The organism is Serpens gallinarum (genome assembly GCF_014836765.1).
Taxonomy (GTDB): Bacteria; Pseudomonadota; Gammaproteobacteria; order Pseudomonadales; family Pseudomonadaceae; genus Serpens; species Serpens gallinarum.
The window spans coordinates 115,344-225,613 of the sequence record NZ_JACSQG010000004.1 but is presented as its reverse complement, the minus strand read 5'-3'; the positions used below and the strand labels follow the sequence as shown (position 1 = coordinate 225,613).

The window sequence follows — 110,270 nt, the reverse complement described above, 5'->3', positions numbered from 1 at the left end:
GCCACCAGCGGCTCGGCGACCGCCTGGTACGCCGCGACCAGCGCGCCGAGGGCGCAGCCGGTGGCGGTGACCCGTGGCTGCAGGCAACTGCCGCCGTAGACGCGGATCAACGTCGGCCGCTCTTCGTAGTGACCGACCAGATGATCCACCGCCCCCGAAGCGCCGACGGTGCGGCAATGGCGGAGCAGTTCCAGTGCCGCCGGCACCGCGGATTCCGGTTCATCGGAGCTGTCCATGCCGCGGGCGCCGCTGCCAAGTCCAGAGAGGCCTTTGATTTCCGAAGGATTGCCGCGAATGGTGGTGGGGCGATGTTGCAGCAGTTCCAGCGCAATCGCGCCACGCCAGGGCAGGCCGCCGGCACCGATCGGGTCAAGCACCCAGGGTTTGCCTGCCTGCTGCGCCGCGGCCGCGGCTAGGCGCATCGATTCGACCTGGCTGTCGGTGGGCGTGCCCAAGTTGATCAGCAAGGCATCGGCAACGCCGGCAAACAGCCCGGCTTCCTGGGTGTTGTCGACCATGGCCGGCGAGGCGCCTGCGGCTAGGAGAATATTGGCCATGTAGTTGCTCGACACCACATTGGTAATGCATTGCACCAGTGGCGTGCGCGCCTGCAAGGCGCCATGCGCCTGGATTACCGCATTGTGCAGCACTTCTGCCGCCTGCCTGTTGCTACCAGCCATCTCACGCTCCCATCAGCGATTTTTTGCGAAGAGGGCACAGCATACGCGCAGATGGGGCGCAAGCGAGTGGCGAAATGAAGGGCGAAATGCCCGTTTGGACGACGCTCCGCACGATGTTGTCGGGGCTAATTCATTCGTCGGCACTGAGGCTGCCGGCACCTGCGTTGATGCGATTCGCTATGAAGCCAAGGCCCTTGCGTATGTCGCCGCTGCGGCATGGTTTGAACGTGATACGTCAGGCGAATGAATTCGCCCCTACAGCCCCGGGCCCGCACGCATCAGCCGGCCTTGAGCACCCGCGTGGATGCTCCTACCCGCCTTCGTGTTGCCGGGCAGCCCGCCGTTTGCCTGACACGCCGCTGGCGGGCTGCTTGGGAGGGTGTGCTTTCAGCAAAGGTCCTGCGGCGGGCGAGGCCGCCCAACACTAGTGTTACGCCCACGGCCCTTCGTTAATGGACCTTGAGCACCAGTTTGCCGAAGTTCTCACCTCTGAACAGCTTCAGCAGGGTGTCGGGGAAGTTCTCCAAGCCCTCGACGATATCCTCGCGGCTTTTCAGCTCGCCGCTGGCCAGCCAGCCACCCATTTCCTGCAGGGCCTTGGGGAACTGCGCCGCGTGGTCCATGACCACGAAGCCTTCCATGCGCGCGCGGTTGACCAGCAGCGACAGGTAGTTGCTCGGGCCTTTGACGGCCTCCTTGTTGTTGTACTGGCTGATCGCGCCGCAGATCACCACTCGCGCCTTGAAGTTGAGGCGGGTCAGCACGGCGTCGAGGATGTCGCCGCCGACGTTGTCAAAATACACATCCACGCCCTTGGGACAGGTGCGCTTGAGGCCTGCCGCCATGTCTTCGTGCTTGTAGTCGATGGTCGCGTCGAAACCCAGTTCATCGACCAGGTAGCGGCATTTTTCCTCACCGCCGGCGATGCCCACCACGCGGCAGCCTTTCAGCTTAGCGATTTGCCCGGCAATGCTGCCCACCGCGCCGGCGGCGCCTGAAATTACTACGGTTTCGCCAGCCTCGGGGGTGCCGACCTCCAGCAGGGCGAAGTAGGCGGTCATGCCGGTCATGCCCAGGGCCGACAGGTACAGCGGCAGCGGCGCGCGTTGGGGGTCGACCTTGTAAAAACCCTTGGGCTCGCCGAGGAAATAATCCTGGACGCCCAGCGCGCCGTTGACGAAATCGCCCACCGCGAACTGCGGATGCCGCGAGGCGATCACTTCGCCCACGCCCAGGGCGCGCATCACCTCGTCTATGGCCACCGGCGGAATATAGGATTTGCTGTCGTTCATCCAGCCGCGCATGGCCGGGTCGATGGACAGGTAACGCACGCGCACCAGTACCTGGCCTTCATCGGGCTCGCCCAGCGGGGCTTCAAGGTAACGGAAGGTGTCATCGGTCGGCAGGCCGACAGGACGCTGGGCCAGGCGGAACTGGCGATTGATCGTTGCGGACATGGGAGCTCCTCGGCCATGGGGGAAACAAGGTGATAGCCGGGATTGGTGTAGCGGGCAAGCCTGAGCCATGGGCGGAATGCCGGAGCATGGCCTGCGGTGATGGTAGTGATGTAGCGCAACGCAGCTCCCACACGGAGTTTGCGTGCGGGGGCTGGGCGGGGGTTAACGCCTAGGCCAGGGTGCCGTCGCGGAAGTCGCGCAGTGCCTGTTCGATTTCTTCGCGGCTGTTCATCACGAACGGGCCATATTGCACGATGGGTTCATTGAGCGGCTTGCCGGCAATCAACAGCACCCGCGCGCCGTCGCGACTCGACAGGTGCACATCGCCCTGTTCGCTCAGACGCGCCAATTGACCTGTAGCGATGTCGCGCTCGGCCAACTGCACATTGCCCTCGTAGACATACAGCATCACGCGGTGGCCATCGGGCACTTGCGGTGCGACCTGCCCACCGGCGGACAGATGCAGATCGAAGATCTGTGGTTCGGTGTGCGGACGCTGTACGGCGCCATCCTGATGAACCGCGTCAGTCGCGAACCGACCGGCAATGACCTTGACTTGGGTGCCATCGGCCAGCATCAGGTGAGGAATCTCGGCCGGCGTGAAATCGCGATAACCGGGCTCGCCCAGTTTGTCTTGGGCCGCCAGGTTGAGCCACAGCTGGAAGCCGCGCATCACGCCCTGTTCCTGTTGCGGCATTTCGCTGTGGATCACCCCGCGCGCGGCGGTCATCCATTGCACGCCGCCGCTTTCCAGCAAGCCGACGTTACCCATGTGGTCTTCGTGCTTCATGCGGCCTTCGAGCATGTAGGTGATGGTCTCGAAGCCGCGATGGGGATGGGCGGGGAAACCCGCTACGTAATCGTCAGGGTTGGCCGAGCCGAATTCGTCGAGCATGAGGAAAGGGTCGAAACGCTCCAGGCCCGGGCCGCCAATAATGCGGATCAGTTGAACGCCGGCGCCGTCGGAGGTGGGTCGACCGGTGTCGAGGGAAACAATCGTACGCATGGAAAACTACCTCGCTGCAATTGAGTTCAGGGTAAGCGAGAACCATCGCCTCATGGTTGCGATGTTTGCGCCATTACCATCGACTCATTCGATTGATCCGCCGGGACCCGGCATCGCAGGCTGCGCCACAAGGCGCCACACAGCAGCAGGCTGACCAGCGCCCAGCCCAGCGCCTGGGTGTTAGTCAGGCCTTCCTGGTACAGCTGCGGCACAATGCCGGCGCCAACCAGAAAACACAGTAGGGCGGTTTCACGGCGTCTGGCCGGCACCGGGCGGCACAGGTACACCACGGCCGGCAGCAGCAGGGACGCGTTGGGAAAGCTGCGGTAGCGGGCATCAAAGACCAGGCCGAGCATCAGCACCGCAGCGGCAAATCCGCTGGCGAGCAGCCACATGCCGGCGTGTTGTTCCAGCCAGGTAAACAGCCGGCCACGCCAGTCCTGCGGCTGGGTGATAGCCAGGGCGCCATGGGCCAGCACGATCAGGTTCAGCCCGAGCAACACAGCCGCCCAAAGCCACTCGCCGGCGAAGCGGCTGATGGCCACAGCCTGTTCCACATGCAGCAGGCAGCAGGCACTGCCCAGGGCGGCAAGCGCCGGCAGCGACCAGGCATCACGCGGCGTGGCGGGGCGCCCGGCCAGCCCCAGGACGGCACCGAACAGCACCAGCGACAGGCCGAACCAAGCAGGCCAGGTCGGCAGGTTGGACGCTGCTCCGGTGAACACCCCCTTGTCGCGGCGGTCGGCATCGAACAAGCCCCAATAGCCACCGACTGCGCCTTCGCTGGCGCGTTTCCAGGGCTGGTCGAAGGCTTCAATCAGGTTGTACTGCCAGCCATGGCTTTCCGACAGCTGCACGAAACCGCGCATGAAGCGCGCCTGATTGATCAGGCTGGGCACGGCGGTTTCACGCTGGCGACCGGCGCTGGGCCAGCCGGTCTCACCGATCAGGATGTCTTTGGGGGCGAAACGTGTACCGAATTGCTGGCGAATCGCACCGACATGTTCGAGGGCCTGGTCAATGCCGGCGGGATCGTCCTCCCAGTAGGGGAGCAGGTGAATGGTGAGGAAATCCACCGCCGGGGCGATTTCCGGATGGGCGAGCCAGAACTCCCAGACGTCGGCATAGGTGACGGGTTGTGGAACGGCTTCTTTGACTTGGCCAATCAGCCCGGCCAGCCGCTGGGCGGTAACTTCCCGGCGCAACAGGGTTTCGTTGCCGACGATAACCGCCTGTACGATGTCCGCATGGGCCGTGGCGGCCCTGATCAACAGGTCGATTTCCGCCGCGGTATCCACCGGGTCGGCATTTACCCAGGCGCCGAGCAGTAGCTTCAGGCCATGCTTGCGGGCCAGGTCGGGAATGGCCTCCAGACCGGTCATTGAATAGGTGCGCACGCACTCGAAGCGGCTGGCGAGCAGGGCCAGGTCGGCATCCATTTGCGCCGGGCGCAGGATGAAAGGTTCGTCGAAGGGCGATTGATCCTTGCCGAAGGGGCTATAGGACACACATTGCAGCTTATGGCTGGCGCTGGCTACGTCGGGCAGCTTCACGGAGCGGCCCAGCCCGGCCCAGAGGCCGAGCAGCGCAAGCGCAAAGAGCAGGCAGACGAGGATGTGGCGGGTAGCGGTCATGAGAGAAACTGCTAGAAAATGAGTTGCTTCAGCGTAGCTGAGCCAGGCACCCAAGTTTGGCGCGCGAAGGTTCCGGTTGTCCTGTGTGATTCAGGAAAAAAGGAAAAGCATTCCTAAATCAATCGCTTACGATTCGACTGACTAAGACTAAGGTCGTCTTCTCTCAGTTGAGCATGGCTTTACAGTTCGCGCACCAGATCACACTGGCCAGGAATAAAAAAATAAGATGTATCTGCACGACCCAAGCTCCATGCGAACCGAATACAGCGCAGGCCGCGCGAGCCGGATGGCCAAACGCAGCCGCTTCGCCTGGGGGCTTACTCTGCTTCTGAGTAGTCTTTATCTGATCTTTCTGCTTTTGATTGCTTCCGAATCGGAGCTGCTCAGCGCTTCGAACCCCCTCAGTCCCCTCATTTGGGGGCTGGGTCTGATGCTGCTTATCACCTCTTTTGTCCTGGCTGGTCTCTATTTCAAGCGTGCCAGTCAGGATTTTGAAAGCATGAACGCCGAACTGCGTTCGCATCCGGAAGCCACTGCAGAGACGCAGCCCAAACAAGACCTTTTAATGCCTGATCCGCGGAAATAACGCGATACCAGAGGCTTCATATCAGGGAGCTGGTATGTCGGGGTTGGTTCTTCAGGAGCCGACTACTGGGCAGGGAAAGAGTCAATCAACGTTGAATCGCGCCTTACAAGTAAAAAAAAGCTGCCAGCCACACTTTTTGCTGAGTCAAGGTGTGGTTGAGCGCAACGTGTAGTAAAGGAGAGTAATAAGTGAAAGACGTAGTAGCGGAGGTGCTCAAGCACCCTAAATATCAGGAACTGGTGCGGCGGCGCACCAAGGTGAGCATGGCGTTTTTCGCTGTGACCCTGATTATTTATTCAGGCTTTATCCTGACCATGGCTTATCTGCCCGAGGTATTCGCTGAGCCTCTGGGCGCGAATTGGACGATGAGTGTGGGCTTGTTCGTTGGCTTGATGGTGGTATGCAGTGCGGTGTTCCTGATCGCCTTGTATACGTATTTCTCGAATAAGGTGTTTGATCCTTTGCTCGAAGCGATTGTTAGGGACGTAGAATGAAGAAGTTTCTACTGAGTGCTGTGCTCCTGGCGTTGGCCTCACCGGCAGCATTTGCTGCAGAAGGCCAGGGCGCCAATACCAGTGCCATCGTCATGTTCCTCGTGTTCATTGCAGGAACCATGGTAATTACCTGGTGGGCTGCGCGTAAAACGCAAACCACTTCCGACTTCTACACCGCAGGCGGTGGCATTACCGGTTTCCAGAACGGTCTGGCCATTGCGGGTGACTATATTTCCGCAGCCTCGTTCCTGGGCATTGCGGGCATGGTGTATGTCTCCGGTTACTACGGTGTGATTTACGCCATCGGCTTCCTGTTTGGTTGGCCGGTCGTAATGTTCCTGGTGGCTGAGCGCCTGCGTAACCTGGGTCGCTTCAACTTCGCCGACGTGACAGCGTTTCGCCTCGAGCAAACGCCCATGCGTGTACTGGCGGCCAGTGCCTCGCTGACCATCATCGCGCTGTACCTGATTGCCCAGATGGTGGGTGCCGGTAAGCTGATCGTGCTGCTGTTCGGTCTCGAATACAAAGTTTCCGTGGTGATCATCGGCGCGCTGATGATGATTTACGTGTTTTTTGGCGGCATGACGGCCACCACTTGGGTACAGATCATCAAGGCGATCCTGATGCTGGCCGGCGGTACCTTGCTGTCCATATTGGTACTGTATCAGTTCGGCTTCAGCCCGGATGCCCTACTGGCCGAAGCGGTCAATGTGCACCCCTACGCTGAAAAACTGATGGCGCCGGGCGACGCCGTGAGCAGCAACCCGCTCAACGCGCTGTCCCTGGGTCTGGCCCTGGCCTTCGGTACTGCCGGTCTGCCGCACATCCTGATGCGCTTCTTCACCGTGTCCAGCGCCAAGGAAGCCCGTAAATCCGTGATCTGGGCGAGCAGCTTCATCGGCTACTTCTACGTCCTGACCTTCATCATCGGCTTCGGCGCGATTGCCCTGCTGGTTCGTCATCCGGAGTTCTTCAACGTCGGTGCCGACGGCAGCTTCGATATGCTGAAAGACTTGATCGGTGGCACCAACATGGCGGCGGTACACCTGTCCAACGCCGTGGGTGGCAGCCTGCTGCTGGGCTTCCTGGCTGCTGTGACCTTCGCCACCATCGTGGCCGTGGTCGCCGGTCTGGCCCTGGCTGGCGCCGCCGCCATCGCCCACGACCTGTATGCCAACGTGATTGCTCGCGGTCGTGCGACCGAGCAGCAGGAAATGCGTATCTCCAAGATCTCCACCTTGGTGCTGGGCGTCCTGGCCATCCTGCTGGGTATCGTCTTCGAGAACCAGAACGTGGCGTTCATGGTGGGTCTGGCGTTCGCCATCGCGGCGAGCGCCAACTTCCCGGTGCTGGTGTTGTCCATCTCCTGGCGCGGCTGCACCACCCGTGGTGCGACCATCGGCGGCTTCTTCGGCCTGTTCATCGCCACCCTGTGGGTGTTGCTGAGCAAGACCGTATGGGTCGACGTGTTTGGTAACGCCGAAGCCATCGTGCCGTTCCCGAACCCGGGTATCTTCTCCATCCCGCTGGCCTTCTTCGCGATCTGGTTCTTCTCGGTTACCGATAAGTCCGCCCGTGCTGACAAAGAGCGTGATGCGTTCGATGCCCTCACGGTTCGCAGCCAGACCGGTATCGGTCGCAGCGGTGCAGTTGATCACTAATTGATCGTGTAACACGAAAAGGCAGCCTTCAGGCTGCCTTTTTCGTTTGGCAAGGTTGGTTCGGGTTATGTATCCAGCCGGCTGAAAACTAAACGCTTTGCCACAACGGATTATTCGCAAACGCCTCGGCCAGGTAGTCGATCATCACCCGCACCTTGGCCGGCGGGCGACGCTCCTGCGGGTAGACCGCATAAATCCCACCCAGTGAATAGGTGGGATGATCGAGTTCAAGGGCAACCAGCTCACCGCGTTTGAGCGCCTCCGAGACGATGAAGTCCGGTTGGTAGATCAGGCCTTGACCACCCACGGCAGCGGCCAGCAGGGCATCGCCATTGTTGGCAGCAAGATCGCCATGGATCGCCACGCGCACACTGCCGTCGCGGCCGAATGCCCATTCCTTGCCCCCGCCCCAGGACGACAGGGTGTAGCCCAGGCAATTGTGCTGGGCCAGCTCCGCCACCCGCCGGGGGATGCCGCGCTGATCGAGATAGCTTGGGGCCGCACAGACCATCTCCGCACAATCGCCGAGCTTGCGCGCCTGCAGCGGACTGTCGGCCAGCCGGCCGATGCGGATCGCCAGGTCCCAGCCGCCATCAAGCAGGTCGACGACGCTGTCGGTCAGCCCCAGCTCGATCTTCAGTGCCGGATGTTTGTGGCTGAACGCCGGTAGCAGTGGGGCGATGAAGCGGCTGCCGAATGACAGCGGGATGTTCATGCGCAGCAACCCGCGGGCATCGACCCGTTGCGACGCGGCGCTGGCTTCGGCTTCATCGATTTCCGGCAGGATGCGCAGGCAAGCTTCCAGATAATCACTGCCCGCTTCGGTCAGGCTCAGGCGGCGCGTGGTGCGGTGCAGTAGCTTGACACCCAGATGCGTCTCCAGAGCGTCCATATGCTTGGTAGCCATGGCCGGCGACATGCCCATTTGCCGGCCCGCCGCGGAGAGGCTGCCAGCGCTGACGGCGCGCACGAAAACGCGCATGCCCGTGACGCGATCAAGCATTTGATTTCTCACTAGTAGTAGGAAGTGAAAGCTGTATTGGGCGGATTATCAATGTAAATGATTCAAGCGATACTTACTGCATTCAATTAAACCGTGCGGAGAGTTCAGCATGAGTGCTATCAGCAATACCCGTATGCCCACCCTGTTCGTGCCCCATGGCGCGGGCCCCTGCTTCTTCATGGACTGGAACCCGCCCACCGCCTGGAACAAGATGGGCGACTTTTTGAAAAACGTGGCGTCGAGTCTGCCGGCTCGCCCCACGGCCATCGTGTTGGTTTCGGGCCATTGGCTGGAGCCGGCATTCAGCGTGACCAGCGGCCCGCAACCGGAGCTGATCTACGACTACTACGGCTTTCCAGAGCACACCTACGAGCTGCGCTATCCGTCTCCCGGCGAACCGCAACTGGCGGCGCGCATTACTGAACTGCTCGGTGAGGCGCACCTGCCGGCCGAACAGAATCCCACGCGTGGGTATGACCACGGCATGTTTATTCCGCTGAAACTGATGTTCCCCGACGCCGAAATTCCGGTGGTGCAACTGTCTTTGCGCCATGACCTGGACCCACAGGCGCACCTGGATGCCGGTCGCGCACTGGCCTCGCTGCGCGACGAAGGCGTGTTGATCGTTGGCAGCGGCATGAGCTTCCACAACATGCGTGGTTACGGCGACCCGCGTTTCGGGCCGATTTCCGATGAGTTCGACGCCTGGCTGGTAGAGGCTGTCCAATCTGCACCGCAACAACGCGAACACGCCCTGGCCAACTGGGCCCAGGCACCTTCGGCCCGTCTGTGCCATCCGCCGCGCGCCGAGGAGCACCTGTTGCCGCTGATGCTGGCGGCCGGCGCGGCGGGTGAGGACGCTGGCCAGCGCATCTTTACCGACCGAGTGATGGAAACCACGCTGTCGGCTTTCCGTTTCGGCTAGCAGGCCGCCTAAAAAACGGCCTGCTCACTCTCTAGAGGACTTTCCCATGATCATTAACCTTTCCGGCAAAACCGCCATCGTCACCGGCTCTACCGGCGGCATTGGCCTGGCCGTCGCCAAGGGGCTGGCGGATGCCGGCGCTACCGTGGTCATCAGCGGTCGCCACCAAGAACGCGTCGATGCCACATTAGCCGCGCTGCGGGGCACGCAAGCCGGTGCGCTGGCCCGTGGCGTGGTGGCCGATCTGGGCACGGCTGCCGGTTGCCAGGCACTGATCGAGGCTGAACCTCAGGCCGATATCCTGATCAACAACCTGGGCATTTATGCGGTGAAGCCGTTCTTGGACATCAGCGATGCGGATTGGGAAGAAATCTTCCAGGTCAACGTAATGAGCGGCGTGCGTCTGGCCCGTCACTATGCGCCGGGCATGCAAGCGCGCGGCTGGGGACGGATTCAGTTCATCTCCAGCGAGTCCGCCCTGAATATTCCCGGTGAAATGGTCCACTACGGCGTTAGCAAGGCGGCCCTGCAAGGCCTCTCCCGTGGCCTGGCCAAGGTGCTGGCCGGCAGCGGCGTGACCGTCAATACCGTCCTGCCGGGGCCGACCCGGACGGAGGGGGCTGTCGCCTTTATCGGCAAAATGGCCCAGGAACGCGGAGTGAGCGCAACGGAGATGGAGGCGTTGTTCCTCGCCGAAAATCGCCCGTCGAGCCTGATTCGCCGCTTCGCCACGCCCGAGGAAGTGGCCAACCTGTGCGTCTACGCAGCGTCCCCTCAGGCCAGTGCCACCACCGGTGCTGCCTTGCGGGTCGAAGGCGGTATCGTCGAAAGCATTGCCTGACCCATCATTATCCTTGCCGCGCACTAGCCGGTGGGGCTGATTCACAGGAGGTTCATCATGTTGGTTTCTACTGCTCAGATCGTCACGGACAATCCGCAACGATTGATCAGGCGGCTGTGCAAGCACTGGAGTCACAAGTTTCCGGTCAGCTTCGACGAGCAACAGGGGGAGATTGAACTCAGCCTGGGGCATTGCCTGCTCAAGGCGCAGGAGGGTGGACTGCAGGTGCGTTTGCAAGCTGCTGAGGATGAGCAGATCCTGCGCCTGCAAACAGTGGTCGGCGATCACTTGCAACGCATGGCTGCCGTACCGCTGCCCGAATTTACCTGGAATCGGCAGGCGTCTTGATTCCGCATCACTATCAGGAAAATCACTCATGAATGACTCAGCACATCGTTATGGCGGTATGACCCGCCTTCTGCATTGGGCGATGGCCCTGCTGATCGTGTGGCAGTTTCTCAAACTGGGCGACCGCATCAGCGACGGCGAACACTGGATCGGCCAGACCCTCGTACCCTGGCATATTTCCATCGGGGCCGTGCTGCTGGTGTTGATTGTGCTGCGCCTGCTCTGGGCGCTGGGTCAACGGCAACAACGCCCGCAGCATGTCGGGCCGACCGCGCTGCTTGTCAAGGCCGGTCATGGTCTGCTGTACGCGAGCATGCTGCTGATGCCGATCACCGGCATTCTGCTAATGCTCGGCAACGGCTATGGGCTTAAGGTGTTTGGCATGCAACTGGCCGCCAAGACCGGCGTGGAAACCGGCTGGATGATCAGCCTGGGTAGCCTCCATTCGCCGCTGGCCTGGTTGTTCGTCGCCCTAGTACTGGGTCACATTACGGCTGCGCTGTTCCACCACTTCGTCAAGAAGGACGACACGCTCAAGCGCATGGCAGGCTGAAGCTTCTGCTCTACGCAAAACAGCACCTGTGGGTGCTGTTTTGCGTTTAGGCCAGGCGTGAGTCTCGATTGATGACTTCCTGCACAGTCGAGCTCAACCGAATGGCGTCCTGTGCTTGAAGGTGACAGCAACCCTCAGGAAGAGCGCAAGGTGCGCTTGGCCACCAGCGCAAGCAGGGCGGCCAGGACAAAACAAATCAGGGACAGGTAGACGATGCCGTTGATGCCGGCCTCCGGAAAGCGAGTCAAGAGAATGCCGCCAACCCAGGTGGCGATCATGATCGAGAAGTTGAACACGCTCGACTGCACCGAGGTGGCCACGTCCTTGGCTTTCTCGATCTGCTTGCTGACAGCGGTCTGATACATCGTCACCAGTGGGCCAAACGCCAGACCCCAGAGGAAAAACGCCACATGCGAGATGCCGGCTGACCCTTGGAAGATGAGGAACAGGGCCATGGAGATGCCGCCGCCGGCGAGCATGGACACGATCAGCGGGCGCAGATACGCATCGATGATTTTCGCGGACACGATGACGGAAATGACCGAGCCGATGCCAAAGATCAACAGGGCCAGCTCGATGCCGCCTGCGAAGTCGAACATTTCCACCAGTAACGTGATATAGGTGTAGATGCCGTAGTGGGCGGTGACCCCGAGGAAGGTCAGCAGCAGCACGATCAGAATCGAGGGCTGTTTCAGCACTGCCAGGGGCGAGTTGGCCTTGCTGAGCTTTTCGCCTTCCACTGCGGGCAGGTGAAAATACGCCAGCACGGCGATGGCGGCGACGCTCAGCCCCAGGACCATGAATGCGCTCCGCCAGCCGAACGCGATGCCGATCATCGTCATGACAGGCAGGCCGATGCTGATGCCCAGGGTATTGCCCGACATGATCACCGTGATGGCCTTGCCGTGCATGTTCTCGGGTACCAGGCGCGTGCCGTAGGCGGCGATCATTGGCCACATCACACCCGCACAAATACCGCCGACGATGCGGCTGGCAATGATGACCGAGTAGGAAGACGCCAGCGCGACGATGATATTAGAGGCGGCGAAGCCGATCAGCAGCACCAGTAGCAGTTGCTTGCGGTTGACCGCCAGGGTTGCGCTGACCAGCGGAATGGCGCACAGGGCAGAAGCCAGCGCGTAGACACCGACCAGGAAGCCGACCTGGGGTTCGGAGACGCCCAGGCCTTCGCTCATTTGCGGCAAAAGTCCAGACGGCACCAGCTCAGATAAAAGGCCGACGAAGGTGACACTGGCCATCAGGCCAAAGACAAACCATGAGATTTCCCGCCCTGGGACGGAGTGGTTGGTTGCGGACACGCTTGCTCCCTTTTTGGACATCGACAGGGTTCTTTTTGAATCGAACCGCGAACCTTATCACTGGCTTGAAGCGCGGGGGGTGCTGAAACTGCGCATGCCTGTCTCATCGCAACGGGCGAGGCCGCCTACGAATTCAGCGCGACCTCCAGTATCTGTCCAGGCGCAGAAAATGATTTCTTGTAGGTAAATGCTTCTAGCGCAGGTCCGTTGGCCCGTAAAAGACTCAACTTTTGCGCGGCTTCCTCAATGGATGGAATGTGGCCGGCCGGCACCCACCACAGCACCATGTGCGCTTCATGCATTTTTTGAAACCACTCCTTCTTGCGGCGCAAGATCTCCACGTGTGCAGAGTGGTAAACGTAAGTGTTCAGGGCTTCTATGGAGCGCCACACTGACAGGTTGACGATGTAATCAGCACCGAAGAAGTCGATGCCGGTGGCGTCTCCTTCCTCGGTTTGCAAGCGCCAGACAAACCCCGGTGCTTCATCCGCCAGTGCGTTGATCCTGTCCAGGTTGTCTACGAATTCTGACAGTGGCGGTGAATCAATTGGTGCCAGCAGTTTGGCAATGTTGAGTTGGGCAATGTGGTGAGAGCTCACACGATCTTCCTTGAAAAAAATCGTTTGGTTATGCAGCTGGCTAAAAGCAAACGATTTCTTAATGGGTTATTTTCTAGGTACGGTAACTCTAAACGCGCAGGGCAGTAGCGCTTCGCAATCTACGAAGTCTTGCGATAGATAAGCTAGCGGCTCAAACGCTGGGTAGGTACCCCACACTGTGGCTAGCTCTTCACGACCGACGCATACCAGTCCGCATACGGGGTGTTCTTGGCCAGATGGCGATTGAAGTCCTTAGCGCCGTCGGTCCACCAGACCGGGCCACGCTCACCCAGGGCAATCTTGAGGTGGTCGACGGCTGCTCTTGCCCTGGCGAGAGCGTGGGGATCCCCGCTTCGTTTGGCAGCCTTTACCGCACGACGCGCATCCATGAGTGCGCGAACAAGCTGCAGGTGTCGCTCCGGCGAGAGATTCGGATTAGCGGTGCGCCAGAGCCGTCCGCGGACGACGATGTAACGCTGATCGGGAGTGAGAAGCGGTTTCACAACCTGACGACTCCCTATCGACAGTTAATCGACGCCGCGTGTGCACGGCAATCACTGCGACCTCAGTCGTTCTGCACGACACTGATTTGCCCATCAACTTCCAGGATGGCCTGTTTCACATGGGCGATGTCGGCAATGCCTTGCTTGCGAAGGTTGGCGGTCAGCTCCTGCTCGGTCAGTTTTTCCTTGCGCAGGTTTTCCCGCAGGAGCACGCCGTGGTGAATCAGCAGAGTTGGGGAGTCCTGCGCGATGCCGCGAAACCGGGGGAAGTAGTACTCCGCCAGGTTGAACAGGTAGTCCCACAGGACGATGACCGCAATCATCAGGAGAAGGTCCAGCAGCGTGTGGGCTTCCCCTGTTATGGCGTCGGCGGCCAGGCTGCCGATGATGACCAGGGCAATCATGTCGTTGGGTGCAATGGTTCCTGCCTGCCGCTTGGGTATCAGCCGGAACACCAGTGCAATGGTGAAATAGACCGTGGTCCCGCGGGCGACGATCTCCCAAAGCGGTGTTACGAACAGGTAGGTTTCACCCATCGCTAAAACACTCCTCAGTGCGCTAACCGCGAGCGCTCCAAGCAATGCTTGAGCGCACGCGGGGGCTCGACTTAACTTGCCGTCGCTAGATCATGCCCAGTAGCACGAGCACCAGCAGGACAACCAGTACCGCGCCGATGATGCCCGAGGGGCCGTAACCCCAGCTGCGCGAGTGGGGGAAGACGGGCAAGCCGCCGATCAACAGCAGGATCAGGATGATGATCAGAATGGTGCTGACGCTCATGGTCGAGCTCCCTCAGTAAGGTCTTGGTGCGAGGCCCGCTCAGACGGCTGCGGGAAACGATGAGGGCGGGCAGGAAATCCTCACTCGCCTCGTTTATTCCGACCATGGCAATGGATAAAAGTCCTGGCCGATCAATATGGCCGCTCTCTGCCGCGGGTTTGTCGGGGCCATTCAGCGCTCTGATGGTGCAGGCGCCACGCAGGCGTCTGGTTACACTTGGGCATCGACCCACAACAACTAAAGGCGAGCGCAATGAACAACCGCATGATGATCACCGGCGCGGGCTCCGGTCTGGGCCGTGAAATTGCACTGCGCTGGGCCCGTGAGGGCTGGCAATTGGCGCTGGGTGATGTCAATCAGGCCGGTCTTGAAGAGACCTTGGCCTTGGTACGCGAAGCGGGCGGCGACGGCTTTGTGCAGCGCTGCGATGTGCGCGACTACAGTCAGCTGACGGCCTTCGCCGAGGTGTGCGAGGCGCGGCTCGGCGGCATTGATGTGTTGGTCAACAATGCCGGCGTGGCCTCCGGCGGCTTCTTCGCCGAGCTGAGCCTGGAGGATTGGGACTGGCAGCTGTCGATCAACCTGATGGGTGTGGTCAAGGGCTGCAAGGCGTTCCTGCCGTTGCTGGAGCGCAGCCAGGGACGAATTATCAATATCGCGTCCATGGCCGCCTTGATGCAGGCGCCGGCAATGAGCAATTACAACGTCGCCAAAGCTGGCGTGGTGGCGTTGTCGGAGAGTCTATTGGTGGAACTCAAGCCGCTGAGCATCGACGTGCACGTGGTCTGCCCGTCGTTTTTCCAGACCAACCTGCTGGATTCCTTTCGCGGTCCTGATCCGAAGATGAAGGCCCAGGTCGGCAGGCTGCTGGAAAGCTCGCCCATCAGCGCGGCGGAGATTGCCGAATACATCTACCGGCACGTTGCCCAAGGCACGTTCATGATCCTGCCCCATGAACTGGGCCGCTTCGCCTGGAAGGTCAAGCAACAGAATCCGCAGGCAATCTATGACGAAATGATCACCATGACCGAGAAAATGCGCGCCAAGGCGCGCGGCTGATTTCCAGCGTTGACTGATGCTTCATAACGTAGCGAACGACTGGCCGGGCAAACCCTCAAAGCAGGTGAGATCCAACCCTTGGGAATCTGGGAGGTGCTTATGAGCGTTTTGCCGCAATTCGATATTCGGGGTCAGGGAGGCGATCGCGACAACGAGGACGTTGAGCGCGGCCCGGAAACCGGACAGCCACTGGAGGATGCCGACGAGCCGGAAGTCCTGCCTGACGACCCGGACATCGCCATCACTGAAACGGACATTCCCAGCGGGGTCGATCGGGCCAACGTGAACGTCGAGGATCTGCCCGGCGCTGACGAGGGCGAGATTCCGCGTACGCGCAACGAGGATGGCGAACGCGAGGAAGTCAGTCCGGGCTAGCCAGCCCGCTTGTTCGCTCAGGGGAGGCTGGGGTAGGGTGGCGAGCTGTACATCTCGTGGACTTTTCCGGTGAATCCAGCCTCCCGCCTTACCTTGCTGGTGGCGCTGGTACTTGCGGCCATCAACCTGCGCCCAGGCATCACGTCACTCGCTCCTCTGATCGAACGCATCGCCGATGAACTGGCGCTGAGTCGCGGGTTGATCAGTCTCACCACCGCCTTGCCGGTGTTGTGTATGGGCTTGCTGGCGCCTGTGGCGCCGCGCTTGGCACAGCGCTTCGGGCTGGAACGCACCATCGCCGTATGTCTGGCATTGATTGGCGTTGCGCTGCTGCTGCGCCTGGCGGGGCAGGTTGCGGCACTGTTGATCGGCAGCGCCGTGCTGCTCGGTGCCGGCATTGCTGTGGCGGGTCCGCTGATGTCGGGTTTCATCAAGCGGCATTTCACCACGGGCATGGGTGGTGCAATCGGCTGGTACTCCTTGAGCATGGCGCTGGGAGGTGCCGGTGGTGCGGTGCTGACCTTGCCGGTGGTGCAGACTTTTAATGGCAACTGGACATTGGGGCTGGCTGCCTGGGCCTTGCCGGCTTTGCTCGCCTTGGTGTTCTGGCTGCGCCTGCCCAACCGTTCGGAACCGGTGGGTGTCGCTGGGGGCCTGCCGTGGCGCGAGCCGCGTGCGTGGCTGATTACTGTGTTTTTTGCCCTGCAGGCGGGGCTGTTCTATTCCCTGGCTACCTGGCTGGTGGCCCGCTATCAGGAGGCCGGACTGGGTGAGCTGCGCAGCAACGCACTGTTCAGCCTGTTCATGCTGATCGGGTTACCCTGCTCTTTCCTGGTGCCCTGGCTGGCCCAGCGTATCAGCCGGCAACTGCTGCTGTGCGTGTCGGCAATGCTGGCCAGCACCAGTCTGATCATGATTACTGTGGCGCCCCAACTGTGGCCGGAAGTGTGGGCCATCACCCTGGGCATGGGGCTGACCGGCTCCTTCGCCCTGGCCTTAATCCTGCCCATGTATGAGGTGCAGTCACCGCTTGAGGTCAGCCGCTGGACAGCCATGATGCTGTGCGCGGGTTACTGCATGGCGTGCGTGACGCCAAGCCTGACCGGCCTGGTGCGCGATTACGGCGGCACCTGGCAATGGCCGTTCGCGTTGCTGAGTCTGTTTGCGCTGTCGATGATCTTCTTGGCATTGCTGATGCGACCACGGCGCTAAGCAGCGGCCAGCGTTTTTTTCCCTCTCAGGCTGTGATAGAAGATGGCCAGTCTTTCAGGGAGCGCGCGCGTGGAATCCGAATCTATCGTCTATGGCTGCATACGCAGCTGGGCGGCCAGTGATCCGCGTGAGGGCGGGGAGCAGCACGCGCATAACCTGCAGGTGCTGGACGACTTGCCGGAAGGACTGTGGAGCTTTCTAGGTCGTGAGATGTTTTCCTGCTGTGAGCTGCCCGGTGCTGGGCGTTATCTCACGCCGGTGATCCATTTCGGCGCCAGTTATCCCGGCGTTCAGTACGAATGGAACCTGTGGGTCAAACAGTTCGAGGCGTTGCTCAAGCGCCTGTACTGGTCCAGCGCGGTCGTGCACCTGGAAACCGAGCTCAACGGCAGTCACACCTTCCGCTGGGAAACCGACAATGGCCTGCACAGCCCCCATGAAGGCGAATTGCGCATGCGCTGCGCCTGGGAGCATGAGAGTAGCGTGCGGCTCTAGGGGCGTTAGGCGCGGGCCGCGGCCTGCCGACTAAACATGACAGACCTCTAATAGGCCTCATCAGACCTTTTCAATTGGGCTGCCAGCTGTTCCAGGGACAGCCTGTCCTCATCGAGGGTCAGCGCGGTATCGGCCCGCGCCAGCGCCAGTCGTGCATGTCTGCTGGCTGCAGCCTTGAGGCGCGCATCGCCAAGCCGGCTCAGGCTGGCGAGCGCCTTCTGCAGACGCATGCCAATTTCGATCATTCCCGCCCCGTCGCGGGCAATTGGCGTGAAGAAGTCGTCTAACAGGTCGTTTATCTCCAGGCCCGGCACGTAGATGCGTCCATGAAGCGCATCGGTCGGTGAGGGATCGCAGGGATGATCGGCCAGCAGGGAAAGAACCCTGACTCCGCGCCCGATCACGTCGATGGCGGTCCCCTGATCGTTGAGCGCGGGCGACAGGGCGCGCGAGGCGATCTCTGCCAGCACGGATATCCCGAAACGTGGATCGTGCTCGAACGTGCGCTGCCCGCCGATGCTGAAGGCCTGCCGGATCTGCGGGTCGCAGTCCTCCTCGAGACCGACGACGGAAAGCAGCGGTCGGGTCGGCTCGACGAAGCTTCCCGGCACGGCGTGAAGGTAAAGGGCGCTGCCCCGCGACTCGCTCAGCTCGGTCAGAGCCTGCATATCGATATGCTGGACATAGCCGATGGCATCCGAATGCACCGGGCGGGCGCCGCCGGGGATTTCCTGGTTGGCATTCAGCGGGCTGCAACCGAGATAAGGCTGCTTCAGATGATGCCGCAGAGCCTTGGCCGCTGCCTTCTCCACTCGCTCGGAGGTTTGGCCGACCCGCCCAAGTTCGGTCAAGTGGTCGATCCAGCGCAGCAGCGCATAGAGAATCAGCAGGATCACCAGAATGGTCATCACGAACAGCACGACCCGCCCTTTGCCACCATAGGCGCCCGTGCTCAGGGCGATGATGCTGACCAGGCTGAAGATGAAGGAGCCGATGAAGATGGACAGCGCATTCTGCGCAGTGTTGTCCTCCACGAGTAGAGGAATGGCGCGCGGCGTGACGTTGCTGGTCGCCGAGGCGTAGGCCGAGACCATGGTGGTCAGGGAGAAGGTGGTGACCGCCAACATGCTGGACGCGATGATGCCGAGGATGTTGTCGACCGCATCGGAGCCGATCCTGGCGGGCAGGTCGTCGGGGATGTACTGATCGACGGCCAGGGCCAGCAGGGCGGTTCCCACGCCCAGTGCGGAAAAAAGGCTCGCTCGGAACCAGGGGCGTTTGATTACTCGGCTCAGGATCCATTTCCAGCGTGTCACCATGCGTCGCTCCCGCCGACAGGCTCCGGCCAGGGCCGGTTTGCAGAATGCCTCAGTGAGGTTAGGGGCAGTTGAAGCGTTGCGCGAGAGTGATGAACTGATGAAGTGCGAGCAAACCCGAAATCGAGGTCCCTGCAGCGAAGATCCCGCGCGTTTGCCTGGGTCCGGCGCTGGGTGACTTCTGGTCAGTCCTGAGAAACGCTGCTCACCCCCGTAACTCCTTGGGCACCTGCTCCTTGAGCATCAGTATGCACTGTTGGCTTTCGGGGTCGAAGACGATCAGGGCGCGGCCTTTTTCCAGGGCATGGCGCGCGCGGGCCACGCGGGTCTCCAGCGGGGTTTCATCGCCATTGTCGGTGCCTTCGCGGGTCACGAAATCTTCCAGCAGGCGGGTCAGGGTTTCGGCTTCGAGCAGGTCGTGGGGTATCAGCATGGGGCTCTCCAGAATGCCGCGCCATGCTAGCAGAGCGCATGGCCGACAGAACCCAGAATGCCGCCCCATGGGAGAGGCGGTACGGGCACGGAGGTGACGGTTGGGTTACTGAGTCTTCTCCGGCTTGCAAGTGGTGATCACGCTGTCCACCGCCGGTACACGGGTTTCAGGTTCCATTTGCGCGTCGTGTTCCAGCTGATGACTGAAGGGCTCCAGCGAGTCTTGCGACGGCTTGGCATCGCTGGCAAACACGGGCGGGCTGAGAAGGTAGGCGGTAATCAGGCGGGTCAAGGCGATCAGGCTGTCCCGGTGGGTGCGCTCATAGCCGTGGGTGGCATCGCAGCCGAAGGCGAGCAGAGCGGTGCGCGTGTCGTGGCCGGCGGTGATCGCCGATTGCGCATCGCTGTGGTAGTAGCGGAACAGGTCACGGCGCACCGGAATATCCTGCTGCTCGGCCAGCCGCAGCAGGTGACGGGTCAGGTGATAGTCATAGGGCCCGCCGGAATCCTGCATGGCCACCGTGACGGCCTGTTCGCTCGACGCCTGGCCGTCTGCAACGGGCGCAATATCGATGCCGACGAACTCACTGACATCCCAAGGCAGCGCAGCGGCAGCACCGGAGCCGGTTTCCTCGGTGATGGTGAACAGGGGATGGCAGTCAATGGGCAGCGCCAGGCCGCTGTCGACAATGGCCTTGAGTGCGGTGAGCAGGGCGGCGACGCCGGCCTTGTCGTCCAGATGACGGGCGCTGAGATGACCGCTTTCGCTGAATTCCGGCAAGGGGTCGAAGGCCACCACATCGCCGACATTCACCCCTAGCGCCTGTGCATCGGCGCGACTGTGAATCAGCGCATCGAGGCGCAGCTCAATGTGATCCCAACTGATCGGCAATTGATCCACCTCGGTATTGAAGGCGTGCCCGGATGCCAGCAGGGGCAGCACGCTGCCACGCAGCACGCCGTTGTCAGTAAACACGCTGACCCGGCTGCCCTCGGCGAAGCGGCTTGACCAACAGCCCACCGGGGACAGGCCCAGGCGGCCGTTGTCGTGGATCTCGCGCACGGTGGCGCCAATGGTATCCAGATGAGCGGAAACGGCGCGGTCCGGGCTGTTGCGCTGGCCCTTGAGGGTGGCGCGAATGGTGCCGCGCCGGGTCAGCTCGAAGGGGATGTCCAGCTCTTCCAGGCGTTCGGCCACGTAGCGCACGATGGTGTCGGTAAAGCCCGTCGGGCTGGGAATGGCGAGCATTTCCAGCAGGATCTGGCGCATGTAATTGAGGTCGGGTTCGGGTACTCGATGGGGCATGGAAACTCCGAATTCAGAAGTCACTACGAGTGCTGCGGCTGGCTGAGCGGAAACAGCAGGTCGATAAAGCGTTCGGCGGTGGGCTGCGGTTCATGGTTGGCCAGGCCGGCGCGCTCGTTGGCTTCGATGAACACGTAGTCCGGACGGTCGGCGGCTTGCACCAGCAAGTCCAGGCCCACCACTGGAATATCCAGCGCGCGTGCCGCGCGCACGGCGGCGGCTGCCAGTTCGGGATGCAGCCGAGTCGTGACGTCTTCGAGGCTGCCACCGGTATGCAGGTTGGCGGTACGGCGCACGGTCAGCCGCTCGCCGGCGGGCAGGACGCTCTCGTAGTCGTACCCGGCATCGGCCAGGGTGCGTCGGGTTTCCTCGTCCACGGGAATGCGGCTTTCGCCATGGGTTGCGGCCTGGCGGCGGCGACTCTGGGTTTCGATCAGTTCACCGATGCGGTGCCGACCGTCGCCGATCACCTCGGCGGGGTGGCGGATGGCTGCGGCGACCACCTCAAAACCAATCACCAGGATGCGCAGGTCCTGACCTTCGTGAAAGCTTTCCAACAGGACCCGGCTGTCGAACTGGCGGGCAGCGGCGATCGCCTGTTCGACCTGTTCGGGGCTGCGCAAATCCACCGCCACGCCCTGGCCCTGCTCGCCATCCACCGGTTTGACCACTATGCGACCGTGCTCGGCGAGGAATGCGGCATTGTCTTCGGCGCTGCCGGCCAGTTGCTGAGCGGGCAGGCTCAGGCCGATGCGTTGCAGGCATTGATGGGTCAGCTGTTTGTCCTGGCAGAGTGTCATGCTCACCGCGCTGGTCAGGTCGGACAGCGACTCGCGGCAGCGGATGCGCCGCCCGCCGTGGCTGAGGGTGCACAGGCCGGTCACCGGGTCGTCTACCTGCACGTCAATGCCGCGGCGCAGGGCTTCGTCGACGATGATCTTGGCGTAGGGATTGAGCCCCGCTTGCGGCCCCGGGCCGAGGAAAAGCGGCTGGTTGATGCTGTTGCGGCATTTCACCGCGAAGGTGGGCAGATTGCGAAAACCGAGCTTGGCGTACAACGCCTTGGCCTGTTTGTTGTCGTGCAACACGGACAGGTCCAGGTAGGTCAGGCCGCGCGATTGGTAATGCTCGATCAGATGGCGCACCAACGCTTCGCCAACACCAGGGCGTTGGCACTGGGGGTCTACCGCCAGACACCACAGGCTGCTGCCATGTTCGGGATCGTGGAACGCTTCCTGGTGATTGAGGCCCATCACAGTGCCCAGTGCCTGGCCGCTGTCGCTGTCCTCGGCCAGCCAGTAGACCGGCCCACCTTCAGCGCGCGGGGTGAGCTTTTCCGGGTCGACCTGCAACATGCTGCGCGACAGGTACAGCCGGTTCACCGACTGCCAGTCGGCCGGGCTTTGCACACGACGAATATTGAAACCGCGGAAGGTGCGTCGCGCCGGTCGGTAATCGGAGAACCACAGGCGCAGGGTGTCGGAAGGGTCGAGAAACAACTGTTGCGGGGCATAGGCCAGCACCTGCTGGGGTGCGGCGACGTACAGGGCAATATCGCGTTCGCCCGGCTGCTCGGCGAGCAGTTCCTCGGCGAGGCTGCTGGCATCCGGAAAGGTATGGCCGATCAGCAGGCGCCCCCAGCCACATTGCAGCACCAGCGGCTCGGTGGTTTCATGCTGGCCGTCCACGGCCAGGCGCGCCTGCAGGCGCTCGTAGGACGGTGCCTGGCCGCGGAGGAGTCGCTGACCATAGGCTTGAGATTTTTGCATGACAGATTCCTCATCAGGCCGGCTTTTTTTTATTGGACCGACCAGCACGGTGCGCAGTGGCGCACCGTGATTAATGTAAGACGCTGCAGGCAACCGTCGTGCGGGGTCACGTACAGTGACCCTGCAGGTAACGTAATAAACCGAACGGTTGCCGCCACAGAGATCCCACCTACAGGTTGTGCTCACTCAACCATAGGTTGAGTGCCGCCAGCTGCCAGAGTTTCGAGCCGCGCAGGGGTGTCAGTTGTCCATGCGGGTCGCTGAGCAGGCGATCGAGCATCTGCGGTTCGAACAGGCCGCGATCCTGGCTGGGGTCGAGCAGCAGTTCGCGCACCCAGTCCAGAGTCGCGCCTTGCAAATGCTTGAGGCCGGGCACCGGGAAGTAGCCTTTGGGGCGATCGATGACCTGCGCGGGCAAGACTTGGCGGGCGGCTTCCTTGAGCACGTACTTGCCGCCATCGGGCAGTTTGAAACGTGCCGGAATGCGGGCCGAGAGTTCCGCCACGCGGTAGTCGAGGAAGGGCGTACGCGCCTCCAGGCCCCAGGCCATGGTCATGTTGTCGACGCGCTTGACCGGATCGTCCACCAGCATCACCGTGCTGTCTAGGCGCAATGCCTTGTCCACCGCCGCCTCGGCGCCGGGTTGGGCAAAGTGAGCCTTGACCAGCTCGGTGGAAAAATCCCGACTGACCCAGGCCGGACGCACGGTTTCGGCGTATTCGGCAAAGTCGCGGTCACGAAAGGCGCGCAGGTAAGCGTCCAGCGGGTCGGCCGCCCCATCCACCTGCGGGTACCAGTGATAACCGGCGAACAGTTCGTCGGCACCCTGGCCGCTCTGCACCACCTTGCAGTGCTTGGCGACTTCGCGCGACAGCAGGTAGAAAGCAATGCAGTCGTGACTGACCATCGGCTCGCTCATGGCGCGGAAAGCCGCCGGCAGTTGCTCGAGGATTTCCGCTTCGTGGATGCGCAACTGGTGATGGCGGGTGTGGTACTGCTTGGCGATCAGATCCGAGTACATAAACTCGTCGCCGCGCTCGCCGCCGGCATCGGCAAAGCCGATGGAAAAGGTCGACAGCTGTTCCACACCGGCCTCGCGCAGCAAGGCAACCAACAAACTGGAATCCACCCCGCCGGAGAGCAGCACGCCGACATCCACCGCCGCACGTTGACGAATCGACACGGCATCGCGCAGGCTGTCGAGCACGCGGTCGCGCCAATCGCCGAGGACAAAATCACGCTCCTCCGCACGCGGGCCGTAATCGAGTTGCCACCAGGTCTGCTGCTCGGTGCGCCCATCGGCATCGATACGCATCCAGGTGGCCGGCGGCAGTTTCTCGATGCCGTGCAGCAACGTATGCGGCGCCGGCACCACCGCATGGAAGCTCAGATAATGGTTGAGGGCGATGGGGTTGAGGGTCGTGTCGATATCGCCGCCCTGTAGCAGCGCCGGCAGGCTGGAGGCGAATCGCAGTCGTTCGCCGGTGCGCGACAGATACAGCGGCTTGACGCCTAGGCGGTCGCGGGCCAGAAACAGGCGCTGACGGTCGCGCTCCCAGATGGCGAAGGCGAACATGCCGTTGAGCTTGGGTAGCAGCGCTTCGCCCCAGGCGTGATAGCCCTTGAGCAGAACTTCAGTGTCGCCGCCCGAAAAGAACGCATACCCCAGCTGTTCCAGCTCGGCACGCAGTTCGGGGTAGTTGTAGATGGCGCCGTTGAAAACCATCGCCAGGCCCAGGGCCGGGTCGATCATCGGCTGGCCGGAGGCCTCGTCGAGGTCCATGATCTTCAGCCGGCGATGGCCGAGGGCCAGGGGGCCCTGACTGTGGAAGCCGCACGCATCGGGTCCGCGTGGGGCAAGGTGGTGGGTGATCCGGGCGACTGCTGATAGGTCACTCGGGTGTTGATCGAGACGTAGCTCTCCTGCAATTCCGCACATAGCCTTACCGGTTCTCCGTTGGGGGTTTGTGGCGAGCAAGTTGTTGAAAAAGACGGCGCGGTATTGCAAACGGCCTTTTCAAGAACCTGCGTGAGCGCCTGGTTACCTAAACAAATAGATGCTTTCATGTCAAAGTTGTTTTTGGTTTTCAAGTGCCATTTATCTGGTTTAACGATGATTAAATACTTATGACTGAAACAAATAAGGTCCTTGAAAACAGTTATGCCGTGTCGGTCTTTCGCGCGTTGCGGCGCTTGCAGCAGGCCGGTGAAGTGCATGCCAAACGACTTTCTCGTTATGGCGGACTGACGCCCTTGCAACTGCTAATCCTCCAGGTATTGGCAGTGGAGAAGGAATTGACTGCCAGCCAGCTGGCGCGTTTCGTCAGCTTGTCGCCGGCCAGCTTGTCGGGGGTGCTGGATCGCCTGGAAAGCCGGGGGTTGATCACCCGCCGCCGCGACGAGCAGGATCGCCGCCGCCAATGGCTCTTGCTCGAAGATTCGGGCTACGCCGCGTTGGAAGAAGCCCCCTCGCTGTTACCGGGACACGTCCGACAACGCTTCGCGGCCCTGCCCGAATGGGAGCGCCACGCCTTGCTCGCTGCTTTACTGCGTGCGGCGGAGCTGTTCGAAGCGCCGGAGGATGAGGAGGAGTAGAGGTTAGCGCAGAGCGCCCGTGGTTTTGATCGCTCCTGCGCAACGCATGAGTCTGAAACCAAGCGTAGGGCGGCCTCGCCCGTGGCAGGGCGTTGGGCTGAATGTAGGGATTAGCACGGGCAGCCCGCCGGTGATGTATCAAGCAAGCGGCGGGCTGCCCGAAAATCATCGAGCCAACGAATCGGCACGTGCAGCGGGCGAGGCCGCCCTACGTCGATGCCGAACTACATCGCTACCGCCCGGTGTCAGGGCTGGTGTGCTTCATACGAACCTTTGAGTGGCGCCTTAGCGACGCGCCGTATTCCGCTGGCTTTTCGGCTGTTGATAGAGATCGAGCAGCACTTGATCAAGTACCGCCGAGGCTCCGTAGGGACGCGGATGGTTGAGGATGGCGACCACTGCCCACGTGTTGCCGTTGACGTCACGGCTATAGCCGGCGATGGCGCGCACGTTGTTCAGGGTGCCGGTCTTGATGTGGGCCTTGCCGGCCACGCTGGTGCTGCGCAGGCGTTTGCGCATGGTGCCGTCCATGGCGGCCAGTGGCATCGAGGAAATGAATTCCGCCGCATAGGGACTGCGCCAGGCGTCTTGCAGCAGCTGGGCCATGCCCCGAGCACTGACGCGTTCGGCGCGCGACAGGCCGGAGCCGTTCTCCATCACCAGGTGCGACGACTTGATGCCCTTGCGCGCCAGCCATTGGCGGATCACCCGCTGCGCGGCCATGGCATCGTCGGGGTCGGCCGAGGTGCGGAATTCCGCGCCGAGGCTGAGGAACAGCTGTTTGGCCATGGTGTTGTTGCTGTATTTGTTGATGTCGCGAATGATCTCGGTCAAGGCCGGGGACTGAGCGCGCACCAGCATGCGCGCGTCTTCCGGTACGGCGTCGATCCGGTCATTGCCGAGAATCTGCCCACCCAGTTCCTGCCAGATCGAGCGCACCGCGCCGCCGGCATAGCTGGCATGGTCGAGTACGGACAGGTAGTGCTGGTGATCGCAGCCCTGGGCCAGCTCGCCGCTGACCACCACCGTGACACCGTCTGATTGGCGGATCGGTTTGTAGTGCACCTCCGGCCAGGCCGAACAGGTTTTGCTGGCGGGCAGGGAACGTACCCGGTTGTCGATGCGCACGCTTTCAATTGGCGGCTCAGTGCTGATGTACACCCGGCCAAGCTCGTTGCGTGTGGTGAAGCGCTGGGCGTTGAGGTTGATCAGCAGGGAATCCGGGGCCACGAGAAACGGCCGGGTTTCATCGCCGCCATCATCGTCGAATTCCGGCAGTTGCGGCTGGACGAAATGGCTGCGATCTAGCACCAGGTCGCCAGACACCGTCTGCACGCCATGGGCGCGCAAGTCGCGCAGCAGCAGCCAGAGCTTTTCCATGTTCAGCTTGGGGTCGCCGCCGCCCTTGAGGTACAGGTTTCCGTTGAGCACGCCCTCACGGATCGGCCCGTCTGCATAAAACTCCGTTTGCCATTGGTGGGCCGGGCCAAGCAGCTCCAGCGCCGCATAGGTGGTCACCAGTTTCATGGTGGAGGCCGGATTGACCGAGACATCGGCATTATAAGTTGTCGCCTGACCGGGGCCGTTCAGAGGAATGGCCGCCAGCGACAGTGCATGGGATTCCAACTTATGGTGCTTGAGCGCCTTTTGTACGGTACGCGGCAGGGCATCGCCTGCGGCTGTCGAGGGAGCGCACAGCGGCAGTCCTAGAAACAACAGCACACCGCTGAGCGTCAGTGGACGCAGCAGGTTATTCATCGTTGTGTGTCCCTTGGGCAGGGAAAAGAAGAGGGCGGCCTCTCCTTGGCCCGTTATGGGTTGGTCAGCAGTATGGCTACAAAGTTTGAGGTGCGAGGTGCCGCTCGACGGTTGGTTGGCGGACAAGAGAGGCGGGCGGTGCGAGAGCGAAGCTGGTAAAGTGCCGCGCAACATTTATCTGAGGAATACCCATGGCTACTAATCGTTCCCGCCGCCTGCGCAAAAAGCTCTGTGTCGACGAATTCCAGGAACTGGGTTTTGAAATCACCCTGACCTACAAGGAAAACCTCGCTGACGACCAACTGAACGACTTCCTCGACGCCTTCTTGGTCGAAGCCGTCGATTCCAATGGTCTGGGTTATGTCGGTGGTGAAGACTACGGTTTCGTCTGCCTCGGCAAGCGTGGCTCGGTCAGCGCCGAACAGCGCGCACAGGTCGAAGCCTGGCTCAAGGGCCGCGACGAACTGGCTGAGTTCACCGTCAGCCCGCTGATGGACGTCTGGTATCCGGAAAACCCGGTGAACAACCCGGCGTAATCGCGCTCGGGGCGGGTGCAATGCCCGCCCTGTATCACTCCAGGTTTCTTTCCTCCACTGATTCCCCTTTCTGACACGGCATCAAGCAGCGCTTGTTGGAAATTAGTTCGCATGTTAAATAAAAGGTTCACATGTGAATCAACTTGCGAGCGCGCCCATGACAACAACAATTCATCCGATCCGCTGTGCCGACGGCTTTACCTTGCAAGCCACCCTGCACGCCAGTCAGTCAGCCGCCAAGGGACTGGTCTTGCTCAACCCCGCCACTGCCGTCACCGAACGCCTGTACGCCCCGTTTGCTCGCCATCTCGCCGCCCAGGGTTTCCATGCTGTCACCTACAACTACCGAGGCATGCAGCAAGACGCTGCGGCCAAAAACGTGCAGGCCGGTTTCAGCACCTGGGCGGATCAGGATGTCGAGGCGGTGACCCGCTGGGCCGCTGAGCAACATCCAACCCTGCCGCTGTTGGCGGTGGGTCATAGCTTTGGCGGGCACGCCATCGGCCTTTGCGAGAGCAGCAAACTGTTGAAAGGGGCGGTGATGATCACCGCCCACGCGGGCTGCCTGCGCTTTGTATCACCGCTCGGCGAACGACTCCGGGTCACCGCGATGCTCAAGGCCATCGGCCCGCTGTGCGCGCGCACCCTGGGTTATGTGCCCGGCAAAAAACTTGGTATCGGCGAGGACCTGCCGGGTCAGGTGATGCTGGAATGGAGTCGCTGGACGTCGTTGCCGCGCTATTTCTTCGATGACCCGCGCATGAACGCCGTCGAACGTTTCAGCCGTCCGCGCATGCCGGTGTTGTCGATTGGCTTTAATGACGATCCCTGGGCCCCCAGCGAAGCGGTCGATCTGGTCAGCGGTCATTTGACCGGCTGTGCAGTGGAGCGCCGGCAATACGGCCCCGAACATAGCCGTAATCAGGCCATCGGTCATATGGGCTTTTTTCGCGACCGGCATGCCGACACCCTGTGGCCGGAAGTCACCGCCTGGCTGCACCACCATGCACAGAGCGCTGCCGTATGAGCCACGATCGTCGTTACATATTTCTGCTCAACCTGGCCCAGAAACGCTTGCAGCGGCATATCGAACAGCAGACCGAAAACCGTGCCGGCATCAGCGCCGTGCAAGCCGGCGCGCTGTTCATCCTGCAGAAACAGGACGGTGCACTGAGTGGCGAACTGGCCGCCGCGCTGGACATCGCCCCCTCGGCGATGACTGGCCTGGCCGACCGCATGGTGCGCGCGGGATTGATTGAACGGCGTACCGACACCCTCGACCGCCGTATTAACCGCCTGTGGCTGACCGACAACGGCCGCGCAGCCGCCACCCGCGCTCTGGCGGAACTGGCACCGCTGAACAAGGCCCTGAGCGAGGGGTTCAGCGAGGAAGAAATGGCCGTGATCTCGCGCTGGCTGGGGGCGGTGCAGCAGCGTTTTCAGCCTTAGAAGGCAGGGCTTGCCTGGCATGCATTCGGATACAAAGTCGGCCCATGTAACTATTTGATTCTAAAAAGATTGCTATATGCTTGACGGCAATAAGGCGGCCAGCGAGGCCGGCCTGTTTCCGTGCATCAGCATGGAAGGTTATCCATCCGAGGAGAGTACGTTGAAAAACCTGAAATTCCCGAGCCTGGTTCTGGCTGGTTTGCTGGTGGGCGGCCTGGTGCCGGTTGAAGACGCTGAAGCGCGTGCCAAGCGTTCCAGCTCCAGCAAAATGATGAAAGCACCCGCCAAAGCCCCGGCCAAGGCACCCGCCGGCCGCTACGGTTCTTCCCCCAACGCACAAAACGCCGCGCCGGCTGCTGCACGTCCTGCCGCACCTGCCCAGGCCGCTGCGCCTGCTGCACCCGCTGCTGCTCCGGCAGCCGGTGGCAGCATGATGGGCGGTGTAATGGGTGGCGTGGTCGGCGGCATGGTCGGCGGCGCGGTGATCAACAGCCTCTTTGCTGATGATGCGGTTGCCGATGAGGCTGTGGTGGAAGAGGGTGCTGCTCAGTAAGCCTTTCCAACGTGTGAAAAAGCCCGTGAGCGCTTTGGCGTTCACGGGCTTTTTACCTTTTGGACTGAGGTGGCTGCCTGTCGAGTTTAATCCAGCGTTTGCACGCCTCCGCCGTTGACGAACAACACCTGTCCGCTGACCCATTGCGATACAGGGGCAGCAAAGTAGAGAACAGCCCCCGCAATGTCTTCGGGTTCACCCAGGCGCTTGATCGGAGTATGTGCGAGCATGCGGGTTTCGATTTCCGGGGTGAGCACGGTAGCTAGTGCCCCCGTTCTGACTGCGCCGGGGCCAACCGCGTTGATGCGAATTTCCGGGCCGTAGTCATGAGCCAGATTCGCTGTCATGTGATTGATGGCGGCTTTGGAGGCGGCGTAGGCACTGATGGCGGGACTTTTGTTGATCGAGCTCATCGACGACATAGTGATGATTGAGCCATAGCCGGCCTTTTTCATGTGCGGTGCGCACAGTTGCGCCAGGCGCCAGGCACTGAACACGTTGAGTTGAAATGGCCGTTCGAATTGTTCCAGAGAGATGTCGAACGGACTTTCTTTGCCTGCGCCGCCGCCGCCGGCGTTGTTGACGAGAATGTGAAGCCCGCCGTATTCGACGACCGTGCGTTGCACCAGCGCGACTAAATCTTCGTCATGCAGCACGTTGCCATCGCCAAGGCTTCACCGCCGCGGGCTGTAATCTCTTCGGCAACGTTTTGCGCGTCCGCGGCCCTCAAGTCGGCGATGACCACGGTGGCCCCGTAATCAGCCAGCATCCGGCAGCAAGCGGCGCCGATGCCATTGCCACCACCGGTGACGATGGCGACTTTGCCGTTCAAGTCGAAAAGGGCTGTGGGATTCATGGGGTTTCATTCCTTTTGATTAAATACTGTGCAACCGCTTCATAGGCGGGCAACGATGTTGGATCGTTGGCACTGTTGGTGGCGACGGGGTGCGAGGCGAAACGCACAATGACCATTTCGGCCTTGGGATCAATGTAGATGGCTTGTCCATGCACACCTCGCGCGGTAAAAGCGCCATGCGCGTTGCCGGTATGCCACCACATATCCCGATAAGACCAATTGGACAGTGCTGAATGTCCCGACTTTGCAAACGCAGCTTTGCTGCCGCCGGCGGCAATACCTTCGAGAGCGCGGACAGGCAAAACATGTTCGCCTTGCCAGCCCCCTTTGTTGCGAATCAACTCGCCAAAGCGGGCCATGTCGCGCAATCCGGCGTTGAAGCCGCCGCCGGCGAAGGGCGTACCGAGTTCGTCCACTGAATAGTAACTGTCTTGTTCCATGCCGATTTTGCTCCACACGCGCTCGGCCAGCAGTTCGTCCACCGATTGGCCGCTGGCGCGGGCGATGAGCCAGCCCAAGGCGTCAGCATTTGGGGTTTTGTAGCCGAAGGCTTCGCCGTGGGTATCTGCCTTTTTTATCGTTTGCAGCGCGGCGTAATAGCCGATCGGCCCGCTATAAGCCTTGGGCTTGGGCAGTGGGTTGCCCGCCGCTGAGAACGCCCAGATTTCTGCGTTGGGGTTCGCATAGTCTTCGCTGAATTGCAGCGCGGTGGTCATGTCCAGCACCTGCCGCACGGTGGCGTCGGCAAACGCGGAGCCTTTGAGTTCGGGAATGTACTCGGTGACCAGGCGGTTTTCATCCAGCGTGCCTTCGGCGACCAGGACGGCACCCAGTGTGCCGGTGAGTGACTTTGTCACTGACATCGCGGCGTGTGCTTTGTCGGGCGTTAGCGCGCCAAAGTAACGTTCGTAAACGATGTGGCCGCGGTGCAGGATCAGAATGCCATCGGTGTAGTTCTGCCACAGCGATTCTTCCCACGTCATGTCTTTAGCGGCATTCAGTGGGCGGAAGGTGATCGCGTCGATGCGAGGGTCGAGACGCTGAGGCAACTGGACCGGCGCGCCCAGCCCGCGTGACACATTGACGGTGGGCATGAATTCACGCATGTGAACCACACTCCAGCGTAGGGCCGGAAACTCGAAAAACGTACCCTCGGCAAAGCTTAAGCGCTTGTCCTGGGGGGGGCGGGAAACCCTGCATCCAACCCATTTTGATCGGATCGCTTTCTTGCGCTGACGGAAACATGCTTTGGGTTTGAGCAGACCCCTGTGGCGAAAAGAAACTCATGCCTGAAAAAACAAATAAGCAAACAATAAAACCGCGATGGCGCTGCTTGATATTGCTTCGCATAAGGAGGTCCTCGGCAAGTCGTGAGTCAAAACGTAGCGCTGAATCGCCTCTATCTCGTAGACGCCTCAAAGCCTTTGGGTCCACGTCTGCGCGAGGACGACGGGAGTTACTCGTCATTCCCGCGCAGGGGGAATTGCCTGATTAATCAATACAGGCTGTCAGCCATCCGCCCCACACGCTGCCCTCCGCAACACCCCCTCCACATCCACCTCATCAATCTGCTCTTCCTGCAAATACCGCTTGGCATAGCGCCAGGGCACGTCGCTGCGTACGAACAGTTCGAACAACTCCGGATCGATGTGCTGGTTGTGGCACATGGTGGCCATCAGGCCGAGGGCTTCGCTGAGGGTCTTGCCGCGCTTATAAGGGCGGTCGACGGCGGTGAGGGCTTCGAAGATGTCGGCGATGGCCATCATGCGCGCCGGTAGGCTCATCTGTGCGGCAGTCAGGCGACGGGGGTAGCCGCTGCCATCCATGCGTTCGTGGTGGCTGCCGGCCATGTTCGGTACGTCGCGCAGGTGGGCGGGGAAGGGCAGCTGTTCGAGCATGATGATGGTTTGCACGATGTGGTGATTGATGATGTAGCGGTCCTCATCGGTCAGGGTGCCGTGGCGCACGGAGAGGTTGTGCAGTTCGCCGCGGTTGAATTTGTACTGTGGCACCTGCATGTGAAAGCCCCAGGGGTTGTCGGGCTCCAGACGTTCCTGGGCGGGCCAGTCGATACAGTGCTCGGGGCGATCGGCGAGGAGTTTTTCTTCCACCGGAAGGGGAAGGGCGGGATGTTGCGCTTTGCGCTGGGCTTCTTCCCAGGACAGCCCCAGGCGGTCGTCGAGGGTGCGCAACCAGCGGCGTTCAGCAATGCGCTGCAGGCGTTGCAGGTCGACATCGGCCATATTTTCACCGCCCAAGTTGCACTGGGCGACGAAGGCGAAATCATCGTCCAGTTCGTTGAGCAGGCGGTCGCGTTTGGTGGCCAGTGCGGCGTCGTCCGCGCCGGCGGCGCGGGCCTGCCAGTAGTAGATCCAGACGTCGCGTTTGAGCACTTCAAAGCGCGTGCGGATTTCATGGATGCGGTCGTAGATCGTTTCCAGCTTGGTGGCTTTGTCGACCACATATTCGGGCGTGGTGACCTTGCCGCAGTCGTGCATCCAGGCGGCAATGTGCAGGGTTTCCCAGTCGTCGGCATTGGGACGGTAGTTGGCGAATGCCGGTGCGTTGCTGGCGGCGGCGGTTTTGGCGAGCATCATGGCCAGTTCCGGCACGCGCTGGCAGTGCCCGCCGGTGTAGGGACTTTTCGCATCGATGGCGCCGGCAATGACCTGAATGAAGGCGTCCAGCAGTTGCTTTTGTTTATTCAGCAGACGCTGGCTTTCGATGCTCAGGGCGGCGGCGCCGGAGACGGCTTCGACGAAGGCGATGCGTTCCGGTTGCAACAGGCTCGGATCCTCGTCTTGGGCGCTACTGTGCCGGTTGGCCAACAGCAGCACGCCGATGGTATCGCCCTGGCGGTTATGCAGCCCGCAGGTAAGCAGGTGGGCTTGCCGGCACTGGAGCGTATCCAGCAGTACGCGCAAGTCTTCGGCCTGTTCGTAGCCCAGGGCCAGTACCATGCTTTCGCCGCCCTCAGCTGGCTGGCGCAGCCACACCGGCGCGCTGGCGCTGTCGGCATAGCGGGTCAGGCGGTGGGTTTCCAGGCAGGAGTCGGCATCGATGCCTTCGCAGATCCAGCCGTGGGGTTCCAGCCGTCCGCTGTCGGCATCGCGCAGGTACAGCAGGCCGGCGTCGGCCTGGGCGATGCCTACGGTCTCGCGCAGCACGCGTTCAAGCAGTTCGTCGTAGCGGGTTTCGGCGGCCAGCGAGGCATTGATTTCCAGGAAGCTGGCCAGGCTGGTTTTCATGCGCTGCATGACCAGCGCCAGCTGATCGACCTCGAGTACCAGTGAGCGCCCCGTACCGGGATGGCTGAAATCGAAGCGGCCGATGGCTTCGGCATTGCGTGCCAGATCGCGCAGCGGCTTGACCACCAGCCGCGAAGCCAGCCAACCCAGCGGCAGGCAAAGCAGCAGCACGCCGAGGGTGATCAGCGCGCCCTGCCAGCGGATGCGCAAAGCATCGGCGAGCAGTTCATCTTCAGGTACCAGAATCGCCAGATTCAGCCCCTTGGGACCACCTTCGTACAAATGACTGCGGGAGACGAGCCAGTTGCGCCCCGCTAGATGCAGGCGGCCCTGGAGCAGGTCGGGCATGTCCAGCAAGGCCGCCAGGCCAGGGCTGAGTTCGCGTGCCTGGATCAGTTCGTTGGCGTCGTTACCCACCACGAGACGCTCGCTCAGCGGATAGGCCACGGCGCGGCCCTGGCTGTCGAACAGCACCAGTTGGGTATCCGGGGTGACGTTGTGACGGGCCAGCGTGGCGGACAGATTGGCCAATGTAAGGTCGGCGGCCAGCACCGGGCCCATGCCGATGCGCCGGGCGAGGGTGGTGCCGACTTGGCGGCTGGAATAAAACACATAGGGTTCGGTGGTGATCTGGTCATCGCTTTCTCCCGCGCTGGCGTACCATTCGCGTAGCCGGGGATCGTAGGGCTCCACGGCTTGTGGCACCTGACTGATCAGCTGCATGTGGCTATCGAAAAACTGATGAAGGGAATGTTGCTCGCCATTGCGACGCTCGATGGACCACACCTGATAGGTGGCTTGCGCTGGCGCATTGAGGAGAGCCTTCAAGTGCGCGTGTCGCAGGGGGCGGACCATGAAAAAATCGCCGTCCGGGTAGCCCAGGTAAAGCGAGTCCAGCTGCGGGTTGTCGCGCAAGGCCTGGATGAAGGGTTCGAACAGCGCCATACGCTGTGGCAGGCTGTCACTTTGTGCGGCGGGTGCGAGGGCGAGCAGGTTGAGCAAGTGGCGAATCGGCGTGAACGTCTGTTGAAGGTCCTGCTCTACGGCAAGCTGGATCTGCTGGGACAGCTTGGCGCTGCTGTCATAAATAATCTGGCTGGTTTGCCGGTAATGAAAAAAACCGAGAATCAGTGCGCTGATCAGTAGCAGGGCGCCAATCAGCAGGGCGATGTGAACATGCAGGGGCAGGCGTCGGGCGTAGCTACGAGCCGAGTGGAACATGCAGAACTCCTGTGGCAGCCATCTTCCAATGAGGCCCAGAGGGCTTGCTTCTCAGCTTAGCGATAGGGCCTCAGGTCTGCCTGCGCAGGCGGGTGGTCAGGCTGGCTGAAAGACCGCCTAGGCCATTGGCAATGCTCAGGGAGCAGCCGCAGCGTTGCGCGATGGCCTGTACGATGGCCAGCCCCAGTCCGCTACTGCCGCCCTGGCCGTGTCGCCAGAAACGCTGGGTGAGATGTTGCATGTGCTCATCGGCGATGCCGGGGCCATGGTCACGCACGGTAAAATCGACAGTGTCGTCGATGTGTTCTACCTGCAGTTCGACGGATGTGCCTGGCGCGGTATGGCGCACCGCGTTCTCCAGCAGGTTGCGCAGTGCGGTGATGGCCAGAGAAGGCGGCATGTCCAGCGGGGCGGGCGACAGGTCTTCGCCCAGGTGCAGGATGATGGGCGTGTCATGGGACGTGCTGACATCCTCGATGGCCAACCGGGCAATGTCCGCAGCGTTGCACCGCAGACCATCGTCGAACGGTACGTCGCCGTCCAGGCGCGCGAGCAGCAGCAGTTGTTCCAGGGTGCATTGCAGGCGGTTGGCACCTTCTTCGGCGTGGGCCAGCGCCTGGGCGGCGGTGGCGCCTTCGGTCATGCGCGCCACCTGCAGGTGAGTCTTGATCGCGGTCAACGGGCTGCGCAGTTCGTGGGCGGCGTTGTCGGTCAGGCTGCGTTCGCGTTCAACGGCCTCGGCAATGCGTCGTAAGAGCTGATTTTGCGAGGCCACCAGCGGTCGCAGTTCGCTCGGTAGCGCCGGCACCTGCAGGGGTTGCAGGTCGTCGGCACCGCGCTGAGTCAGCGCATCGCGGATGCGTTGCAGCGGCGCCAGGCCATGGGCAATGCCGAGCCAGAGAATCATCAGGCTGCCCAGCAAGGCCAACCCGACCGGCACGGCGGCGCTCAGCCAGATCGAGTGTTCGATGACAGTGCGCTCATCGATGCGGTCGGCGGTGGTGATGCGCAGGTCGTCCTGGATCAGCGTGAAGCTGCGCCAGGGAATACCTTCGATGACCTGGGTGCGGAAGCCTTTGCCGCCGGCATCCAGTTGGCGATCCGGGGTGGAATGGCTGCGCGAGAGAATTTCGCCGCGCAGTGAGCTGACCTGGCAGGTCAGCCCGTTGGGAATACCCAGCTGTTCGGCGCTCAGGCGGCGTTCGTGCATCTCGTTGCGCACCGGTTGCGGCACCTGGGCGATCAGCCCGGCGACCATGCGTGCGGAAGAGGCCAGGCGCTGGTCGAGCGACCGCATCATCTCATCGCGCAGGTCATAGAGCATCCAGGCTGCCGCCAGTGACCAGAGCAGTAGAAAGGCCGTGCCAAGGATCAGCGACAGACGCAGGCGCAGGCTCATGGCTCGGCAGTCGCGCGCACGGGCATGGAGTCGCCGACGGGGCCGAGGCGGTAACCCAGGCCACGCACGGTTTCGACGATGCTGGGGCCCAGCTTGCGACGAAGGTGGTGGATGTGCACGTTGAGGGCGTTACTTTCCACATCGTCGCTGAAGCCGTAGACCGCATCCTTCAATTGCGCGCTGCTCAGCACGCGATCACGGTTGTTCAGCAGGGTTTGCAACAAGGCTTGTTCGCGGCGTGACAGGTCCACCGGCACGCCATCGAGGAAGGCTTGGCAACCGCTCGGGTCGTAGCGCAGGCGACCATGCTCGATCAGGTTCACGCAGCGTCCGGCGGCACGCCGCAGCAGGCTGTGCAGGCGCGCGGCCAGTTCGCGTAGGTCGAAGGGTTTGAGCAGGTAATCGTCGGCGCCGGCTTGCAAGCCGGCAACCCGCTCGGCCACTGCGTCACGGGCGCTAAGAATCAGTACCGGCAGGTTCAAGCCCTGGCGGCGCAAACGCTGCAGCAGGGCAAGGCCGTCTTCATCAGGCAGGCCGAGGTCAAGGATCAGCACATCGAAACAGGCGGCGTGCAGCATAGCCTCGGCCTGCGCAGCGGTGGTGGCATGGTCGACGGTCAGCCCTTGGGCGTTCAGCCCGGCGACGATGCCGTGGGCGATCAGGGTGTCGTCTTCGGTGAGTAAGACATGCATGCGCATTCTCACGGCAAGAAAAGAGAGGTTGGCATTATGCCCAGCTGGTCATCACTTGGCTGCCGTAGGCGGTGTCGAGGCATTCAGAAAGGGAGTGGCGGCGCCCGTAGCGCCTAACGCTCTCGCTTTACGGGAGAGTGCTTTCAGAGTTTCCCTTAATGCTCCGTTAATTCTGCCCCAGCAACATACCCCTATGTGGCGTGTGAGTTTTTTTGTCGCACCCAATTGATGCGTGGTTTTCTCGATGTTCGCAGGGGGAAGAACAATGAAAATGAAACGTACATTCACGGTGGCCATTGCGGCCCTTGGGTTAGGGATTGCCAGCGCCCATGCCGTGGACGGCGACGCCAAGTCCGGCCAGCAGGCGGCTGCCATCTGTGCCGCCTGCCACCAGGTTGACGGCAACGGCATGAACATCCCAGGCGGGGAATCCTGGCCGCGTTTGGCCGGGCTGGATGCCGATTATCTGCTCAAGCAACTGCAGGATATGAAGAGCGGCAAGCGCACCAGTGCGACCATGACGCCGTTCGCGAACATGCTCAGCGAGCAGCAGATGCGCGATGTCGCGGTGTATTTCAGTCAGTTGCCCACTCGCTCCGCCAAGGGCGGAGAAAAGGCCAGCGCCGACGAGCTGGCCCACGGCGAAAAACTCGCGACCGTAGGCGACTGGGATCGCTACATCGTGCCGTGCCAAAGCTGCCACGGGCCGGACAACCAGGGTGTGGGCGCGCACTTCCCGGGAATTGCCGGACAGCACGCCGATTACCTTGCCGGCCAATTGCGCGCCTGGAAGAACGGCACGCGTGACAATGATCCGCAACATTTGATGCTGGCCATTGCCGAGCGTCTGGACGAGCGTGACATCCGTGCGGTGTCGCAGTGGCTCTCGCGTCAATCGGCCCGGTGATCAGGAGCGAATCGATGAACATCTCCACACGTTATTTTCCACAGGCCTGGGCGTTCGCCGCTCTGGTCAGCCTGGTCAGTCTGAATGTGCAGGCCGAGGCGCGTTATCCGGCCAATGTCCCGCAGCCCAAGGAAGGGCAGTTCGTGCATGTACCGCCCACCATGGAAGACCTGGAAAAAAACAACATGCACCCGGAACTCAAACGGGTGATTCGTCGGGGGCATGACCTGTTCGTGAACACCCAGCAACTGCGCGGCAAGAACGTGTTCAACAACATGAACTGCAGCAGTTGCCACATGGGCGAAGGGCGTCAGCCGTTTGCCGGTCCGGTGTGGCCGGCGGCGGTCACTCTGCCGGACTTTCGCGGCAAGAACGGTCATGTGAATAACCTGGAGGAGCGCATTGCCGGCTGCTTCAGCTACTCCATGAACGGCAAGCCGCCCGCCTATGGCAGCGATGACATGATTGCCCTGGCGGCCTATCACCAGTGGCTGGCCAAGGGCGTGCCCATGTATCCCGAGGGCCAGATCTATGGGCGTGGCTACCCACGCCTGCCAGAGCCGGCCAAGGGCATGGACTATGCCCGCGGCAAAAAGGTCTTCGAAACCAATTGCGTCATGTGCCATGGCGCCGACGGCAGCGGCCTGGTGCAAAATGGCAAGGTGGTGTTCCCGGCTACCTGGGGCGACGGCTCGAATAACTGGGGGGCTGGCCTGGTCCGGCATTTCACCCTGGCCTCGTTCGTCAAACACAACATGCCGCTGGGCCGGCCGAACAGCTTGAGCGATCAGGACGCCTGGGATGTGGCCTATTACATCAACAGCCAGGAACGTCCGCAGGAGCCCCGTTACACCGGCGATGTACGAGAAACCCGCGAGAAGTATCTGAAGACCTTTCACGCGAACACCAGCTACGGCCTGAAGGTGAACGGTCGACTGTTGGGTGATCATGACAACGTCGGCGAAAAGGACTTCCTCAAGCCCGACGTGCTGCGGCCACGCACCTTTACCGCAGAGTAACGAGGGCAGTCCATCGCGCTCGGTCGACGGGCTGTGAGCCTGCCTGCTGTGCTAAACGCCACGTCTTCCTGCTTGGGAGACGTGGCGTTTTTATTGGCGCGAATTTATTGGTTGTGTTTGCTGGGGCACTCGTTACGCAGGGGTGGGATGGAAGTGCGCAGTGACCGGGCAGCCTGCCGCAAGAGGTGACTTCGTCGGCGGGTGTTTACGATCGGCGCTGATTACGGACATGCTGCCCGTCAGGCAATGGCCTTGTTGCGTCGGGTCAGCAGCCGCTTGATGAGATGCGTCAACAGCGCCACCAGCAGCACCAGCAGGCTGCCGAGCAGAACGTTGAGCAGACGGCTTTGTGGATCGTTCCAATCCAGCGCCAGGCTTTCGCGCAACAGCAGGCAGCACAGCGTGGTCTGCAGGGAAAACAGCAGGTAATGGTTGGCCTGCAGCGCACGGTTGAAGAACAGTACGGGCAGCAGGCAGGCGCTCAGCATCAGCGGGGTGAGTAGGCTATGCCCAACGGCGGTGAGCAGCGCGCTGGCGATCAGCACCACCACAACTGTTTGCAGCACGCGCTTGAAGCTGGGCACCACATTCAGCTGCAGGGTAATCACCACGGTCAGGCTCAGCCAGTAGCCATGACCCAGTTGCAGCACGTCATTCAGCCAGCCGGCTACGCCAAGGGCCACCATGCACGCCAGTGCGTGCAGGGCCCATTGCTGTTGGGGGGCTTGCCGAGCATGGTTGCGCAGCACCTTGAGCACGGCGAGCAGGCGCGGCATGGGAGGCCAGGTGGGCAAGGCATGCAAGCCGCGCAGGATGAAGGCGAGCAGGGTGGTCCACAGGCCGCCGAGAATGAACAGGGCGGACACCGCCGCCGGCGAATGCAGGTCCCCTTCGCCGTAGCTGCCCTGGCCCAGGCACAGGCAAACCGCCAAGGCCAGGCCGAGCTTGCCGGCCTCGTTGCCATAGCGCTGCAAGAGGGCCAATAGCAGCCCCATGGCGGCGAACAACATCAGGCTGGCCAGGGGTTGCGTGCCCGACCAGTACCCCACACCGGCGCTGCAGGCGCCCACGAGCGTAATCAGCAGCATGCGCAGCATGCCAAAGCGATGCAGGGGGTTGGCCAGCGATGCCTGGAAAGCGCCCAGCGCAGCCCACAGAAACCCGTTGTGGCCACTGACCAGACCCAGTGCCAACGGCAATGCACAGCCGACAGTCGCCATGCTGGCGATGCTCCAGGCCGAGGCACGGATTCGCCAGCGACGGGCGTGAGGTCTAACCTGGGCCATATCAGCAGCGAAGGCAGGCAAGGAAGTAACGAGGCGAGACGTTATCAGCTTGCGTAGGGTACGGAACAACACGCGGCGCTACCCACACCACGGGTTTTAACGGCCTACAGAGAATTCCCCGGGACATTACATTGAGCTTCCTGTCAGGCCATTCGGGCATCTGCGCAAGACGCACCTGGCTGTTGCAGAAGAATATTGCGACGGCTAAACCCTTATACGGACGACCCATGGGCAGCCTCGTATCACCGCCATACGGCTGCTGCGCTTGGCTTGCGCCTGGAGGATAGACTGGCCGTTATGACGAATGTTCAATCACAGCGGCCTGGCGCGCCCCGTCAGTTCCAGGGCCATTTCACTGGCGTAGCTGTCGGTCATTCCCGCGATGAAGTCGATCATACGCAAAAAGGCATGGTGCAACGGCCGGCGGGGATCAGGGGCATTGTTGCCGAGCAAATCCAGAACCCGCCGATGCTTGAACGAGGGCGTGCGCCCGCCGTGCTGTTCCAGCGCGGCGCCGCAAAAAGCGTTGAGAAGGATTTCCAAAGTGGTGTAGGCGCCGATCTCATGCAAGGTCTTGCGTTTGTCCTGAAAGATCTTCTCCCTCGCGGTGGCCTTGGCTTGCTGTACGCAATAGCGCGCCGGGCCATGCATGTGTTCGACCAAATCGCCGCGTAGTGTACCGGCCAGCAGGCTGTCGCGCTGTTCGACGAAGGCACGAGCTGCAGCGTTGGTCAAATGCTCGATGGCCTTGCCGCGCAGGATCGCTAGCTTGCGCCGCCGCGAGTCGTTGGGGCCGAGCATGCGGTAGGTTTCCGGCAGGTCGTCACCCACCAGACCGAGCAGCAGTGACTCGACTTCCGGATAATCGAGCAGGTTCATCTCCAGGCCGTCTTCCAGATCGATCAGCGCGTAGCAGATATCGTCCGCCGCCTCCATCAGGTACACCAGAGGATGTCGGGCCCAGCGGTGCTCGGCAATTTGTGGCAGGCCTAGCTTCTGAGCGACATTCTGCAGAATCGGCAATTCGCTCTGGTAACAGCTGAACTTGTGTTTCTTGTAGCCCTGGGCTTCGGCGTGCTGCGCGCTCCAGGGGTATTTGAGGTAGGTGCCCAGGGTGGCGTAGGTAAGGCGCATGCCGCCGTCGAACTGGTGATATTCCAGTTGGGTGAGCACACGGAACCCTTGGGCGTTGCCCTCGAAATTGAGGAAGTCGCTGCGCTCGATTTCGCTCATCTCGTCCAGCCAGCCGCGTCCGGCAGCCTGCTGAAACCAATGGCGGATGGCATCTTCGCCGGAATGGCCGAAGGGCGGATTACCGATGTCATGGGCCAGGCATGCGGACTGCACGATCATGCCGAGGTCGGCGGGGTCGCACCAGGCGGGTAATTCATCCCGTAACACTTCGCCGACGCGCATACCCAGGGAGCGGCCGACGCAGCTGACTTCCAGCGAGTGGGTCAAGCGGGTATGGATATGGTCGTTGCTGGTGACCGGGTGCACCTGGGTCTTGCGACCTAAACGGCGGAAGGCGCCGGAAAAAATCACCCGGTCGTGGTCCTTGTGGAACGGACTACGTCCAGGTTCTTCGCTGCTGAGCGGCTTGCCGAGACGTTCTTGGTTAAGCAGGGTCTGCCAGTCCACAGGCCTATCCTCATCCAGGGAAAGGCCGTTAGCTTCGACGTTAATGAACCACCCTGCAAGCGAGCCGGCGAGTGGCGCAGGGGTGACGGTTGGCAGGGTGGACAACAGTTTCGATTGCTCACCGAGCCCTATCGTTGGAGGTGGAAAGTGGCCTACGGGCCTCCTCGGAAGTTGTAAGAGCCAGCTTGCTGGCTACTCGTTGCAATCAAGTCCGTCATCGTCAGCAAACTGGCTCCGACCTGATGGAACCGATGGCGCGGCTGACTCACATTGCTAAAGTCGATGCTGGATTGGCCGGCGTTGCAATGTGGGGTGGGGATTGCCGTTCTCTGCTTTTTTTTGCATGGCGCGCACCACCGGATAGACCAACAGGCCGACCCGGGCAAGCTTGCCGATGACTCCCAGACGTTTGCCGAACAAGGCCAGAAACGCGGTGCCGGCGAGCATCATCGGCGTGGTGTTGCTCGCTCGCGACTGCGAAGAGCTGGCGCTGAACAATTGGCGAAGGCCGTTCAACGGGTGGCGGATGGGCTCAGAGTGGTAGCGCAATTGCTGGCGGTGCATTTCCATGCGCAAGCGCACCAGCTCCTTGCGTTGTTCGTGCAGCGGTGGGGTAGTGAGGGGGCTCATGGCAGCAGGCGCTCCCGGTTGCGGGCCAATTCTTCCACGGTGGCATGAAAGAGTTTTTCTCCCTGGCGAGCCAGATGCACGACCTTGACCAGGCAGATCGCCAGGCCGATGGCATACAGCACGCACAGGGCAATGATGGCGAGCATGCGGTGGGTTTCCCAGGCGGCGATCACGATGGCTGCCGACAGGCCTATCACCACCAGCAAGCCAAAGATCAGGCTCAGCGCGGCGTAGATAAACAGACGGAAGGTACGCGACTTTTCTTCCTTGAACTCCAGGCCGAACAGTTCCAGGTGACCCTGCAGCAGACCGAGCGCCGCGCCACCGAGCCGCTTCAGGGAGGGCTCGGTGCCTGGCTCGCCAGTGGGGGTGGTTGCGTCCATCACAGGACCTCTCAGCGCCGCGGAGCAGTTAACAGGCCTAGCAGGAAGCCCACTCCGGCAGCGATGCCCAACGATTGCCAAGGGTGGGTGTAAAGGTAATCCTCGGTGGCCTGCCGGGCCGCCTGGCCTTGCTCGCGCATGCTCGCTTCGCTGTCCTTGAGCATTGACTTGGCCCGTTCGATGTTCTCGGTGATCTTGCCGCGCAATTCTTCGGTTTGCCCGCCAGCACTGTCCTTGGTCTGGTTCAACAAACGCTCGGCATCGCCAATCAGTGTCTGAAACTCCGCTCGCAAGGCCCGCTGCGCGTCATGCAGGTTGCGCCGGTGGGCTTCCTTGTCGATGGGGGACCGGGATTGGGTATCGAACGAGCTCGAGGTGTCGGGCTGTTGGGACGGGTCAAACGGGTCGTTCAGGGCCATGGTTGTCTCCTGATGCCGATGGGTGTCTTTGTTTCTGAGCATCGAAGCGGAGCAAGGTTCCTTGAGAGAAAGTGAGACTCCGTGTTGCGAACGAATTGTCCGACGTAGCGTATGGAGAGCGGTCAAGCGTTATCCGCGTAGGGTGCCGGTGTAGCGCTCCATATAGCGGGCGACCAATTGCGCCTCGGTGAGCACGGGCGGGGCTCGGCGAATGCCGCTGAGCTCGCTGAGGTGCTCGCCCATGTCGCGCGTTTCGGCGTTCGCCGACTGCGCGCAGCATTCAACCATGCGGGGCACCGCATCACTCTCACTGATATGGATGTCCAGCGCCAATTCTTGGCGTAGCTGGCGCCGTATGTGTTGCATGCACGCGAGAATTTCCCTGGTGAGTTCCACAAAGAATCTCCCCTCTTATGTGTTGTGCTAGTGGCATGACGAGCCGAGCAAGAGCCATACCAGACCGCGCCATGCTCCGCATGCCCGTGGGTTGCGGTTGTCCTGTGGCGGGATGTGCTCCGTACTGGTGCGTCTGGTAACGCCTTGCAGGGTCATTTGGGGCAGAAAGGCCCGATTCAGAGCGCGGCACGCTAAACTGCATGGATCAACGTGAGGAGTATTGCGATGCCCCCTGAATGCCAACTCTTCGGCACCCTGGGCTGTCATTTGTGCGAAGTGGCTGAGGCTCTGCTGATGCCTTTTGTCGAGCACGGCCTGTTGGTCGAGCTGGTGGATATCGCCGAGCATGAGGAGTGGATGGAAAAATACGCACTGACCATTCCCGTCCTGCGCCGCTGCGACACTGGCGCGGAATTGAATTGGCCGTTCGATGGTGAACAGGTAGTGGAGTTTTTGCGCTAGCCATTTGCCGATTGCCAGCCCATAGGGTTAACGACATCCACCCGGCTAGGTGAACAATAGAAACGTCGTTCAGGTACAGGCAACGGCCCCGTAGTGGCGTGCAGATGGCGTGAGCGCAGCGGTTCGTTTTCCGTTAATGCTGATGCAGTTCACTGGCCGGCTGAGCGTGGCCGCCATGACCCATCAGCCACGCCTGGTGTGGCCCGGGCAGCGTCCACAAGCCGAAGAGAATCACCAGCAGGCCACCGGCGATACGCACGCCGCGTTTGCGCAGCAGGGCGGTAAGGCGCTCGGCGGCAAGCCCGGTCGCCAGAAGCACCGGCCAGGTGCCGAGGCCGAAGGCGAACATCAACAGCGCGCTGTCCAGGGCATTGCCCTGGCTGGCAGCCCATAACAGGGTGCTGTACACCAGGCCGCAGGGCAGCCAGCCCCACAGCGCGCCGAGAATCAATGCGCGGGGCACGCTGCTCACCGGCATGAAACGCCTGGTCAGCGGCTGGATAAACCGCCACAAGCCACGGCCCAGGGCCTCGATGCGCGTCAGACCACTCCACCAGCCGGCCAGGTATAGCCCCATGCAAATCAACAGCAGGGCTGCGACCACACGCAGCGTCATGGCGGCCGGACTGCTGGCCACGGCCCAGCCGGCCAGGCCAATCAGCAAGCCAGCGGCGGCATAACTGAAAATTCGCCCAAGGTTGTAGCCCAGCAGCAGCCGCACCCGGCGCCCGCGCTGTTCAGCCGGGATAGCCAAGGTCAGCGCGCCCATCAGGCCGCCACACATGCCCAGGCAATGGCCGCCCCCCAGCAGGCCGAGGATCAGCGCCGAAACCAGCTGCGGGGCGAGTTCAAGCACGCGGGTCGTCCTGCTCCGGTTGTTTGTCGTTGGCCTTGTCGACACCGGCCAGGTGCTTGGGATCGTCGTCGTCGAACAGGATGCTGTGGGCGGGGCTGTCCAGGTCATCGTACTGACCATTGTCCACGGCCCAGAAGAATAGCCAGATGGCCAGGCCGACGACGATGACGGCCACGGGAATCATGAAATACAGAGCGGCCATGGGAACCTCCGGTAGGCTGCGAGCGGCGTCAATCCGCCGTTGCTGGCGAAAGTGCCGTGCCGGCGCTGGCCTGGTGTCCAGGTGTGGGCTGGCCAGACAGGCGCAAGGCATTCAACACCACCAGCAGGGAACTCACCGACATGCCGATTGCCGCCCAGGCCGGGGTTACCCAGCCAATGGCGGCGAAGGGCAGGATCAACCCATTGTACGCCGTTGCCCAGCCCAGGTTTTCAATGATGATGCGCCGTGTACGCCGGGCAATCGGCAGCGCCTGGACCAGGCTGTCGAGTCGGTTGGAGAGCAGCACCGCGTCCGCACTGGTCTTGGCCAGGTCGGTGGCCGAGCCCATGGCCACGCTGATATCGGCGGCGGCCAGTACCGGCACGTCGTTGACGCCATCGCCAAGCATCAGCACTTTGCGGCCTTTGCTGCGCAGTTGCTGCAGGACCTCAAGCTTGGCATCCGGTGTAAGCCCGCCACGAGCCTCTTCAATACCCAGTTGGCGGGCAATTTCACCGACCATCGGCGAGCTGTCGCCCGACAGCAACAGGATGCGCCAACCCTGTTCGCGGCAGGCCTCGATCAGCGCCGGCGCATCGGCGCGCAGACGGTCATCGAGTACCAGCCAGGCCAGCGGGCCTTGTTCATCGCCGAGCAACAGCCACTGGCCTTGGTCACCGGGAATCGCCGGCGCCGGTTGGCCGTGCAGCGCGGCAACAAAGTCCGGCTGGCCGATACGCAGGCGACGTTCCCGGACCCAGCCTTCAAGACCCAAGCCGGGGTGGCTTTCCACTTGGTCGGCGGCCTGTGCGGCGCGGCCGAACGCGCGAGCGATGGGGTGTTCGGAGCGGTTTTCCAGCGCGGCGGCCAAGGCCAGGCAGGCATCCTGGTCAAGGTCACGCAATGGGTGGATGGCGCGCAGGGTCAGACGGCCTTCGGTGAGCGTGCCGGTCTTGTCGAAGATCACCGTATCGATCTGGTTGAGGCCTTCCAGCACATGTCCGCGGGTGAGCAGCAGGCCGAGCTTGTGCAGACTCCCGGTGGCGGCCGTCAGCGCAGTGGGGGTGGCCAGGGACAACGCACAGGGGCAGGTGGCGACCAGTAGGCTGAGCACCACCCAGAAGGCGCGGTCCGAGTCGATCTGCCACCAGACGAGGCCAATCACAGTGGCCACCAGCAGCACGATCAGCAAGAACCAGTGCGCAACTCGGTCGGCCAGTTCGGCCAGGCGCGGCTTTTCGCTCTGGGCGCGTTCCAGCAGGCGCACGATGGCTGACAGCCGCGTGTTATCACCCAGCGCCTGTACTTCCACGGTCAGCGGACCTTCCACGTTCAGGGTGCCGGCGGTGACCTGATCGCCGACACCACGCGGCAGGGGCAGGTATTCGCCGGTGAGCAGCGATTCATCGACGCTCGACTGGCCACTGAGGATGCGTCCATCGGCGGGCAGCAGGGCGCCGGGCTGGACCAATACCTGGTCGCCCAGTTGCAATTCGCTGAGCAGAATGCGCTGGCTCTGGCCGTCAGCGTCCAGGCGCAGGCAAGAGCCCGGCAGCAGGTTCACCAGCTGCGCGGTGGCCGCAGCGGTGCGTTCGCGGGCGCGGCGTTCAAGGTAGCGGCCGGCGAGTAGGAACAGCGCGAACATGCCCACGGCATCGAAATACAGCTCGCCCTGGCCGGTCAGCGTCGACCAGATGCCGGCCAGGTAGGCGCCGCCAATGGCCAAGGACACTGACACGTCCATGGTCAGGTGACGGGTGCGCAGGTCGCGCCAGGCACCGCGGAAGAATTGTCCGCAACAATAGAAGACGATCGGCGTGGTGAGAATCAGCGCCGTCCAGCGCAGGATCACGTGGAAGCTGTGGGACAGGTCGAGGTTGAATTCCGGCCAGGTGGCCATGGTCGCCATCATGACCTGGAACCACAGCAGGCCGGCCATGCCGATTTGCCGCAGGGCGCGGCGGTTCTCGCTGGCCAGTTGTTCGGCAGCCTTGTCGGCCTGGTAGGGGTGGGCCGCGTAGCCGACCCGGCGCAAGCTTTTCAACAGCTCGCTGAGGGGAATCTGACTGTCAGCCCAGCGCACCTGCAGGCGGTGATTGGACAAGTTGAGCCGCGCTTCGGCGACGCCCGGTAGGCTGCGCAAGTGCTTTTCGATCAGCCAGCCACAGGCGGCGCAACTGATGCCTTCCACCAGCAGGCAGGTCTCGGCGAGGTCGCCCTGGTGCTGGACGAAGGGCTGCTGAACGTCGGGACGGTCGTACAGCGCCAGTTCGTCGCTGAGTTCCTGGGGAAATGCCTCGGGATTGGCCGACGGTTCGCTGCGGTGTCGATAATAGCTTTCCAGGCCGCCCTGGACGATGGCTTCAGCCACTGCCTGGCAACCGGGGCAGCAGAACTCACGGCGCTCGCCCAGTACCGGCGCGACAAAGCGGCTGCCGGAGGGAACCGGCAAGCCGCAGTGGTAGCAGGGGGTCGGATGGCTCATCGTGGCGCGGTTCAGTCGCCGAGGCTGACCGGTTCGCCGGACTGCAGATCCTTCTCTTCATACAGGCGCCAGGCCTGGCCGCCTTCCTGGCCGAGCAGCTCGATGAAACGACGGCCCTGGATGGTGTCGTCCTGCATCATGCCCTGGTAGCGACCCTCGCCTTGCGGTTGCAGGATGATGCGCCGGTCCTTTTCTTCCTGGGTCGGCGAAATCACGTTCAGCTCCAATTGCGGCGGGTTGCTGTAGCCGTCGAGCTGCAGCGTCGCCAGACCGGTCTCGTTATCGAGCGTGAGCATGGCTTTGAGGTTCAGCTTGCGCGCCAGTTGTTCTCGCTGCAGCGAGGTATTGATGCCCTTGCCGACGTCATAGTAATTGTCCACCACCATGCTCACCGGGTTCTTGATGGCGATTACCAGCAAGCTGGTGCCTAGGATCACGGCCATGGCAAGGATGCCGATGACGAACCAGGCCCAGAACTGCTTGTACCAGCGACTTTCGGATTGCGACTGCATACTAGCCCTTTTGCTTTAACGGACGACGGGGCCGATGAATCGGCTGTCGGCGTCATTGTTGATGCGTGCGTCATCCGCGGATTGGACGCGGAAGAAGATGGTGTTGGTGCTCGACGGCAGTTTTTCCGGCTCGATGGACAGCTCCACCGGAACCGAGAGCACTTCGCCGGCAGCGACGCGCACTTCACGCTTGCCCTCGAAAACCAGGCCGTCGAGGCCATCGGCATTGAGCGTGAAGATCATGTCCTGTTGTGCCTTGTTCATGATTTTCACGGTGTAGACGTTCTCGATGCGGCCTTCCTCGTTCTCGCGATACAGCACGCGGTCCTTGAGCACGTCGATTTGCACCAGCGGGCGGGCGGCTACGGCATAGATGAACAGACCGATCATGGCCAGCAGTGCAGCGGCGTAGCCGATCAGGCGCGGACGAATGAGATGGGTTTTCTGACCGGCCAGGTTGTGCTCGGTGGTGTAGCTGATCAACCCGCGCGGGTAGTCCATCTTGTCCATGATGCTGTCGCAGGCGTCGATGCACGCGGCGCAGCCGATGCATTCGATCTGCAGGCCGTTGCGGATGTCGATACCGGTCGGGCAGACCTGCACGCACATGGTGCAGTCGATGCAATCGCCCAGGCCTTCGGCTTTGTAATCGGCGCCTTTCTTGCGCGGGCCACGGGCCTCGCCGCGGCGCGGATCGTAGGAGACGATCAGCGTGTCCTTGTCGAACATCACGCTCTGGAAGCGAGCGTAGGGGCACATGTAGATGCACACTTGCTCGCGCAGGAAGCCGGCGTTGCCGTAGGTGGCCAGGGTGAAGAAACCGATCCAGAACAGCGCCCAGCCGCTGACGTCGAGGGTCAGCAGGTTGGGGACCAGTTCGCGGATCGGTGTGAAGTAGCCGACGAAGGTGATCGCCGTGGCCAGCGCGACGCCCAGCCAGATGGCGTGCTTGGCGAGACGGCGGAAGAATTTGTTGGCGCTCATCGGCGCCTTGTCCAGCTTGATGCGCTGGTTGCGGTCACCTTCAGTGACCTTTTCGGCCCACATGTAGACCCAGGTGAACACGCTTTGTGGGCAGGTGTAGCCACACCAGACGCGACCGGCAAACACGGTGATGAAGAACAGGCCAAAGGCACAGATGATCAGCAGCGCGGACAGCAGGATGAAATCCTGGGGCCAGAAGGTGGCGCTGAAAATATGGAATTTACGCTCGGGCAGGTCCCAGAACACCGCCTGGCGGCCGTTCCAGTTCAGCCACACCGTGCCGAAATAAAGCAGGAAGAGCAGGGCGCCGCCGAAACGGCGGAAGTTGCGGAACACGCCGGTAAAGGCGCGGGTAAAGATCTTTTCACGCGTGGCGTAAAGGTCGACGCTTTCGGCCGATTTGACCGTAGGAGTCACATTTCTAACGGGAATCTGTTCGCTCATCAGTACGTACCACAGCTTTAAGTGGATGCCCTGGGTGATGCATGCCACCCAGGGTCAATTAGCCAGCTACCTATGGTACGCCTGAAGGTTCCTTTTACAGTGCGACCTTAGGTCGCATTGGAGCGTTAGTTTTTCTCTCCAGCGCTCTGAGACAGGCTGTACACATAGGCAGCAAGCAGGTGCACCTTGTCGTTGCCGAGGAAGGCTTCCTGGGCCGGCATGTGACCGTTACGGCCGTGGCGCAGGGTCTGCGAGATCTGCGCGAAGCTGGAACCGTACAACCATACGCGGTCGGTCAGGTTCGGTGCGCCTAGCATCTGCAGGCCCTTGGCATCCGGACCATGGCAGACTACGCAATTGGTCTCGAAGATCTTTTGACCTGCGGCAAGATCAACCTTAAGTCCTTCCGGATTTTCCAGGCCAGACAGGCTGCGTACATAACCCGCAGTGTGGCGGATGCCGTCTTCGCCAATCACGTCCTTCCAGCCCGGCATGGCGGCGGTGCGGCCGTGCAGGATGGTGGTCTTGATGGTGTCCGGCTCGCCGCCGTAAAGCCAGTCGTCGTCGGTCAGGTTGGGGAAGCCATAGGCGCCCTTGGCGTCGGAGCCGTGGCATACCGAGCAGTTGGAGGCGAACAGACGACCGCCCATTTTCAGGGCTTGCTCGTCCTGGGCCACTTCGGCCACCGGCATGGCGGCGTATTTGGCGAACAACGGGCCGTACTGCTCGTCGGCCTTGGCCACTTCCTTTTCCCACTGGGCAACGCCCGTCCAGCCATTTTCGTAGCCGGGCAGGATGCCTTTCCAGTTACCCAGGCCAGGGTACAGGGCCAGGTAACCGAGGGAGAAGACGATGGTGCCGATGAACATCATGAACCACCACTTGGGCAGAGGATTGTCATATTCCTCGATGCCGTCGTAGGTGTGTCCGGTGGTTTGCTCCGAACTGTCCGGACGCTGGCCCTTGCGGGTCGCGAACAGCAGCCAGGTCAGCGCCGCAATGGTGCCGAGGCTGAGAATGGTGACGTACCAATTCCAGAAACTGGTCATTCGTTATTACTCCGGGAATCTTTTTCTTCGCGCTGGTCGGACTTGGGCTCATCGGCGAAGGGCAGGTTGGCGGCTTCGTCAAAACCCTTCTTGCGTTTGCTGTTGTAAGCCCAGAGCACCACGCCGATGAAGGCGATGAATACCACCAGGGTTCCGAGACCGCGTATGAGCCCAATTTCCATAGCTGCGTTACCGTTTGTTCGTGAGCGAGGTGCCAAGGACCTGCAGGTAGGCAACCATGGCGTCCATTTCGGTCTTGCCCTTCACGGCATCCTTGGCAGCGGCGATGTCTTCGTCGCTGTAAGGCACGCCCAGGGTGCGCAAGGCCTGCATTTTCTTGGCGGTGTCCTTGCCGTCGAGGCGGTTTTCCACCAGCCAGGGGTAGGACGGCATCTTCGACTCGGGCACTACGTTGCGCGGGTTGTACAGGTGCGCACGGTGCCAGTCATCGGAGTAACGACCGCCGACACGGGCCAGGTCCGGACCGGTACGCTTGGAGCCCCACAGGAACGGGTGATCCCAGACGCTTTCGCCGGCCACGGAGTAATGGCCGTAGCGCTCGGTTTCAGCACGGAACGGACGGATCATCTGCGAGTGGCAGCCGACGCAGCCTTCACGGATGTACAGGTCGCGGCCTTCCAGTTGCAGCGCGGTGTAGGGCTTCATGCCTTCCACCGGCTCGTTGACCACGTCCTGGAAGAACAGCGGGACGATCTGGGTCAGACCGCCGATGCTCACGGCGATGATCATGAAGAAGGTCAGCAGACCGATGTTCTTCTCGAGTATCTCGTGCGATTTCATTAATGGGCTCCTTGAACCGTGAACTTCGCAGCGGCTTCAATTTCTTCAGGCTTGGCCGCGCGCACGGTGCGCCAGGTGTTGTAGGCCATCAGCAGCATGCCGGTCAGGAAGAACGCGCCGCCCAGGGCACGTACGAAGAAACCGGGGTGGCTGGCTTCCAGCGCTTCAACGAACGAATAGGTGAGGGTGCCGTCTTGGTTGACTGCGCGCCACATCAGGCCCTGGGTGATACCGTTGACCCACATGGAGGCGATGTACAGCACGGTGCCGATGGTGGCCAGCCAGAAATGGGCGTTGATCAGCGGGATGCTGTACATCTCTTCGCGGCCGAACACCTTCGGGGTCATGTGGTACAGGGCGCCGATGGAAATCATTGCCACCCAGCCGAGGGCGCCGGCGTGTACGTGGCCGATGGTCCAGTCGGTGTAGTGGGACAGGGCGTTGACGGTCTTGATGGCCATCATCGGACCTTCGAAGGTCGACATGCCGTAGAACGCCAGGGACACGACCAGGAAACGCAGGATCGGGTCGGTGCGCAGCTTATGCCAGGCGCCCGACAGGGTCATCATGCCGTTGATCATGCCGCCCCAGCTGGGCGCCAACAGGATGATCGACATCACCATGCCCAGGGACTGCGCCCAGTCCGGCAGTGCGGTGTAGTGCAGGTGGTGCGGACCGGCCCAGATGTACAGGGTGATCAGCGCCCAGAAGTGCACGATGGACAGGCGATAGGAGTAGACCGGACGGCCGGCTTGCTTGGGTACGAAGTAGTACATCATGCCCAGGAAGCCGGTGGTCAGGAAGAAGCCCACGGCGTTGTGCCCGTACCACCACTGCACCATGGCGTCAGTGGCGCCGGAGTAGAGGGAGTAGGACTTGAACCAGGTAACCGGGATTTCCAGGTTGTTGACGATGTGCAGCATCGCCGTCACCAGGATGAACGCGCCGTAGAACCAGTTGCCCACATAAATGTGCTTGGTGGTGCGCTTCATGATGGTGCCGAAGAACACGACGGCGTAGGTGATCCAGACAATCCCGAGGAGGATGTCGATCGGCCATTCCAGTTCAGCGTATTCCTTGGAGCTGGTGAAACCCTGCGGCAGGGTGATCACCGCCAGGACGATAACAGCCTGCCAGCCCCAGAAGGTGAATGCGGCAAGGCCATCGGAGATCAGACGCGCCTGGCAGGTGCGCTGAACCACGTAAAAGGAAGTGGCCATCAGAGCGCAGCCGCCAAACGCGAAAATCACCGCGTTGGTGTGCAGCGGACGCAGACGACCGAAGCTGAGCCAGGCCGTGTCGAAGTTGAGCTGCGGCCATACAAGCTGGGCGGCGATTAACACACCTATACCCATACCAATGACCCCCCAGACCACCGTCATAATGGCGAACTGGCGGACCACCTTATAGTTATAAGCAGTCTGATTGATTGCTGTACTCATTTTTGGGGTTCCACGGTTAGAGGCACGCACGAGGCGAAAAACGGCGGCAAGTATGGAGAAACCGGGTAGTCAATGCAAACGAGTTGGCATTTCTGAACGGTTTCCGGGCCCATATAAATCAAGGCTTTGCGTCCAATTTGAGGCTCAATGAAAACCTCTGGTCGGAAAACCAGATCATTGGGACATTGTCGCGGTCAAGTTGCGGCGGATATGGTACGGCGACTAGCCCGAATAGGGGCAAATGAGCGACCAAGTGCGACAATCCGTCACATCGAGTCGTAGGGGGTTTGTGCAGGAGGCATCAATCCCGGAGAGCGTTATAGGGCACTTCCCTGTGCCCTTTCAACTGACCGCTTATTGCTGCGACAAGCTCAGTACATAGGCGGCCAATACATGCACCTTGTCTTCGCCAAGGTACTGCTCCTGAGCCGGCATCTGGCCGTTGCGGCCATGGCGGATGGTCTGCTGCAGCTGGGCCAGGCTCGAGCCGTAAATCCAGCCGGCCGGGCTGTTGAGTGCGGGCGCGCCGAGCATGGCCATGCCTTCGCCGTTGGCGCCGTGACAGACCGCGCAGGTGCTGGCGTAGGTCTGCTGGCCGGCTTGCAGATCGACCTCGGTGCCTTCCTGAAGTTTCAGGCCGGCCAGATCCTGACGCACATAAGCTGCGACGTTTTTCACACCGTCTTCACCAATGACTGCGCCCCAGGCCGGCATCACGCCTGTACGGCCGTGCAGAATGCTGCTCTTGATGTCGTTGGGCGAACCGCCCCAGCGCCAATTGTCATCGGCCAGGTTGGGGAAGCCCATCGAGCCTTTGGCATCCGAGCCGTGGCAGATCGAGCAGTAGGTGGCGAACATGCGTCCGCCCATTTTCTGCGCGTGTTCATCCCGGGCTACTTCTTCCAGCGGCATCGCCGCGTATTTGGCGAAGATCGGCCCGTATTGGCCATCGGCGCGCGCGACTTCGCGTTCCCATTGCGCCACTTGGCTCCAGCCGTTTTCATAGCCCGGCAGTACGCCTTTCCAGTTGCCCAGGCCGGGATACAGGATCAGGTAGAGCACGGCAAAGCCAATGGTGCCGATGAATAGCAGGAACCACCATCTAGGTAGTGGGTTGTCATACTCCTCGATGCCATCGAACGAGTGGCCCATGGTCTTTTCGGTGGTGCCTTTGGATTCGCCCTTGCGGGTGGCAAAAACCAACCAGAGCAGCGCCACCAGGGAGCCGAGGGTGAGCAGGGTGATATACCAGCTCCAGAAAGAAGTCATTCTTGGTTACTCCTAGAGACTTGCTGGTTGTGCGAGACGGGTTCGGGGTCGTCGGCAAAAGGCAGGTTGGCGGCTTCGTTGAAGGCGCTCTGCCGCTTGCTGTTGTAAGCCCAGGCCACCACGCCAATGAAGGCGGCAAACACCAGAATGGTTCCCAGGCCACGCAGTATCCCGATATCCATTCGCCGTTACCGTTTGTTCGTGAGCGCAGTGCCGAGCACTTGCAGGTAGGCGACCATGGCGTCCATTTCGGTCTTGTCTTTCACCGCGTTGCGGGCTCCGGCGATGTCGTCATCGCTATAGGGCACGCCGAGGGTGCGCAAGGCTTTCATCTTGGCCGCGGTGTCCTTGCCGTCGAGTTTGTTCTCTACTAGCCAGGGGTAGGCGGGCATGATCGACTCGGGCACCACGTTGCGTGGGTTGTACAGGTGCGCACGGTGCCAATCATCGGAGTAACGACCGCCGACACGGGCCAGGTCCGGACCGGTACGCTTGGAGCCCCACAGGAACGGGTGATCCCAGACGCTTTCGCCGGCCACGGAGTAATGGCCGTAGCGCTCGGTTTCAGCACGGAACGGACGGATCATCTGCGAGTGGCAGCCGACGCAGCCTTCACGGATGTACAGGTCGCGACCTTCCAGTTGCAGCGCGGTGTAAGGCTTCATGCCTTCCACCGGCTCGTTGACCACGTCCTGGAAAAACAGCGGGACGATCTGGGTCAGGCCGCCGATGCTCACGGCGAGGATCATGAACAGGGTCAGCAGACCGATGTTCTTCTCGAGTTTCTCGTGCGATTTCATTAATGGGCTCCTTCGACCGTGTACTTCGCGGCAGCGGCAACGTCTTCAGGCTTGGCTGCACGGACGGTTTTCCAGGTGTTCCAGGCCATCAGCAGCATGCCGGAGAAGAACAGGGCACCACCGATTACCCGCACCACAAAGCCTGGGTGGCTGGCCACCAGGGTTTCGGCGAAGGAGTAGGTGAGGGTGCCGTCTTCGTTCACTGCGCGCCACATCAGGCCCTGGGCGATGCCGTTGACCCACATGGAGGCGATGTACAGCACGGTGCCGATGGTGGAGAGCCAGAAGTGGGCGTTGATCAGTGGGATGCTGTGCATCTCGTCGCGGCCGAACACTTTCGGGATCAGGTGGTACAGGGAGCCGATGGAAATCATCGCCACCCAGCCGAGGGCGCCGGCGTGCACGTGGCCAATGGTCCAGTCGGTGTAGTGGGACAGGGCGTTGACGGTCTTGATCGACATCATCGGACCTTCGAAGGTCGACATGCCGTAGAACGCCAGGGACACCACCAAAAAGCGCAGGATCGGGTCGGTGCGCAGCTTATGCCAGGCGCCCGAAAGGGTCATCATGCCGTTGATCATGCCGCCCCAGCTCGGCGCCAGCAGGATGATCGACATCACCATGCCCAGGGATTGAGCCCAGTCCGGCAGCGCGGTGTAGTGCAAGTGGTGCGGACCGGCCCAGATGTACAGGGTGATCAGCGCCCAGAAGTGCACGATGGACAGGCGGTAGGAGTAGACCGGACGTTGGGCCTGCTTGGGCACGAAGTAGTACATCATGCCCAGGAACGCGGTGGTCAGAAAGAAGCCCACGGCGTTGTGCCCGTACCACCACTGCACCATGGCGTCGGTGGCGCCGGAGTACAGGGAGTAGGATTTGCTCCAGGTAACCGGGATTTCCAGGTTGTTGATGATGTGCAGCATCGCCACCACAAGAATGAAGGCGCCGAAGAACCAGTTGCCGACATACAGGTGTTTGACGTTACGCTTGAGCAGCGTTCCGAAGAACACGATGGCGTAGCTGACCCAGACGACGGCGATCAGGATATCGATCGGCCATTCCAGCTCGGCGTATTCTTTCGAGGTGGTCAGGCCCAGCGGCAGGGTAATCGCCGCCAGCACAATCACCAGTTGCCAGCCCCAGAAGGTGAACGCCGCCAGTTTGGGGGCGAACAGGGTGGTCTGGCAGGTACGCTGCACCGAGTAATAGGAGGTGGCGAACAGGGCGCAACCGCCAAAGGCGAAGATCACCGCATTGGTGTGCAGCGGACGCAGGCGTCCGAAGCTGGTCCAGGGGAGGTCGAAGTTGAGAAGTGGCCAAGCCAATTGGGCGGCGATGAGAACGCCGACGAGCATCCCGACGATGCCCCACACCACCGTCATGATGGCGAATTGGCGGACCACCTTATAGTTATAGGCGGTACTGGTTGCTGTGTTCATGTATGGGCTTCCATCCACGGTTTTGGGCAGATAGCTGCGCGCTGTCTTGACCGGAGAAGCCCGGATTCGTCAGCTTTTGCAGCGCGGTAAGGATGGTGAAAGGCACAATGGCCGATATTGATCCGGGTCAATGTCCACAGAAGGGGCAGGGGCAAGCGGGAGAGGAAAGTCTGTGCTGGTCGCGGCCTGCTGCCGAGACGCTGTGCACGCTTATTCTGGCCCATGGCGCGGGCGCGCCGATGGACAGCCCGTTCATGAACGAAATGGCTGAACGCCTTGTGGCCCGCGGGGTAGCCGTGGTGCGCTTCGAGTTTCCCTATATGGCGGCGCGCAGGGTGGACGGCACGCGCCGACCGCCCAATTCGCAACGGCAGTTGCTCGATCACTGGCGGCAGGTGTATGCCCGGGTGCGGCAACAGGTCACGGGGCCGCTGGCCATTGGCGGCAAATCCATGGGCGGACGCATGGCCAGCATGCTCGCCGATGAGCTGCGGGCCGACGCGCTGATCTGCCTGGGTTATCCCTTCCACGCCGCCGGCAAGCCGGAGAAAACCCGCGTGGAACACCTGGCCGAACTGCGTACGCCGACGCTGATTTTACAGGGCGAGCGCGACGCGCTGGGTTCGCGTGACGAAGTGGAGAATTATCGATTGGCGGCCACCATCCGCATCGAATGGCTCGCCGCTGCCGACCATGATCTCAAGCCGTTGAAACGCTCAGGTTTCACCCATACACAGCATCTGCAGCGCAGTGCCGAGGCGATTGCCGAGTTTCTCGTCCCTGCCACTGCTGGTTTTTTTAACGATTGAAGCGCTCCACCAGCGCATGCTGCCCCTGAGCGGTCTTGGTCAGCGCTTCGCTGAGCAGCGCCGTGTTGTTGGCCTCGGTGGTGGTTTGCTCGGCAAGCTGGGCGATGGTGTCGATGGTGCGGTTGATTTCTTCCGCCACGGAGCTTTGCTGCTCGGCCGCGGTTGCGATCTGGCTGGCCATGGTGGAAATGCTGTGCACGGCATCGCCAATGCCCACCAGCGCCTGATCGGCCTTGAGCACCTCACTGACGCTGGCATCCGCCTGGTGTCGACCGTTTTCCATGGCAGAAACCGCGGCCGCCGCATTGCTCTGCAATTTCACAATCAATTGGTGAATATGCTCGGTGGAGTCACTGGTGCGCTTGGCCAGCGAGCGAACCTCATCGGCCACCACGGCGAAGCCGCGCCCCATCTCGCCAGCACGGGCGGCCTCGATGGCGGCATTTAGCGCCAACAGGTTGGTCTGGTCGGCGATGCCCTTGATGACATCCACCATGCCGCCGATTTCGGTGCTGTCATCGGCCAGTCGGGCGACGGTGGCGCTGGATTCCCCCACAGCTTTGGACAGCTGCTCAATGGTCTGGCTGGCATGCGCAGCAATCGCGCGGCCTTCGTTGGCCAAGGCGTTGGCTTGCTGAGTGGCGGTCGCCGTGTGGCCAATGCTGCGTGCAACTTCCTGAGTGGCGCTGCTCAGCAGGTGGATCGAGGCCGCGACGGCTTCGGTTTCCTGACGTTGGCGCTTCAACCCCGCTGAGCTGCTGTTGGCCAGCCCGTCGGCTTGCAGCGCTTGGCGGGTGAGCCGCTCGGCGTTGTCCTGCAAGCGGGTCAGGCAGGTTTTCAAGTGGGCTTCCTGGCTGAGCATGGCCAGTTCGATGCGCCCTTGCACTCCTCGGCTGTCGGTATACATCTGGGCGATCAAGGGGTCGGCCATGCTTTGCTGCTGGCCTAGATGCAGCAGTCTACGCAGGCCACGGGTCTGCCAGCGCAAACCGATCAAGCCCAGGGGAACGCTGAGCACGGCGGCGACCGCAAACCCCCAGAAGCTGTTTAGCTGCGCGCCCACGGCAAAGCCGATCTGGCTGACCAGAATGAACGGCAGCCAGTTGAGCAAAACCGGCAGCCAGCGATCACGGCGCGGCACCGGCGGCTTGCCGGCGTTGATGCGCTGATAGAGGGCTTCGGCACGCTGGATCTGTTCGCTTGTGGGCTTGACGCGTACCGACTCGTAACCAATCGTCTGGCCATCAACCAGGACGGGAACAACGTAGGCATTGACCCAGTAAAAATCGCCATTCTTGCAACGGTTCTTGACGATGCCCATCCACGGCTCGCCTTTTTTCAGGGTTGCCCACATGTGCTCGAATACCGCGGCCGGAACATCCGGGTGGCGTACCAGGTTGTGCGGTGCCCGCAGCAGCTCTTCGCGGGTGAACCCGCTGATGTGCATGAAGTGATCATTACAGTAGGTGATCTGACCTTTGAGGTCGGTGGTGGAGATCAGTCGCTGATGCGCAGGAAAACTCCGCTCATGCTGAGTGATGGGCTGATTGTTGCGCATGGGTAGGTATCCGTGTGGCGGCTCCTCCCGGATGGGCTGGAGCAAGAAGTTGACGTCATTATTAAATCGGCCAGACGCAAAAAAAAATGAGCCATTTGTCCAAAATCATTTTTCTTGATAATGGCTATGTGCTAGCGGCGGTAATTCGTCAATGTGCCAGTAATTCACGCAAGACAAAATGAAGAATGCCGCCCGCCATGAAGAAGCGGGCTTCGTTGGCGGTGTCGATGCGGCATAGCACCGGGAAGTTGCTCTGCGTGCCGTCCTCGCGCAGGACTTCAACCGTCAGTTGCTGGTGCGGCTCCAAGTGCGCCGAGAGCCCGCGGATATTGAGGGTTTCCCGGCCGCTCAGGCCCAGGCTGTGGCGATTTTGCCCCTCGACAAACTGAAGGGCCAGCACGCCCATGCCGATCAGGTTGGAGCGGTGAATGCGTTCGTAGCTTTCGGCGATCACGGCCTTGATGCCGAGCAGCGTAGTCCCTTTGGCCGCCCAGTCGCGCGATGAGCCGGTGCCGTATTCCTGGCCGGCAATCACCACCAGCGGTGTGCCCTGAGTCTGGTAGCGCATGGCGGCGTCGTAGATCGACAGTTTTTCCCCACCAGGTTGCAGCAGGGTATTGCCGCCTTCCTCCCCGCCGAGCATTTCGTTCTTGATGCGGATGTTGGCGAAGGTGCCGCGCATCATGACCTCATGGTTGCCGCGCCGGGAGCCATAGGAGTTGAAGTCCTGTGGCGGAACGCCCAAGGATTGCAGGTAAAGCCCGGCAGGAGAGCTGGCCTTGATATTGCCAGCTGGCGAAATATGGTCGGTGGTGATCGAATCGCCGAACAGGGCCAGGATGCGCGCGCCGAGGATATCCGTCGGTTCGCGGGCGGGCTGGCCAATTTCGGTGAAATACGGCGGATTCTGCACGTAGGTGGAATCGGCAGCCCATTGGTAGGTGGCGCCGCCGCTCACTGGCATGGACTGCCAGTGGGCATCGCCGCTGAACACGTCGGCGTATTGCTTGCGGAACATGGCGCCGTCCACGGCGCTGACTGCGGAGGCGACTTCGGCATTGCTGGGCCAGAGGTCGCGCAGGAACACCGGCTGGCCCTGTGGATCGAAGCCTAGCGGTTCCTGGGTCATGTCGATGCGCGTGGTCCCGGCCAGCGCAAAGGCCACCACCAGCGGGGGCGAGGCCAGCCAGTTGGCCTTGACCATCGGGTGCACGCGGCCTTCGAAATTGCGGTTGCCGGACAGTACCGAGGAAACGATCAGGTCGTTGTCGATGATCGCTTGGCCAATCGGCTCGTCCAGCGGTCCGGAGTTGCCGATGCAGGTGGTGCAGCCGTAGCCTACCAGGTTGAAACCCAGGCTGTTCAGGTAGGGCGTCAGGCCCGCCTTGTCCAGGTAGTCGGTGACCACCTTGGAGCCGGGTGCCAGCGAGGATTTGACCCAGGGTTTGCGTTGCAGGCCGCGTTCGACGGCTTTTTTCGCCACCAGGCCGGCAGCCATCAACACGCTGGGGTTGGAGGTGTTGGTGCAGGACGTGATCGCCGCGATCACCACTGAGCCGTGTTTGAGGGCGAAGTCTTCACCCGCGACGGGGAAGGCACTTTCGGCTTGCCGGATACGCCCGCTGGTTTCCAATAGCAAATCGAAGTTGCCGCCAATGTCGGGAAGCGACACACGATCTTGCGGTCGTTTGGGTCCGGCCAGCGAGGGTTGCACGCTGTCCAGTTCGAGTCTCAGTGCTTCGCTGAACAGCGGTTCCGGAGCCGTTGCATCGCGCCACAGACCCTGGGCTTTGCAATAGGCCTCGACCAGGGCGATGCGCTGTTCGTCGCGACCAGAGAGGCGCAGGTAGTCGAGGGTGATCTGGTCCACCGGGAAAAAGCCGCAGGTGGCACCGTATTCCGGGGCCATGTTGGCAATGGTGGCGCGATCGGCCAGGGGCAGGCTATCCAGGCCAGGGCCGTAGAATTCGACGAACTTGCCCACTACGCCGTGCTTGCGCAACTGCTGGGTGACGGTCAGTACCAGGTCGGTTGCCGTTACGCCTTCGCGCAGTTGGCCGGTGAGGCGGAAACCGACCACTTCAGGAATCAGCATCGACACCGGTTGGCCGAGCATGGCGGCTTCGGCCTCGATACCGCCCACGCCCCAGCCAAGCACGCCGAGGCCGTTGACCATGGTGGTATGCGAGTCGGTGCCGACCAGGGTGTCGGGGTAGGCGTACGTCAGGCCCTCTTCTTCACGGGTCCACACTACCTGGGCCAGGTATTCAAGATTGACCTGGTGGCAGATGCCAGTGCCGGGCGGTACCACGCGGAAATTGGCGAAGGCCTGCTGGCCCCAACGCAGGAAGGCATAGCGCTCGGCATTGCGTTGCATTTCGATGGCGACGTTGTCGGCGAAGGCGCTGGGATCGGCGAAGCGATCGACCATCACCGAGTGGTCGATGACCAGGTCCACTGGGGTTAGCGGATTGATGCGCTGCGGGTCGGCGCCGGCCTTGGCCATGGCATCGCGCATGGCGGCCAGATCGACGATGGCGGGTACACCGGTGAAATCCTGCATCAGCACGCGGGCTGGGCGGTAGCCAATCTCATGGTCCGAGCAGCGACGTTGCAACCAGTCGGCGATGGCCTGGCAATCCTCGGCCTGTACGGTCGTTCCGTCTTCCCAGCGCAGCAGGTTTTCCAGCAAGACCTTGAGCGAAAGGGGCAGGCGGCTGATATCGCCCAGGCTTTTTGACGCTTCCGGCAGGCTGAAGTAGTGATAGGTCTGGCCGCTGATTTCAAGGCTGCGGCGGCAGTTCAGGCTGTCCTTTGACGGCATGAGGAGGGCTCCTGGCTGGGTGGCGACACTGTCGACAGGCTTGCTCTGCACTTGACCGGAAGTGCGCGTCAAGGGTTCCCCTGCCGTTTTATCATGCGCTCCCCTCCAAGGAGACATTCCATGAATACCCTGCTTTTCCATTGCCGCCCCGGTTTCGAGGGCGAGGTCTGCGCTGAAATCTCCGACCACGCCGCCCGTCTGGAAGTCCCTGGTTATGCCAAGGGCAAGGCGGGCGGCGGCTTTACCGAGTTTATCTGCCAGGACAACGGTGACAGCGAGCGCCTGATGCGCAAACTGCGTTTTTCTGACCTGATCTTTGCCCGCCAGTGGGCGCGCGGTAGCTGGCTGCAATTGCCGGAAAGCGACCGCATCAGTGTGTTATTGGATTATCTGATTGCCTGCCCGGTGTGCGGCAGCCTGTGGCTGGAGGTGCTGGACACCAACGACGGCAAGGAATTGTCGACCTTCTGCAAGCGGTTCGAAGGGCCATTGCGCAAGGCCTTGAACAAGTCTGGTCGGCTGGTCGAGGATGCGCGCAAGCCGCGCCTGCAGCTGACGTTCAAGAGCGGGCGGGAAGTCTTCGTGGGGCTGGCCGAGGCGGGAAATGCAGCCCTCTGGCCCATGGGCATTCCGCGTCTGAAATTTCCTCGCGAAGCACCGAGCCGTTCGACCCTCAAGTTGGAAGAGGCCTGGCACCAGTTCATTCCGCGCGAGCAATGGCCGGAGCGCTTGTCTTCCGAGATGACGGCCGTGGACCTGGGCGCCGCGCCGGGCGGTTGGACCTGGCAACTGGTCAAGCGGCAGATGAGTGTCATCGCCGTGGACAATGGTCCGATGGACGAGAGCCTGATGGACAGCGGCCTGGTCGAACATTTGCAGGCCGATGGCTTTCAGTTCAAGCCGCGCCATCCGGTGGATTGGATGGTCTGCGATATCGTCGAGAAGCCGGCGCGTAATGCCGCCTTGCTGGAAACCTGGATCGGCGAAGGGCGGTGCCGCGAGGCGGTGGTGAATTTAAAGTTGCCCATGAAGCAGCGTTACGTGGAAGTGCAGCGCCTACTGGCGCGCATTGCGGAGGGGCTCAAGGCGCGTGGTGTGAAAGTCTCCATCGCGTGCAAGCAGCTGTATCACGACCGCGAGGAGGTTACCTGCCACCTGCGCCGTTTGTAACCTGTCGGCACGCCCAGTAGCTCTGTTTGTGGCCGCGTGACTGGTAGTCGCGAGCAAGGCGCTCAGCCTGTTCGCGGCTCAGGTTGGCTTGCAGGACGAATTCGTTGCCGTTGTCGTCCAGGCGTTTGACGCACCAGGATTTGTCCATGGCGTTGCTTTCCTGTCTGGGCTCGCAACGGGCTTTGCGCCACAATAGCGGCCTGTTTCTGGAGTAGCCCATGACTTCTTTGCAACCCGACGCCATTCTCGACGCCAGCGGGCTCAATTGCCCGGAGCCGGTGATGATGCTGCACAACAAGGTGCGCGATCTGCACGGCGGTGACCTGCTCAAGGTGATCGCCACCGACCCGTCCACTCGCCGCGACATTCCCAAGTTCTGCGTGTTCCTCGGTCATGAGCTGCTGGAACAGGCAGAACAGGACGGCCAATACCTGTATTGGATTCGCAAGAAGGTGGACTGAAAGGGCGCGGTGCGCCCAGCCACCGACCTGGGCGCTTATTGAGCGCTCAGCATGGCGGCTTTTGCCTCTCCCTTGCTCCGAGCCTCGCGAATCACTCGTCGCGCGCTGCGTGCCAAGCGCCAACCAAGCAGTAGCGCGGCGCAGCTCAGGCCGATGATCAGCCCCTGCCAAAGCCCGCGCGGACCGCTGGGCTCGCCCCAGATATCGGTGAGCCCCAGGCTGTAGCCCATGCTCAAGCCAATGCCCCAGTAGCAGAACAGGGTAATCAGCATGGTCGCGCGGGTATCCTGATAGCCGCGCAGCGCGCCAGCAGAAGTGACCTGGATGCTGTCGGAGAACTGGAACAGCGCAGCATAAATCAGCAACGAGGTGGCCACGGCGAGTACGGCCGGGTCAGGGGTATAGATGCGCGCGATTTCCTCGGTAAACAGCAACACCAGGCTGCAGGAGAAACAGGCATAGCACAGCGCCACGGCAATCCCTACGCCTGCTGAGAAGCGTGCTTCGCGAGGCTCCTGACGCCCCAGGGCCTGGCCGACCCGAACGGTTACCGCCATGCCCAGGGAGTAGGGCACCATGAAAATCATCGACGAAATGTTCAGGGCGATCTGATGCCCGGCCACCACGCTGGCACCCAGGCTGCCAATCAGCAGGGCGATTACCGAGAAGATGCTCGCTTCGGCGAATACCGCGATGCCAATGGGTACACCAATGGTCAGCAAGCGGCGAATGCTCGGCCAATGGGGGCGGTCGAAGCGCAGGAACAGCCCGCAGGATTTGTAATACGGTGCCCACTTCACCCAGACGAGCATGCCCACCAGCATGGCGACCATGACGATGGCCGTGGCCCAGCCGCAGCCCACTCCGCCCATGGCCGGCACGCCGAGCTTGCCGTAGATGAAGATGTAGTTGAGGGGAATGTTCAGCAGCAGGCCCAGCAGGCCTATCACCATGCTCGGGCGGGTATGCCCCAGGGCATCACTGAAACAGCGCAGCACGTGATACAGGGCCACAAAGGGGAAGCCGCAGGCCACCCCGCGCAGGTAGCCCATGGACAATTCGACCAGTTCGGCCTCCACGTTCATCCAGTGCAAAACCGGCTCGGCGTTCCACAACAATACGGCGGCTGCGCAGCCGATCGACAGCCCCAGCCACAGTGCCTGGCGCACCAGCGGGCCGATCTCGGCCTCCTGGCCGGCGCCGAAGCGCCGCGCCACTTTGGGCGTGGTGGCCAGCAGAATACCGGTCATCAGCAGAAAGACCGGCATCCAGATCGAATTGCCCAGCGCCACGGCAGCCAGGTCATGGGGGCTGACGCGACCGGCCATCACCGTGTCGACGAAGCCCATGGCGGTAGTGGACAGCTGAGCAATGATAATCGGCGTGGCGAGGGTGAGCAGGGCACGAACTTCGCGACGCACTCGGGTACTGCGAGACTGGGCGGGCATGTGGGAGCAAACTGCGGAAAAACGCCGATTCTACGCGTTGGAGAGTGCCGCAGGAAGCTGCGCGCGGTTTCGCCGCAGCGTGGGAGGCGATGACCTCTGACAATGCCTGTCGCGTTTTGCGCCTAGAATGTCGGCCTCGTTTTCGGAGACCCATGCCATGCATATTCTTGCCGATGAAAATATTCCTCTGGTTGAGGCGTTCTTCGCGTCGTTTGGCAGCATCCAGCGCCAGCCGGGACGCGCCTTCACGGCCGAGGCGTTGGCTCGTGCCGATGTGCTGCTGGTGCGTTCGGTAACCCAGGTCAATGCTCGGTTGCTGGCGGGCAGTCCAGTGCGTTTTGTCGGCACCTGCACCATTGGCACCGATCACCTGGATCTGGATTACCTGGCGGACGCCGACATTGCCTGGGCCAGCGCGCCAGGCTGCAATGCGCGCGGTGTGGTGGATTATGTTCTCGGCAGCCTGCTGGCGCTGGCCGAGGCGCAGGGCGTGCCGTTAAGCGAGCGCTGCTACGGCGTGGTCGGCGCCGGGCAGGTTGGCGGGCGGCTGGTCGAGGTGCTGCGTGGTCTGGGCTGGCGCGTGCTGGTCTGCGATCCGCCCCGGGCGGCGCGTGAAGAGGGGGGTGACTTTGTCGACTTGCCAACCATTTTGGCGGAGTGCGATGTGATCAGCATGCATACGCCGCTTACCGGCGAGGGGCAGTGGCCAACCCGTCATCTGTTTGGTGTTGAACAGCTCGCGCGTCTCAAGCCCGGCGCCTGGCTGATCAACGCCAGCCGTGGCGAGGTGGTCGATAACGCGGCGCTGCTTGACGTGCTGCAGCAACGCCCCGATCTGGAGGCGGTGCTGGATGTCTGGGAGGGTGAGCCGCAGGTGGATGTCGTTCTGGCTCAGCGTTGCCGTATCGCTACGCCGCATATCGCCGGTTACAGCCTGGAAGGCAAGGCGCGCGGCACCGCGCAGATTTACCGCGCGTTCTGTGAGCATCTGGGCGTGGCGCCCACGGTGAGTCTGGAAACCTTGCTGCCGCCTGCCTGGTTGCCGCAGCTGAGCTTGCAGGCGGGTGCGGATCTGGAGTGGGCACTGGCTGCGCTGTGTCGTGTGGTTTATGACCCACGGCGCGACGATGCGAGTTTCCGTCGCTCGTTGGTGGGGAACGCACAGGCTCGGCGGCTGGGATTCGATGCGTTGCGCAAACATTATCCACCTCGCCGTGAAATCGACGGGCTGCAGGTTCGGCTGCAAGGCGATGCGCCAGAACTGGCTGGACTGGTGAGGGCCTTGGGGGCAGAACTGCTCTGATACCTGAACGGGCGAGGCCCACATTGGCTGCGGTTGGGCGCGGCGGCGCGATTCATAGGAATATACGAAAAGGCCGGCACCTATGAGGCTGCCGGCCTTGATCATTTCGCGGGTGACCTGGAGGGGTCACGCTGGGTAGTTCAGTCTTTTGGGGGCTGTTGTCGTTGCTGGCTTTCGTCGAGTTCGCGACAGGCTTGCTGGATCATCGACTCGGTGATCGGAACTTCACGCCCCAATTCGTCGATGATGGCGCCAAAGGCGACGGATTGCAGATCCAGAGCGAGATCCGGGCGCTGGGAGGTGCTGGTGTGTGGATTCATGGCGGCTCCTTATCAGTGGTCCACATCGATCGACGTCAGATACAGACTAGGAACTTTAGATGAAGCTGTCATGACAGCAAGTCACAGTTACAGCAACGGCCGGGGCGGGCATGGCCGACCCCGGAGGAACTATTTCAGTGGTATTCGCACAGGTAAGCAGTGTCCACGGCGACGCGCAGCTGGAACTTGCTATCGGCTGGTACGTTGAACTGGCTACCAGCCTGGTAGGTTTCCCAGCTGTCGCTGCCCGGCAGCTTGACGGTCAGGGCGCCGGCGACCACGTGCATGATCTCGCTCTTGCCGGTGCCGAATTCGTATTCGCCGGGGGCCATGACGCCGATGGTGGCGGTGCCTTGATTCAGGCCGAAAGCGATGGACTTGACGGTGCCGTCGAAATACTCGTTGACTTTGAACATGGGAAGGCTTCCTTGAGGTAAAAGACGCTCGCCAGTATGCCCAGCCGCCCGTGCGGCGTCATCTGCTTTACAGTGCTGCGATATGCTTGTGTGTCACGGGTTAGAGCGTATGGATATGACTAAAATCAGATCCCGCGCTCGCACCGGCAATGCAATGGCTGTGCTTGAACAAGAGTCGATCACTGGCTGCCCACGGGCTACCTGGTGCGTTAGAAACGTAAAATGTTGTGTGCAAAAGCCAAAAAGCTGGCGCAAAGCGTAAACGTTTCCGGTATAGTGCTCGCCGGTCGATCATTCGGCCCCGTTCAGGTAGGCAATTCCACGAAGCGCCGCTTCCGCTGTATGTCCGCCCTTCGGACGTCCTTGACGTTACATTCATAATCATCACGCGTTCTCGCAAATCCTCGCCGACAAGGCTGCCAGGGTGACCCAAAAGGTCAGTACATGGCATGCGCAGCTTTGGCTCATGGGTGTTTGCGGATGCATTTGAGGCAAACTCCATGACCCAAGAAACCGTCGGCTTCGCCGCGCTCGGTATTAATCCTTCCGTTCTCGCTGCAGTCATCGCCGCAGGCTACGAAGAGCCGTCTCCGATCCAGGCTCAAGCGATCCCGATGATCCTTGAAGGCCACGACATGATCGGCCAGGCGCAGACCGGGACCGGCAAGACCGCCGCGTTTGCCCTGCCGATCCTGTCCAAGATCGACCCGGCCAAGCGTGAACCCCAGGCGCTGATCCTCGCGCCGACCCGCGAGCTGGCCCTGCAGGTGGCCACCGCGTTTGAAACCTATTCCACCCAGATGCCCGGCCTCGGCGTGGTTGCCGTCTACGGCGGCGCGCCCATGGGCCCGCAGCTCAAGGCCATTCGTCAAGGCGCTCAGGTGCTGGTGGCGACGCCGGGCCGTCTGGTCGATCACCTGAGCCGTAACGACAAACTGCTCTCGACCATCCAGTATCTGGTGCTCGACGAAGCCGACGAAATGCTCAAGCTGGGCTTTATGGATGACCTGGAGGTGATCTTCGAGGCCATGCCGGAAAGCCGTCAGAGCGTGCTGTTCTCCGCCACTCTGCCGCACTCGATCCGTGCCATCGCCGAAAAGCACTTGCGCGAGCCGAAGCACATCAAGATCGCCGCCAAGACCCAGACCGTGGCGCGCATTGATCAGGCGCACCTGATGATTCACGCCGACCAGAAGATCTCGGCTGTGTGCCGTCTGCTGGAAGTCGAGGACTTCGATGCGCTGATCGCCTTCGTGCGTACCAAGCAAGCCACTCTGGATCTAGCCGCCGCGCTGGAAGCCAAGGGTTACAAGGCTGCCGCGCTGAATGGCGATATCGCCCAGAACCAGCGTGAGCGCGTCATCGACTCGCTCAAGGATGGCCGTCTGGACATCGTCGTTGCCACCGACGTGGCGGCCCGTGGCCTTGACGTGCCGCGCATCACTCACGTGCTCAACGTTGACATGCCCTACGACCCGGAGTCCTACGTACACCGTATCGGTCGTACCGGTCGTGCCGGTCGCGAAGGTCGCGCGCTGCTGCTGGTTACCCCGCGTGAGCGTCGCATGTTGCAGGTCATTGAGCGTGTCACCGGCCAGAAGGTTGTCGAAGCCCAGCTGCCCAACGCGCAGCAGGTGCTGGATGCACGTATCAAGAAACTGACCAACAGCCTGCGTCCGCTGATTGCTGATGCTGAAGTCAGCCACGGCGAGCTGTTTGACCGCCTGGTTGCTGACCTCGACTGCAGTCCGCGTGCGCTTGCCGCGGCCATGCTGCGCAAGGCCACTAATGGTCAGGCGCTGAGCCTGGCTGAAGTGCAGAGCGAGCAGCCCCTGGTGCCGTCCGCAACGCGTGAACGTCGCGAACGTGATGGCGATCGCAGCAGTGAGCGCAGCGAATACCGTGAGCGTCGCGCTCCTGTACAGCTGACCGAGGGTCGCGCACGTTGCCGCACCTCGCTGGGGACCCGCGACGGCATCGCCGCGAAGAACCTGCTTGGCGCGATTCTCAACGAAGGTGGCCTGGCTCGCGAAGCCATCGGCCGCATCCAGATTCGCGAAACCTTCAGCCTGATCGAACTGCCGGAAGACGGTTTGGACCGTCTGCTCGGTAAGCTCAAGGACACCCGCGTTGCTGGCAAGGCTCTCAAGCTGCGTCGCTATCGCGAGGATTGATCCTCGGCTGAACGAAAAACCCCGCATTTGCGGGGTTTTTTTATGGGAATTTGCTGCTAACGGTGTTACGGACCCTTCAATAACCCAGCCAGTACAGGCACAGCGACAAGGTGACCAGCGAGCCCAGCGTCGAATACAGCACGGCGCGGGACACCCGCGTCGCGGTGCGCTGGTAGTACTCGGCCAGCATATAGGGGCCGGTGCCGGTGGGCAGGGCGCTGAGCAGCAGGGCGGCGTGCGCCCACAGGGACGGCAGTTCAAGCAGCTGAAAGGCAACGTACCAGGTAATCAGCGGCTGAATAATGAGTTTCATGCCCGTCAGAGCCAGGCTGCCTTCACTGTCCCCGCGTTGCTCGTGAGCTAGAAACAGGCCCAGTGAGACCAGTGCGCAGGGCGTGGTGGCCGCGCCGAGCAGGCGCAGCAGTTCGGCCAAAGCCTGGGGCAGCGGCTGGCCGCCTGCGGCCCAGAGCGCGCCGAGTACCGGCGAGATCACCAGCGGATTCTTCAGCAGCGCCAGGCTAACCTTGCGCACCGCCGCGCCCAGGGATTTTTCGCCTTGCAGCGCCACTTCAATGCCCACCACGGCGATCGCAAAAAGTCCACAGACCACAACCAGGGTGGCGATCAACGCCGGCTCCAGTCCGCCTTCGCCAAACACCAGAATGCACAGCGGAATGCCGACGTAACCGGTATTGGCGTAGGCCGCGCTGAGCCCATCGATATTGGCGTCGGCCAACGGTGCGGAGCGTTTGAGACGATAGAGCAAAGTCAAAATGAATACCGCGAGGCTGCCTCCGCCAAAGGCGAGCAGAAAGCCTGGTTGCCACAGACTCTCCCAGCTGGAATTGGCCGTGACGCTGAACAGCAGTGCCGGCAGCGCCAGCCAAACCACGAAACGGTTGATTTCCGAGGCGGCGTGCGGGCCGAGGCGGTTGGTTTTGCGGCACACATAGCCGATCAGAATCAGCGCAAAAATCGGCAGGATGACATTGATGACCGAGGACATAGGGGCGGGTATTGACCTGACAGTGAAGACTGCAGGCTACCCGAGTGCGTCACTAAGGCCAATTGCCATACTGCCAGACGACATCACAACCGGATCGAACCGGAGCATGGGCCTTGTGTCTATCCCCCGAACCCCGAGGGAGATTACCCCTGTGCTCCGTTTGCTCTTGATCGCCTGGTTGCTCGCCTGCGGTGCTGCCGTGTCGGCGCGTGACTACCGCTACAGCGACGCCCATCTGCACTATGTGGATTTCTTCCAAGAAAGCGAGGGCATGGACCGCCTGTTCAAGGCGATGAACGCGGCGGGGGCCGAGCATGTGATGCTGGCCGGTATTCCGGTGGCGAAGAAATGGCACGAAGACGAGCCGAAACGGCCGCGTTACTACGCCGGGGATGACGCGGGGGTTTATTGGTACAGCGCCACCGATGTGCTGGTTGCCGCCGCGGTGAAGCAGTTGCCGCCTGAGCGCCGTCGCCGCGTGCATCCTTTTCTCTCCGGGTTCAACCCGGCAGACAAGAATGCCGATGCCCATGTGCGGCGCATGCTGGAATTGGACCCGGGCCTCTGGCAGGGTCTGGGCGAAGTCTTCACCCGCCACGACGATCTGACCGCCTTGACCTATGGAGACATTCCCCGGGCCAACAACGAGGCGATGACACGTATCTATCACCTGGCTGCCGAGTACGATTTACCGGTTATGGTGCATTCCAATATCACCTCCAAGCGTGAGCGCAATCCGCTGTACCTGGCGGAAATTGAAGCGCCCTTGCGCAACCACCCCCATGTGCGTTTCATCTGGGCCCACGCCGGCACCAGCATGGAATTGCACCGCCACCAGGAAAAGCTGGCCTTTCTAAGGCCAACACTCGAGCGCCTGCTGGCGGACTATCCCAACCTGTATATCGATCTGTCCTGGACCCTGTTGCGGCCGTATTTGCTCGACAAAGAGGGCGCGCCCGATCCGCATTGGCTGGCGCTGGTAGAGCGCTATCCCGAGCGTTTCATGCTCGGTTCCGACTTGGTGGGCAGCTTCGGCAATCTGGGGGAACACCTGCGAGCCTTCGAGCCGTTCCTTGATGCATTGCCCGCCAAGGTGGCGCAGCGGGTGGCGCGGGATAATTTCCTGGCGATTCTCCCGGGTAAACAGGGTCTGTGACCGATAATTCATCTGACGAACGGTAGGTCATTATCTTTCAGGTTGGCTGGGCACGGTCGATATCTAGGCGTGAATCATTTTAGGACGTTGTCATGTCGCTTCGAAATCTCAATATCGCCCCTCGTGCCGCACTAGGGTTCGGGCTGATTGCCTTCATCGTATTGTTGATGGGGCTGTATGCCCTCAATCAGATGGCGGGCATGCGCACTCAGGCCAAAGAAGTGGACGAGCTCTGGTTGCCGAGCGTTGTGACCCTGGGTGAACTGGAGCAGTCCATGCAGCGCATCCGGACGTTGACGTTGCGTCTGTCGGTTCAGCGTGATGACGCTACCACACGCACGACGCTGGCCCAGTTACAGGAGATTCGCAGTGGATTGGATGTTCTGCAGGCAACGTTCGATGACCTCATTTCTTCGCCAAATGAGCAGGCTGCTTTCGCGCGATTTCAGGATGCCCAGCAAAGATATTTCGGCGAGCAGCAGAAAATCATCGCCCGTTTGCAGGTAGGCGACGTCCAGGGCGCCGCTGTAGTGGGTGCTGGCGTGATCAACAATCACGCCGATGCTATTACTTCGGCGCTAGACAGCCTGAGAACAATGAATGTTCAAGGCGCCAGAGCCGCGGCTAACTATTCCACCGAAGTCTACGAAAGCGCGGTGCTGGGTGTGATTGTGGCGATCATAGTGGCCGCTTTGCTCACCGTGTTGCTTGCCGTGTTGTTTACTCGCAGCATCGTCCAGCCCCTTAACCAGGCCGTGCGTGTGGCTGGCAGCGTTGCTGATGGCGATCTCAGCCAAAGGATTCAAGTAGAGGGGCGTGACGAGCCCGCCCGCCTGCTGCAGGCGCTGCAGACTATGCAGGAAAAGCTGCGCGCGACTGTGCAACAGATTTCCGATTCGTCCAATCAGCTGGCTTCTGCCGCAGAAGAGCTCAACGCTGTTACCGAAGACTCTTCACGTGGCCTGCACCAGCAGAACGAGCAGATCGAGCAGGCGGCTACCGCTGTCAACGAAATGACCAGCGCGGTAGAGGAGGTAGCGCGCAATGCGGTTAGCACCTCTGAAGCCTCCAGCGAAACCAATACCACGGCGCTGCAGGGTCGCGAGCAGGTGCTGCAGACGGTGGATTCGATCGGTCAACTGGCCGCCGATGTGAACGGCACCGCCAGCCAGGTGGAGAAGCTGGCTGCCAATGTGCGAGACATCGCTCAGGTGCTCGAAGTAATTCGTTCCATTGCCGACCAGACCAACCTGCTGGCGCTCAATGCGGCCATCGAGGCTGCACGGGCCGGCGAACACGGGCGGGGTTTTGCGGTGGTGGCCGACGAGGTGCGTGCTTTGGCACACCGTACCCAACAGTCCACCCAGGAAATCGAACAGATGATCGGGGGTATCCATGCCGAAACCGACCAGGCGGTCAGTTCCATGCAGAACAGCACCCAGCGTGCGTGTGGCAGTCTGGAAGTGGCCCAGGCTGCCGGCGCAGCGCTGGAGCGCATTGCCTCGGCCATCATGGGCATTAACGAGCGCAACCTGGTGATCGCCAGCGCCGCCGAAGAGCAGGCCCATGTGGCGCGGGAGGTGGACCGCAACCTGGTGAATATCCGCGATCTGTCACTGCAAAGCGCCGCGGGCGCCAATCAGACCAGCGCTGCCAGCCAAGAGCTTTCGCGCCTGGCCGTGGACCTCAATGGTCTGGTGACACGTTTCCGGTTGTAAACTGACCGGTGCGCCTTTGGTTGAATAAGGCGTGCCGGAACCGGCCAACCCGTTGGCCGTTCCAGACCTGGGCCACATCGCCATTCGACTCACCCCGCAGAAGGAGGCTCGCCTACAATGGCGCGTTCTTTCTGCGCCTGGGGTATGAATGGATATTGAGCTTGCCCGTACCTTCATTGAAATTGCCCGCTGTGGCAGCTTCATCGCTGCCGCCGAGCGTTTGCACGTCACCCAGACGGCTATCACTGCGCGGGTGCAGAAACTTGAGAGCCATCTAGGCTGCACGCTGTTCGTACGCAATCGGGCAGGTGCCCGCCTGACCGCCAATGGCGACAAGTTCATTGTCTATGCCAGGCAACTGGTGCAAACCTGGGAAGCCGCCCAGCGAGACTTGCCGTTGCCCCAGGGGTTTCACACCATCCTGCGGGTGGGGGGCGAAATCAGTCTGTGTAATCCGTTGATGCTCGACTGGGTGCGCGCGTTGCGCACGGCGATTCCTTCCCATGCGACTCGCGCTGAAATAGCCGATGGCCCGACCCTGTTGCGACAGATCGAGCAGGGCATGCTGGACGCTGCGCTGGTTTACCAGCCGGCCTATTGGCCAGAGTTGCAGGTCGAGCAGATCCTGGAGGAAAAACTGATCCAGGTGTGCCAGCCGGCGATGCCGGAGCCTTATGTGTATGTCGACTGGGGCGAAGGCTTTCGACACCAGCACAATGCGGCCTTGCCGGACAAGGCCAGGGCGGCGATCAGTTTCAATCTTGGCCCGTTGGCCTTGCAGTACATCCTCGACAGTGGCGGCTCAGGCTATTTTCGCCGCCGGGTGGTGGAGAGCTATCTGGAGAGTGGCGTACTGGCGCGGGTTCCCGCCGCGCCAGAGTTCAGTTATCCCACTTGGCTGGTGTATTCGCGCGAGCGCGACTCGGACGTGTTGCAGCAGGCCCTGCGAGTCCTCCGAGAGGTGGTGCAGCGCGACCAGGACTGGTCCCAGCGCTGGGACCCGGTCATTTAGTTCAGGCGCTTGCTAGTTTCTGCCTGTGGTCGCTTTCCAACGGAAAGCGAAAGTCCAGGTTACGCAACAGGTGCTGCTGCAAGCCGGCAATCAGGTCGGTCTGGGTAAGCATGCCCACCAGGCGTCCCTGTTCTAGTACCGGCAGGCAATGCAGGCCCTGGCCGGACAGCAATGGAATCAGCTCGACAACGTGTGCATTGCTGTCGATGGTGGTCACCGGGCTGCTCATCACTTCGCCCAGCAGCGTTTCCCGTCGGCGTCTCAGCCGGCCCAGCAAACTGAAACGGCCGCTGCCTGAGGATTTTCCGATCAGGTCGACGATGCTGATGATGCCAGCCAGATGTCCGGCCTCGTCCAGCACCGGCAGGTTGCGCAAGCGGTGCTGCTTGAGCGTGGCCAGTGCCTGGTCGACGGTGGTGTTCACCGTGCCGCAGCGCAAATCGCGAGACATGATCTGGCTCACGCGGATTTCACCCATGCTGCGCCGCAGCGCGTGACGCTGTGTGCTGCGCATGATCTCTTCGAGATCCTCGCGGGTGACGTCGACGAATTCGCCAAAGTCTTCCAGTGCCTGCTGCAGGTCTTCACTGGAAATGCCCGCGCGGGTTTGTGGGTCGGGGTCCAAGGTGTGGTGCAGGTCGGCAGCCACCGTGGGCGCCTTGGGATAACGCACCCGGGTCAGGTTGTTGTACAGCAATGCGCAGGAGAGCAGGCACGCGGCGTTCACCAGCACGGGCAGCAGCGCAAAAAAGGTCTGCTCGCTAGCGGGGCTGCCCAGCGTTACGCACAGTGCCACCGCGCCACCTGGCGGATGCAGGCAGCGCAGCAGGTACATCAGCAGCAACGATGCGCCAATCGCAAGGCTTGCGGCATACAGGGTTTGGCCGGCCACATGCACGGTCACGCTGGCGACCAGCGAGGCTGTCAGATAACTGCCCACGATGGACCAGGGCTGCGCCAGGGCACCGGATGACACCGCAAACAGCAAAATCGCCGAGGCGCCCAGCGGCCCGATCAGTTGCAGGGTGATCGCCTCGCCGAACAACTGGCGACAGATTTCAGCGCTGCACAGGATGGCCAGTGCTGCGCCGAAGGAGGCGCGCAGCCATTCACGTGGGCGGGTTGTGGTGGGGGCCGGAAGAAAACCGCCGAGCCAGGTGCGTAGCGAGGAAGTGGGTCGAGTCATGGTCACTAAGTAAGAAACAAAACACAGAGGGCATCGAGGTGCCCTAAAAAGGCGGTGCGTGGAGCGTGCCGGAAATTCCAAAGGAGAGGCGTTGCGAGGCCTCTTTTAGGCGTCGAAATGCCCGTCGGCCTGCGGGTGGGATTCCACCCGCTCGCAGATTCTCCCGGTCTCGGCAGTCATCAGTCGGGCCGCCTCGGGATCGTCGGCGAAGGGCAGCAACGCGGCTTGCTCTTCATCGTGACCCGACAGGCGCAACAGGCTAAGAGCTGCGCAGTACATCAGCATGCCAGTCAGAAAAATCAGCGACCACATGGGCTTAGCTCACTGCGGCGACGAGCGACGAGCGACGACGGGGCGCGTTCGCTGGTGCGGACGGTTTTCCAGGTATTCCAGGCCATCAGCAGCATACCTGAGGCGAAGATCCCGCCGCCGCCGAGGCGGACCAGGTAGCCGAAATGGCTGGCTTCCAACGCTTCAACGAACGAATAGGTGAGGGTACCGTCTTGGTTGACTGCGCGCCACATCAGGCCCTGCGTGATGCCGTTGACCCACATGGAGGCGATGTACAACACGGTGCCGATGGTGGCCAGCCAGAAGTGGGTATTGATCGATGCCACGCTGTGCATGTGTTCACGGCCCCAGAGGCGGGGGATCATGTGATACAGCGTGCCGATGCTAATCATCGCCACCCAGCCGAGGGCGCCGGCGTGTACGTGGCCGATGGTCCAGTCGGTGTAGTGGGACAGGGCGTTGACGGTCTTGATGGCCATCATCGGACCTTCGAAGGTCGACATGCCGTAGAACGCCAGGGACACGACCAGGAAACGCAGGATCGGGTCGGTGCGCAGCTTATGCCAGGCGCCCGACAGGGTCATCATACCGTTGATCATGCCGCCCCAGCTGGGCGCCAGCAGGATGATCGACATCACCATGCCCAGGGACTGCGCCCAGTCCGGGAGCGCGGTGTAGTGCAGATGGTGCGGGCCGGCCCAGATGTACAGCGAGATGATCGCCCAGAAGTGCACGATGGACAGGCGGTAGGAATAGATCGGGCGCTCGGCCTGCTTGGGCACGAAGTAGTACATCATGCCCAGAAAGCCGACCGAGAGAATGAAGCCAACCACGCTGTGGCCATACCACCACTGGATCATCGCATCGGTGGCGCCAGAGTACAGCGGATAGGACTTAAGCGCAGTCACCGGAATAAGCACATGGTTGACGATGTGCACCATCGCGGTCACCACGATGAAGGCGCCATAAAACCAATTGCCGACATAGATGTGCTTGACCCGGCGTCGGGCAATGGTGGCAAAGAATAAATAGGCGTAGGCGAGCCAGACCACCGTGACCAACAAGGCGATAGGCCACTCCATTTCCGCGTATTCCTTGGAGGTGGTGTAACCCAATGGATAAGTAACCAGCATGGCCAGAATGGCTGCTTGCCAGCCCCAGAATACCAACCGGGCCAGACTGTCCGATACCAATCGTACGTTGCTGGTGCGCTGCACCACATAGAACGAGGTGGCGAACAGCGCACTGCCGCCAAAGGCGAAGATCACCAGATTGGTATGAATGGGGCGCAGGCGACCGAAACTGGTCCACGACAGGTCGAAGTTGAGTTGCGGCCATACCAGCTGGGCGGCGATGAATACGCCCATGCCCATGCCGACGATGCCCCAGATCAGAGTCATCAGAGTGAACTGGCGGACCACCGTATAGTTGTAGGTGTCCGCTGAATCAAGTGGAGTCTCTTTGAACATGGGAAAATACCAGATGCACGCAAGGGGGGGATGCAAGGTTCGCCGCTCGCTCCCGGTCCGTGGATCTCCTCTACGGGGGACCTCGGTGGATCGTAAGCGTCAATGCACTCGTCGAGAGTGTCTGTTTGGCGGGGTGGTAAGTCTGAGCTTCCCGGAGTGCCGCAACAAACTAATAATAATGAGCGATTGGTTCATTATTTTTGATACAAACGCTTTAATGTCCTGTTCGTGCCTTCTATCGCGGGAAGGCCTGGCAGGGTCGATGCAATAAATCTGAACTGAAGCAGCAGTAAATTTCATTGTTACCTGTGCCTGGCTGACGGTTAGGATGACTGCCTGCCCACTCATGAAGCCTGAGCGATATGAGCCATCCTGCCTTGCACACTGCCCTGATTGATCTATTGGGCTGTGACGTGCCTGTCTTGTGCGCTGGAATGGGCGGCGTGGCTCGTCATCAACTGGCGGCCGCCGTCAGTAACGCCGGCGGCTTCGGTTGTCTGGGTATGGTGCGCGAGCCAGTCGCCCGAATCCGCGCAGAAGTGGCTGCCTATCGCCAGCTCAGCGAACGGCCTTTTGCAGTCAACTTGATTCCCGCCGCGACACCGGCCGAGCTGCTGCGCGCCCAGGTGCACGCCTGCCTGGAGCTGAAGGTGCCGGCCGTCGTGCTGTTCTGGGATGTGGACAGTGCCTTGATTCGCCTCCTCAAGGCCGAGGGTGTTCTGGTCATGCAGCAGATTGCCGCTCGGGCCCATGCCGAACAGGCCTTGGAGGCTGGCGTGGATGCGCTGATCGCGCAGGGCAGTGAGGCCGGCGGGCATGTTTGGGGCACGACGGGCAGCTTGGCGTTGCTGGCTGAAATCGTTAGCTTCAGCTCGGTTCCCGTTGTGGCCTGTGGCGGGATCGCCAGTGGCGAGGCGCTGGTGGCCGCCTTGGCGCTGGGTGCCCAGGGAGTGTGCTGCGGTTCGGCGTTCCTGGCTACCCATGAGGCCAATGCCCACGACTACCACAAGCAGCAGCTGGTGAAGGCGGGCGCTGGGGATACCGTGCTCAGCGAGCGTTTCTTTCGCAATTGGCCAATGACCGCCCCGGTGCGGGTACTGCCCAACGCGGTAACCCGTGGCGAATACGATGTCTTGTACGCCAAGCGGGAAACGCCTGTGATCGGTGAGCAGGACGGCCGGCCGGTCCACCTGTTCTCCACCGATTCACCCTTGAAGGGTGCCCAAGGAAAATTGGCTGATATGCCGATTTATGCTGGCCAATCCTGTGGGCAGATTCACCAGATCTGCAGCGCCGCCGAGCGACTGGAGCAACTGGTTCATCAGGCTGAATGTGTACTGGGGCGTTTTGACCAGTTCTGACACAAGGAGCAGGTTATGCAGACGCAAACGCTGGGAATTGAGCGTGACACGTTGATCGAGGCACTCAATGAATTGCTGAGCGCGGAGCGGGCCGGTGCGCAGGTCGCCGCCGCCAGCCTCAAGGAAGCCACTAAAGACCGACAGCGCAGCGTGCTGCAGCAGGTGCATCGCGGTGAGGCCGACAGCTGCAGGCGGTTGCGCGGTTGTGTGCTGCTGCTGGGCGCCGAGCCGAGCCGTGAACGGGGTGCTTTCTATGAGAAATGCATGGCGATTGCCGATCTGAGCGAACGCCTGGCCCTGGTAGATCGCGGGCAGAAATGGGTTATTCGCAAAGTGGAGGCGTTGCTGGTGGAGATTACCCATCCGCAGATTCGTCAGGAGTTGCAAGCCGTGCTGGATACGCATGAAATAAATAGCGACGACTATGCGGCCCAGCTCGAGCAACTGCGGTAACCACTCCTGTAGGTTGCACATTCTGAACGTAAAAAGGCGCCCTGCAAGGCGCCTTTTTACGTTCATGGCGTGGTGGGCTTACTTGCCCTGCCAGCGCTTGAGTACCAGCGTGGCATTGGTACCGCCAAAGCCGAAGCTGTTGCTCATGATGGTGTCGATCTTGGCATTTTCGACGGTCTTGCGCTGGATCGGCAGGTCGGCGACTTCCGGGTCCAGTTCGTCGATGTTGGCCGAGCCGGCGATGAAGTTACCTTCCATCATCAACATGCAGTAGATGGCTTCCTGCACACCGGCTGCCCCCAGCGAGTGACCCGACAGGCTCTTGGTGGAGCTGATGGCCGGTGCCTTGTCGCCAAACACTTCACGCACCGCGCGGCCTTCGGCGCTGTCGCCAACCGGGGTCGAAGTGCCATGGGTGTTCAGGTAGTCGATTGGTGTGTCGACAGTGGCGAGTGCCTGCTGCATGCAGCGCACCGCGCCTTCGCCGCTCGGGGCAACCATGTCGTAGCCATCGGAGGTGGCGCCGTAGCCGACGATCTCGGCGTAGATCTTGGCGCCGCGTGCCAGAGCGTGCTCGAGCTCCTCGACCACCACCATGCCGCCGCCGCCGGCGATGACGAAACCGTCACGCTTGGCGTCATAGGCGCGGGAGGCCTTTTCCGGCGTCTCGTTGTACTGGGTGGACAGTGCACCCATGGCGTCGAACAGGAAGCTCTGGCTCCAGTGCTCTTCTTCACCGCCGCCGGCAAAGACGATGTCCTGCTTGCCCAGCTGGATTTGTTCCACGGCGTTACCGATGCAGTGGGCACTGGTGGCGCAGGCAGAGGAGATCGAGTAGTTCACGCCTTTGATCTTGAAGGGCGTGGCCAGGCAGGCGGAAACGGTGCTGCCCATGGTGCGCGGTACACGGTATGGGCCGACGCGCTTGACGCCTTTCTCGCGCAGGATGTCCATGGCTTCCATCTGGTTGAAGGTGGATGCGCCGCCGGAGCCGGCGATCAGGCCGGTACGCGTATTCGATACCAGCTCTTCGCTCAGACCGGCATCTGCAATGGCCTGTTGCATGGACAGATAGGCATAGGCCGCCGCGTCGCCCATGAACCGGTAGACCTTGCGGTCGATCAGCTCTTCCAGGTTCAGGTCCACCGAGCCGGAAACCTGGCTGCGCAAGCCCATTTCGGCATAGGACGGGTTGAAACGGATGCCCGGACGGCTTTCGCGCAGGCTGGCGGAAACAGAGGCTTTGTCAGTGCCCAGGCAGGAAACGATGCCCAGACCGGTAATCACGACGCGACGCATGCGGATACCCTTCAAAAATTGTCAGTGGAGGTGAACAGACCGACGCGCAGGCCTTCGGCACTGTAGATTTCGCGGCCATCCACGCTGACAGTACCATCGGCGATGGCGAGGATCAGCGAGCGATTGATGGTGCGCTTGATGTGCAGGTTGTAGGTAACTTTCTTGGCGGTAGGCAGTACTTGGCCGAAGAATTTCACTTCGCCCGAGCCCAGCGCACGGCCTCGCCCAGGGTTGCCCTGCCAGCCGAGGAAAAATCCGACCAGTTGCCACATGGCATCCAGGCCCAGGCAGCCTGGCATGACCGGGTCGCCTTCAAAATGGCAACCGAAGAACCACAGGTCTGGATGAATATCGAGCTCGGCAACGATTTCACCCTTGCCGTACTTGCCGCCGTTCTCGGTAATGTGAGTGATCCGGTCGATCATCAGCATGTTCGGAGCGGGCAGTTGAGCATTACCCGGGCCAAACAGCTCACCGCGGCTGCAAAGCAGCAACTCTTCCCGAGTGAATGCGTTCTGTTGTGTCATGCGTGCTCCTCAAAAAAATCCCCTGGCACTTAGTCTGTGCTGGGTCAAGCGTTCTGCCGGCGCAGTCCCTTGGGCGGCTTAGCCTTAGAGACATCCAGCTTGGGATGAAAGTCACAGCGAACAGAGTACAGTTGTTCACTTTAACTGTGCACAAGCTTGTTTGTATTTGGCTTACTTTAGCATTCCTCGCTAACGGCTTTGGTTGGGCAAGGAAGCCAGTGCAGCAGTATTTTATGCAAATCGGTCCGTTTGAAGGGTTTGGCCAGATAATCGTTCATCCCCGCAGCCAGGCAGCGCTCCCGGTCTTCATGCTGGGCGCTGGCAGTCAGGGCGATAATTGGTGTGGCGAAATGTTCTCTCAACTGACGTATGCGTCGGGTTGTTGTATAGCCGTCCAGGTCGGGTAGCTGGCAGTCCATCAGGATGACCGCAAAGCGGCCATGCTCGGCCAAGTGCAGGGCCTGCAAGCCATCGCCTGCCATTGTCACCTGATAACCGAGGCTACGCAGCATGGCCTCGATGACGGTCTGATTGACCGGGTTGTCTTCCACCAGCAGTACGGATTGGCCATGCCCCAGTGGCTCCAGGGTGCTGGGCGGGGGTGTCGGCTGCGCTGATTGCGCAAATGCCAACTCCAGTTCAAGGATGAAGGTAGAGCCCTGTTCCGGCTGACTCTGAGCATATAGCCGGCCTGCCATTCCCTCTGCCAACGTGCGTGCAATGGACAGTCCCAACCCGGTCCCGCCATACCGACGGGAGATCGAATTGTCCGCTTGTTGGAATGGATCGAACATGTTTTCCAGGCGTTCACTGGAAATGCCGATACCTGTGTCATGCACCGCGCAACGAAGGTACAACTGTTGCTCGTTTAGCGCATGCCAGCGAACGTCCACTTGTACGCCGCCACTCTCGGTGAACTTCAACGCATTACCCAGCAGATTGACCAGAATTTGCCGAATGCGCGTTGGGTCTCCGTAGACTTCCAGGCCTTGCAAGCTCGGTTGCGCGGTGAGCGCCAAGCTCAGCTGTTGTTTGTAGGCGGAGTGCCGGAAGGCTTGTAGCGTGTCTTGAAGCAACTCTTCCAGCTTGAAAGGAATGGATTCAAAGTGCAGAGCGCCGCGCTCGAGGCGTGAAAAGTCGAGGATATCGTTGATCACTCTGAGCAGATGTTCGGTGGACTGGTTGGCCAGCGCTGTGTATTCAGCCTGTTCACAGTTCATGTCAGTGGTTTCCAGCAGCTGCAACATGCCCAGCACGCCATTCATCGGGGTTCGCAGTTCGTGGCTCATCATGGCCAGAAATTCTGACTTGGTGCGGTTGGCTGCTTCAGCCTCCTCTCGCGCCTCGACCAGCTCACCAATGATCTGCCGCTGATCTTGGCTGGCCTGATCAAGGGCTGAAGCCAACTGGTTTATGTGCCGACTCAGGTCGCCGAGTTCCCGCTGGCGAGGCTCAGCCAAGGGCGTCGCATAGTCGCCTTTCTCGATGGCTTGTAGCGCACGGCCCATTGCACTGATCGGTTTGGACAGGCTGCTTGCCAAGCGCCGTGCCAGCCATAGCGTGCAGGCCAGCGCGAATATGGCCAAGAGGCCGGCGCGCAGGAGCAAGTGTTGCTGGCGTTGGGAAACGGCATCGGTGGTCATGTAGACGTTCACCCAGCCCACTTGATCGTCGCTGGTGGATGCCTTGGCAGCAGGCTGGAACAGAAAGGGGTCGTGCAAGAGGATTTTTTGTCGGCGGATTGGCGCCCGAAAAAACAGCTGACGATCCACCGCCTCGGTGGGGGGCGTGCCCGCATGAGCCAGCAGTCTATCCTGGCGATTGAACACTTCCACATAGCGCACATGAGGCGTACTCAGAGTGGCCCTGAGAAGGCCGTCGAGTACCGCCACGTTGCCGGTGATGACGCCATATTCTACTGCCGGGGCCAACTGGTTAGCGATCAGTTGGCCAGTGTCATTAAGCTCAATGCGCAGCTCATGCAGCCGGGTAAAGGTGAAATACAACGTCAGCACCACGCCCAATAACAGGGCCGGGACCAAGCTGACCAATAAAGTATGGGTGTGAATATTGCTGTGATACCAACCCTTTCCCCAGCTTCTCATGGGGTGATCTCCAAGTGTTGCAGGCGGTTGACCAGAGCGTGTTTATCGCCGAGCGAAATGCCGAGCGACCGGCCAACTTGCAGGTTGCGCATAATCTGGAAGGATTCGGGATAAATGCTGGCGGGCCAGCTTAGCGGATCGCGATCAAGCAACTGATTGATGCTTTTCAGCCAGTCTTCCTGATTGCTGTAAGTGCTGGCCAGGCTTCCTGCGCGGATAAAAGCGGCGGTTGGGCCAATCAGGGGAATGCGCCGGCCATAACTGCTCAGGAGCAGGGTCTTGATGGTAGAGGAATTGTACAGTTGGGCGTCATCCAGGCCGAACAGCACATCGCTGTGATCGAGCACCCGGTGCAACGGACGTGTGTCGTTGCTGTTGGGCCAGAACTGGGCATTGATCTGGAGTCCATGATCCGATGCGGCCTGGCGAAGCTCATTGACCAAAAAGCCACTGTCATTGCCATAGAGCACGCCGATTCGCTGGCCGTGGGGCAGCGCTTCACGAATCAGGTTCAATTGGCGAGCAAGCGGTGGATCGCTCCAGAGCAGAATGATGCCAGGCGGTTCGCGCTTGTCGAGAATCTTGCGTGCCTGTACTCGGCTGACTTGCAGCACGATGGTGGGAGGGCCTTGAACGGAGCGTTGCCTCCAGTCGAGTAATTGCGGACCGATAAGAATCAGACGGCTATCGTGATTCATTTGCGCGCTGGAAGGCAGTTCGTGGGTGGCGATAAAGCGCACCCGGTCCTGGGGCCTGGCTACGGTCAGGCTGTCGATGAACGCCTGCATGGCCGGGCCGTTGCTATAGGCCGCAACCGTTATATCGAGCGCTCTGGCCGTTGCTAGCCAGAGCATCAGCCCCAGAAGCAGGCATAGATTGACTTGTTTCTTCCCTGAAAATGTTGGCATGTCGGCTAGATTTCCAATCCCGCTGACAGCCAGAAGACATGTCGCTGCCTGTAATTGGTGTTTCTTCCTCCGAGGTGGTTGTCGTCGAGGCGTTGCTGCCAGGTACCGCTTAGCGTCGTCTGGGTCGAACCGACCTGCAGGCGCTTGGCAACATGTAAATCGACTCGCTCGAAACGCAGGGTATTGAGGCTGTTGGCTCCCAGGTAAGTCAGGCCGCTGTTCCAGCCCCGGCTCCAGTCACGCAGCCAGCTCAAAGAACCGCTGTGTCGCGGGGTCAGCTCGCTATCGTAGTGATGGGTAGCCTCGAATTCGATATAGGCGTAGCTCAGCCGGAGGCGGTCACGTAAACCGAGTCGCCAGTCGCCTTCAGCTTCCCAGCCCTTGAAGCTCAGACGGTCGTCATTGCCAGGGCTGAAATTGCCAATTTCAGGCCAGTGGGTGATCAGGTCAGTGATGTCTTCGTTAAACAGGCGCAAATCAAGGTGCAGGCCCAAGCTGGAAAAGTGGCCGTTGTAACCCAGTTCCCGAGAAATGATCCGTTCTTGCGCCAAGCCGCCAGAAACTTTGCTGCGCGCCGGGTAATACATCGCTGTCTGGCCCATGATGGCTGGAGTGAGGTCGCGTATGTAGAACTGCCAATCGGCCGCTTCCTCAAACATGTCCGGCGAGCGTACCGCCTCGGAGTAAACCACACGAAGGCCATGGCCTGGATAGAACAAGTAGTTGAGAGCCAGGCGCGGCGATAGCGAGTCGCCGATCATGCTGTCATCTTCGTACATGGCGCCGCCCTGCAGTAGCCAGTGACGATTCATGTACCACTCGAACTGGCCGAATAATCTGACAATGTCCTTGCTGCGTGAGCCGTTGAAAAATGTTTCCGAGTCAACTGCGTCGTGACGATAGCCTGCACCGCTGATAATACGCAGGTTGTCCGATAGGCTGAGAATGTCTTGGATTTCCAGGTCGTAGCGGGTTTCCCGGCTGTTCTTGTTAATTAAGCCGCAGGAATATGCAGGGGCAGACAGGCCCGTTTCGAAGCAGGCACGCCATTCCTGAAGGCGTTCCCAATGTTGCGCCGCGCCAAGTACAGACAGGCTGTGATGGGGAGACAAGTCGAGATTCCAGCGTAGGCTGGCGGCGTAGTCGCGGGCTTGGATTTCAGTTCGTGGTGCCTGCGCGGCAACTATGGCTGCGTCCTCATGGGTTGCGTGATTTTTGAAAAGAGCATCGCCCGTGATGAGTTCATAGTTGGGCTCTTGATTAATACCGTCCTTCAACGCCAGTTGCCAGTCAAAGGAATGTTGGCTATTCAGCTCATGATTGGCACGTAGATTAAAGCGCGACAGGCGCTGACTATCGGGAAAGTCATTGCCACGACGATCCAAGTCGAAGCGATCATGATCGAATCCCGAGAGTGAGACGCGCATGGCGCCGTTTTCCCAGCCGAAACCCTGCCGGGCGTACCAGTCTTCGATGCCCCGCTTACCGGTGGTGTAGGACAGCCGGCTACCCTGACTGTCGCTCGGTTTCTGAGTAATGATATTAATCACGCCCAGCAGAGCGTTGGCTCCATAGCTGACCGTGTTGGGGCCACGAAACACCTCGATGCGCTCGATATCTTCCAGCGCCACGGGAATGTCCACCCAGTCGACCTGCGCCAGCGCCGGGCGATACACCGAGCGACCATCCACCAGAACTTGCAGGCGCCGCGCGCCCGCGCCCAGGCCTCCGTGGTAGTTAACATTAGTGGCACTGCCTTCCGGAATAACAAGCATCCCCGGCACCAGACGCAGCAGTTCGGTCAGCTCCCGCGCGCCGCTGGCCTGGATCAACTGTCGATCGATTACGCTGATACTGCCCGGCACCGCCGCGGGGGCCTGATGCAGGCGCGTGGCGGTGAGAACCTCGGGAAGCGGCGGGTTATCGAGAAACAATTCATAGGCGCCAGCCAGACTGCTTGCTGACAGGCCGAACACAAGGGAAGCGAGGCGCAATGCGTGGTTGGGCAAGGGGAGAGCTCAGGCCAAAAAAACAGGCGGGCATGTTAACCGAGTCCGATGGTTTTTTCCGGTAGGCCAGTGGCTGGTCGTGGCAGGTTGTCACCGTATAATGCCCGGTATTGCCACCCGGTGGCTGGAGATGGAAACGAATGACAGTACAACAACCCATAGCAGTGATCGGCGGCGGCAGCTTTGGAACGGCCATAGCCAATCTGCTGGCGGAAAACGGCCAGGCTGTGCATCTGTGGATGCGCGATCCTGAGCAGGCCGAGGCGATTCGTAGCAACCGCGAGAACCCGCGTTATCTGAAAGGGGTAAGGATCCTCGACGGCGTTCAACCGACCAGTGATCTGCCAGCCACGCTCGCCGCCTGCGAGCTGGTATTTGTGGCGCTGCCGTCCAGTGCCTTGCGCCAGGCCCTGCAGCCGGTTTGCGAAGCGTTGACCGGGAAAATGCTGGTGAGTACCACCAAGGGCATCGAGGCGCAGAGCTTCAAGCTGATGAGCCAGATCCTTGAGGAAATCGCCCCGGATGCGCGCATCGGCGTGCTATCGGGCCCGAATCTGGCGCGCGAAGTGGCCGAGCATGCGCTGACTGCTTCGGTGATTGCCAGCGAAGACGAGGCACTGTGCCGTAAGGTGCAGGAAACCCTGCACGGGCGGACGTTTCGCGTCTACGCCAGCCGAGACCGCTTCGGTGTCGAGCTGGGTGGCGCATTGAAAAACGTCTACGCGATCATGTCCGGCATGGCTGCGGCCCTGGGTATGGGTGAAAACACCAAAAGCATGCTGATCACCCGCGCCTTGGCGGAGATGACCCGCTTCGCCGTGAACCTGGGCGCTAACCCGATGACCTTCCTGGGCCTGGCCGGCGTGGGTGACCTGATTGTCACCTGCTCCTCGCCCAAGAGCCGCAATTATCAAGTGGGCCATGCGCTAGGCGAAGGCTTGAGCCTGGAAAACGCGGTTGGGCGTATCGGCGAAGTGGCCGAGGGGGTAAATACCATAAAGGTCCTCAAGGCCAAGGCCGATGAGTTGCAGGTCTATATGCCGCTGGTGACCGGCCTGCATGCCATTTTGTTCGAGGGACGTACACTGGAACAGGTCATCGAGGCTCTGATGAGTGGTGAACCCAAAACGGATGTGGATTTCATTTCAGCCAGCGGTTTTTAGCCGGCCGTAGAAGCTCGGCGGGTAGTTCACACAAAGTGCCTGCCGGAGCGTGCAATGTGCTGACAGTCATCTATTAGGAGTTTTTTCCATGCAAGACCCCAAAGCCGAACTGCAGCGCGAAGCGCTGCTGCTGCGCATCCTCTGGATGGTGTTTTTCATGATTGTCTGGCAGCTGGCTGAACTGCTGCTACTCGGCGTGGTGCTGGTCCAGTTGGGTTTCAGGCTGGTAAAGGGCGCGCCCAAGCGCAGCGTCATGGATTTTGGCGACAGCCTGAGCCAGTACCTGGCGCAAATTGGCCGCTTCGGGACCTTCCACAGCGAGATCAAGCCGTGGCCCTTTGCCGACTGGCCTGCTCCCCGTGAACCGCAGTGCGAAACCGAGCCAGCCGTGACTCCTGCTCCTGCACAGGCTGCCGAGGCGCAGCCCAAGCCATGAAGCTGTGGTTGATGCGCCATGGCCAGGCGGTACAACAGGCGCCGCGCGATGCGTTGCGTGTACTGACGCAGCATGGATGCAAGGAGGCTCTCGACAGTGCCGGTCAGCTGTTGGGTCGACCCTTGCAGGCCATATTGGTCAGCCCTTTTGTGCGCGCCCGACAAACAGCGGATAGGGTCTGCCAGGCGCTGGATTATCGCGGCATCATTGAAATCCATGACTGGCTGACGCCCGACAGCGACGTCAGGCATGCGCTGGATAGGTTGGCCGAACGCCAAGAAGACGAACTTCTGCTGGTCAGCCATCAGCCGTTGGTGGGCGGGTTGGCCGGCCTTCTGATGCATGGGCATCGCCAAGCGCCACTGCCCATGCAAACGGGAAGTCTGGCTGGGTTGGAAGGAGAAATGATACTGGCCGGAGGGCTGATTCTGAGCCATCTGCATCACCCTCACTGCTGATTGACGGCAGCAACCTTGTTGCGTGCCGCTTGCACAAACGCCTCCTGCGTGGAATATTCGACCAAGCAAGTGCTTGGTTGCTTTATAAAAATAAAAAAGGAGGAATCCTCGTGGCTATGGTGCAACGATTGCCGCTCGACGCGTTTTTTCAGCGTGAAACCACTCATCCCCATAAACGCTACATGGTCCAGCCGCAAGTCGGAGGGCAGATCGAAGAATTGAGCTGGGCCCAGGTCGGGAATCAGGCTCGACGTGCCGCAGCCTGGTTGCGCGCCCAGGAGCTGGAACCGGGCAGTCGCATCGCAATCATCTCGAAAAACTGCGCACACTGGATTATTGCCGACCTGGCGATCTGGATGGCGGGGCATGTGTCGGTGCCGTTGTACCCCAACCTCACGGCCGAATCGGTCCGTCAGATACTTGAGCATTCGGAAAGCGTGCTGGCTTTTATCGGCAAGCTGGATGATTGGCCAGCCATGTCCGGCGGCGTTCCGGAAGGTGTGCCCACGGTAGGTCTGCCGTTGCGCCCAGCGGGTCGTTTCGACAGCCTGTGGAGCGATCTGCAAGCATTTGAGCCTATCAGCGACAACCCGCAGCCAGCGGCCGACCAGTTAGCCACGATCATCTATACCTCCGGCACCACCGGCATGCCCAAAGGGGTGATGCACACCTTCGCCAACTTCGGCTACACCGGCAGCCAGGCCGTGGAACTATTCGATGTAGGCGCCGATGACCGGGTGTTGTCCTATCTGCCGCTGTGCCATGTGGCCGAACGCATGTTCGTACAAATGGTATCGATCTACGCGGGGCAATCGATTTTCTTTGCCGAAAGCCTGGACACCTTCGTTCACGATATTCGCCGCGCTCGGCCCACGGTATTCTTCGGTGTTCCCCGTATCTGGGGCAAATTCCAGATGGGTGTGTTCAGCAAGATGCCGCCCAAGAAACTTGATCGCCTGCTGAAGATCCCGTTCCTGGGACGGGTGATGGCGCGCAAGGTGCTGGCCGGCTTGGGCCTTGATGCGGTGCGCTATGCCATGTCCGGCGGGGCGCCGGTGCCGGATGCGCTGGTGGACTGGTATCAGCGATTGGGCCTGGAAATACTCGAAGTCTATGGCATGACCGAAAACTGCGGTTATTCCCACGTGGGTCGGCCGGGGAGCCGTAAATCCGGCTGGATCGGCCAGAGCAATCCCGGTGTGGACGTACGCATCAGTGAACAGGGTGAAGTTCAGGTGCGCAGCGGCTCCGTCACCCAAGGTTATTACAAGCAACCGCAACTGACCGCAGAAACCATCACCGAGGATGGCTTCCTATGCACCGGCGACAAGGGCGAACAGGACGGCGACGGTTACCTGCGCCTGACCGGACGAATCAAGGAAATTTTCAAGACCAGCAAGGGCAAGTACGTTGCGCCGGCGCCCATCGAGAATCGCCTGGCGGCACATTCGGAGATCGAACAGGTGTGCGTGGTGGGTGATGGCCTGCCGCAGCCGATCGCGTTGTGCGTATTGTCCGAGGCCGGGCGCAAAGAGCTGCGAGAGTCGTTGCAGGGCAGCTTGGTGGAGTTGCTGGAAAGGATCAATGACAGCCTCGATAAGCACGAGAGATTGCGTGCGCTTATTGTGATCGATGACGTATGGGCGGTGGAGAACGGCTTTCTTACTCCCACCCTGAAAATCAAGCGGGCCGTAATTGAAGGCGTCTACGGGCCACGTTTCCACGAATGGATGGAGTACGGCACGCTGGTTCATTGGCATGATGAAATCTGATAAGTCGCACACACAGGAGCGTTCCCATGGCGATTTGGCGTCAAACCCCCAATCCTGAGCAACTCACTGCGGCGTTGGAAAACACCATAGGTGAAGTGCTGGATATCCGTTTCGAGGCGTTCGATGACGAGACCCTCACCGCCAGCATGGCGGTGGATAAGCGCACCCATCAACCTTATGGCCTGCTGCATGGCGGCGCCTCGGTCGTGCTGGCGGAAACGGTAGGCTCGATGGCCAGTTACCTGTGTATCGATCCCGAGCGCTTTTACTGCGTCGGCCTGGAGGTGAATGCCAATCACCTGCGCGGCCTGCGCAGCGGTCGGGTGACGGCCGTGGCGCGGGCGGTGCATCTGGGCCGTACGACCCATGTGTGGGATATCCGTCTGAGCGGCGAGGACCGCAAAGCCAGCTGTATTTCACGGCTGACTGTTGCTGTTGTCCCCCATGGAGAAGCGCCGCCAAAGACATGATGTGGAAGGGGGATTTGGCCGAAGGTGCACATGTAACCCGGTGGTTGACGCTGGATTGGCAGCCAGTGATGGCCTTGCCGGCGCATTTTGGCCATAGAGCCCTGCTGATGGGCGCTTATGGTCGTTGTTGCGTCGAACGTCACTGCTGACAATTCGCCTTCGACTGCCAGTGGCCATTCCTCATGTCTGACACCCTGTTCTTTGCCCATGCCAACGGTTTTCCCTCAGCCACCTACGGCAAGCTGTTTGCCGCCCTGGAACCGGACTATCGCGTCCATCATCTGGCGCAGCACGCTCACGATCCACGCTTCCCGGTGAATGACAATTGGGAAAATCTGGTTGCCGAGCTGCTCTATCACCTGGAACCCTTGGATGAGCCTGTGTGGGGCGTGGGTCATTCGCTGGGGGGCGTGCTGCACTATCACGCAGCGTTACGCCGCCCGGAGCTCTATCGGGGCCTGGTGCTGCTTGATTCACCATTGCTGACCCTGCCTGACCGTTGGCTGGTGCGCGCGGCCAAGCGTTTTGGCTTCATTGATCGACTGACGCCGGCAGGGCGTACCCTGGGCCGGCGCGAAGCCTTTGCTGATCACGCCGAGGCGCAGGCTTATTTTGCCGGCAAGCGTTTGTTCAGGCGTTTCGATCCCGACTGCTTGGAAGACTACGTTCGCCATGGCCTGACTCCCTGCGAGCAGGGACTGCGCTTGAAATTTGATCCTGCCACTGAAATCGGTATCTATCGCAGCGTGCCCCATAGCAATCCTGGCCGCGCACCGCACTTGGCTGTGCCGCTGGCCATGGTCCGCGGGCGCCAAAGCCGTACCGTGATGCCGCACCAGATACGCCAGGTGCGGCGTATGCCCAAAGGCGAATCGCTGTCACTGCCGGGCGGACACATGTTTCCCCTGGAGCAACCGCAGGCAACCGCCGAGCTGATTCGTGGCCTGTTCCAACGCTGGACTGACGAGAGAGCAACACCATGAGTGCCAAGGTCGAGGAAATTCGTTTAAACCTGCCGCATATCGAACTGGCGGCTCATCTGTATGGCCCGGAAGACGGTAAACCCGTATTGGCTCTGCATGGCTGGCTGGATAATGCCGCCACCTTCCATCGCTTGGCGCCGAAGTTGGAGGGGCTGCGCATCGTGGCGCTGGATTTTGCCGGCCACGGTCATTCCGGGCACCGCGCGCCGGGCGCGAGCTACCTGCTCTGGGATTACGCACTCGATGTGCTGATGGTCGCCGAACAATTGGGCTGGCAGCGCTTTTCCCTGCTTGGACATTCCATGGGTGCCATCGTGTCCGTTCTGCTGGCCGCCGCCATGCCCCAGCGCATCGAGCGCCTGGCGTTGATCGATGGCCTGGTGCCCTATGTCGGCGAAGCGGACCGCGCCCCTGAAAAGCTCGGCGAAGCCTTGCAAGCGCAGCTCGACCTGCGCGCCAAGCGCAAACCGGTATATGCCCAGATCGAACGTGCCGTGGATGCTCGCATGCAGGGTGTCGGCGCCGTAAGCCGCGAAGCCGCCGAGCTGTTGGCGGGTCGCGGATTGATGCCGACCGCCGGCGGTTATACCTGGCGCACCGATGCGCGACTGACTTTACCCAGCCCGCTGCGGCTGACCCGTGCCCACGCGCGGGCGTTTGTCGAAGCGCTGCAATGTCCGGTCGATCTCGTCCTCGCCGAGCAGGGCATGCTGAGCGGCGAGCCGCTGTTACTTGCCTGGCTGGAGCATCTGCCCCTTAGCGTGCACCGCCTGGCCGGGGGGCATCATCTGCATCTGGATGATGAGGCTGGCGCGCAATCGGTAGCAGACTGTTTCAATCGCGCTTTCCAGGCGCCTTGACTTGCCCGTGGCAAGTGGCGAGGCTGGGCACATTGCCACGGGAGAGCTCCAATGATCGATCTGTACACCGCCGCCACGCCCAATGGCCACAAGGTTTCCATTGCCCTGGAAGAACTGGGGCTTGCCTATGAAACCCATATATTGAGTTTCGACAAGCAGGAACAAAAGGCGCCGGAATTCCTGAAGATCAACCCCAATGGCCGTATTCCGGCCATTGTCGATCGTGACAACGACCACTTTGCGGTCTTTGAGTCTGGCGCGATTCTGCTCTACCTGGCGGAAAAAACCGGACGTCTATTGCCCGCCGATGTGAAAGGTCGTTCGACGGTCATCCAGTGGCTGATGTTCCAGATGGGCGGCGTCGGACCCATGCAGGGCCAGGCCAACGTGTTTTACCGCTACTTTCCGGAAAAACTGCCGAGCGCCATCGAGCGTTACCAGCACGAGACGCGGCGTTTGTACCAGGTACTGGATGGGCGTCTGGCCCAGGTCGAATACCTGGCCGGTGACTACACCATTGCCGATATCGCCACCTATCCCTGGGTCAGCATGCATGAATGGGCCGGTGTGTCGGTCGACGGTCTCGAGCATCTGCGACGCTGGATGAGCGCTCTGGCAACTCGCCCGGCGGTGCAGCGCGGCCTGGAAATACCCCCGCGCAGTGATCGCGGCAACGAAGAAGCGCAGGTGAAATCTGCCCAAACCATGTTAATGCGCTGAGGGCCGAATGCGTCTTTTCCTAGTGATGGCTTCGGCCTTGTATAGCGTTTCCCTGCTGGCCGACGTACCGGGCAGTCACGATCTGGATGAGCTGCCGCGGTATCCTCGCGCGGAAATCGTCGATTTCACTCACCAGGCCAGCGAAGAGCGGCTATACCCGCAAAGCTCGATCAGCCGTATCAGTGGCCGCTTGCGTTACGAGCGCGCCGTGACAGCCCAGGGCGACTTGACCAGAGTCACCTATCGCTTGCCCACCGAGGGCGCTTCGAAAGAGGCCTTCACAGCTGCCCGTCTGGCTTTGATGGAGCAGGGCGCGCATTTGCTCTACTGGTGCGAGGCGCGCGACTGCGGCTCCAGCAGCCTGTGGGCCAATTCGGTCTTCGGTAATGCCACCTTGTATGGCCCTGATGGGCAGCAAGCCTATGCGCTGTTGCGGCTGGCCGAGCCCAAGGAGGACAGCCTTATAGCGCTCTATGCGATTACCCGTGGCAACCGCCGCGCCTACCTGCATGCCGAACGACTGGACGCACAAGCCGAGCTGGGTGTGTTGTTGCCGACACCGGCCACGTTGCAATTGCAGCTGCGCGAAGTGGGTGAGCTGGATCTGGGGTTGCTGGAAGGGGAGCCGAACCAGACCTGGGTAGAGGTGCTGGTGCGGATGCTCAACCTGGATTCCACCGCCCGCGTCCGACTGTCCGGCAGTAATTCAGCGGCCTGGCGCGATGCTCTGGTGGCTCGGGGCGTTCTGACTACCCGCTTGGAAGTGGGCAAAACCTCCGGCGATGGCCTGCACGTCGAGTTGTTGCGTTGATGGGCTGAAATCCTCGGCAACCCAACAGACTTGTCAAGCGCCGAGCAGCCGCTTTGGCATATTTTTCAACGGCCTGGCAAGAGGTCCGGAAAATAGCCGAGCACACTGTGTAGACTCCGTATCTTGTCATGGGCGGCCTTCCTGGCCGTCCGCGATTCTTCCCTTATTGCCGTTGACGCCCACGTGCGCAGGTCCCCTATGCGATGCTGAACAATGACCGCTTGTTGGTACAAATTCTTCTCCTGGGTTTGCTGGGCGCCTGTATCTGGGTCCTGACGCCGTTCTGGTCGGCTTTGTTCTGGGCTGCGGTCCTGGCATTTGCCAGCTGGCCGTTGATGCGCCTGCTCACTCGCTTGCTGCCGGGCCGGGAAACCGCTGCCGCCGGGTTACTTACTGCCGGCTGGATGCTGCTGGTAGCGGTCCCCCTGGTCATGCTGGGGTTCAACCTGGCCGATCACATTCGTGATGTCACGGGCCTGATCAATGACCTGAAGGGTGCCGGATTGCCCACCATGCCGACCTGGCTGGTAGATGTGCCGCTCATTGGCGACTGGCTGGCGGAAACCTGGCTCGACCTGGATGCCCAAGGGGCGGCGTTGTTTGACACTGTGCGTCCATATGTCGGTCGAGTCGGCAACTGGCTGTTGGCGCGCAGCGCGCAAATCGCCGGCGGCGTGCTGGAATTGGCATTGAGCCTGGTTCTGGTGTTCTTCTTCTATCGCGATGGCCCGCGCCTGGCGGCATTCATCCATAGCATGCTGGAACGGTTGATTGGCGCACGGGCTGACCACTACTTGGATCTTGTCGCCGGCACCGTGCAGCGGGTGGTCAATGGTGTGATCGGCACGGCTGCGGCGCAGGGTACGCTGGCGGCGATCGGCTTCTGGATTGCCGGAGTGCCGGGTGTCCTGATTCTCGGCGTGCTCACTTTTGTGTTCAGCCTGATTCCCATGGGGCCGCCGCTGGTGTGGATTCCGGCGGCAGCCTGGCTGGTCAGTCAGGAGGCGTATGGCATGGCACTCTTCCTGGCCATCTGGGGCACCTTCGTGATCAGCGGCGTGGACAACGTGCTCAAGCCTTATCTGATCAGCCGAGGCGGCAACCTGCCATTGGTGGTGGTGTTGCTCGGGGTCTTCGGCGGTCTCCTGGCCTTCGGCTTCATGGGATTGTTCCTGGGGCCGACCCTGTTGGCGGTCGCTTACAGCCTGTTGCACGACTGGGTGAGCAAGGCAGAGCCGGAGTCGCAGAACCCGCGGCCGTAAGTCAGTGCTTCGTCTCATAACGATCCAGCGTATCGCTGGCGATCTGCCGGCCCAGGACAATCAACTCCTGGGCTTTGTAGAACTCGAAGAAGCGACACACCCGCTTGGGAATGTTGATCAGCACATCCGGGGGGTAGCCCGCGATCTTGTACTGGGCGAGGGAGGTCTGCATGACCTCGAAGCTCTGGTTGATCAAGTCCAATAATGAAGCCGGCCCCACCTGATCGACAATGCGCGAGCCGCTGGCCGACTTGGGTGCGCCGGCGCGCTCGGGCGCGGCGGCAGGCTGCTGGGCTTCGGGGTGCGCGTCCTCGGGGGGCGTCGCAGAGGACAGCTCTGCTGCTCCCTGGTGGCCATTGCCGTTGAGTCCATTGCCGCGTAGGAAGGGCAAGCGCCTAAGCACAGCATCCATCCGTTTGGTCATGGCGGGAGGACGTTCGATGACTGGCAAGTTATAGCGGGCTTGCCCCGAGGCGTTGAGGTTGACGGCCACGATGAGGTCGCAATGGCTTGAGACCACCGGCACGATAGGCAACGGATTGAGCAGGCCACCGTCCACCAGCATGCGATTGCCCTGCATCACCGGCGTGAACAGGCTGGGAATGGCTGCCGAGGCGCGCATCGCCTGGTGTAGGCTGCCTTCTTGAAACCACAGCTCCTGCTGGTTGGTGAGGTCGGTGGCCACCGCGGTATAGGGGATCGGCAGATCTTCAATATTGATTTCGCCGAGCATGCTGTGGATCTTGCCGAAGACCTTGTCGCCACGCAGGGCGCCCAGTGAAAAGCTCACGTCCATCAGGCGCAGCACATCGAGGTAATCCAGGCTTTCGGTCCAGGCCCGGTATTCGGGCAATTTTCCAGCAGCATAGATGCCGCCGACCACGGCGCCCATCGAGCACCCGGCAATGCAGCCAATTTCATAGCCCCGCGACTCCAGTTCTTCGATCACGCCGATATGCGCATAACCCCTTGCCCCACCTGAGCCCAGTACCAGGGCAACTCGTTTCGACATGCTTACCTCCTTATTTCAAAAAGACGATACGCGTCCGAACGTATCGCGCCAAGCAGGGCGCTGAGAGTTATGGGCAAGGGCTAGGGTCGTTCCCGTTTTACTTACGGCTGCGCAAGGACATTCGCGCCGAAATGGGGAACAGACCTAGACTCAGCGTGGTACCTGAGCGCGGAGACATGACCAGTGAACGTCTGGATCAGTGTGGCACTGTTCGCCGTTGCCTTGGGTGGCTGCGCGGCGAAAACCTCGTATCGTGACAGTTGCGCCAATCATCTGGATGCCGCCTGGAAGGAGCTGGATATCGCTAAGGTAGAAGGCTTCGCGGGCAGCGTCAGCTATTCCAAGGCGGTGTCCTTGCTGACGGCGGCGAAAACCCAGCAGCAGTTCGAAGCCTTCCAGGGGTGTGCCGAGAAAGCTGAAAAAGCCCGGTTCTATATTCGCGAATCCCGCGAGGGGCGCTAGTAAGCGAAGCGCAACCTGGTTCACAGGAATGGCCGGTAGCAGCCCGGGGCGCTTTGCGCGGCCTGCAGCGGCCAGTAGCATCGGCCGTTCACTGAGGAGGCTGCATGCGCGCACAATTGGAAAGCTGCCTGGCGGCGATCAATGAGGTGATATTGGGCAAGGAGCCACAGGTGCGTCTGGCTCTGGCCTGCATACTGGCTCGTGGGCATCTGCTGATCGAGGACCTGCCCGGCATGGGCAAAACCACGCTTAGCCACGCGCTCGCGCGGGTTCTGGGCCTGGAATTCCAGCGTATCCAGTTCACCTCCGATTTGCTGCCCGGCGATATTCTCGGCACCTCGGTATTCGACAAGGCCAGTGGGGGATTCATCTTCCATCCGGGACCGATTTTCGCTGAGCTGGTTCTGGCCGATGAAATCAACCGCGCCACGCCAAAGAGCCAGAGCGCCTTGCTCGAGGCGATGGAAGAAGGCCAGGTGACCATTGAAGGGGCGACTCGCGCATTGCCGCAGCCGTTCTTTGTCATCGCCACGCAAAACCCCGCGAACCAGGGCGGCACGTTCGCCTTGCCTGAATCGCAGCTCGATCGCTTTCTGATGCGCTTGTCGCTAGGCTATCCGGCCCGCTCTGCAGAGCGGGCCTTGCTGCTCGGCACCGCACGACGCGATTTGCTGCCACGCCTGCAAGCGTTGCTGGACCATGCCGAGCTGGCCCGCGTCCAGGAAAGCGTGGCCCTGGTGCGGGTCAGCGATGCCCTGGTGGACTATGTGCTGCGTCTGGCCGAGGCGACCCGCCGCGAGTCGCAGTTCGCCTGCGGACTGTCGCCGCGCGGTAGCCTGGCCTTGCTCGGCGCCGCGCGCGCATGGGCCTACCTGGCCGGGCGTGACTATGTGATTCCCGAGGATGTCCAGGCGGTTCTGCCGGCTGTGGCGGGGCATCGTCTGCGGGAGCGTGCGCAGCAGGGCGAACAGGATGGTGGCGGGCTGGTGCGCTGGCTGCTTGATTACGTCCCGGCCGTCTGATGGCCGGCGAATCCACCTTTGCAAAACAGGTGCGCATACGCGGCGATCGCTGGTTGGCGCGACGTATTCCAGCAGCCCGACAGGTGCGCCTGAACCAGCGGCGCATTTTCATCCTGCCCAGTCGCGCCGGCGTGGCCTTTGCCGGAGTGCTGTTGTTGATGCTGCTGCTGGCGATCAACTACCAGCACAGTCTGGCTTATGCGCTCACCTTTCTGCTCGCCTCGGTGTTTGTCGTGGCCATCCTGCACACCTACCGCAACCTGTCTGGCCTGCAGTTGAGCGCCGGATCGGCCCCGGCCGTGTTTGCCGGGACACAGGCACGTATACGAGTCGTACTGCAGGCTGGGGCACGCAGCCATCGAGCGGTGAGTCTGGGCTGGAGCCACGCCAGGCAAGGAACCTGGCATGTCCCTGCCCTCGGGCAGACGGACTGCGATCTGCGCTTGCCCGCGTCACGCCGGGGCTGGCTGGTCGCACCGCGAATACGGGTGGAGAGCCGTTTTCCGCTGGGCTTGCTGGTGGCCTGGAGCTGGGTTGATCTACAACAGCGGGTGCTGGTGTATCCGCAGCCCGTGGTTGGCGTCTTACCCGGCAGGCGGGGCGCTGGCGAGGGAAGCCAGGGCAGTCAGTTGCAGGCCGAAGGCTGTGACGACTTCCAGGGATTGCGTACTTATCAGCCCGGCGATGGCCAGCGGCGCTTGCACTGGAAAGCGTTTTCCCGCGGTCAGGGCCTGCTGGTAAAAGCCTTCGCCGAGGAAACGGGCGAAGAATGGCTGTTGGATTTACAAACCCTCAGCGGGCCGCTGGAGGAGTGCTTGTCGCGTTTGTGCCAGGGCGTGCTGGAACTGTCTGAACAAGGATTGCGCTTCTGTTTGCGGTTGCCGGGCGTGACGCTAGGCCCGGACCGTGGTGACGGGCATCGTGAGGTGTGTTTGCGCGCGTTGGCGCTGTATGGCAGCAGAGAGGACAGGCCATGAGCGGGGCGGGCGGCATCCCGCGCATCAGCCTGGTGTGGCTGTTGGTTGCGCAACTGCTGGTCCTTGCCCCTTTTCTGACTCAGTTGCCGGTCTGGCTGGCGGCGCTATGGCTGGGCTGCGCGGCGTGGCGCGTGCAAATCTTTCGTATGCGCGCCACCTTTCCCACGGCCCGAACCAAGCTCGTATTGCTGCTGGGCTCGGCTGTTGGGGTCTATCTGTTCAGCGGAGGCCGTATTGGCATGGAAGTGGCCAGCGCGCTGCTGATTGCCGCCTTTATTCTCAAACTTGTGGAGATGCACAGCCGGCGTGATGCGCTGATTGTCATTTACCTCGGATTTTTCGCCGTAGTCACCGGTTATCTGTTCCAGAGCAGCATGTTTGCCGCGCTGTATAGTCTGTTGCCGGTCACCGCCCTGTTGGCGGCCTTGATCGGCTTGCACGAAGGCGACGGCGAACGGCCCTGGGCCACGCTGCGCCTGGCGGGGAGCCTGTTGCTGCAGGCCTTGCCCTTGATGCTTTTGCTGTTTGTATTCTTTCCCCGCCTTGGTCCGATCTGGTCACTGCCACAGGCGAGCCAGCAAGGCGTGACCGGATTGTCGGACCGTATGGCGCCGGGGGATATCGTTGAGCTTGGCCGTTCCGATGCCCTGGTATTTCGGGCCCGTTTCGAGGGTGCGGTGCCGGCGCGTGACCAGTTGTACTGGCGGGCGCTAACCCTGGACCAGTTCGATGGGCGTGAGTGGAGCAAGACGCCTTCGGGGTTTTCGGCCCCTGAACCGGGCTGGAGCAAGCGTGGCGAGGCTCTGCAATACAGCATTGTGATGCAGCCCAGCGGCAAGCCCTGGCTGTTCGCCCTGGATGTGCCGCAGTCACCGCTGCCGCGCGTGCGCATGTATGAGGATTTTCGTCTTGAGCACTATCGACCCGTGGAACAGGCACTGTTGTACGACGTGACGTCCTGGCCTGCGGCCTTGCGAGAGCCGACGCTATCGCCTGCCATGCAGCAACGCACCTTGCAATTGCCGCTGTCAGGCAATCCGCAGACACGAGCCTGGGCCGAGCAATTGCGCCGGGATCATCCCGACCCCACGGCGCTGGTTGAGGCCTTGCTGGTGCACTTCAACCGAGAGCCTTACGGCTACACGCTGCGTCCGCCGCCGGTGGGTGTGCACATCATCGATGACTTCCTGTTCGCCAGCCGCCAGGGTTTTTGTCTGCATTTCGCCGGGGCCATGACGTTCGTTCTGCGCGCCGCTGGCATTCCCGCGCGTATGGTCGCCGGTTATCACGGTGGTGAGTACAACGCGGCGGGCAACTACCTGGCCGTTCGCCAGTTCGATGCCCATGCCTGGGTTGAATATTGGCGGCCGGGGCAGGGTTGGCTGAGTATCGACCCAACATTTCAGGTAGCGCCGGAACGTATCGAGTACGGGCTGGAAGAGGCGCTGGTCGAGGAGCAGAGTTTTCTGGAGGACGCCCCGCTAAGCCTGCTGCGCTACCGCGATGTCGGCTGGCTCAATGGACTGCGGCTAAATTGGGACCGGGCCAACTATGGCTGGCAACGCTGGGTGCTGGGCTACCAGGCTGAGCTGCAGTTGCGCTTGTTGCAGCGCTGGTTCGGCGGTTTCGAATTACGTCAGATCGGTTGGCCGTTGCTGGGCGGCGGCGCGTTATTGCTGGGGCTGCTGGCGCTCGGCTTGTTCAAGCCGTGGCAGCGCAAAGCGGATGTATCGTTGCGCCTGTTGACCCGTTTCGAACGGCTGCTCGCCCGGCGGGGTGTGGCCAGGCAACCGGGGGAAGGCGTGCGCACCTATGCTCAGCGTGCAGCTGCGGCGCTGCCGGAGCAGGCGGAAGCGATTCTGGCCTTCATGGAGGTGTTCGAGGCTCAGCGGTATGCCGGCGAGCAGGTAGCGGTCGGCCAAATGCGCATGGCCCTGCGCCGCGTACGGCGTAGCCTGCCCTGGCATGTCGGGGCGGGTTTGCCCCGACATGAATGGCGGAGAAAGAATCATGGCGTCCTTTAGCGATGAGCTGATCGCCGAAGTGATCCGAACCCAGATTCGACTGCAGGCGTGCCAAGCACGTTTGGCGGCGGGTACGGATGACGAGGCACTGCATGATATGCGTATTGCCTTGCGCAAGTTGCGCAGTCTGTTGCGCCCGCTGCGTGGCTTGCCCGGTGTCGAGGTGCTGGAACAAGCTGCCAAGGTGCTGGGTGAGGTGAGTGGCCCGCTGCGTGAGCGGGAAGTCTTGCTGGTCGAGCTGGACAAGTGGGCGCATCACGAGGCGGTCCACTGGCGCCGAGCCGAGCTGGAAAAAGGCTATCGCCGGCTCTTGCGTGGTGAGCCGTTACAACAATTGCAGGCCATTCTGGCGGCCTGGCCGGCGCTGTGGCGTACCGCTGAGCGCAACCGGCTCTTGCCACCGCTCGGTCCTCGCGTCGACAAGCGCTTGGCTCGGGAGCGCCATCGTCTGGCCGAAGCGCTGCATGACGCTGACCATGACCCTCACCGTTTGCGCCTGTTGATCAAGCGGGTGCGCTACGGCGCGCAAGCCTACCCCAGGCATGCGGGAATCCCGTACAAGGCGGCCAAGGCCCTGCAGCGCGCGCAAGCGTTACTGGGCGAATGGCATGATCGCTGGCAATGGCTGGAACGTGCCAAGGTCGAACCTGATCTGCGCATCTGTTGCGCCGCCTGGCAGGTGCAACTTGCCACTGCCGAGCAGCAGGCTGAGCGCGCTTTGGTACGCCTGCAGCGGGTCTTGCCGCGTTAAGCGTGATTGCTGATTCCCCATCCTGTTTGGCATAGGTGCCTGTTGGTCGAGGCGACTGAGTCCGCTAGCGTTGCCGGAACAGGACGCCGCGCGCGGCCTATGCATCTCCCTTAACTCAGTCTGTGCCGAAGGTTGCCAATGGATTTTTTCGACGTGATGCGAGCCGGCTGTGGCGAAGCTGCCATGAGTGTGCCGGAACAATGGGGCCAAGGGCGTGCCGTTTTCGGTGGTGTGGCCGTGGCACTGGTTTATCAGGCCATGCGCGCCCAAGTACCCGCCGCGCGCCCGTTGCGTTCCCTGGCGGTCACCTTCGTTGCCCCTATGGTGTGCGCCAAGGAGGTGCGTTTCGAGGTCGAGGTATTGCGCGAAGGGCGTGCCGTCAGTCAGGTGTTGGGACGCGCTGTGCAGGATGGTCAAGTGGTGACGCTGGTGCAGGGCAGTTTCGGCTCGGGGCGCACTTCTACCGTGACTGTGGAGGCCGAGCCTGCTCCGCCGATCAAGGCGGTCGAGAACTGTCAGGAGCTGCCTTATCTGCGCGGCGTGACGCCAGAGTTCACACGCCATCTGGCGATGCGTTGGGGGCAGGGCGGTTTACCGTTCAGCAACACTGCGGCGCGCGAGATGGGCGGCTGGGTGCGCCTGCGAGGTGAGGTGCCAGATGTCGCGGTGGATGAGCGCCTGTTGCTCGCGCTGGTAGACGCCTGGCCGCCCGCACTGCTCAGCTACCTGAGCAGCCCAGCTCCAGGCAGTTCATTGACCTGGACCATTGAGCTTATCCAGCCGCAACCGCTGATCAGCAGCCGCGACTGGTGCCAGTACCAGGCGCGCATCGAGCATGCCCGCGATGGCTATGGGCACATCGCGGCGAGCTTGTGGTCGCCCGCCGGCGAGTTGCTGGCGCTGAGTCGGCAAACCGTGGTGGTCTTCGACTGAGGCGGCACCTGTCAGAGCTTCAGAGCTTGAGTTGGCGAATCGCCTTGCTCAGCTCGGCGGCCAGGTGGGCGAGTTCGTTACTGGTGGAGGTGGAGGCGCTGGTTTTGCGCACGGTCAGTTCGGATAGATCACGGATGCCCACCACCGACCGGGTCATTTCTTCCGCCACTTGGCTTTGCTGTTCGGCGGCAACCGCAATCTGCGTATTGCTCTCGCGCATTTGCGCCACCGCATTGGTGATGGCGGTGAGTGCGGTGCCAGCCTCTTGGGCCAGCTGTACGCAGTCGTCGGCCCGCAGAGAGCTTTCCTGCATGAATTCCACGGCGTCCCGGGTGCCGCCTTGCAGCGCGGTGACCATCTGGGTGATTTCGTCGGTTGAGACCTGAACACGTTTGGCCAGGTGACGCACTTCATCGGCGACCACGGCAAACCCCCGGCCTTGTTCGCCGGCGCGAGCGGCTTCGATGGCGGCGTTCAGGGCCAGCAGGTTGGTCTGGTCGGCGATGCCGTGAATAACGCCCACTACACTGCTGATCTTTTGACTGTCCTTGGCCAGTCGCTCGATCATCTGGGCGGTTTCCTGCACTCCCTTGGACAGCGTGGCGATGGAACCCTCGACGCGGTGCACTACCGATTGGCCGGCACCGGCCAATTCATCGGCTGACTGGGACTGATCGCGCGTATCGGCCGCATGCTGGGCGATGTGGGCGACGGTGGTCGACATTTCGTTGATCGCCGTGGCGGTCTGGTCGGTTTCACTTTGCTGGCCGAGCATGCCTTGCTGCACGTCGTTCATGTCTGCCGCTAGGCGTGAAGCGCCCTGATCGAGGCGGCTGGCCGTCTGCGCCACGACGTTAACGATGCGCTGATAGCCATTTTGCATGGCATTGAAGGCGCTGGCCATCTGGCCAACCTCGTCGCCGCCTTCAAGTGGCACGCGGGCTGCCAGGTCGCCGGTTTTCTCGACATGCAGCATGACGGCTTTGAGTGTGTCGAGGTGGCCGAGCAGAAAACGGATCAGCAGCTGCGAGCTGGCCAGCAGAGCCAGCATCAAAATCAGCACGGCGAGGGCGTATTGGCCCATGCGATCAAAGAAGATCTGGCTCAGGCTGGGCGCGCGGGCCAATACGGCCAGCCGCTGGCCGTTGTCACGCTCGATCACTTGGGCGCCGATCAAGGGCTGTTGGCCAAACAGCGCGTCATGTTCCAGTGCTACCCAGCCGGTTGCATTGGCCAGGCGAGTGGCGCGCTGGCCTTGCAGCTGGGGGCTGTCGCCCTTGGCGAAGGACACCAGTAACGGATTGTGCGGCAGCGCTTGTTGGCTAGGCCAACTGGCCAGCAGTTGTGCCTTGAGCTGCGCCTGATGGCGGGCTTCGCTGGCCCGGCCATCCTGCTCTTGCAGCATGGCAAAGATCACCAACAATAGGGTGGTGGCGAAGGAGACAGCGTTAAGGGCCCAAAATTTGTATTTCAGGGAAAGATCGCGAATCCAGAGGGCCATTAGACTGCTCTATTGTTGGAGAAATTGGGTGGCGTGTTGCCATCATTGATTGGCCAGAATGCCCGGCCCTGTGCTGGTAATCAACTCTTTGCTCTACCCTGTAACGGCCTGAGGTTGCCCCGACTTGAGTCCGTTAATCCGGTAATGCGAAAAACTGTCGGGCGCATGCACTGGTGTGCGCGGCTACGGCTTCGATGCTTTCGTTGCGATGCAGGGCGACGCAGCGCAACACTTCGCCCAGATAAGCCGGTTCGTTGTGACCACTTTTCGGTTTTGGACGCAGTGTGCGCGGCAGTAGATAGGGTGCATCGCTTTCTAGCATCAACCGGCCAACTGGGATCTCCCGAACCAGGGGATGCAGGTGGGTGCCGCGGCGCTCATCGCAGATCCAGCCTGTGATGCCGATGTGCAGATCCAGGTCCAGATAGCCGAACAGCGCCTGACGCTCGCCGGTAAAACAGTGCACCACGGCGGCCGGCAAGCGGTCGCGATAGTCACGCAGGATGGCCAGAAGGCGGTGGTCCGCATCGCGTTCATGAAGAAAGACCGGCATTTGCAGTTCGACCGCCAGCTCAAGCTGTTCTTCCAGTGCTTTTTCCTGCTTCGGGCGCGGTGAGAAATCACGATTGAAGTCGAGGCCGCATTCACCCACTGCGCGTACTCGGCTGTGTTGCAGCAACGCGCGCAGTTCAACAGCGACGGCTGCATTCCATTGGCTGGCGGCGTGGGGATGTACCCCTGCGGTGCTGAACAGGCGCCGTTGCTCAGGGTCATGCTCCTCGCAGAGCTGCAGTGCCTGCTCGCTTTCCGGCAGGCTTGTGCCGGTAATGATCATTTGCTTGACGCCGGCGTCTTCGGCGCGTTCCAGCACACCGTCAAGATCACGAGCAAGACTGGGATGGGTGAGGTTGAGGCCGATATCGATAAGGTGCATGGCGTTCGCTGCGATGTTACGAAGCGGCCAGTTTACTCAATTGGCGAGGCAGAGGGCGGTTGCAAAGCGGTGTCGGAGGCCGGGTAGCGCTCCAGCCAGCGGAGCTCCTCGTCACTGAAGTGCTCGTCGCGCAAACGCTCCAGCGCTGTGCGCCTGTCCTCGGGAGACAGGCTCTCATTGAGCTGCAAGCGTGCGCTGGCCTTGTGATACGCGCGTAAACGCTGCTCCCAGTCCGCCGGCCGGGGCCGATCCTGTTCACTGCGGCCATCGGCCACGGGCGTTCCGGCAAACAGGGCTTGGGAGGGCGGCAACAGAAGTCCGAGGCCGGATAAACCAATGATGAGAACCAGTAAAAGGGCAAGCAGAGGCTTATTCATGGCCAGGACTCGGTACGGGCTGCGGCGCAACCATGGACGCACGCATGGAAACAGTGCTAAGCAGGAAACATGCCGATTTTTCAGATTTATATGTAACGGCTCTGGGTCAGGCGTTTCCTAGCAATTGCAGAGACGCTCGAGCGGAGGGGTTGTTACGCCATGACCCATCAGGAGTCGCTGTGCCGCAGCAACGGCCAAGCTTGCAACAACCGGTAACGGGAGCTGACGGAACGGGGCTCGGAAGCCAATAAACCCCACTCTTCAGCGGTCCAGGCGAAACATGGCTCCGCAGGGACAATTCTGGTGTGTCCTCGGCGCAACAGCGTCAGGTGTGGGCGGAATGGACGTGCGTCTACAGGTAGGCCGGCGGCGAGCAAGTGGCGTTGAAGTTCGCGCTGCAGGTGCAGGAGCGCTTCAGGTGGCTGGCTGGGGGTGAGCACTAAAAGGCCGGAGTGCCACTGCTGCAACTGATCGAGTTGCAGGTGAAAGCGTGCGATCTGGAGCCCAGCGGCCATCCGCTCAAGCAAGGGCAGCTTGTCCAGCGGCTGTTGACCGAGAAATGCCAGGGTCACGTGCAGGTCGGCGGGCATCACCGGTTGCCCTTCTATTCCCAGACTGTCTCGCCACGTGGCTATTTGCGCGGCAAGCTGCGGTGGGCAGGGCAAGGCAAAAAACAGACGCAAATGAGGTGAGTTCATGAGCACTCGCTGGTTGACAGTAACGGGCTGATTTCCATAGGATTCATGCCTTGCGCCGATTTAGTCAGCTACTTGCGGGGCGCCTGGAGTCCATGACTTCGAAATACCGCTAAAGCGCTGGTTCCGGTGTCGCCTCCCACCGCTGTCCAGCGGTTCCCTTTGAGGCGGAAGTTCTCCAAATGAATGTACAGCACAGCAAGCTACGTCTGGCCCCGATCACGTCCGGGCTGATCTGCCGCGATCCCAAGATTCTCCTGGGCGGTTGTCATCAACCCACGCTTTTACGCTACCTGGATGGCGTGCCGAAGCGCTGGGGTAAGCCCAAAACCCTGCTGATCCAATTCAGTGCCGAAGGTGATTCGTTGTCCGCTTACGCAACGGACAGTTTCGATTTGGCCGTTATCGAAGCACCGCGCGGTGAACAGGCGGCTGACTATATTCATGACCTGACTCGCATTGCTCGCAAGGGATTGATCACCCGCCGCACGGGCCCGACTCAAGGGTAATCGATCGCCATCACGTACCAGGTTTTCTCACCGGTCGGCGTGGCGACGCGCACTTCGGCGTCCAGCGCCTTGCCGACCAGGGCCCGTGCCAGCGGGGCGTCGATGCTGATCAGGTGGTTCTTCAGATCCAGTTCGTCTGGACCGACGATGCGGTAGCGCGCGGTCTCGCCCTCGTCGTCCTCCAGCGTGACCCAGGCGCCAAAGTAGACCTTGTCGGGATCGCTGGGCCGTTCGCTGACCACTTTGAGGCTTTCCAGACGCTTGCGCAAAAAGCGTACGCGGCTGTCAATCTCGCGCAGCATTTTCTTGCCGTAGGTGTATTCGGCGTTCTCCGAGCGATCACCCTGCGCGGCGGCCTCGCTCACCGATTGGGTCACCTGGGGGCGACGTACATTCCACAGTTCATGCAATTCGGCGCGCAGGCGCGCTTCCCCTTCCGGGGTGATCAGCGGCGTACCGGCGCTGCGGGGCGGACGATAACGGCTCATGGCATTCCACGTCTGGCAAAAGGATAAGGGTACAAGGTCAACCTTCGCGCAGCACCTGCAGGGGGCTGGCATTGAGGGCTCGGCGGGTGCCGAGCATGCCGGCCCCGCCGATCAGCAAGGCGCCCAGCACCGGCAATAGCAGCAGCCAGGGATGCGGATGCCACGCGAGGTCGAAGGCGAAACGATAAAGCAGCGCGCTGATCAACTCGCAACCCAGTGCCGCGAGTACGCCGCTGGTAGCACCGAGTAAAGCGAATTCGCTGCGGCGGGCCTTGATCAGCAAGCGCCGCCGGGCGCCCAGCGCCCGCAACAGCGCACCTTGGCGAATGCGTTCGTCCAGGGTCGCCTGTAAGCCGGCAAACAGAACGGCCAGGCCGGCGGCCAGTACAAACAACAACACATATTCGATGGCTAGAGTCACTTGGGAGAGGATACTGCGCAGTTGCGCCAGCAGGGCGTCCACTTGCAGCAGGGTGACGGTGGGAAAGGCGCGTGCCAGCTCGACTAGCTGGCGTTCCTGGCCGGCGGGTAAATAGAAGCTGGTCAGGTAGGTGGTCGGCAGATCTTGCAGCGTGCCTGGTTCGAAGATCATGTAGAAGTTGGGCTGGAAATTGTTCCAGTCCACCTCCCGTAGGCTGGTGACGCGTGTTTCGCGCTCACTGCTGCCCACGTTGAAGCGCAGCCTGTCACCCAGTTGCAGTCCCAGGCTTTCGGCCAGTTCGCTCTCCACCGAAACGCCCGGCAGCGAATCCGCTGCGTTTTCCGGTTGCCACCAGTGGCCGGCCTTGAGCAGGTTGTCAGCGGGCAGGTCGGCGGCCCAGGTCAGGCTGAGGTCGCGGCGGATCGCCCGCTCGCCTTGTGATTCCTTGCTTACCCGTTGGCGTACTGGCTGGTCATTAATGGCGATCAGGCGGCCCGGCACCACGGGATACAACGGGGCGGCTTGCACCTGCAAGGCCGCTAGGCGTGTGTTAAAGGCGTCCTTGTCGCCAGGCAGAATATTCAGGGCGAAATGGTTGGGTGCATCGGCCGGCAATTGCGCCTGCCAGGTATCCAGCAGTTCGCCGCGTAGCAAGGCGATGAGCGCCATGGCCAGCAGGATCAGGCCGAACGCCAACGCCTGTCCGGCAGCGGCCAGTGGATGGCGCAACAATTGGCCCAGTCCGAGGCGCCAAGGCAGGCTCGCATTGCTCAGCAGGCGGCGCAGGCCCTGTAGGCCGAACAGCAACAGTCCACCCAGCAGCAAGACGGCCAACAGCCCCCCGCCGATCATGGCCAGGGTGAGCGTCAGGTCCAGGCTCAGGCGCCACATGATGATGCCCAGCGCCACGAGCGCGGAGCCGTACACCAGCCATGCGCTGGGTGGCAAAGGCAAGACATCGCTGCGTAATACGCGCAACGGTGGGACTCGGCCCAACGCTGCCAGGGGTGGCAGGGCGAAACCCGCCAGGGCCAGCAAGCCGATGGCCATTCCAGCCAGTGCCGGCAGCAGGCCGCCAGGTGGAATGTCGGTGGGCAGTAAATCCCGCAGCAGGTGGAACAGCCCATGCTGCGCCAGCCAGCCGAGCGCGGCGCCCAGGCTGCTGGCCAGCACTCCGAGCAGCAGCAATTGCACGGCATAGAGTCCCAAGGCCTCGTGCCGTGATAGACCCAGGCAACGCAACAACGCGCTGGCGTCGTAGCGGCGGATGGCGAACCGGCTGGCCGACAGCGCCACGGCCACCCCAGCAAGCAAGACGGCTGCCAGGCTGGCGAGATTCAGGTAGCGTTCGGCGCGGCCCAGCGCAGTGCCGATTTGCCGATTGCCGTCACGGGTGTCTTCCAGGCGCTGCTGGGGGCTCAGCTGGCCAGCGAGAGCGGCGCGATAGTCCGCCAATTGCTGGGTGTCGCCGGTCCATAGCTCTCGGTAGCGGACCCGGCTGCCCGGCTGCACGATGCCGGTGGCATCCAGGTCGTCGAGGTGCATCAGCACGCGGGGTGTCAGGCTGTAGAAATCGCCAGCGCGGTCCGGCTCGTAGGTGAGGACACGGCTCAGGCGCAGTTGTTTTTCACCGACTTCGATACTGTCGCCGACCTTGAGATCCAGCGCAGCGAACAGACGAGCCTCGGCCCAGGCTTCGCCGCGGGACGGCCCGCTGCCAGGGGTTTCTGCTTCATAAGGCGCGGGTGCGCTGCGCAGTTCGCCACGTAGCGGGTATTCACTGTCTGCCGCTTTGACGCTGGCCAGCTGAATGCCTTGGTCAGTGGCAATCACGCTGGAGAACTCCACTACACGGGCATGCTGTAGACCTAGCTGCCGGCCGCTTCGCAGCTGTTCCGGGGCGGCCGGCGCCGAGCCATTGAGCACCAGATCGGCACCGAGAAATTCGCTGGCGCGCAGCAACATGGCATCGTTCAGTCGCGTGCTGAAATATCCGATGGCCGTGCTGGCGGCGACGGCGACCAACACGGCGGCGAACAGCACGCGCAATTCTCCAGAGCGGGCATCACGCCGCAGTTGCCGCGTCGCGAGGGTCAGCAGGCGGCGTAACGGCAGGCCGGCCATCAGGGTTCGTCCCGGGTGACAAGGTGTCCCGCTTCAAGGCGGATCTGCCGTCGACAGCGATGGGCCAGGCGTTGGTCGTGGGTCACCAGTACCAGGGTGGCGCCGCGCTCCTGATTGAGGGCGAAAAGCAGGTCGCTGATACGCTCGCCGGTCTGGGTGTCGAGATTGCCGGTGGGTTCGTCGGCAAACAGCACGTCCGGTTCGGCAGCGAAGGCGCGGGCAATCGCCACGCGTTGCTGTTCTCCGCCGGAAAGCTGGCGGGGGTAATGCTGCAGACGATGTTCCAGACCTACCCGCTGCAGCAGTTCGTCGGCACGCCGGCGCGCATCGAGACGCCCATCCAGTTCCAGAGGCAGCATGACGTTTTCCAGTGCATTGAGGCTGTCCAATAACTGAAAGGACTGAAACACAAAGCCGACGTGTTCGGCGCGCACACGCGCACGCTGATCTTCGTCCAGTTGCTCCAGCGCGTGGCCGGCGAGCATGACTTCGCCGCTGCTGGGGCGATCCAGTCCGGCGAGAAGGCCCAGCAGCGTCGATTTACCCGAACCGGAGCTGCCAACGATGGCCAGGCTGTCGCCGGCGCTCAGATCCAGAGACAGGCTGTGCAGAATGGTCAGGTCGCCTTCCGCGCTGGGGACCACTTTGCTAAGGTTGCGGGCATTGAGAATGCAGGTGTTCATGGAGATTCCGATGCGGGCTTGGTGTATTGCGGGGGCCATGGCTGTGCTGCTGTGGTCGCAAAATTCCTTGGCCGGCACCCTGCTGGTCGTCGGCGATAGTATCAGCGCCGCTCTGGGCATGGATACCCGCCAGGGTTGGGTCGCCTTGCTGGAACAGCGCTTGGAGGAAGAGGGCCTGGATCATCGGGTGGTCAACGCGTCGATCAGTGGTGACACAACCGCTGGCGGTCTGGTTCGATTGCCCAGGCTGCTCGCCGAGCATCAGCCGGAGTGGGTGATTCTTGAGTTGGGTGGCAATGACGGCCTACGAGGCTTGCCCCCAGCGCAAATGCAGCAAAATCTGCTCGCCATGATTGAACGCAGCCGTGACAGCGGGGCCCAGGTGCTGTTGCTTGGCATGCGGTTACCGCCCAACTATGGACTGCGCTACACCCGAGCATTCGAGCAGGTGTATTCGGACCTTGCGGCGCAGACACAAGTACCTTGGGTGCCGTTTTTTCTGGAAGGCGTCGGCGGTGTCGAGGGCATGATGCAGGCTGATGGCATTCATCCGGCGCCAGCAGCCCAGCAACGGATGCTCGACAATCTCTGGCCATTGCTCAAACAGATGCTTTAAGGGGCTCTCGAGGCTTTTCCGCGCCCAGGCTTTCGGCTAATGTTGCGCCCCCTTCATGGAGCCCAACATGCCACGCCGCGCCTGGTCCCTGTATGCCTATAAATTGATCGAGCCAGACGAGCAGTTGGATCTGTTCGCCTGCCGCGAGGTGCGCCTGCATCTGATCGAGCGGCAGCTGGAATTGGCGGGACATGTGGATCGCACCTTGTGCGGCGGTCTGCTGCCGGCTCAGCCGCGCTGGCGTTCGTTGAGTCGGGAATTGCTGCGTGACTCGCGGCTGTGCCCAGTTTGCCAGGCTACGCTTGAAGCACATCGTCGGGGTGAACGATTATCCGGTTTTGAAGTCTGACATAGCCGGCCTTTCAAACCGGCCTTCGATTTGTCACTTCAAGGATACAATCCGGATGTTCGCGTGTGCTTCCACGGTCTTTCGCAGTCTCTCATTGATGGCTTTGGTGAGCACTGGCGCAGTCCATGCCATGGAGTTTCCTCTGCCTCCGCCCCACGAGGACGTGGTAGGGCAGGTTCAGGTTATCAAGGCGCGTTACGAAGATACCTTTGCCGCAATTGCCGAGAGCCATGACCTTGGCTACCTGGAAATGGTTGCCGCCAATCCGGGGGTGGACCCCTGGCTCCCTGGCGAGGGTACCGAGATCATTCTTCCGACACGCTTCATTCTGCCGCCGGGTCCACGTGAAGGGATCGTGATCAACCTTGCGGAATACCGTCTTTATTAC

111 protein-coding genes and 3 pseudogenes (2 of these 114 cut by a window edge) are annotated in these 110,270 nt (G+C 61.4%); 50 read left to right on the top strand and 64 right to left on the bottom strand.

The window, feature by feature from the left end:
• The 4 genes from thiM to H9642_RS10345 form a co-directional block, all read right to left on the bottom strand.
• Window positions 1–680, bottom strand: the 5' portion of a protein-coding gene (gene thiM, locus H9642_RS10360) for a hydroxyethylthiazole kinase (protein WP_251836365.1). The gene continues 172 nt to the left of window position 1, outside the view; only the first 680 of its 852 coding nucleotides appear in the window; it begins with the start codon at window positions 678–680; the stop codon falls past the left edge of the window.
• 449 nt (window positions 681–1,129) lie between these two features.
• Window positions 1,130–2,137 (bottom strand): NADP-dependent oxidoreductase, encoded by a 1,008-nt coding sequence (locus tag H9642_RS10355; RefSeq protein WP_251836364.1) that lies wholly within the window; start codon window positions 2,135–2,137, stop codon window positions 1,130–1,132.
• A gap of 169 nt (window positions 2,138–2,306) precedes the next feature.
• The gene (locus H9642_RS10350) at window positions 2,307–3,143 is read right to left on the bottom strand and encodes a pirin family protein (RefSeq protein WP_251836363.1); all 837 of its coding nucleotides are present in this window, start codon (window positions 3,141–3,143) and stop codon (window positions 2,307–2,309) included.
• 50 nt (window positions 3,144–3,193) lie between these two features.
• Complete coding sequence (locus tag H9642_RS10345; protein ID WP_251836362.1) at window positions 3,194–4,777, bottom strand: glycoside hydrolase family 17 protein; 1,584 nt, start codon at window positions 4,775–4,777, stop codon at window positions 3,194–3,196.
• A 226-nt stretch (window positions 4,778–5,003) separates the two neighbouring features.
• Here H9642_RS10345 and H9642_RS10340 point away from each other — a divergent pair, with 226 nt between their 5' ends.
• The 3 genes from H9642_RS10340 (at window position 5,004) to actP (ending at window position 7,518) form a co-directional block, all read left to right on the top strand.
• Window positions 5,004–5,363: a DUF485 domain-containing protein gene (locus H9642_RS10340; RefSeq protein WP_251836361.1), complete on the top strand. Its 360-nt coding sequence runs from the start codon at window positions 5,004–5,006 to the stop codon at window positions 5,361–5,363.
• A 188-nt stretch (window positions 5,364–5,551) separates the two neighbouring features.
• Window positions 5,552–5,857, top strand: coding sequence for a DUF485 domain-containing protein (locus H9642_RS10335; protein WP_251836360.1), 306 nt, complete (start codon window positions 5,552–5,554; stop codon window positions 5,855–5,857).
• The gene (gene actP, locus H9642_RS10330) at window positions 5,854–7,518 is read left to right on the top strand and encodes a cation/acetate symporter ActP (protein ID WP_251836359.1); all 1,665 of its coding nucleotides are present in this window, start codon (window positions 5,854–5,856) and stop codon (window positions 7,516–7,518) included. The genes H9642_RS10335 and actP overlap by 4 nt, the downstream gene beginning before the upstream one ends.
• Window positions 7,519–7,606: 88 nt before the next feature.
• Here the strand turns inward: actP and H9642_RS10325 are convergent, their stop codons facing one another.
• The gene (locus tag H9642_RS10325; RefSeq protein WP_251836358.1) at window positions 7,607–8,521 is read right to left on the bottom strand and encodes a LysR family transcriptional regulator; all 915 of its coding nucleotides are present in this window, start codon (window positions 8,519–8,521) and stop codon (window positions 7,607–7,609) included.
• Between the two features lie 109 nt (window positions 8,522–8,630).
• Between H9642_RS10325 and H9642_RS10320 the strand changes: the two genes are divergently transcribed.
• Genes H9642_RS10320 through H9642_RS10305 form a run of 4 tightly spaced genes read left to right on the top strand, consistent with a single transcriptional unit; the run spans window position 8,631 to window position 11,188 of the window.
• On the top strand, window positions 8,631–9,446 hold the full coding sequence (locus H9642_RS10320) for a DODA-type extradiol aromatic ring-opening family dioxygenase (RefSeq protein ID WP_251836357.1): 816 nt from the start codon (window positions 8,631–8,633) through the stop codon (window positions 9,444–9,446).
• A gap of 46 nt (window positions 9,447–9,492) precedes the next feature.
• Window positions 9,493–10,287 (top strand): SDR family NAD(P)-dependent oxidoreductase, encoded by a 795-nt coding sequence (locus H9642_RS10315; RefSeq protein WP_251836356.1) that lies wholly within the window; start codon window positions 9,493–9,495, stop codon window positions 10,285–10,287.
• 57 nt (window positions 10,288–10,344) lie between these two features.
• On the top strand, window positions 10,345–10,635 hold the full coding sequence (locus H9642_RS10310) for a DUF2218 domain-containing protein (RefSeq protein WP_251836355.1): 291 nt from the start codon (window positions 10,345–10,347) through the stop codon (window positions 10,633–10,635).
• Window positions 10,636–10,663: 28 nt separating this feature from the next.
• The gene (locus H9642_RS10305) at window positions 10,664–11,188 is read left to right on the top strand and encodes a cytochrome b (RefSeq protein WP_251836354.1); all 525 of its coding nucleotides are present in this window, start codon (window positions 10,664–10,666) and stop codon (window positions 11,186–11,188) included.
• Between the two features lie 134 nt (window positions 11,189–11,322).
• On the opposite strand, the gene H9642_RS10300 is transcribed toward H9642_RS10305, so the two are convergent.
• The 5 genes from H9642_RS10300 to H9642_RS10280 form a co-directional block, all read right to left on the bottom strand.
• Window positions 11,323–12,507 (bottom strand): MFS transporter, encoded by a 1,185-nt coding sequence (locus H9642_RS10300; protein ID WP_251836353.1) that lies wholly within the window; start codon window positions 12,505–12,507, stop codon window positions 11,323–11,325.
• 125 nt (window positions 12,508–12,632) lie between these two features.
• Window positions 12,633–13,106: a DUF3291 domain-containing protein gene (locus H9642_RS10295; protein WP_251836352.1), complete on the bottom strand. Its 474-nt coding sequence runs from the start codon at window positions 13,104–13,106 to the stop codon at window positions 12,633–12,635.
• A 182-nt stretch (window positions 13,107–13,288) separates the two neighbouring features.
• On the bottom strand, window positions 13,289–13,609 hold the full coding sequence (locus H9642_RS10290; protein ID WP_251836351.1) for a hypothetical protein: 321 nt from the start codon (window positions 13,607–13,609) through the stop codon (window positions 13,289–13,291).
• A gap of 62 nt (window positions 13,610–13,671) precedes the next feature.
• Complete coding sequence (locus H9642_RS10285) at window positions 13,672–14,145, bottom strand: DUF421 domain-containing protein (protein ID WP_251836350.1); 474 nt, start codon at window positions 14,143–14,145, stop codon at window positions 13,672–13,674.
• A gap of 85 nt (window positions 14,146–14,230) precedes the next feature.
• Window positions 14,231–14,389, bottom strand: a complete 159-nt coding sequence (locus tag H9642_RS10280; protein WP_251836349.1) for a DUF3309 family protein — start codon at window positions 14,387–14,389, stop codon at window positions 14,231–14,233.
• 252 nt (window positions 14,390–14,641) lie between these two features.
• Between H9642_RS10280 and H9642_RS10275 the strand changes: the two genes are divergently transcribed.
• The 4 genes from H9642_RS10275 (at window position 14,642) to H9642_RS10260 (ending at window position 17,530) form a co-directional block, all read left to right on the top strand.
• Entirely contained in the window at window positions 14,642–15,448 is an 807-nt protein-coding gene (locus H9642_RS10275; protein WP_251836348.1) for an SDR family oxidoreductase, read from the top strand.
• Window positions 15,449–15,547: 99 nt separating this feature from the next.
• On the top strand, window positions 15,548–15,823 hold the full coding sequence (locus H9642_RS10270; RefSeq protein ID WP_251836347.1) for a hypothetical protein: 276 nt from the start codon (window positions 15,548–15,550) through the stop codon (window positions 15,821–15,823).
• Window positions 15,824–15,892: 69 nt separating this feature from the next.
• Window positions 15,893–17,035: an MFS transporter gene (locus H9642_RS10265; protein ID WP_251836346.1), complete on the top strand. Its 1,143-nt coding sequence runs from the start codon at window positions 15,893–15,895 to the stop codon at window positions 17,033–17,035.
• Window positions 17,036–17,104: 69 nt separating this feature from the next.
• A complete protein-coding gene (locus tag H9642_RS10260; protein WP_251836345.1) occupies window positions 17,105–17,530 on the top strand; it encodes a hypothetical protein in 426 nt (141 codons plus the stop codon).
• A gap of 47 nt (window positions 17,531–17,577) precedes the next feature.
• On the opposite strand, the gene H9642_RS10255 is transcribed toward H9642_RS10260, so the two are convergent.
• The 5 genes from H9642_RS10255 to H9642_RS10235 all read right to left on the bottom strand — a co-directional run bounded on the left by H9642_RS10255 (window position 17,578) and on the right by H9642_RS10235 (window position 24,292).
• Window positions 17,578–18,849 (bottom strand): DUF2254 domain-containing protein, encoded by a 1,272-nt coding sequence (locus H9642_RS10255; RefSeq protein ID WP_251836344.1) that lies wholly within the window; start codon window positions 18,847–18,849, stop codon window positions 17,578–17,580.
• Window positions 18,850–19,051: 202 nt separating this feature from the next.
• A complete protein-coding gene (locus H9642_RS10250; RefSeq protein WP_251836343.1) occupies window positions 19,052–19,279 on the bottom strand; it encodes a YheU family protein in 228 nt (75 codons plus the stop codon).
• 105 nt (window positions 19,280–19,384) lie between these two features.
• Complete coding sequence (locus H9642_RS10245) at window positions 19,385–20,584, bottom strand: osmoprotectant NAGGN system M42 family peptidase (RefSeq protein ID WP_251836342.1); 1,200 nt, start codon at window positions 20,582–20,584, stop codon at window positions 19,385–19,387.
• A 23-nt stretch (window positions 20,585–20,607) separates the two neighbouring features.
• A complete protein-coding gene (gene ngg, locus H9642_RS10240; RefSeq protein WP_251836341.1) occupies window positions 20,608–22,353 on the bottom strand; it encodes an N-acetylglutaminylglutamine synthetase in 1,746 nt (581 codons plus the stop codon).
• Between the two features lie 169 nt (window positions 22,354–22,522).
• Complete coding sequence (locus H9642_RS10235) at window positions 22,523–24,292, bottom strand: N-acetylglutaminylglutamine amidotransferase (protein ID WP_251836340.1); 1,770 nt, start codon at window positions 24,290–24,292, stop codon at window positions 22,523–22,525.
• Window positions 24,293–24,480: 188 nt separating this feature from the next.
• Between H9642_RS10235 and H9642_RS10230 the strand changes: the two genes are divergently transcribed.
• Window positions 24,481–24,948 (top strand): MarR family winged helix-turn-helix transcriptional regulator, encoded by a 468-nt coding sequence (locus tag H9642_RS10230; RefSeq protein ID WP_251836339.1) that lies wholly within the window; start codon window positions 24,481–24,483, stop codon window positions 24,946–24,948.
• A gap of 285 nt (window positions 24,949–25,233) precedes the next feature.
• On the opposite strand, the gene dacB is transcribed toward H9642_RS10230, so the two are convergent.
• Window positions 25,234–26,706 (bottom strand): D-alanyl-D-alanine carboxypeptidase/D-alanyl-D-alanine endopeptidase, encoded by a 1,473-nt coding sequence (gene dacB / locus H9642_RS10225; RefSeq protein ID WP_251836338.1) that lies wholly within the window; start codon window positions 26,704–26,706, stop codon window positions 25,234–25,236.
• A 191-nt stretch (window positions 26,707–26,897) separates the two neighbouring features.
• Between dacB and H9642_RS10220 the strand changes: the two genes are divergently transcribed.
• The 4 genes from H9642_RS10220 (at window position 26,898) to H9642_RS10205 (ending at window position 29,244) form a co-directional block, all read left to right on the top strand.
• Window positions 26,898–27,242 carry a YggL 50S ribosome-binding family protein gene (locus H9642_RS10220; RefSeq protein WP_251836337.1) on the top strand — a complete coding sequence of 115 codons (345 nt, stop codon included), beginning with the start codon at window positions 26,898–26,900 and terminating at the stop codon, window positions 27,240–27,242.
• A gap of 157 nt (window positions 27,243–27,399) precedes the next feature.
• Window positions 27,400–28,269: an alpha/beta hydrolase family protein gene (locus H9642_RS10215; protein ID WP_251836336.1), complete on the top strand. Its 870-nt coding sequence runs from the start codon at window positions 27,400–27,402 to the stop codon at window positions 28,267–28,269.
• Window positions 28,266–28,691: a MarR family winged helix-turn-helix transcriptional regulator gene (locus tag H9642_RS10210; protein WP_251836335.1), complete on the top strand. Its 426-nt coding sequence runs from the start codon at window positions 28,266–28,268 to the stop codon at window positions 28,689–28,691. Before H9642_RS10215 ends, H9642_RS10210 begins: the two co-directional genes overlap by 4 nt.
• A 76-nt stretch (window positions 28,692–28,767) precedes the next feature.
• Window positions 28,768–29,244 carry a hypothetical protein gene (locus H9642_RS10205; RefSeq protein ID WP_251836334.1) on the top strand — a complete coding sequence of 159 codons (477 nt, stop codon included), beginning with the start codon at window positions 28,768–28,770 and terminating at the stop codon, window positions 29,242–29,244.
• Between the two features lie 86 nt (window positions 29,245–29,330).
• On the opposite strand, the pseudogene H9642_RS10200 reads toward H9642_RS10205, so the two are convergent.
• From H9642_RS10200 to H9642_RS10180, 5 genes and pseudogenes are all read right to left on the bottom strand, one after another.
• Window positions 29,331–30,013: pseudogene (locus H9642_RS10200) on the bottom strand (SDR family oxidoreductase).
• Window positions 30,014–30,096: 83 nt separating this feature from the next.
• Window positions 30,097–31,206 (bottom strand): serine hydrolase domain-containing protein, encoded by a 1,110-nt coding sequence (locus tag H9642_RS10195; protein ID WP_350027861.1) that lies wholly within the window; start codon window positions 31,204–31,206, stop codon window positions 30,097–30,099.
• A 402-nt stretch (window positions 31,207–31,608) separates the two neighbouring features.
• Window positions 31,609–34,569 (bottom strand): HD domain-containing phosphohydrolase, encoded by a 2,961-nt coding sequence (locus tag H9642_RS10190; protein ID WP_251836333.1) that lies wholly within the window; start codon window positions 34,567–34,569, stop codon window positions 31,609–31,611.
• 70 nt (window positions 34,570–34,639) lie between these two features.
• The gene (locus tag H9642_RS10185) at window positions 34,640–35,968 is read right to left on the bottom strand and encodes an ATP-binding protein (RefSeq protein WP_251836332.1); all 1,329 of its coding nucleotides are present in this window, start codon (window positions 35,966–35,968) and stop codon (window positions 34,640–34,642) included.
• Window positions 35,965–36,660, bottom strand: coding sequence for a response regulator (locus H9642_RS10180; RefSeq protein WP_251836331.1), 696 nt, complete (start codon window positions 36,658–36,660; stop codon window positions 35,965–35,967). The genes H9642_RS10185 and H9642_RS10180 overlap by 4 nt, the downstream gene beginning before the upstream one ends.
• 271 nt (window positions 36,661–36,931) lie before the next feature.
• On the opposite strand from H9642_RS10180, the gene H9642_RS10175 reads away from it, so the two are divergent.
• The gene (locus H9642_RS10175; RefSeq protein WP_251836330.1) at window positions 36,932–37,567 is read left to right on the top strand and encodes a c-type cytochrome; all 636 of its coding nucleotides are present in this window, start codon (window positions 36,932–36,934) and stop codon (window positions 37,565–37,567) included.
• Window positions 37,568–37,581: 14 nt separating this feature from the next.
• Window positions 37,582–38,586 (top strand): c-type cytochrome, encoded by a 1,005-nt coding sequence (locus H9642_RS10170; protein ID WP_251836329.1) that lies wholly within the window; start codon window positions 37,582–37,584, stop codon window positions 38,584–38,586.
• Window positions 38,587–38,825: 239 nt separating this feature from the next.
• Here the strand turns inward: H9642_RS10170 and H9642_RS10165 are convergent, their stop codons facing one another.
• The 6 genes from H9642_RS10165 to H9642_RS10140 all read right to left on the bottom strand — a co-directional run bounded on the left by H9642_RS10165 (window position 38,826) and on the right by H9642_RS10140 (window position 43,311).
• Entirely contained in the window at window positions 38,826–39,806 is a 981-nt protein-coding gene (locus H9642_RS10165) for an FUSC family protein (RefSeq protein ID WP_251836328.1), read from the bottom strand.
• 378 nt (window positions 39,807–40,184) lie between these two features.
• The gene (locus tag H9642_RS10160; RefSeq protein ID WP_251836327.1) at window positions 40,185–41,513 is read right to left on the bottom strand and encodes a deoxyguanosinetriphosphate triphosphohydrolase; all 1,329 of its coding nucleotides are present in this window, start codon (window positions 41,511–41,513) and stop codon (window positions 40,185–40,187) included.
• Window positions 41,514–41,786: 273 nt separating this feature from the next.
• Window positions 41,787–42,143, bottom strand: a complete 357-nt coding sequence (locus H9642_RS10155; RefSeq protein WP_251836326.1) for a hypothetical protein — start codon at window positions 42,141–42,143, stop codon at window positions 41,787–41,789.
• Window positions 42,140–42,526: a phage holin family protein gene (locus tag H9642_RS10150; RefSeq protein WP_251836325.1), complete on the bottom strand. Its 387-nt coding sequence runs from the start codon at window positions 42,524–42,526 to the stop codon at window positions 42,140–42,142. Before H9642_RS10150 ends, H9642_RS10155 begins: the two co-directional genes overlap by 4 nt.
• Window positions 42,527–42,537: 11 nt before the next feature.
• Window positions 42,538–42,945, bottom strand: coding sequence for an ElaB/YgaM/YqjD family protein (locus H9642_RS10145; RefSeq protein WP_251836324.1), 408 nt, complete (start codon window positions 42,943–42,945; stop codon window positions 42,538–42,540).
• 129 nt (window positions 42,946–43,074) lie between these two features.
• On the bottom strand, window positions 43,075–43,311 hold the full coding sequence (locus tag H9642_RS10140) for a hypothetical protein (RefSeq protein ID WP_251836323.1): 237 nt from the start codon (window positions 43,309–43,311) through the stop codon (window positions 43,075–43,077).
• Window positions 43,312–43,566: 255 nt separating this feature from the next.
• Between H9642_RS10140 and H9642_RS10135 the strand changes: the two genes are divergently transcribed.
• Entirely contained in the window at window positions 43,567–43,803 is a 237-nt protein-coding gene (locus H9642_RS10135; RefSeq protein WP_251836322.1) for a glutaredoxin family protein, read from the top strand.
• Between the two features lie 133 nt (window positions 43,804–43,936).
• On the opposite strand, the gene H9642_RS10130 is transcribed toward H9642_RS10135, so the two are convergent.
• The 13 genes from H9642_RS10130 to ccoN (H9642_RS10070) all read right to left on the bottom strand — a co-directional run bounded on the left by H9642_RS10130 (window position 43,937) and on the right by ccoN (H9642_RS10070) (window position 56,086).
• Complete coding sequence (locus H9642_RS10130; RefSeq protein WP_251836321.1) at window positions 43,937–44,659, bottom strand: sulfite exporter TauE/SafE family protein; 723 nt, start codon at window positions 44,657–44,659, stop codon at window positions 43,937–43,939.
• Entirely contained in the window at window positions 44,652–44,861 is a 210-nt protein-coding gene (gene ccoS / locus H9642_RS10125; RefSeq protein ID WP_251836320.1) for a cbb3-type cytochrome oxidase assembly protein CcoS, read from the bottom strand. Before ccoS ends, H9642_RS10130 begins: the two co-directional genes overlap by 8 nt.
• Window positions 44,862–44,889: 28 nt before the next feature.
• Window positions 44,890–47,346: a heavy metal translocating P-type ATPase gene (locus tag H9642_RS10120; protein WP_251836319.1), complete on the bottom strand. Its 2,457-nt coding sequence runs from the start codon at window positions 47,344–47,346 to the stop codon at window positions 44,890–44,892.
• Between the two features lie 11 nt (window positions 47,347–47,357).
• A complete protein-coding gene (locus H9642_RS10115) occupies window positions 47,358–47,858 on the bottom strand; it encodes a FixH family protein (RefSeq protein ID WP_251836318.1) in 501 nt (166 codons plus the stop codon).
• A gap of 15 nt (window positions 47,859–47,873) precedes the next feature.
• The gene (gene ccoG / locus H9642_RS10110; RefSeq protein WP_251836317.1) at window positions 47,874–49,286 is read right to left on the bottom strand and encodes a cytochrome c oxidase accessory protein CcoG; all 1,413 of its coding nucleotides are present in this window, start codon (window positions 49,284–49,286) and stop codon (window positions 47,874–47,876) included.
• A 125-nt stretch (window positions 49,287–49,411) separates the two neighbouring features.
• Window positions 49,412–50,335 (bottom strand): cytochrome-c oxidase, cbb3-type subunit III, encoded by a 924-nt coding sequence (ccoP, locus tag H9642_RS10105; protein ID WP_251836316.1) that lies wholly within the window; start codon window positions 50,333–50,335, stop codon window positions 49,412–49,414.
• Window positions 50,332–50,517 carry a cbb3-type cytochrome oxidase subunit 3 gene (locus H9642_RS10100; RefSeq protein WP_251836315.1) on the bottom strand — a complete coding sequence of 62 codons (186 nt, stop codon included), beginning with the start codon at window positions 50,515–50,517 and terminating at the stop codon, window positions 50,332–50,334. Before H9642_RS10100 ends, ccoP (H9642_RS10105) begins: the two co-directional genes overlap by 4 nt.
• Window positions 50,518–50,524: 7 nt before the next feature.
• A complete protein-coding gene (gene ccoO / locus H9642_RS10095; protein WP_251836314.1) occupies window positions 50,525–51,136 on the bottom strand; it encodes a cytochrome-c oxidase, cbb3-type subunit II in 612 nt (203 codons plus the stop codon).
• On the bottom strand, window positions 51,136–52,578 hold the full coding sequence (ccoN, locus tag H9642_RS10090) for a cytochrome-c oxidase, cbb3-type subunit I (protein WP_251836313.1): 1,443 nt from the start codon (window positions 52,576–52,578) through the stop codon (window positions 51,136–51,138). Before ccoN (H9642_RS10090) ends, ccoO (H9642_RS10095) begins: the two co-directional genes overlap by 1 nt.
• Before the next feature lie 354 nt (window positions 52,579–52,932).
• A complete protein-coding gene (gene ccoP, locus H9642_RS10085; protein WP_251836312.1) occupies window positions 52,933–53,847 on the bottom strand; it encodes a cytochrome-c oxidase, cbb3-type subunit III in 915 nt (304 codons plus the stop codon).
• A complete protein-coding gene (locus tag H9642_RS10080; RefSeq protein WP_251836311.1) occupies window positions 53,844–54,029 on the bottom strand; it encodes a cbb3-type cytochrome oxidase subunit 3 in 186 nt (61 codons plus the stop codon). Before H9642_RS10080 ends, ccoP (H9642_RS10085) begins: the two co-directional genes overlap by 4 nt.
• Window positions 54,030–54,035: 6 nt before the next feature.
• Window positions 54,036–54,647 carry a cytochrome-c oxidase, cbb3-type subunit II gene (gene ccoO / locus H9642_RS10075; protein WP_251836310.1) on the bottom strand — a complete coding sequence of 204 codons (612 nt, stop codon included), beginning with the start codon at window positions 54,645–54,647 and terminating at the stop codon, window positions 54,036–54,038.
• The gene (ccoN, locus tag H9642_RS10070) at window positions 54,647–56,086 is read right to left on the bottom strand and encodes a cytochrome-c oxidase, cbb3-type subunit I (RefSeq protein WP_251836309.1); all 1,440 of its coding nucleotides are present in this window, start codon (window positions 56,084–56,086) and stop codon (window positions 54,647–54,649) included. Before ccoN (H9642_RS10070) ends, ccoO (H9642_RS10075) begins: the two co-directional genes overlap by 1 nt.
• Window positions 56,087–56,178: 92 nt before the next feature.
• On the opposite strand from ccoN (H9642_RS10070), the gene H9642_RS10065 reads away from it, so the two are divergent.
• The gene (locus H9642_RS10065) at window positions 56,179–56,895 is read left to right on the top strand and encodes an alpha/beta family hydrolase (protein WP_350027860.1); all 717 of its coding nucleotides are present in this window, start codon (window positions 56,179–56,181) and stop codon (window positions 56,893–56,895) included.
• Here H9642_RS10065 and H9642_RS10060 read toward each other — a convergent pair.
• From H9642_RS10060 to acnA, 3 genes and pseudogenes are all read right to left on the bottom strand, one after another.
• Complete coding sequence (locus H9642_RS10060; protein WP_433962694.1) at window positions 56,885–57,958, bottom strand: methyl-accepting chemotaxis protein; 1,074 nt, start codon at window positions 57,956–57,958, stop codon at window positions 56,885–56,887. The two genes, H9642_RS10065 and H9642_RS10060, sit on opposite strands and share 11 nt — an antisense overlap.
• A gap of 171 nt (window positions 57,959–58,129) precedes the next feature.
• A pseudogene (locus H9642_RS18465) lies at window positions 58,130–58,453 on the bottom strand (PAS domain-containing protein); the annotation flags it as partial.
• 148 nt (window positions 58,454–58,601) lie between these two features.
• Window positions 58,602–61,277, bottom strand: coding sequence for an aconitate hydratase AcnA (gene acnA, locus H9642_RS10055; protein WP_251836306.1), 2,676 nt, complete (start codon window positions 61,275–61,277; stop codon window positions 58,602–58,604).
• A gap of 120 nt (window positions 61,278–61,397) precedes the next feature.
• Between acnA and rlmM the strand changes: the two genes are divergently transcribed.
• On the top strand, window positions 61,398–62,447 hold the full coding sequence (gene rlmM / locus H9642_RS10050) for a 23S rRNA (cytidine(2498)-2'-O)-methyltransferase RlmM (RefSeq protein ID WP_251836305.1): 1,050 nt from the start codon (window positions 61,398–61,400) through the stop codon (window positions 62,445–62,447).
• On the opposite strand, the gene H9642_RS10045 is transcribed toward rlmM, so the two are convergent.
• A complete protein-coding gene (locus H9642_RS10045) occupies window positions 62,422–62,595 on the bottom strand; it encodes a hypothetical protein (RefSeq protein WP_251836304.1) in 174 nt (57 codons plus the stop codon). The two genes, rlmM and H9642_RS10045, sit on opposite strands and share 26 nt — an antisense overlap.
• A gap of 70 nt (window positions 62,596–62,665) precedes the next feature.
• On the opposite strand from H9642_RS10045, the gene tusA reads away from it, so the two are divergent.
• Window positions 62,666–62,908, top strand: coding sequence for a sulfurtransferase TusA (tusA, locus tag H9642_RS10040; RefSeq protein ID WP_251836303.1), 243 nt, complete (start codon window positions 62,666–62,668; stop codon window positions 62,906–62,908).
• A 35-nt stretch (window positions 62,909–62,943) separates the two neighbouring features.
• Here tusA and H9642_RS10035 read toward each other — a convergent pair whose 3' ends face one another.
• The gene (locus H9642_RS10035) at window positions 62,944–64,356 is read right to left on the bottom strand and encodes an MATE family efflux transporter (protein WP_251836302.1); all 1,413 of its coding nucleotides are present in this window, start codon (window positions 64,354–64,356) and stop codon (window positions 62,944–62,946) included.
• A gap of 157 nt (window positions 64,357–64,513) precedes the next feature.
• On the opposite strand from H9642_RS10035, the gene pdxB reads away from it, so the two are divergent.
• A complete protein-coding gene (pdxB, locus tag H9642_RS10030; RefSeq protein WP_251836301.1) occupies window positions 64,514–65,659 on the top strand; it encodes a 4-phosphoerythronate dehydrogenase PdxB in 1,146 nt (381 codons plus the stop codon).
• Between the two features lie 140 nt (window positions 65,660–65,799).
• Here the strand turns inward: pdxB and H9642_RS10025 are convergent, their stop codons facing one another.
• Together H9642_RS10025 and ppnP are read right to left on the bottom strand one after the other, a co-directional pair.
• Complete coding sequence (locus H9642_RS10025; protein ID WP_251836300.1) at window positions 65,800–65,979, bottom strand: PA1571 family protein; 180 nt, start codon at window positions 65,977–65,979, stop codon at window positions 65,800–65,802.
• Window positions 65,980–66,113: 134 nt separating this feature from the next.
• Window positions 66,114–66,395: a pyrimidine/purine nucleoside phosphorylase gene (gene ppnP / locus H9642_RS10020; RefSeq protein WP_251836299.1), complete on the bottom strand. Its 282-nt coding sequence runs from the start codon at window positions 66,393–66,395 to the stop codon at window positions 66,114–66,116.
• 500 nt (window positions 66,396–66,895) lie between these two features.
• Here ppnP and H9642_RS10015 point away from each other — a divergent pair, with 500 nt between their 5' ends.
• Window positions 66,896–68,569: a DEAD/DEAH box helicase gene (locus H9642_RS10015; RefSeq protein WP_491016056.1), complete on the top strand. Its 1,674-nt coding sequence runs from the start codon at window positions 66,896–66,898 to the stop codon at window positions 68,567–68,569.
• 76 nt (window positions 68,570–68,645) lie between these two features.
• Here H9642_RS10015 and H9642_RS10010 read toward each other — a convergent pair whose 3' ends face one another.
• The gene (locus H9642_RS10010) at window positions 68,646–69,575 is read right to left on the bottom strand and encodes an AEC family transporter (RefSeq protein WP_251836298.1); all 930 of its coding nucleotides are present in this window, start codon (window positions 69,573–69,575) and stop codon (window positions 68,646–68,648) included.
• 106 nt (window positions 69,576–69,681) lie between these two features.
• On the opposite strand from H9642_RS10010, the gene H9642_RS10005 reads away from it, so the two are divergent.
• The 4 genes and pseudogenes from H9642_RS10005 to H9642_RS09995 all read left to right on the top strand — a co-directional run bounded on the left by H9642_RS10005 (window position 69,682) and on the right by H9642_RS09995 (window position 73,461).
• A complete protein-coding gene (locus tag H9642_RS10005; RefSeq protein ID WP_251836297.1) occupies window positions 69,682–70,731 on the top strand; it encodes an amidohydrolase family protein in 1,050 nt (349 codons plus the stop codon).
• A gap of 92 nt (window positions 70,732–70,823) precedes the next feature.
• A pseudogene (locus tag H9642_RS18460) lies at window positions 70,824–71,357 on the top strand (MCP four helix bundle domain-containing protein); the annotation flags it as partial.
• Window positions 71,358–71,387: 30 nt separating this feature from the next.
• Entirely contained in the window at window positions 71,388–72,449 is a 1,062-nt protein-coding gene (locus H9642_RS10000; RefSeq protein ID WP_433962693.1) for a methyl-accepting chemotaxis protein, read from the top strand.
• 148 nt (window positions 72,450–72,597) lie between these two features.
• A complete protein-coding gene (locus H9642_RS09995; RefSeq protein WP_251836295.1) occupies window positions 72,598–73,461 on the top strand; it encodes a LysR family transcriptional regulator in 864 nt (287 codons plus the stop codon).
• A 1-nt stretch (window position 73,462) separates the two neighbouring features.
• On the opposite strand, the gene H9642_RS09990 is transcribed toward H9642_RS09995, so the two are convergent.
• The 3 genes from H9642_RS09990 to ccoN (H9642_RS09980) all read right to left on the bottom strand — a co-directional run bounded on the left by H9642_RS09990 (window position 73,463) and on the right by ccoN (H9642_RS09980) (window position 76,407).
• A complete protein-coding gene (locus H9642_RS09990; protein ID WP_251836294.1) occupies window positions 73,463–74,647 on the bottom strand; it encodes an HPP family protein in 1,185 nt (394 codons plus the stop codon).
• A 105-nt stretch (window positions 74,648–74,752) separates the two neighbouring features.
• A complete protein-coding gene (locus H9642_RS09985; RefSeq protein WP_251836293.1) occupies window positions 74,753–74,959 on the bottom strand; it encodes a hypothetical protein in 207 nt (68 codons plus the stop codon).
• Window positions 74,947–76,407 carry a cytochrome-c oxidase, cbb3-type subunit I gene (gene ccoN, locus H9642_RS09980; RefSeq protein WP_251836292.1) on the bottom strand — a complete coding sequence of 487 codons (1,461 nt, stop codon included), beginning with the start codon at window positions 76,405–76,407 and terminating at the stop codon, window positions 74,947–74,949. The genes H9642_RS09985 and ccoN (H9642_RS09980) overlap by 13 nt, the downstream gene beginning before the upstream one ends.
• Before the next feature lie 362 nt (window positions 76,408–76,769).
• On the opposite strand from ccoN (H9642_RS09980), the gene H9642_RS09975 reads away from it, so the two are divergent.
• Complete coding sequence (locus H9642_RS09975) at window positions 76,770–77,768, top strand: NAD(P)H-dependent flavin oxidoreductase (RefSeq protein WP_251836291.1); 999 nt, start codon at window positions 76,770–76,772, stop codon at window positions 77,766–77,768.
• 15 nt (window positions 77,769–77,783) lie between these two features.
• Complete coding sequence (locus H9642_RS09970; protein WP_251836290.1) at window positions 77,784–78,221, top strand: DUF6306 domain-containing protein; 438 nt, start codon at window positions 77,784–77,786, stop codon at window positions 78,219–78,221.
• Between the two features lie 78 nt (window positions 78,222–78,299).
• Here H9642_RS09970 and fabB read toward each other — a convergent pair whose 3' ends face one another.
• The 5 genes from fabB to H9642_RS09945 all read right to left on the bottom strand — a co-directional run bounded on the left by fabB (window position 78,300) and on the right by H9642_RS09945 (window position 85,069).
• Window positions 78,300–79,520, bottom strand: a complete 1,221-nt coding sequence (gene fabB / locus H9642_RS09965) for a beta-ketoacyl-ACP synthase I (protein ID WP_251836289.1) — start codon at window positions 79,518–79,520, stop codon at window positions 78,300–78,302.
• Between the two features lie 11 nt (window positions 79,521–79,531).
• Entirely contained in the window at window positions 79,532–80,047 is a 516-nt protein-coding gene (fabA, locus tag H9642_RS09960; protein ID WP_251836288.1) for a 3-hydroxyacyl-[acyl-carrier-protein] dehydratase FabA, read from the bottom strand.
• A 176-nt stretch (window positions 80,048–80,223) separates the two neighbouring features.
• Window positions 80,224–82,152, bottom strand: a complete 1,929-nt coding sequence (locus H9642_RS09955) for a response regulator (RefSeq protein WP_251836287.1) — start codon at window positions 82,150–82,152, stop codon at window positions 80,224–80,226.
• Entirely contained in the window at window positions 82,149–83,060 is a 912-nt protein-coding gene (locus tag H9642_RS09950) for an ABC transporter substrate binding protein (protein WP_251836286.1), read from the bottom strand. The genes H9642_RS09955 and H9642_RS09950 overlap by 4 nt, the downstream gene beginning before the upstream one ends.
• Window positions 83,061–83,065: 5 nt before the next feature.
• Complete coding sequence (locus tag H9642_RS09945; protein ID WP_251836285.1) at window positions 83,066–85,069, bottom strand: TonB-dependent receptor plug domain-containing protein; 2,004 nt, start codon at window positions 85,067–85,069, stop codon at window positions 83,066–83,068.
• 140 nt (window positions 85,070–85,209) lie between these two features.
• Here H9642_RS09945 and H9642_RS09940 point away from each other — a divergent pair, with 140 nt between their 5' ends.
• The 10 genes from H9642_RS09940 (at window position 85,210) to H9642_RS09895 (ending at window position 94,004) form a co-directional block, all read left to right on the top strand.
• Window positions 85,210–86,232, top strand: coding sequence for an NAD(P)H-dependent glycerol-3-phosphate dehydrogenase (locus H9642_RS09940; protein WP_251836284.1), 1,023 nt, complete (start codon window positions 85,210–85,212; stop codon window positions 86,230–86,232).
• Between the two features lie 88 nt (window positions 86,233–86,320).
• Window positions 86,321–86,668, top strand: coding sequence for a DUF4389 domain-containing protein (locus tag H9642_RS09935; RefSeq protein ID WP_251836283.1), 348 nt, complete (start codon window positions 86,321–86,323; stop codon window positions 86,666–86,668).
• A complete protein-coding gene (gene sixA, locus H9642_RS09930; RefSeq protein WP_251836282.1) occupies window positions 86,665–87,126 on the top strand; it encodes a phosphohistidine phosphatase SixA in 462 nt (153 codons plus the stop codon). The genes H9642_RS09935 and sixA overlap by 4 nt, the downstream gene beginning before the upstream one ends.
• Window positions 87,127–87,236: 110 nt before the next feature.
• Window positions 87,237–88,898, top strand: a complete 1,662-nt coding sequence (locus H9642_RS09925) for an AMP-binding protein (RefSeq protein ID WP_433962691.1) — start codon at window positions 87,237–87,239, stop codon at window positions 88,896–88,898.
• 26 nt (window positions 88,899–88,924) lie between these two features.
• The gene (locus H9642_RS09920) at window positions 88,925–89,368 is read left to right on the top strand and encodes a hotdog fold thioesterase (protein WP_251836281.1); all 444 of its coding nucleotides are present in this window, start codon (window positions 88,925–88,927) and stop codon (window positions 89,366–89,368) included.
• A 182-nt stretch (window positions 89,369–89,550) separates the two neighbouring features.
• On the top strand, window positions 89,551–90,351 hold the full coding sequence (locus tag H9642_RS09915; RefSeq protein ID WP_251836280.1) for an alpha/beta fold hydrolase: 801 nt from the start codon (window positions 89,551–89,553) through the stop codon (window positions 90,349–90,351).
• On the top strand, window positions 90,348–91,211 hold the full coding sequence (locus H9642_RS09910; RefSeq protein ID WP_251836279.1) for an alpha/beta hydrolase: 864 nt from the start codon (window positions 90,348–90,350) through the stop codon (window positions 91,209–91,211). Before H9642_RS09915 ends, H9642_RS09910 begins: the two co-directional genes overlap by 4 nt.
• Window positions 91,212–91,262: 51 nt before the next feature.
• The gene (locus H9642_RS09905) at window positions 91,263–91,931 is read left to right on the top strand and encodes a glutathione S-transferase family protein (RefSeq protein WP_251836278.1); all 669 of its coding nucleotides are present in this window, start codon (window positions 91,263–91,265) and stop codon (window positions 91,929–91,931) included.
• Between the two features lie 7 nt (window positions 91,932–91,938).
• Window positions 91,939–92,742 (top strand): DUF4892 domain-containing protein, encoded by an 804-nt coding sequence (locus tag H9642_RS09900; protein WP_251836277.1) that lies wholly within the window; start codon window positions 91,939–91,941, stop codon window positions 92,740–92,742.
• Between the two features lie 203 nt (window positions 92,743–92,945).
• A complete protein-coding gene (locus H9642_RS09895) occupies window positions 92,946–94,004 on the top strand; it encodes an AI-2E family transporter (RefSeq protein WP_251836276.1) in 1,059 nt (352 codons plus the stop codon).
• 1 nt (window position 94,005) lies between these two features.
• Here H9642_RS09895 and H9642_RS09890 read toward each other — a convergent pair whose 3' ends face one another.
• Entirely contained in the window at window positions 94,006–95,016 is a 1,011-nt protein-coding gene (locus H9642_RS09890; RefSeq protein WP_251836275.1) for a patatin-like phospholipase family protein, read from the bottom strand.
• Window positions 95,017–95,199: 183 nt separating this feature from the next.
• Here H9642_RS09890 and H9642_RS09885 point away from each other — a divergent pair, with 183 nt between their 5' ends.
• The 6 genes from H9642_RS09885 (at window position 95,200) to H9642_RS09860 (ending at window position 101,185) form a co-directional block, all read left to right on the top strand.
• Complete coding sequence (locus H9642_RS09885; protein WP_251836274.1) at window positions 95,200–95,478, top strand: hypothetical protein; 279 nt, start codon at window positions 95,200–95,202, stop codon at window positions 95,476–95,478.
• Window positions 95,479–95,582: 104 nt separating this feature from the next.
• Complete coding sequence (locus H9642_RS09880; RefSeq protein WP_251836273.1) at window positions 95,583–96,500, top strand: AAA family ATPase; 918 nt, start codon at window positions 95,583–95,585, stop codon at window positions 96,498–96,500.
• Entirely contained in the window at window positions 96,500–97,477 is a 978-nt protein-coding gene (locus H9642_RS09875) for a DUF58 domain-containing protein (RefSeq protein ID WP_251836272.1), read from the top strand. Before H9642_RS09880 ends, H9642_RS09875 begins: the two co-directional genes overlap by 1 nt.
• A complete protein-coding gene (locus tag H9642_RS09870; RefSeq protein WP_251836271.1) occupies window positions 97,474–99,501 on the top strand; it encodes a transglutaminase TgpA family protein in 2,028 nt (675 codons plus the stop codon). Before H9642_RS09875 ends, H9642_RS09870 begins: the two co-directional genes overlap by 4 nt.
• The gene (locus tag H9642_RS09865) at window positions 99,488–100,252 is read left to right on the top strand and encodes a CHAD domain-containing protein (protein WP_251836270.1); all 765 of its coding nucleotides are present in this window, start codon (window positions 99,488–99,490) and stop codon (window positions 100,250–100,252) included. Before H9642_RS09870 ends, H9642_RS09865 begins: the two co-directional genes overlap by 14 nt.
• Window positions 100,253–100,390: 138 nt before the next feature.
• The gene (locus H9642_RS09860; protein ID WP_251836269.1) at window positions 100,391–101,185 is read left to right on the top strand and encodes an acyl-CoA thioesterase; all 795 of its coding nucleotides are present in this window, start codon (window positions 100,391–100,393) and stop codon (window positions 101,183–101,185) included.
• Between the two features lie 19 nt (window positions 101,186–101,204).
• On the opposite strand, the gene H9642_RS09855 is transcribed toward H9642_RS09860, so the two are convergent.
• From H9642_RS09855 to thpR, 4 genes are all read right to left on the bottom strand, one after another.
• A complete protein-coding gene (locus H9642_RS09855) occupies window positions 101,205–102,686 on the bottom strand; it encodes a methyl-accepting chemotaxis protein (protein ID WP_251836268.1) in 1,482 nt (493 codons plus the stop codon).
• 133 nt (window positions 102,687–102,819) lie between these two features.
• A complete protein-coding gene (locus tag H9642_RS09850) occupies window positions 102,820–103,620 on the bottom strand; it encodes a TatD family hydrolase (protein WP_251836267.1) in 801 nt (266 codons plus the stop codon).
• A 32-nt stretch (window positions 103,621–103,652) separates the two neighbouring features.
• Window positions 103,653–103,997: a lipase secretion chaperone gene (locus H9642_RS09845; RefSeq protein WP_251836266.1), complete on the bottom strand. Its 345-nt coding sequence runs from the start codon at window positions 103,995–103,997 to the stop codon at window positions 103,653–103,655.
• A 167-nt stretch (window positions 103,998–104,164) separates the two neighbouring features.
• Window positions 104,165–104,695, bottom strand: coding sequence for an RNA 2',3'-cyclic phosphodiesterase (gene thpR / locus H9642_RS09840; RefSeq protein ID WP_251836265.1), 531 nt, complete (start codon window positions 104,693–104,695; stop codon window positions 104,165–104,167).
• A gap of 179 nt (window positions 104,696–104,874) precedes the next feature.
• On the opposite strand from thpR, the gene H9642_RS09835 reads away from it, so the two are divergent.
• Window positions 104,875–105,201 carry a class I SAM-dependent methyltransferase gene (locus H9642_RS09835; protein ID WP_251836264.1) on the top strand — a complete coding sequence of 109 codons (327 nt, stop codon included), beginning with the start codon at window positions 104,875–104,877 and terminating at the stop codon, window positions 105,199–105,201.
• Here H9642_RS09835 and greB read toward each other — a convergent pair.
• Genes greB through H9642_RS09820 form a run of 3 tightly spaced genes read right to left on the bottom strand, consistent with a single transcriptional unit; the run spans window position 105,192 to window position 108,917 of the window.
• Window positions 105,192–105,689 (bottom strand): transcription elongation factor GreB, encoded by a 498-nt coding sequence (gene greB, locus H9642_RS09830; RefSeq protein ID WP_251836263.1) that lies wholly within the window; start codon window positions 105,687–105,689, stop codon window positions 105,192–105,194. The two genes, H9642_RS09835 and greB, sit on opposite strands and share 10 nt — an antisense overlap.
• A gap of 37 nt (window positions 105,690–105,726) precedes the next feature.
• Window positions 105,727–108,234: an ABC transporter permease gene (locus H9642_RS09825; protein WP_251836262.1), complete on the bottom strand. Its 2,508-nt coding sequence runs from the start codon at window positions 108,232–108,234 to the stop codon at window positions 105,727–105,729.
• Window positions 108,234–108,917 carry an ABC transporter ATP-binding protein gene (locus H9642_RS09820; RefSeq protein WP_251836261.1) on the bottom strand — a complete coding sequence of 228 codons (684 nt, stop codon included), beginning with the start codon at window positions 108,915–108,917 and terminating at the stop codon, window positions 108,234–108,236. The genes H9642_RS09825 and H9642_RS09820 overlap by 1 nt, the downstream gene beginning before the upstream one ends.
• Window positions 108,918–108,927: 10 nt before the next feature.
• Here H9642_RS09820 and H9642_RS09815 point away from each other — a divergent pair, with 10 nt between their 5' ends.
• From H9642_RS09815 to H9642_RS09805, 3 genes are all read left to right on the top strand, one after another.
• Complete coding sequence (locus H9642_RS09815) at window positions 108,928–109,533, top strand: arylesterase (RefSeq protein ID WP_251836260.1); 606 nt, start codon at window positions 108,928–108,930, stop codon at window positions 109,531–109,533.
• 67 nt (window positions 109,534–109,600) lie between these two features.
• Complete coding sequence (locus H9642_RS09810; RefSeq protein WP_251836259.1) at window positions 109,601–109,882, top strand: hypothetical protein; 282 nt, start codon at window positions 109,601–109,603, stop codon at window positions 109,880–109,882.
• A gap of 55 nt (window positions 109,883–109,937) precedes the next feature.
• A protein-coding gene (locus H9642_RS09805) for a L,D-transpeptidase family protein (protein ID WP_251836427.1) crosses the window boundary here: on the top strand, window positions 109,938–110,270 show its beginning. 624 nt of this gene lie beyond the right edge of the window; 333 of the gene's 957 nt are visible here — the first part of the coding sequence; it begins with the start codon at window positions 109,938–109,940; its stop codon lies beyond the right edge, outside the window.

Bases quoted from the DNA above. Each gene is read 5' to 3' on its own strand.
- H9642_RS10355 (WP_251836364.1), bottom strand. From the start codon at position 2,137: ATGTCCGCAACGATCAATCGCCAGTTCCGCCTGGCCCAGCGTCCTGTC.
- H9642_RS10350 (WP_251836363.1), bottom strand. From the start codon at position 3,143: ATGCGTACGATTGTTTCCCTCGACACCGGTCGACCCACCTCCGACGGC.
- H9642_RS10345 (WP_251836362.1), bottom strand. From the start codon at position 4,777: ATGACCGCTACCCGCCACATCCTCGTCTGCCTGCTCTTTGCGCTTGCG.
- H9642_RS10340 (WP_251836361.1), top strand. From the start codon at position 5,004: ATGTATCTGCACGACCCAAGCTCCATGCGAACCGAATACAGCGCAGGC.
- actP (WP_251836359.1), top strand. From the start codon at position 5,854: ATGAAGAAGTTTCTACTGAGTGCTGTGCTCCTGGCGTTGGCCTCACCG.
- H9642_RS10325 (WP_251836358.1), bottom strand. From the start codon at position 8,521: ATGCTTGATCGCGTCACGGGCATGCGCGTTTTCGTGCGCGCCGTCAGC.
- H9642_RS10320 (WP_251836357.1), top strand. From the start codon at position 8,631: ATGAGTGCTATCAGCAATACCCGTATGCCCACCCTGTTCGTGCCCCAT.
- H9642_RS10315 (WP_251836356.1), top strand. From the start codon at position 9,493: ATGATCATTAACCTTTCCGGCAAAACCGCCATCGTCACCGGCTCTACC.
- H9642_RS10310 (WP_251836355.1), top strand. From the start codon at position 10,345: ATGTTGGTTTCTACTGCTCAGATCGTCACGGACAATCCGCAACGATTG.
- H9642_RS10305 (WP_251836354.1), top strand. From the start codon at position 10,664: ATGAATGACTCAGCACATCGTTATGGCGGTATGACCCGCCTTCTGCAT.
- H9642_RS10285 (WP_251836350.1), bottom strand. From the start codon at position 14,145: ATGGGTGAAACCTACCTGTTCGTAACACCGCTTTGGGAGATCGTCGCC.
- H9642_RS10280 (WP_251836349.1), bottom strand. From the start codon at position 14,389: ATGAGCGTCAGCACCATTCTGATCATCATCCTGATCCTGCTGTTGATC.
- H9642_RS10275 (WP_251836348.1), top strand. From the start codon at position 14,642: ATGAACAACCGCATGATGATCACCGGCGCGGGCTCCGGTCTGGGCCGT.
- H9642_RS10270 (WP_251836347.1), top strand. From the start codon at position 15,548: ATGAGCGTTTTGCCGCAATTCGATATTCGGGGTCAGGGAGGCGATCGC.
- H9642_RS10255 (WP_251836344.1), bottom strand. From the start codon at position 18,849: ATGGTGACACGCTGGAAATGGATCCTGAGCCGAGTAATCAAACGCCCC.
- H9642_RS10250 (WP_251836343.1), bottom strand. From the start codon at position 19,279: ATGCTGATACCCCACGACCTGCTCGAAGCCGAAACCCTGACCCGCCTG.
- H9642_RS10245 (WP_251836342.1), bottom strand. From the start codon at position 20,584: ATGCCCCATCGAGTACCCGAACCCGACCTCAATTACATGCGCCAGATC.
- ngg (WP_251836341.1), bottom strand. From the start codon at position 22,353: ATGCAAAAATCTCAAGCCTATGGTCAGCGACTCCTCCGCGGCCAGGCA.
- H9642_RS10235 (WP_251836340.1), bottom strand. From the start codon at position 24,292: ATGTGCGGAATTGCAGGAGAGCTACGTCTCGATCAACACCCGAGTGAC.
- H9642_RS10230 (WP_251836339.1), top strand. From the start codon at position 24,481: ATGACTGAAACAAATAAGGTCCTTGAAAACAGTTATGCCGTGTCGGTC.
- dacB (WP_251836338.1), bottom strand. From the start codon at position 26,706: ATGAATAACCTGCTGCGTCCACTGACGCTCAGCGGTGTGCTGTTGTTT.
- H9642_RS10220 (WP_251836337.1), top strand. From the start codon at position 26,898: ATGGCTACTAATCGTTCCCGCCGCCTGCGCAAAAAGCTCTGTGTCGAC.
- H9642_RS10215 (WP_251836336.1), top strand. From the start codon at position 27,400: ATGACAACAACAATTCATCCGATCCGCTGTGCCGACGGCTTTACCTTG.
- H9642_RS10210 (WP_251836335.1), top strand. From the start codon at position 28,266: ATGAGCCACGATCGTCGTTACATATTTCTGCTCAACCTGGCCCAGAAA.
- H9642_RS10205 (WP_251836334.1), top strand. From the start codon at position 28,768: ATGCTTGACGGCAATAAGGCGGCCAGCGAGGCCGGCCTGTTTCCGTGC.
- H9642_RS10195 (WP_350027861.1), bottom strand. From the start codon at position 31,206: ATGCGTGAATTCATGCCCACCGTCAATGTGTCACGCGGGCTGGGCGCG.
- H9642_RS10190 (WP_251836333.1), bottom strand. From the start codon at position 34,569: ATGTTCCACTCGGCTCGTAGCTACGCCCGACGCCTGCCCCTGCATGTT.
- H9642_RS10185 (WP_251836332.1), bottom strand. From the start codon at position 35,968: ATGAGCCTGCGCCTGCGTCTGTCGCTGATCCTTGGCACGGCCTTTCTA.
- H9642_RS10180 (WP_251836331.1), bottom strand. From the start codon at position 36,660: ATGCATGTCTTACTCACCGAAGACGACACCCTGATCGCCCACGGCATC.
- H9642_RS10175 (WP_251836330.1), top strand. From the start codon at position 36,932: ATGAAACGTACATTCACGGTGGCCATTGCGGCCCTTGGGTTAGGGATT.
- H9642_RS10170 (WP_251836329.1), top strand. From the start codon at position 37,582: ATGAACATCTCCACACGTTATTTTCCACAGGCCTGGGCGTTCGCCGCT.
- H9642_RS10165 (WP_251836328.1), bottom strand. From the start codon at position 39,806: ATGGCGACTGTCGGCTGTGCATTGCCGTTGGCACTGGGTCTGGTCAGT.
- H9642_RS10155 (WP_251836326.1), bottom strand. From the start codon at position 42,143: ATGAGCCCCCTCACTACCCCACCGCTGCACGAACAACGCAAGGAGCTG.
- H9642_RS10150 (WP_251836325.1), bottom strand. From the start codon at position 42,526: ATGGACGCAACCACCCCCACTGGCGAGCCAGGCACCGAGCCCTCCCTG.
- H9642_RS10145 (WP_251836324.1), bottom strand. From the start codon at position 42,945: ATGGCCCTGAACGACCCGTTTGACCCGTCCCAACAGCCCGACACCTCG.
- H9642_RS10140 (WP_251836323.1), bottom strand. From the start codon at position 43,311: ATGCAACACATACGGCGCCAGCTACGCCAAGAATTGGCGCTGGACATC.
- H9642_RS10135 (WP_251836322.1), top strand. From the start codon at position 43,567: ATGCCCCCTGAATGCCAACTCTTCGGCACCCTGGGCTGTCATTTGTGC.
- ccoS (WP_251836320.1), bottom strand. From the start codon at position 44,861: ATGGCCGCTCTGTATTTCATGATTCCCGTGGCCGTCATCGTCGTCGGC.
- H9642_RS10120 (WP_251836319.1), bottom strand. From the start codon at position 47,346: ATGAGCCATCCGACCCCCTGCTACCACTGCGGCTTGCCGGTTCCCTCC.
- H9642_RS10115 (WP_251836318.1), bottom strand. From the start codon at position 47,858: ATGCAGTCGCAATCCGAAAGTCGCTGGTACAAGCAGTTCTGGGCCTGG.
- ccoG (WP_251836317.1), bottom strand. From the start codon at position 49,286: ATGAGCGAACAGATTCCCGTTAGAAATGTGACTCCTACGGTCAAATCG.
- ccoP (WP_251836316.1), bottom strand. From the start codon at position 50,335: ATGACCAGTTTCTGGAATTGGTACGTCACCATTCTCAGCCTCGGCACC.
- H9642_RS10100 (WP_251836315.1), bottom strand. From the start codon at position 50,517: ATGGAAATTGGGCTCATACGCGGTCTCGGAACCCTGGTGGTATTCATC.
- ccoO (WP_251836314.1), bottom strand. From the start codon at position 51,136: ATGAAATCGCACGAGATACTCGAGAAGAACATCGGTCTGCTGACCTTC.
- ccoN (WP_251836313.1), bottom strand. From the start codon at position 52,578: ATGAGTACAGCAATCAATCAGACTGCTTATAACTATAAGGTGGTCCGC.
- ccoP (WP_251836312.1), bottom strand. From the start codon at position 53,847: ATGACTTCTTTCTGGAGCTGGTATATCACCCTGCTCACCCTCGGCTCC.
- H9642_RS10080 (WP_251836311.1), bottom strand. From the start codon at position 54,029: ATGGATATCGGGATACTGCGTGGCCTGGGAACCATTCTGGTGTTTGCC.
- ccoO (WP_251836310.1), bottom strand. From the start codon at position 54,647: ATGAAATCGCACGAGAAACTCGAGAAGAACATCGGTCTGCTGACCCTG.
- ccoN (WP_251836309.1), bottom strand. From the start codon at position 56,086: ATGAACACAGCAACCAGTACCGCCTATAACTATAAGGTGGTCCGCCAA.
- H9642_RS10065 (WP_350027860.1), top strand. From the start codon at position 56,179: ATGGTGAAAGGCACAATGGCCGATATTGATCCGGGTCAATGTCCACAG.
- acnA (WP_251836306.1), bottom strand. From the start codon at position 61,277: ATGCCGTCAAAGGACAGCCTGAACTGCCGCCGCAGCCTTGAAATCAGC.
- rlmM (WP_251836305.1), top strand. From the start codon at position 61,398: ATGAATACCCTGCTTTTCCATTGCCGCCCCGGTTTCGAGGGCGAGGTC.
- H9642_RS10045 (WP_251836304.1), bottom strand. From the start codon at position 62,595: ATGGACAAATCCTGGTGCGTCAAACGCCTGGACGACAACGGCAACGAA.
- tusA (WP_251836303.1), top strand. From the start codon at position 62,666: ATGACTTCTTTGCAACCCGACGCCATTCTCGACGCCAGCGGGCTCAAT.
- H9642_RS10035 (WP_251836302.1), bottom strand. From the start codon at position 64,356: ATGCCCGCCCAGTCTCGCAGTACCCGAGTGCGTCGCGAAGTTCGTGCC.
- pdxB (WP_251836301.1), top strand. From the start codon at position 64,514: ATGCATATTCTTGCCGATGAAAATATTCCTCTGGTTGAGGCGTTCTTC.
- H9642_RS10025 (WP_251836300.1), bottom strand. From the start codon at position 65,979: ATGAATCCACACACCAGCACCTCCCAGCGCCCGGATCTCGCTCTGGAT.
- ppnP (WP_251836299.1), bottom strand. From the start codon at position 66,395: ATGTTCAAAGTCAACGAGTATTTCGACGGCACCGTCAAGTCCATCGCT.
- H9642_RS10015 (WP_491016056.1), top strand. From the start codon at position 66,896: ATGACCCAAGAAACCGTCGGCTTCGCCGCGCTCGGTATTAATCCTTCC.
- H9642_RS10010 (WP_251836298.1), bottom strand. From the start codon at position 69,575: ATGTCCTCGGTCATCAATGTCATCCTGCCGATTTTTGCGCTGATTCTG.
- H9642_RS10005 (WP_251836297.1), top strand. From the start codon at position 69,682: ATGGGCCTTGTGTCTATCCCCCGAACCCCGAGGGAGATTACCCCTGTG.
- H9642_RS09995 (WP_251836295.1), top strand. From the start codon at position 72,598: ATGGATATTGAGCTTGCCCGTACCTTCATTGAAATTGCCCGCTGTGGC.
- H9642_RS09990 (WP_251836294.1), bottom strand. From the start codon at position 74,647: ATGACTCGACCCACTTCCTCGCTACGCACCTGGCTCGGCGGTTTTCTT.
- H9642_RS09985 (WP_251836293.1), bottom strand. From the start codon at position 74,959: ATGTGGTCGCTGATTTTTCTGACTGGCATGCTGATGTACTGCGCAGCT.
- ccoN (WP_251836292.1), bottom strand. From the start codon at position 76,407: ATGTTCAAAGAGACTCCACTTGATTCAGCGGACACCTACAACTATACG.
- H9642_RS09975 (WP_251836291.1), top strand. From the start codon at position 76,770: ATGAGCCATCCTGCCTTGCACACTGCCCTGATTGATCTATTGGGCTGT.
- H9642_RS09970 (WP_251836290.1), top strand. From the start codon at position 77,784: ATGCAGACGCAAACGCTGGGAATTGAGCGTGACACGTTGATCGAGGCA.
- fabB (WP_251836289.1), bottom strand. From the start codon at position 79,520: ATGCGTCGCGTCGTGATTACCGGTCTGGGCATCGTTTCCTGCCTGGGC.
- fabA (WP_251836288.1), bottom strand. From the start codon at position 80,047: ATGACACAACAGAACGCATTCACTCGGGAAGAGTTGCTGCTTTGCAGC.
- H9642_RS09955 (WP_251836287.1), bottom strand. From the start codon at position 82,152: ATGAGAAGCTGGGGAAAGGGTTGGTATCACAGCAATATTCACACCCAT.
- H9642_RS09950 (WP_251836286.1), bottom strand. From the start codon at position 83,060: ATGCCAACATTTTCAGGGAAGAAACAAGTCAATCTATGCCTGCTTCTG.
- H9642_RS09940 (WP_251836284.1), top strand. From the start codon at position 85,210: ATGACAGTACAACAACCCATAGCAGTGATCGGCGGCGGCAGCTTTGGA.
- H9642_RS09935 (WP_251836283.1), top strand. From the start codon at position 86,321: ATGCAAGACCCCAAAGCCGAACTGCAGCGCGAAGCGCTGCTGCTGCGC.
- sixA (WP_251836282.1), top strand. From the start codon at position 86,665: ATGAAGCTGTGGTTGATGCGCCATGGCCAGGCGGTACAACAGGCGCCG.
- H9642_RS09920 (WP_251836281.1), top strand. From the start codon at position 88,925: ATGGCGATTTGGCGTCAAACCCCCAATCCTGAGCAACTCACTGCGGCG.
- H9642_RS09915 (WP_251836280.1), top strand. From the start codon at position 89,551: ATGTCTGACACCCTGTTCTTTGCCCATGCCAACGGTTTTCCCTCAGCC.
- H9642_RS09910 (WP_251836279.1), top strand. From the start codon at position 90,348: ATGAGTGCCAAGGTCGAGGAAATTCGTTTAAACCTGCCGCATATCGAA.
- H9642_RS09905 (WP_251836278.1), top strand. From the start codon at position 91,263: ATGATCGATCTGTACACCGCCGCCACGCCCAATGGCCACAAGGTTTCC.
- H9642_RS09900 (WP_251836277.1), top strand. From the start codon at position 91,939: ATGCGTCTTTTCCTAGTGATGGCTTCGGCCTTGTATAGCGTTTCCCTG.
- H9642_RS09895 (WP_251836276.1), top strand. From the start codon at position 92,946: ATGCTGAACAATGACCGCTTGTTGGTACAAATTCTTCTCCTGGGTTTG.
- H9642_RS09890 (WP_251836275.1), bottom strand. From the start codon at position 95,016: ATGTCGAAACGAGTTGCCCTGGTACTGGGCTCAGGTGGGGCAAGGGGT.
- H9642_RS09880 (WP_251836273.1), top strand. From the start codon at position 95,583: ATGCGCGCACAATTGGAAAGCTGCCTGGCGGCGATCAATGAGGTGATA.
- H9642_RS09875 (WP_251836272.1), top strand. From the start codon at position 96,500: ATGGCCGGCGAATCCACCTTTGCAAAACAGGTGCGCATACGCGGCGAT.
- H9642_RS09870 (WP_251836271.1), top strand. From the start codon at position 97,474: ATGAGCGGGGCGGGCGGCATCCCGCGCATCAGCCTGGTGTGGCTGTTG.
- H9642_RS09865 (WP_251836270.1), top strand. From the start codon at position 99,488: ATGGCGTCCTTTAGCGATGAGCTGATCGCCGAAGTGATCCGAACCCAG.
- H9642_RS09860 (WP_251836269.1), top strand. From the start codon at position 100,391: ATGGATTTTTTCGACGTGATGCGAGCCGGCTGTGGCGAAGCTGCCATG.
- H9642_RS09855 (WP_251836268.1), bottom strand. From the start codon at position 102,686: ATGGCCCTCTGGATTCGCGATCTTTCCCTGAAATACAAATTTTGGGCC.
- H9642_RS09850 (WP_251836267.1), bottom strand. From the start codon at position 103,620: ATGCACCTTATCGATATCGGCCTCAACCTCACCCATCCCAGTCTTGCT.
- H9642_RS09845 (WP_251836266.1), bottom strand. From the start codon at position 103,997: ATGAATAAGCCTCTGCTTGCCCTTTTACTGGTTCTCATCATTGGTTTA.
- thpR (WP_251836265.1), bottom strand. From the start codon at position 104,695: ATGAACTCACCTCATTTGCGTCTGTTTTTTGCCTTGCCCTGCCCACCG.
- H9642_RS09835 (WP_251836264.1), top strand. From the start codon at position 104,875: ATGAATGTACAGCACAGCAAGCTACGTCTGGCCCCGATCACGTCCGGG.
- greB (WP_251836263.1), bottom strand. From the start codon at position 105,689: ATGAGCCGTTATCGTCCGCCCCGCAGCGCCGGTACGCCGCTGATCACC.
- H9642_RS09825 (WP_251836262.1), bottom strand. From the start codon at position 108,234: ATGGCCGGCCTGCCGTTACGCCGCCTGCTGACCCTCGCGACGCGGCAA.
- H9642_RS09820 (WP_251836261.1), bottom strand. From the start codon at position 108,917: ATGAACACCTGCATTCTCAATGCCCGCAACCTTAGCAAAGTGGTCCCC.
- H9642_RS09815 (WP_251836260.1), top strand. From the start codon at position 108,928: ATGCGGGCTTGGTGTATTGCGGGGGCCATGGCTGTGCTGCTGTGGTCG.
- H9642_RS09810 (WP_251836259.1), top strand. From the start codon at position 109,601: ATGCCACGCCGCGCCTGGTCCCTGTATGCCTATAAATTGATCGAGCCA.